Source organism: Streptomyces sp. NBC_00236, assembly GCF_036195045.1.
GTDB lineage: Bacteria > Actinomycetota > Actinomycetes > Streptomycetales > Streptomycetaceae > Streptomyces.
This window is the reverse complement of sequence record NZ_CP108100.1, coordinates 8,109,306-8,224,648: the sequence shown is the minus strand read 5'-3', so window position 1 is coordinate 8,224,648 and position 115,343 is coordinate 8,109,306. Positions and strand designations below refer to the sequence as shown.

Annotated in this window: 87 protein-coding genes, 1 tRNA gene, 1 pseudogene and 1 riboswitch (2 of these 90 cut by a window edge); of the genes and pseudogenes, 51 read left to right on the top strand and 38 right to left on the bottom strand. The window is 71.1% G+C overall.

Annotated features, from left to right (window positions below; all coding sequences use genetic code 11):
* Positions 1 to 281, top strand: partial view of a discoidin domain-containing protein gene (locus OG446_RS36565; RefSeq protein ID WP_328898080.1) — the 3' end only. 2,884 nt of this gene lie to the left of the window's left edge; only the last 281 of its 3,165 coding nucleotides appear in the window; its start codon lies beyond the left edge, outside the window; it ends in the stop codon at positions 279 to 281.
* A 220-nt stretch (positions 282 to 501) separates the two neighbouring features.
* On the opposite strand, the gene OG446_RS36560 is transcribed toward OG446_RS36565, so the two are convergent.
* The 3 genes from OG446_RS36560 to OG446_RS36550 all read right to left on the bottom strand — a co-directional run bounded on the left by OG446_RS36560 (position 502) and on the right by OG446_RS36550 (position 23,257).
* Complete coding sequence (locus OG446_RS36560; RefSeq protein ID WP_328898079.1) at positions 502 to 8,064, bottom strand: non-ribosomal peptide synthetase; 7,563 nt, start codon at positions 8,062 to 8,064, stop codon at positions 502 to 504.
* Positions 8,061 to 22,628, bottom strand: coding sequence for a non-ribosomal peptide synthetase (locus OG446_RS36555; protein WP_328898078.1), 14,568 nt, complete (start codon positions 22,626 to 22,628; stop codon positions 8,061 to 8,063). The genes OG446_RS36560 and OG446_RS36555 overlap by 4 nt, the downstream gene beginning before the upstream one ends.
* Before the next feature lie 410 nt (positions 22,629 to 23,038).
* Positions 23,039 to 23,257: an MbtH family protein gene (locus OG446_RS36550; protein WP_328898077.1), complete on the bottom strand. Its 219-nt coding sequence runs from the start codon at positions 23,255 to 23,257 to the stop codon at positions 23,039 to 23,041.
* Positions 23,258 to 24,295: 1,038 nt separating this feature from the next.
* Here OG446_RS36550 and OG446_RS36545 point away from each other — a divergent pair.
* The 3 genes from OG446_RS36545 (at position 24,296) to OG446_RS36535 (ending at position 27,278) form a co-directional block, all read left to right on the top strand.
* The gene (locus OG446_RS36545) at positions 24,296 to 24,556 is read left to right on the top strand and encodes a hypothetical protein (RefSeq protein ID WP_328898076.1); all 261 of its coding nucleotides are present in this window, start codon (positions 24,296 to 24,298) and stop codon (positions 24,554 to 24,556) included.
* A gap of 357 nt (positions 24,557 to 24,913) precedes the next feature.
* On the top strand, positions 24,914 to 25,786 hold the full coding sequence (locus tag OG446_RS36540; protein WP_328898075.1) for an oxygenase MpaB family protein: 873 nt from the start codon (positions 24,914 to 24,916) through the stop codon (positions 25,784 to 25,786).
* A 205-nt stretch (positions 25,787 to 25,991) separates the two neighbouring features.
* On the top strand, positions 25,992 to 27,278 hold the full coding sequence (locus OG446_RS36535) for a PP2C family protein-serine/threonine phosphatase (RefSeq protein ID WP_328898074.1): 1,287 nt from the start codon (positions 25,992 to 25,994) through the stop codon (positions 27,276 to 27,278).
* Positions 27,279 to 27,393: 115 nt separating this feature from the next.
* On the opposite strand, the gene OG446_RS36530 is transcribed toward OG446_RS36535, so the two are convergent.
* Positions 27,394 to 28,044: a type III effector protein gene (locus OG446_RS36530; protein WP_328898073.1), complete on the bottom strand. Its 651-nt coding sequence runs from the start codon at positions 28,042 to 28,044 to the stop codon at positions 27,394 to 27,396.
* A 126-nt stretch (positions 28,045 to 28,170) separates the two neighbouring features.
* Between OG446_RS36530 and OG446_RS36525 the strand changes: the two genes are divergently transcribed.
* The 3 genes from OG446_RS36525 to OG446_RS36515 all read left to right on the top strand — a co-directional run bounded on the left by OG446_RS36525 (position 28,171) and on the right by OG446_RS36515 (position 29,640).
* The gene (locus tag OG446_RS36525) at positions 28,171 to 28,605 is read left to right on the top strand and encodes an Hsp20/alpha crystallin family protein (RefSeq protein ID WP_328898072.1); all 435 of its coding nucleotides are present in this window, start codon (positions 28,171 to 28,173) and stop codon (positions 28,603 to 28,605) included.
* A gap of 95 nt (positions 28,606 to 28,700) precedes the next feature.
* Complete coding sequence (locus OG446_RS36520) at positions 28,701 to 29,090, top strand: DUF2267 domain-containing protein (protein ID WP_443050254.1); 390 nt, start codon at positions 28,701 to 28,703, stop codon at positions 29,088 to 29,090.
* A gap of 115 nt (positions 29,091 to 29,205) precedes the next feature.
* Positions 29,206 to 29,640 (top strand): DUF2267 domain-containing protein, encoded by a 435-nt coding sequence (locus OG446_RS36515; RefSeq protein ID WP_443050253.1) that lies wholly within the window; start codon positions 29,206 to 29,208, stop codon positions 29,638 to 29,640.
* Between the two features lie 196 nt (positions 29,641 to 29,836).
* Here OG446_RS36515 and OG446_RS36510 read toward each other — a convergent pair whose 3' ends face one another.
* The 6 genes from OG446_RS36510 to OG446_RS36485 all read right to left on the bottom strand — a co-directional run bounded on the left by OG446_RS36510 (position 29,837) and on the right by OG446_RS36485 (position 38,498).
* A complete protein-coding gene (locus tag OG446_RS36510; RefSeq protein ID WP_328898069.1) occupies positions 29,837 to 30,172 on the bottom strand; it encodes a MerR family transcriptional regulator in 336 nt (111 codons plus the stop codon).
* Between the two features lie 797 nt (positions 30,173 to 30,969).
* Positions 30,970 to 34,056 (bottom strand): alpha-mannosidase, encoded by a 3,087-nt coding sequence (locus OG446_RS36505; protein WP_328898068.1) that lies wholly within the window; start codon positions 34,054 to 34,056, stop codon positions 30,970 to 30,972.
* Between the two features lie 82 nt (positions 34,057 to 34,138).
* The gene (locus tag OG446_RS36500; RefSeq protein WP_328898067.1) at positions 34,139 to 35,314 is read right to left on the bottom strand and encodes a glycoside hydrolase family 76 protein; all 1,176 of its coding nucleotides are present in this window, start codon (positions 35,312 to 35,314) and stop codon (positions 34,139 to 34,141) included.
* A gap of 96 nt (positions 35,315 to 35,410) precedes the next feature.
* Complete coding sequence (locus OG446_RS36495) at positions 35,411 to 36,241, bottom strand: carbohydrate ABC transporter permease (RefSeq protein WP_328898066.1); 831 nt, start codon at positions 36,239 to 36,241, stop codon at positions 35,411 to 35,413.
* 2 nt (positions 36,242 to 36,243) lie between these two features.
* Positions 36,244 to 37,188 (bottom strand): carbohydrate ABC transporter permease, encoded by a 945-nt coding sequence (locus OG446_RS36490; RefSeq protein ID WP_389259480.1) that lies wholly within the window; start codon positions 37,186 to 37,188, stop codon positions 36,244 to 36,246.
* Positions 37,182 to 38,498: an ABC transporter substrate-binding protein gene (locus OG446_RS36485; protein ID WP_328898064.1), complete on the bottom strand. Its 1,317-nt coding sequence runs from the start codon at positions 38,496 to 38,498 to the stop codon at positions 37,182 to 37,184. Before OG446_RS36485 ends, OG446_RS36490 begins: the two co-directional genes overlap by 7 nt.
* 270 nt (positions 38,499 to 38,768) lie before the next feature.
* On the opposite strand from OG446_RS36485, the gene OG446_RS36480 reads away from it, so the two are divergent.
* The 9 genes from OG446_RS36480 (at position 38,769) to OG446_RS36440 (ending at position 50,427) form a co-directional block, all read left to right on the top strand.
* Positions 38,769 to 40,481 carry a class I mannose-6-phosphate isomerase gene (locus tag OG446_RS36480; protein ID WP_328898063.1) on the top strand — a complete coding sequence of 571 codons (1,713 nt, stop codon included), beginning with the start codon at positions 38,769 to 38,771 and terminating at the stop codon, positions 40,479 to 40,481.
* Positions 40,478 to 41,404, top strand: coding sequence for an ROK family protein (locus OG446_RS36475; RefSeq protein ID WP_328898062.1), 927 nt, complete (start codon positions 40,478 to 40,480; stop codon positions 41,402 to 41,404). Before OG446_RS36480 ends, OG446_RS36475 begins: the two co-directional genes overlap by 4 nt.
* 55 nt (positions 41,405 to 41,459) lie before the next feature.
* Positions 41,460 to 42,476, top strand: coding sequence for a LacI family DNA-binding transcriptional regulator (locus OG446_RS36470; protein WP_328898061.1), 1,017 nt, complete (start codon positions 41,460 to 41,462; stop codon positions 42,474 to 42,476).
* Between the two features lie 73 nt (positions 42,477 to 42,549).
* Positions 42,550 to 45,630 carry an alpha-mannosidase gene (locus tag OG446_RS36465; RefSeq protein WP_328898060.1) on the top strand — a complete coding sequence of 1,027 codons (3,081 nt, stop codon included), beginning with the start codon at positions 42,550 to 42,552 and terminating at the stop codon, positions 45,628 to 45,630.
* A gap of 96 nt (positions 45,631 to 45,726) precedes the next feature.
* Positions 45,727 to 46,527 (top strand): alpha/beta fold hydrolase, encoded by an 801-nt coding sequence (locus tag OG446_RS36460; RefSeq protein ID WP_328898059.1) that lies wholly within the window; start codon positions 45,727 to 45,729, stop codon positions 46,525 to 46,527.
* 1 nt (position 46,528) lies between these two features.
* Complete coding sequence (locus OG446_RS36455; protein ID WP_328898058.1) at positions 46,529 to 47,776, top strand: PP2C family protein-serine/threonine phosphatase; 1,248 nt, start codon at positions 46,529 to 46,531, stop codon at positions 47,774 to 47,776.
* 143 nt (positions 47,777 to 47,919) lie between these two features.
* Positions 47,920 to 48,249 (top strand): hypothetical protein, encoded by a 330-nt coding sequence (locus OG446_RS36450; protein ID WP_328898057.1) that lies wholly within the window; start codon positions 47,920 to 47,922, stop codon positions 48,247 to 48,249.
* Positions 48,250 to 48,260: 11 nt separating this feature from the next.
* Positions 48,261 to 48,357, top strand: a riboswitch (TPP riboswitch).
* Positions 48,349 to 49,761: a purine-cytosine permease family protein gene (locus OG446_RS36445; RefSeq protein WP_328898056.1), complete on the top strand. Its 1,413-nt coding sequence runs from the start codon at positions 48,349 to 48,351 to the stop codon at positions 49,759 to 49,761. (Overlaps the previous riboswitch by 9 nt.)
* Positions 49,762 to 49,824: 63 nt before the next feature.
* Entirely contained in the window at positions 49,825 to 50,427 is a 603-nt protein-coding gene (locus tag OG446_RS36440) for a gamma carbonic anhydrase family protein (protein WP_328898055.1), read from the top strand.
* A 117-nt stretch (positions 50,428 to 50,544) separates the two neighbouring features.
* On the opposite strand, the gene OG446_RS36435 is transcribed toward OG446_RS36440, so the two are convergent.
* From OG446_RS36435 to OG446_RS36425, 3 genes are all read right to left on the bottom strand, one after another.
* Positions 50,545 to 52,593 carry a CocE/NonD family hydrolase gene (locus OG446_RS36435; RefSeq protein WP_328898054.1) on the bottom strand — a complete coding sequence of 683 codons (2,049 nt, stop codon included), beginning with the start codon at positions 52,591 to 52,593 and terminating at the stop codon, positions 50,545 to 50,547.
* A 35-nt stretch (positions 52,594 to 52,628) separates the two neighbouring features.
* The gene (locus tag OG446_RS36430) at positions 52,629 to 53,939 is read right to left on the bottom strand and encodes an ATP-grasp domain-containing protein (RefSeq protein WP_328898053.1); all 1,311 of its coding nucleotides are present in this window, start codon (positions 53,937 to 53,939) and stop codon (positions 52,629 to 52,631) included.
* 158 nt (positions 53,940 to 54,097) lie between these two features.
* A complete protein-coding gene (locus OG446_RS36425; protein ID WP_148019197.1) occupies positions 54,098 to 54,268 on the bottom strand; it encodes a hydrophobic protein in 171 nt (56 codons plus the stop codon).
* Positions 54,269 to 54,586: 318 nt separating this feature from the next.
* On the opposite strand from OG446_RS36425, the gene OG446_RS36420 reads away from it, so the two are divergent.
* The 3 genes from OG446_RS36420 to OG446_RS36410 all read left to right on the top strand — a co-directional run bounded on the left by OG446_RS36420 (position 54,587) and on the right by OG446_RS36410 (position 56,775).
* Positions 54,587 to 54,940, top strand: coding sequence for a PRC-barrel domain-containing protein (locus tag OG446_RS36420; RefSeq protein WP_328898052.1), 354 nt, complete (start codon positions 54,587 to 54,589; stop codon positions 54,938 to 54,940).
* A 155-nt stretch (positions 54,941 to 55,095) separates the two neighbouring features.
* On the top strand, positions 55,096 to 55,761 hold the full coding sequence (locus OG446_RS36415) for a HEAT repeat domain-containing protein (RefSeq protein WP_328898530.1): 666 nt from the start codon (positions 55,096 to 55,098) through the stop codon (positions 55,759 to 55,761).
* 9 nt (positions 55,762 to 55,770) lie between these two features.
* Positions 55,771 to 56,775, top strand: coding sequence for a MerR family transcriptional regulator (locus OG446_RS36410; protein ID WP_328898051.1), 1,005 nt, complete (start codon positions 55,771 to 55,773; stop codon positions 56,773 to 56,775).
* A 127-nt stretch (positions 56,776 to 56,902) separates the two neighbouring features.
* On the opposite strand, the gene rph is transcribed toward OG446_RS36410, so the two are convergent.
* Entirely contained in the window at positions 56,903 to 59,509 is a 2,607-nt protein-coding gene (gene rph, locus OG446_RS36405; protein WP_328898050.1) for a rifamycin-inactivating phosphotransferase, read from the bottom strand.
* Between the two features lie 546 nt (positions 59,510 to 60,055).
* A complete protein-coding gene (locus OG446_RS36400; protein ID WP_328898049.1) occupies positions 60,056 to 60,511 on the bottom strand; it encodes a hypothetical protein in 456 nt (151 codons plus the stop codon).
* A gap of 211 nt (positions 60,512 to 60,722) precedes the next feature.
* On the opposite strand from OG446_RS36400, the gene OG446_RS36395 reads away from it, so the two are divergent.
* From OG446_RS36395 to OG446_RS36385, 3 genes are all read left to right on the top strand, one after another.
* A complete protein-coding gene (locus OG446_RS36395; protein WP_328898048.1) occupies positions 60,723 to 62,339 on the top strand; it encodes a phosphodiester glycosidase family protein in 1,617 nt (538 codons plus the stop codon).
* A gap of 74 nt (positions 62,340 to 62,413) precedes the next feature.
* Positions 62,414 to 63,418, top strand: coding sequence for an alpha/beta hydrolase (locus tag OG446_RS36390; RefSeq protein ID WP_328898047.1), 1,005 nt, complete (start codon positions 62,414 to 62,416; stop codon positions 63,416 to 63,418).
* A gap of 127 nt (positions 63,419 to 63,545) precedes the next feature.
* Positions 63,546 to 64,751, top strand: coding sequence for an MFS transporter (locus OG446_RS36385; protein ID WP_443050298.1), 1,206 nt, complete (start codon positions 63,546 to 63,548; stop codon positions 64,749 to 64,751).
* A 130-nt stretch (positions 64,752 to 64,881) separates the two neighbouring features.
* On the opposite strand, the gene OG446_RS36380 is transcribed toward OG446_RS36385, so the two are convergent.
* Positions 64,882 to 66,423: an MFS transporter gene (locus tag OG446_RS36380; protein ID WP_328898045.1), complete on the bottom strand. Its 1,542-nt coding sequence runs from the start codon at positions 66,421 to 66,423 to the stop codon at positions 64,882 to 64,884.
* 173 nt (positions 66,424 to 66,596) lie between these two features.
* Here OG446_RS36380 and OG446_RS36375 point away from each other — a divergent pair, with 173 nt between their 5' ends.
* The gene (locus OG446_RS36375; RefSeq protein WP_328898044.1) at positions 66,597 to 67,211 is read left to right on the top strand and encodes a TetR/AcrR family transcriptional regulator; all 615 of its coding nucleotides are present in this window, start codon (positions 66,597 to 66,599) and stop codon (positions 67,209 to 67,211) included.
* A gap of 34 nt (positions 67,212 to 67,245) precedes the next feature.
* Positions 67,246 to 67,884 carry an RNA 2',3'-cyclic phosphodiesterase gene (thpR, locus tag OG446_RS36370; protein WP_328898043.1) on the top strand — a complete coding sequence of 213 codons (639 nt, stop codon included), beginning with the start codon at positions 67,246 to 67,248 and terminating at the stop codon, positions 67,882 to 67,884.
* Between the two features lie 39 nt (positions 67,885 to 67,923).
* Here thpR and OG446_RS36365 read toward each other — a convergent pair whose 3' ends face one another.
* Complete coding sequence (locus OG446_RS36365) at positions 67,924 to 68,295, bottom strand: hypothetical protein (protein WP_328898042.1); 372 nt, start codon at positions 68,293 to 68,295, stop codon at positions 67,924 to 67,926.
* Positions 68,296 to 68,673: 378 nt separating this feature from the next.
* On the opposite strand from OG446_RS36365, the gene OG446_RS36360 reads away from it, so the two are divergent.
* From OG446_RS36360 to OG446_RS36345, 4 genes are all read left to right on the top strand, one after another.
* A complete protein-coding gene (locus tag OG446_RS36360; protein ID WP_328898041.1) occupies positions 68,674 to 69,840 on the top strand; it encodes an alanine--tRNA ligase-related protein in 1,167 nt (388 codons plus the stop codon).
* A gap of 150 nt (positions 69,841 to 69,990) precedes the next feature.
* Positions 69,991 to 70,602: a DUF6461 domain-containing protein gene (locus OG446_RS36355; RefSeq protein WP_328898040.1), complete on the top strand. Its 612-nt coding sequence runs from the start codon at positions 69,991 to 69,993 to the stop codon at positions 70,600 to 70,602.
* Between the two features lie 219 nt (positions 70,603 to 70,821).
* Complete coding sequence (locus OG446_RS36350) at positions 70,822 to 72,021, top strand: serine hydrolase domain-containing protein (RefSeq protein ID WP_328898039.1); 1,200 nt, start codon at positions 70,822 to 70,824, stop codon at positions 72,019 to 72,021.
* 69 nt (positions 72,022 to 72,090) lie between these two features.
* A complete protein-coding gene (locus OG446_RS36345; RefSeq protein ID WP_328898038.1) occupies positions 72,091 to 73,467 on the top strand; it encodes a VWA domain-containing protein in 1,377 nt (458 codons plus the stop codon).
* A 71-nt stretch (positions 73,468 to 73,538) separates the two neighbouring features.
* Here OG446_RS36345 and OG446_RS36340 read toward each other — a convergent pair whose 3' ends face one another.
* Positions 73,539 to 74,759 carry a right-handed parallel beta-helix repeat-containing protein gene (locus OG446_RS36340; protein ID WP_328898037.1) on the bottom strand — a complete coding sequence of 407 codons (1,221 nt, stop codon included), beginning with the start codon at positions 74,757 to 74,759 and terminating at the stop codon, positions 73,539 to 73,541.
* 705 nt (positions 74,760 to 75,464) lie between these two features.
* Here OG446_RS36340 and OG446_RS36335 point away from each other — a divergent pair.
* Positions 75,465 to 76,136, top strand: a complete 672-nt coding sequence (locus OG446_RS36335) for a hypothetical protein (RefSeq protein WP_328898036.1) — start codon at positions 75,465 to 75,467, stop codon at positions 76,134 to 76,136.
* A 117-nt stretch (positions 76,137 to 76,253) separates the two neighbouring features.
* Here OG446_RS36335 and OG446_RS36330 read toward each other — a convergent pair whose 3' ends face one another.
* From OG446_RS36330 to OG446_RS36320, 3 genes are all read right to left on the bottom strand, one after another.
* A complete protein-coding gene (locus tag OG446_RS36330) occupies positions 76,254 to 76,787 on the bottom strand; it encodes a hypothetical protein (protein WP_328898035.1) in 534 nt (177 codons plus the stop codon).
* Between the two features lie 100 nt (positions 76,788 to 76,887).
* Positions 76,888 to 77,256: an ArsR/SmtB family transcription factor gene (locus OG446_RS36325; RefSeq protein WP_328898034.1), complete on the bottom strand. Its 369-nt coding sequence runs from the start codon at positions 77,254 to 77,256 to the stop codon at positions 76,888 to 76,890.
* The gene (locus OG446_RS36320; protein WP_328898033.1) at positions 77,253 to 77,699 is read right to left on the bottom strand and encodes an SRPBCC domain-containing protein; all 447 of its coding nucleotides are present in this window, start codon (positions 77,697 to 77,699) and stop codon (positions 77,253 to 77,255) included. The genes OG446_RS36325 and OG446_RS36320 overlap by 4 nt, the downstream gene beginning before the upstream one ends.
* Before the next feature lie 166 nt (positions 77,700 to 77,865).
* Between OG446_RS36320 and OG446_RS36315 the strand changes: the two genes are divergently transcribed.
* The 3 genes from OG446_RS36315 to OG446_RS36305 all read left to right on the top strand — a co-directional run bounded on the left by OG446_RS36315 (position 77,866) and on the right by OG446_RS36305 (position 79,764).
* The gene (locus OG446_RS36315) at positions 77,866 to 78,651 is read left to right on the top strand and encodes a DeoR/GlpR family DNA-binding transcription regulator (RefSeq protein WP_328898032.1); all 786 of its coding nucleotides are present in this window, start codon (positions 77,866 to 77,868) and stop codon (positions 78,649 to 78,651) included.
* A gap of 82 nt (positions 78,652 to 78,733) precedes the next feature.
* Positions 78,734 to 79,087, top strand: a complete 354-nt coding sequence (locus OG446_RS36310) for a DUF4406 domain-containing protein (protein WP_328898529.1) — start codon at positions 78,734 to 78,736, stop codon at positions 79,085 to 79,087.
* Complete coding sequence (locus OG446_RS36305) at positions 79,084 to 79,764, top strand: NUDIX domain-containing protein (RefSeq protein WP_328898031.1); 681 nt, start codon at positions 79,084 to 79,086, stop codon at positions 79,762 to 79,764. The genes OG446_RS36310 and OG446_RS36305 overlap by 4 nt, the downstream gene beginning before the upstream one ends.
* A 29-nt stretch (positions 79,765 to 79,793) precedes the next feature.
* On the opposite strand, the gene OG446_RS36300 is transcribed toward OG446_RS36305, so the two are convergent.
* The gene (locus OG446_RS36300) at positions 79,794 to 80,411 is read right to left on the bottom strand and encodes a TOPRIM nucleotidyl transferase/hydrolase domain-containing protein (RefSeq protein WP_328898030.1); all 618 of its coding nucleotides are present in this window, start codon (positions 80,409 to 80,411) and stop codon (positions 79,794 to 79,796) included.
* Between the two features lie 79 nt (positions 80,412 to 80,490).
* Between OG446_RS36300 and OG446_RS36295 the strand changes: the two genes are divergently transcribed.
* A complete protein-coding gene (locus OG446_RS36295) occupies positions 80,491 to 80,775 on the top strand; it encodes a hypothetical protein (RefSeq protein ID WP_328898029.1) in 285 nt (94 codons plus the stop codon).
* Here OG446_RS36295 and OG446_RS36290 read toward each other — a convergent pair.
* Entirely contained in the window at positions 80,744 to 80,908 is a 165-nt protein-coding gene (locus OG446_RS36290) for a hypothetical protein (protein WP_328898545.1), read from the bottom strand. The genes OG446_RS36295 and OG446_RS36290 overlap by 32 nt on opposite strands.
* Positions 80,909 to 81,136: 228 nt before the next feature.
* Entirely contained in the window at positions 81,137 to 81,514 is a 378-nt protein-coding gene (locus OG446_RS36280) for a MerR family transcriptional regulator (RefSeq protein WP_328898028.1), read from the bottom strand.
* Between the two features lie 114 nt (positions 81,515 to 81,628).
* Between OG446_RS36280 and OG446_RS36275 the strand changes: the two genes are divergently transcribed.
* Positions 81,629 to 82,702 (top strand): alkene reductase, encoded by a 1,074-nt coding sequence (locus tag OG446_RS36275; RefSeq protein ID WP_328898027.1) that lies wholly within the window; start codon positions 81,629 to 81,631, stop codon positions 82,700 to 82,702.
* Between the two features lie 447 nt (positions 82,703 to 83,149).
* Positions 83,150 to 86,524 carry a pyruvate carboxylase gene (locus OG446_RS36270; protein WP_328898026.1) on the top strand — a complete coding sequence of 1,125 codons (3,375 nt, stop codon included), beginning with the start codon at positions 83,150 to 83,152 and terminating at the stop codon, positions 86,522 to 86,524.
* Between the two features lie 47 nt (positions 86,525 to 86,571).
* Here the strand turns inward: OG446_RS36270 and OG446_RS36265 are convergent, their stop codons facing one another.
* From OG446_RS36265 to OG446_RS36255, 3 genes are all read right to left on the bottom strand, one after another.
* Positions 86,572 to 88,413 carry a vWA domain-containing protein gene (locus OG446_RS36265; protein WP_328898025.1) on the bottom strand — a complete coding sequence of 614 codons (1,842 nt, stop codon included), beginning with the start codon at positions 88,411 to 88,413 and terminating at the stop codon, positions 86,572 to 86,574.
* Positions 88,410 to 89,471: an ATP-binding protein gene (locus tag OG446_RS36260; RefSeq protein ID WP_328898024.1), complete on the bottom strand. Its 1,062-nt coding sequence runs from the start codon at positions 89,469 to 89,471 to the stop codon at positions 88,410 to 88,412. Before OG446_RS36260 ends, OG446_RS36265 begins: the two co-directional genes overlap by 4 nt.
* 111 nt (positions 89,472 to 89,582) lie before the next feature.
* Complete coding sequence (locus OG446_RS36255; RefSeq protein ID WP_328898023.1) at positions 89,583 to 90,023, bottom strand: GNAT family N-acetyltransferase; 441 nt, start codon at positions 90,021 to 90,023, stop codon at positions 89,583 to 89,585.
* 57 nt (positions 90,024 to 90,080) lie between these two features.
* On the opposite strand from OG446_RS36255, the gene OG446_RS36250 reads away from it, so the two are divergent.
* Complete coding sequence (locus tag OG446_RS36250; RefSeq protein WP_328898022.1) at positions 90,081 to 90,653, top strand: GNAT family N-acetyltransferase; 573 nt, start codon at positions 90,081 to 90,083, stop codon at positions 90,651 to 90,653.
* A 24-nt stretch (positions 90,654 to 90,677) separates the two neighbouring features.
* Here OG446_RS36250 and OG446_RS36245 read toward each other — a convergent pair whose 3' ends face one another.
* Entirely contained in the window at positions 90,678 to 91,919 is a 1,242-nt protein-coding gene (locus OG446_RS36245) for a lipase (protein WP_328898021.1), read from the bottom strand.
* Positions 91,920 to 92,040: 121 nt separating this feature from the next.
* Between OG446_RS36245 and OG446_RS36240 the strand changes: the two genes are divergently transcribed.
* On the top strand, positions 92,041 to 93,279 hold the full coding sequence (locus tag OG446_RS36240) for a hypothetical protein (protein WP_328898020.1): 1,239 nt from the start codon (positions 92,041 to 92,043) through the stop codon (positions 93,277 to 93,279).
* On the opposite strand, the gene OG446_RS36235 is transcribed toward OG446_RS36240, so the two are convergent.
* Positions 93,272 to 94,165, bottom strand: a complete 894-nt coding sequence (locus OG446_RS36235; RefSeq protein WP_328898019.1) for a helix-turn-helix transcriptional regulator — start codon at positions 94,163 to 94,165, stop codon at positions 93,272 to 93,274. The two genes, OG446_RS36240 and OG446_RS36235, sit on opposite strands and share 8 nt — an antisense overlap.
* Positions 94,166 to 94,386: 221 nt before the next feature.
* Between OG446_RS36235 and OG446_RS36230 the strand changes: the two genes are divergently transcribed.
* From OG446_RS36230 to OG446_RS36195, 8 genes and pseudogenes are all read left to right on the top strand, one after another.
* The gene (locus OG446_RS36230) at positions 94,387 to 95,403 is read left to right on the top strand and encodes a zinc-dependent alcohol dehydrogenase family protein (RefSeq protein ID WP_328898018.1); all 1,017 of its coding nucleotides are present in this window, start codon (positions 94,387 to 94,389) and stop codon (positions 95,401 to 95,403) included.
* Positions 95,404 to 95,433: 30 nt separating this feature from the next.
* Entirely contained in the window at positions 95,434 to 95,844 is a 411-nt protein-coding gene (locus OG446_RS36225) for a (R)-mandelonitrile lyase (protein WP_328898017.1), read from the top strand.
* Positions 95,845 to 95,955: 111 nt separating this feature from the next.
* Entirely contained in the window at positions 95,956 to 96,639 is a 684-nt protein-coding gene (locus OG446_RS36220; RefSeq protein ID WP_328898016.1) for an SDR family NAD(P)-dependent oxidoreductase, read from the top strand.
* Positions 96,636 to 97,169, top strand: coding sequence for a cyclophilin-like fold protein (locus tag OG446_RS36215; RefSeq protein ID WP_328898015.1), 534 nt, complete (start codon positions 96,636 to 96,638; stop codon positions 97,167 to 97,169). The genes OG446_RS36220 and OG446_RS36215 overlap by 4 nt, the downstream gene beginning before the upstream one ends.
* A 41-nt stretch (positions 97,170 to 97,210) precedes the next feature.
* The gene (locus tag OG446_RS36210; protein WP_328898014.1) at positions 97,211 to 98,467 is read left to right on the top strand and encodes an MFS transporter; all 1,257 of its coding nucleotides are present in this window, start codon (positions 97,211 to 97,213) and stop codon (positions 98,465 to 98,467) included.
* Between the two features lie 37 nt (positions 98,468 to 98,504).
* Positions 98,505 to 99,272, top strand: coding sequence for an SDR family NAD(P)-dependent oxidoreductase (locus OG446_RS36205; RefSeq protein ID WP_328898013.1), 768 nt, complete (start codon positions 98,505 to 98,507; stop codon positions 99,270 to 99,272).
* Between the two features lie 104 nt (positions 99,273 to 99,376).
* Positions 99,377 to 100,168: pseudogene (locus tag OG446_RS36200) on the top strand (hypothetical protein); the annotation flags it as partial.
* Between the two features lie 94 nt (positions 100,169 to 100,262).
* Positions 100,263 to 100,736, top strand: coding sequence for a carboxymuconolactone decarboxylase family protein (locus tag OG446_RS36195; RefSeq protein ID WP_328898012.1), 474 nt, complete (start codon positions 100,263 to 100,265; stop codon positions 100,734 to 100,736).
* Between the two features lie 157 nt (positions 100,737 to 100,893).
* On the opposite strand, the gene OG446_RS36190 is transcribed toward OG446_RS36195, so the two are convergent.
* Entirely contained in the window at positions 100,894 to 101,568 is a 675-nt protein-coding gene (locus OG446_RS36190) for a DNA-binding response regulator (RefSeq protein WP_328898011.1), read from the bottom strand.
* Between the two features lie 68 nt (positions 101,569 to 101,636).
* Here OG446_RS36190 and OG446_RS36185 point away from each other — a divergent pair, with 68 nt between their 5' ends.
* On the top strand, positions 101,637 to 102,479 hold the full coding sequence (locus OG446_RS36185) for an oxidoreductase (protein WP_328898010.1): 843 nt from the start codon (positions 101,637 to 101,639) through the stop codon (positions 102,477 to 102,479).
* A gap of 86 nt (positions 102,480 to 102,565) precedes the next feature.
* Entirely contained in the window at positions 102,566 to 103,282 is a 717-nt protein-coding gene (locus OG446_RS36180; protein WP_328898009.1) for a class I SAM-dependent methyltransferase, read from the top strand.
* Between the two features lie 54 nt (positions 103,283 to 103,336).
* On the opposite strand, the gene OG446_RS36175 is transcribed toward OG446_RS36180, so the two are convergent.
* Positions 103,337 to 103,410: transfer RNA gene (locus OG446_RS36175), tRNA-Met, on the bottom strand.
* A gap of 176 nt (positions 103,411 to 103,586) precedes the next feature.
* Between OG446_RS36175 and OG446_RS36170 the strand changes: the two genes are divergently transcribed.
* The 3 genes from OG446_RS36170 (at position 103,587) to OG446_RS36160 (ending at position 106,156) form a co-directional block, all read left to right on the top strand.
* On the top strand, positions 103,587 to 104,516 hold the full coding sequence (locus OG446_RS36170) for an LLM class F420-dependent oxidoreductase (protein WP_328898008.1): 930 nt from the start codon (positions 103,587 to 103,589) through the stop codon (positions 104,514 to 104,516).
* An 83-nt stretch (positions 104,517 to 104,599) separates the two neighbouring features.
* Positions 104,600 to 105,478 (top strand): sigma-70 family RNA polymerase sigma factor, encoded by an 879-nt coding sequence (locus OG446_RS36165; protein WP_328898007.1) that lies wholly within the window; start codon positions 104,600 to 104,602, stop codon positions 105,476 to 105,478.
* Positions 105,479 to 105,640: 162 nt separating this feature from the next.
* Positions 105,641 to 106,156, top strand: coding sequence for a DUF6630 family protein (locus OG446_RS36160; RefSeq protein WP_328898006.1), 516 nt, complete (start codon positions 105,641 to 105,643; stop codon positions 106,154 to 106,156).
* 42 nt (positions 106,157 to 106,198) lie between these two features.
* Here OG446_RS36160 and OG446_RS36155 read toward each other — a convergent pair whose 3' ends face one another.
* Complete coding sequence (locus OG446_RS36155) at positions 106,199 to 106,486, bottom strand: DUF2087 domain-containing protein (protein ID WP_328898005.1); 288 nt, start codon at positions 106,484 to 106,486, stop codon at positions 106,199 to 106,201.
* A gap of 200 nt (positions 106,487 to 106,686) precedes the next feature.
* On the opposite strand from OG446_RS36155, the gene OG446_RS36150 reads away from it, so the two are divergent.
* Positions 106,687 to 107,136 (top strand): GNAT family N-acetyltransferase, encoded by a 450-nt coding sequence (locus OG446_RS36150; protein WP_328898004.1) that lies wholly within the window; start codon positions 106,687 to 106,689, stop codon positions 107,134 to 107,136.
* A gap of 48 nt (positions 107,137 to 107,184) precedes the next feature.
* Here the strand turns inward: OG446_RS36150 and OG446_RS36145 are convergent, their stop codons facing one another.
* The 6 genes from OG446_RS36145 to mmsA form a co-directional block, all read right to left on the bottom strand.
* Positions 107,185 to 108,675 carry a UDP-N-acetylmuramoyl-L-alanyl-D-glutamate--2,6-diaminopimelate ligase gene (locus OG446_RS36145; RefSeq protein WP_328898003.1) on the bottom strand — a complete coding sequence of 497 codons (1,491 nt, stop codon included), beginning with the start codon at positions 108,673 to 108,675 and terminating at the stop codon, positions 107,185 to 107,187.
* 534 nt (positions 108,676 to 109,209) lie between these two features.
* Positions 109,210 to 110,376 (bottom strand): S1 family peptidase, encoded by a 1,167-nt coding sequence (locus OG446_RS36140; protein ID WP_328898002.1) that lies wholly within the window; start codon positions 110,374 to 110,376, stop codon positions 109,210 to 109,212.
* Between the two features lie 168 nt (positions 110,377 to 110,544).
* A complete protein-coding gene (locus OG446_RS36135; protein WP_328898001.1) occupies positions 110,545 to 112,077 on the bottom strand; it encodes a carboxylesterase/lipase family protein in 1,533 nt (510 codons plus the stop codon).
* A gap of 109 nt (positions 112,078 to 112,186) precedes the next feature.
* Entirely contained in the window at positions 112,187 to 113,344 is a 1,158-nt protein-coding gene (locus OG446_RS36130) for an aldose epimerase family protein (RefSeq protein ID WP_328898000.1), read from the bottom strand.
* Between the two features lie 24 nt (positions 113,345 to 113,368).
* Positions 113,369 to 114,604 (bottom strand): multiple monosaccharide ABC transporter permease, encoded by a 1,236-nt coding sequence (mmsB, locus tag OG446_RS36125; protein ID WP_328897999.1) that lies wholly within the window; start codon positions 114,602 to 114,604, stop codon positions 113,369 to 113,371.
* A 5-nt stretch (positions 114,605 to 114,609) separates the two neighbouring features.
* Positions 114,610 to 115,343, bottom strand: partial view of a multiple monosaccharide ABC transporter ATP-binding protein gene (mmsA, locus tag OG446_RS36120; protein WP_328897998.1) — the final stretch only. Its footprint extends 838 nt past the window's final position; the window shows 734 of its 1,572 coding nt (coding positions 839–1,572); its start codon lies beyond the right edge, outside the window; the stop codon is at positions 114,610 to 114,612.

Genomic DNA, 115,343 nt, shown 5'->3' with positions numbered 1-115,343 from the left:
CGTGGACACCGGGATCCGACCGGGCCCGGATGGTCGTGGACCTCGGCTCGGCGCTCCCCGTCGGGCGGGTCCTCGCGGAGTGGACGACGAGCAGGGTGCCGGGGGCGACGGTCGAGTTCAGCGACGACGGCGTCACCTACCGCTCCGGCGGAACACTGCGGGGCCGCAGCACCACGACCGGCCTCACGGCCGGCACCACCGCACGCTACGTGGCGCTCGACGTCACGGGCTGGCGCAACGGGCACGCACGCCTCAGGGCCCTTTCCGTACTCCCCCGGTAAGGACTCCTGACACCGCCCGGCCCGGTTACGGCCTCGTCGGCAGCACAAGCCGCCGGCGACGCCGCACCCGCGGCCGGGCGGCTCGGCGTCCCGGTAGCCGCTGGGCGGCTTGGGCATGGTGCGGTCTCGCCGAACCGGGCGGCGGTCACAGGCCGCGTGTGCCTGGGCCCTGCGGGCCCAGGTCGCCACGGCCTGCGGTTGTCCGGCGGGACCCGGCCGGCTACGGCGTGGCCGTCGCCCCCGGTGCCGGCAGGAATCCTGATCCGTGGAAGTACGTCAGGTAGCGGATCAGGATCTCGTCGGTCAACGGTGGCCGGCGGACGCCCACGGCCGCTGCCGCCTCGGCTGTCCGCCGGGAGTCGAAGCGGCGCCGGTCCGTGGCCTCGTGCCCCGTCTGTTGCTCATCGCCGAGGAACAGCTGGGCCGCGTTGTCGGGTTGCGCCGCGACACGGGCCCGCCACTGCTCCGCGGGAACGGTTCGCAGTTCGTGCCCGAGGCGGGTGGCCGCTTCGAAGACCCGGTCCAGGCCCGGCGCCTCCGGGTTGGTGAAGTGGTACGTCTCCGCACCGGTCCGGCCGGATACGGAGAGGGCCACGACGGCGGCGCTGACGTAGTCCACCGGGACCCAGTCGGTCGACCCGTACGGCAGGTCCGGGACCGCGCGCGCCTGGAGGCAGCCCTTGACGAGCTGCCAGAGCAGGTCTCGGTCCTGACAGGCGCCGGTGGACGTGTCGCCGCTGATGCGTCCGGGCCGGTGGACGGTCACCGGCAGCCCGCGTTCACGGGCCAGCCCGATGACTTGCTCGGCGACCCACTTGCTCTGCGCGTACCCGTCCGGCAGAGCGGAAGAGGGTCCCGTCGGGGTCGACTCCGTGATCGTGACGGGGCGGGGGCCGGGGGCCGGGGCGTAGACGCCGGTGGTCGAGATGTAGTGCATGCCGGGTGAGTCCGAGTCGGCGAGCAGACGCAGCAGCTCCTCGGTGCCGGCCACGTTGGCAGCGCGCAGATCACCGTATGCGGCGGCGAAGTTCACGTGCGCGCCGTTGTGCAGGACCGGGCCGAGGCGGCGGACCAGGGCGGTGCGGTCAGCAGGTGAGAGCCCCAGGCCGCGGGCGGCGAGGTCACCCGGGACGGGGTTGATCAGGTCCGCGTACCGGGGGTCCCACAGGCCGTAGCGCTCCAGGTTGGTCCGCAGCCGGTGTGCCGCGCGGTGGGCGTCCTCGGCCCGTACGAGGCAGTCGACGGGGCCGCCGGTCGTCTCGATGAGGTCGCGCAGGAGGAAGGCACCGAGGAAGCCGGAGGCGCCGGTCAGGAAAGGGCGGGTGGAAGGGCGCAGGGGCCGGCGCGCGGGAGCCGTGGCTTCACGCCCCGGCCTGAAGATGTCCGGTGCCAGCCGGACCTCGGCGGCGAGGTCCGGGGTGACCGGCTCCTGGCGGTGCTCCTCCCCCGCCCCGCTCCCCAGCAACCGGTCGACACCCTCGACGGTGGGCGCCGCGAACAGGGCCCTCAGGGAGGGGCGCCGGCCGCACCGTTCCCCGATCCGCCGGGCCAGGGTCACGGCCAGCAGCGAGTGGCCGCCCAGGGCGAAGAAGTCGTCCGTGACACCTACCTCGGGCACGCCGAGTGTCTCCGCGAACACCTCGCACAGGGCGTGTTCGCGCGTGGTTCCGGGCTTACGGCCTCCTGCCGGTGCCGCGTGGCGGGGCGCGGGCAGAGCACGGCGGTCCGTCTTGCCGTTGGGGGTGACGGGCAGAGCCCCGAGACTGACATGGGCGGCGGGAACCATGTGCTCGGGCAGGGTCGCGGCCAGGTGCGCGCGCACCGCGCCCTCGTCCGGCCCCGGCCCGCCGTCCGATGGCACGGTGTACGCGACCAGGCGGCGGTCTCCGGGACGGTCCTCCCGGACGAGTACGCAGGCCGCGGCCACGCCGGGCAGTGCGGTGAGCGCCGCTTCGATCTCACCGAGTTCGATGCGGAACCCACGGAGTTTGACCTGATCGTCGACGCGTGAGACGTAGACGAGTTCCCCGTCGGCCGTCCAGCGCACCAGGTCGCCCGTGCGGTACATGCGGCCCCCCGCACGGTCGAACGGGTCGGCCACGAAACGGGAGGCGGTCAGGGCGGGCCGGCCGTGGTAGCCGCGGGCGACTCCGTCACCAGAGACGTACAGCTCACCGGCCACGCCGGGCGGCACGGGTTCCAGTCGGTCGTCCAGGACGTGGACGCGGGTGCCGTCGACGGGGGCGCCGATGGACACCGTGCGGTCGGGGGCGAACGGACCGTCCGCGTGCTGGAAGCCGCTCATGGTGGCGCAGACGGTGGTCTCCGTCGGGCCGTACGCGTTGACGAGGAACCGTTCCCGCGCCCAGGCGTGCACCAGGGCCGGCGGGCATGCCTCACCGGCGAGGACGATGGTGGTGCCGGCGGGCAGTGAGCCGGGCGGCATCACCGCGAGTGCGGCGGGCGGCAGGGTGAGGTGGGTGATGCCCCGGTCGCGGACCAGGGCGGCGAGGGTCGGGCCGGGCAGCAGGGCGTCGCGTTCGTCGATCTCCAGGCAGGCCCCGGAGAGCAGCCCCATGCACAGTTCCCAGAACGCGGCGTCGAAGCTGACGGACGCCATGTGCAGCACGCGGCTGTCCGGGGTGACGCGCAGCCGCCGGCTCTGGGTCCTGGCCATGGCGCCGACGCCCCGGTGGGTGACCACGACGCCCTTCGGGCGGCCGGTGGAACCCGATGTGTAGATGACGTACGCCGGGTGTGCCGGGTCCGGGGACGGAGCGGGAGCGGCTTGCGCGCCCGTCGTGGAACCGCTCCCGAGCTCTTCGGTGCAGAGGTGCGGCACGGAGGACGCGGGGAGGCGGCGGTGGATGGCGGAAGTGGTGAGCAGGAGGCGCGGCCGGGCGTCCTCGAGCATGTAGGACAGGCGCTGGGCCGGGTAGTCCGGGTCGAGGGGCACATAGGCCGCCCCCGTCTTCAGGACGGCGAGCAGGGCCACGACGAGCCGGTGCGTGCGGGGCAGCGCGACGGCCACCCGGTCTTCGGGGCCGATGCCCTGTGCGGTGAGGTGGCCGGCGAGGGCGCCGGAGAGGGTGTCGAGTTCGCCGTAGGTGAGGGTGGTGTCCGCGTCGCGGACCGCAGGGGCCCCGGGGGTGCGCCGTACCCACTGCTCGAAGAGCACGGGAAGTGTCGGCCCGGGCCGGTCCTCGGCGGGCCCGGTCCCCCAGGCGGCGAGGCGGTCCCGCTCGGCGTGTGTGAGCACGTCGTACGTGTGCAGCGGGCGATCCGGGTCTGCGCCGACGGCGCCGAGCAGTGAAACGAGCCGGTCGGCGAGGGCGTGGACCGTTGCCGCGTCGAAGAGTTCCGTGGCGTAGTCGACGGCGGCCCGCATGCCGGTCGGGGCGCCGTTCTCGTCGTTCGTCTCGGTGAAGGTGAACGAGAGGTCGAACTTGCTGACTCCGGCGTCGACCGGCACTCCGCTGACCGTGAGGCCGGGCAGGTCGACGGCCGCGGCAGCGGTGTGGTTCTGGAGGACGAGCATGGTCTGGAAGAGCGGATGGTGGCTCTGCGAGCGCGCGGGGTTGAGCAGCTCCACCAGACGCTCGAAGGGAACGTCCTGATGTGCGTATGCGGACAGGTCGAACTCCCGCACCCGGTGGAGCAGTTCGCGGAAGGTCGGGTCGCCCGTCAGGTCCGTGCGCAGCACGAGCGTGTTCACGAACAGACCCACGAGGTCCGAGGCCGCGTCGTCGGTGCGCCCGGCGACGGCGGTGCCGAGCGGGATGTCGTCACCGGCGCCGTGCCGGGACAGTACGGTCGACAGGGCGGCCTGGAGCACCATGAAGAGGGTGCATCCGCTGGCGCGGGCGAGGTCCGCGAGCCGTCGCGAGGTGGTGCGGTCGAGGGCGAAGTCGTGGGTGGCTCCCGTGTGCCGGGGAACGGCCGGCCGGGACCGGTCCCACGGCAGCTCGACGACCTCCGGGAGGCCGCGCAACGCGTCTTTCCAGTAAGCGAGTTGACGCGAGACGACGCTTTCGGGGTCGCGCTCGTCACCGAGCAGGCGCCGCTGCCAGAGCGTGTGGTCGGCGTAGTCGACGGGCAGCGCGGTGAGCGCGGGGTCCTCCGCGCGTGCCCGGGCTCGGTAGGCGGCGCTCAGGTCGTGTGCCAGGGGCGCCAGGGACGAGCCGTCGGCGGCGATGTGATGGATCACGAGCACCAGGACGTGGGCGTCGTCGGCCAGGCGCAGCAGGGTCGCCCTGAGCGGGAGCCGGTGCTCGATGTCGATCGGTTCGGCCATGGCCGCCCTGATCCGGTCGCCGGCCTTGTCGTCGTCGACGGATTCCCGCACGAACGGGAGGCGGACGTCGTCCGGGGCGGTGACGCGCTGGTGCGGCCCGTGTTCGTGCTCGGGGAAGACGGTGCGCAGGGCCGCGTGCCGGCCGACGGCGTCTCCCAGTGCCCGGTGCAGGGCGTCTGTGTCGAGCGGTCCGTCGATGCGGACGGCGAGGGGAATGTTGTACGTGGCGGAGGGTCCTTCGAGCCGGTGGAGGAACCACAGGCGCTGCTGGGCGTACGACAGCGGCAGCGTGGCAGGGCGCTCCTGCGGGACGAGGGCGGGGCGGGCAGGGCGGCTCCCGTCCTCCAGGGCGGCGGCGAGCGCGGCAACGGTGGGGTTCTCGAAGAGGGTGCGGATCTCGGTCTCGGTGTCCAGGGCGGTGCGCACGCGGCCCACGAGCCGGGTGGCGAGCAGGGAGTGGCCGCCCAGGGCGAAGAAGCTGTCGTCGACGCCGACGCGTGGTACGCCGAGCACGTCGGCGAACAGTCCGGCGAGGATCTCCTCGAGGGCGCCGCGCGGGATCCGGCCTGTCGTGCCGGACAGGGTGGCGGGTGCGGGCAGGGCGGCCCGGTCGAGCTTGCCGTTGGGGGTCAGTGGCAGCGCGCCGAGCGGCTGGATGACGGCCGGCACCATGTAGTCGGGCAGGTGGAGCGCGACGTGTGCGGCGAGCGGCCCGGGTTCCGCGGTGTGTCCGGGGGTGGGGACGACGTAGGCGGTGAGGGTCCGGTCGCCGGGCAGGTCCTCCCGGACGAGTACGCAGGCGGTGCCCACGGACGGGTGGGCGCGGAGCACCGTCTCGATCTCGGCGGGTTCGATGCGGTGGCCGCGCAGTTTGATCTGCTGGTCCGCCCGGGCCAGGTAGTGCAGGGTGCCGTCGGTGCCCCGGCGCACCAGGTCGCCGGTGCGGTACATGCGTGCCCCGGTGCCGGCGAACGGGTCGGCGACGAAGCGGCCGGCGGTGAGGCCGGGCCGCCCCAGGTACCCGCGCGCGACACCGGCGCCCGCGACGTACAACTCCCCTTCGGCGCCTGCCGGCACCGGCCGCATCGCCGCGTCCAGGACGTAGGCGCGCATGCCGTCGAGCGGCCGGCCGATCGGGGCCGCGCCGCCGGGGTCGGCGTCGGGGCGTACGCGGTGGGCGGTGGCGAAGGTGGTGGTTTCCGTGGGCCCGTAGACGTGGAGGACGACAGTGTCCGGGTGGGCGGCGGCGAGGCGCTGCAGGACGCCGGGCGCGGCGGCCTCACCTCCGGCGGCGACCAGGCGCAGCAGGCCGAGGGCGTCCGCGTCGGCTTCGGCCAGTACGTTGAACAGGGCAGTTGTCAGGAACGCCGCTGTCACGCCGTGCCGGGCGACGAGCTCCCGGAGCACGGCGGGCTGGAGCGTGCCGTCGGGCGCCACGACGACGCGGCCGCCGTTGAGGAGCGGGGTCCAGATCTCGAAGGTGGAGGCGTCGAAGACGTACGCCGAGTGCATCAGGACGGCGTCGGCTACGCCGTCGTCCCAGTTGCGGTCGGCCGCGAGGGCTGTCACGTCGGCGTGCGTGACGCCGACGCCCTTGGGCAGTCCGGTGGAGCCGGAGGTGAACATCATGTACGCGAGCCGAGCGCCGCCCGTGACGGACGGGAGGGTTCCCTCGCCGGCCGGGCCCCCGTGGCGGACGCGGCCTGCGGCGTCGACGGTCAGCACGGTGATGTCCGGGCCGAGACGACGCACCCAGGGGTGTGTGCGGGCGCGCTCGTCGATGATCAGGACGCGCAGGGCGGCCACCTCGGCCACCCGGCTGAGCCGTTCGGTGGGCCAGCGCGGGTCGAGAGGCACGTAGGTGGCGCCTGCCCGCAGGACGCCGAGGGTGGAGGTGACCGTGGCGGTCGAACGGGCCACGAGGATGCCGACGCCGTCCTCGGGTCCTGTCCCGAGCCCGGTCAGGGCGCGGGCCAGATCGTCGGAGAGGTCATGGAGCTGCCGGTAGGTCAGTTGCTCGCCCGCGCCGGAAACGGCCACCGTGTCCGGGTGCCGGGCCGCGCGCTCGGCCACGGCGTCCGCGATGCTCCGCTCCCCCGCGGCGCGGCGCGGCTGGGCACCGGTTCCCTGGGAGAGCAGTGTCTCGCGCTCTCCGTCCAGGAGGAGAGGAACGGCGTCGGCGCGGCGGTCGAGGCCCTGGGCCATCACGGTCAGCAGGCGTCGCACACGGGCGACTGTGCGGGCCACCTCCTCGCGGTCCAGGACGGCAGCCCGGTATCCGAAGGTGATCCTCAGGGCGTCCCCCGGCGCGACGGTGAGGGTGAGGGGGTAGTGGGCCGCGTCCGTGCCGCTGAATCCGGTGACGGCCAGGCCGGGCAGTCCCTGTTGCGCGGTGCGCAGGGCCTCGTCGTCCATCGGATAGTTCTCGAACACGGTCAGGGTGTCGAAGAGTTCGTCCAGGCCGGTGACACCCCGTATCTCGGTCAGTCCCAGGTGCTGGCTGCCGAGCAGGCGGCCCTGTTCCTCCTGAAGCCGGGTCAGGACTGCGGCCAGGGTGTCGCCGGGCGTGGTGAGCAGCCGTACCGGCACGGTGTTGATGAACAGGCCGACCATCGACTCGATGCCGGGAATCTCCGGCGGGCGACCGGACACGGTGGCGCCGAACACGACGTCGGGGCGTCCGGTGAGGTGCCCGAGCACGAGACCCCAGGCGCCCTGGACCAGCGTGTTGAGGGTGAGCCGGTGGGCGCGGGCCGTCTCGCGGAGCCGGTGTGTCGTGGCGACGTCCAGGTCCAGGACCAGCGTGTCGGGCAGTTCGGCCGAGTCGGAGGCACCCTCGCCGCGGGGCCCGGCGAGCAGGGTCGGCGCCTCGATTCCGGCCAGGGCGGTGGACCAGGCCTCCAGGGCGGCTGGGCGGTCCTGCTGCGCGAGCCAGTGGAGGTAGGTGCGATAGGGGGTCACCCGCGGCAGGGCACTGTCGTCGCCCTCCGACGCGTACAACTGGAACAGTTCCCGCACGAGGAGGGGCATCGACCAGCCGTCGAAGAGGAGGTGATGGCTGGTCATGACGAGGCGGTGGCGCCGGGGCGCGGTGCGCAGCAGCGTGAACCGCATCAGGGGCGGAGTCGTCAGGTCGAAGCGGCGGGTGCGGTCGGCGGCGAGGAAGGCGGTGAGGCGTTCCTCCACCGTGCCGGTGCCCGCCGTGGCGGTCAGGTCCCGTTCCTCCAGCGGCACGGGGACCTCGGCGGCAACAGCCTGCACGGCCTCGTCCAGGTCCTCGTGGAGGAAGCCGACCCGCAGGTTGGAGTGCCGGCGCAGCAGGGCGCCGATGGCGGCGCGCAGTGCGGGAACGCCGACGGTGCCTTCGAGGTCGAAGACGAACTGCGCGGTGTAGACGTCGACGGCGTGCGAGTCGTACAGGGCGTGGAAGTGCATGCCGGCCTGAAGCGGCGTCAGCGGCAGTACGTCTTCGAGTCGGAACCCGGTCACTTGCGGCCACCCCACTTGTTCTGCAGTCGGTCGATCTGTGCCTGGTCGAGCGAGACCAGGGGAAGGTCGGACGGTGTGTAGCCGCCCGCGTCGGGTCGTTGTGCGTGTTCCGCGATGGCGCGCAGCGCGCGGACGTACGCCTCGGACAGGGCGCCGACGTCCTCCTCCTTGAGAAGGTCGCTCGGCCAGGTCCAGTGGGTCACCAGGCGCGGGCCGTCGGGCAGGTCCTCGGTGTGCGCGTTGATGTCGATGACGTGGTGCACGGGCATGTCCGGGTCCTGGCTCCGTGGCCCGCCGCCGTCGAGCAGGACGTCCCAGTCGGCGCCTTCGGCGTTGTCCGCCGGCTCCGGCGAAGCGGCGTACCGTCCGAGGTAGTTGAAGCCGATCTGGGGATCGGCCGCGGTGGCGAGCCGGGAGCGCGTCGCCGGGTTGAGGTGGCGCAGCATTCCGTAGCCGACGCCGTGGTCGGGTACGGTCCGCAGCTGTTCCTTGACGCGTTTGACGGCGCGTTCGACGAGAGCGGCATCGAAGCGTCCCGGGTCACGGGCGTCGAGGGGCCCGGGATCGAGCCTGACCGGGTAGAGGCTGGTGAACCAGCCGACCGTACGGGACAGGTCGAGGTGCTCGGCGATCTGCTCGCGGCCGTGGCCCTCCAGGTCGAGCAGGACGGGGGTGCCGTCCTGCCGGGGCCCGCCGGGGCCGGCGGCCCGTTCCGCCCGCCAGGAGCAGACGGCGAGGGCCAGGCCGGTGAGCAGGACGTCGTCCACTCCGGCGTGGAAGGCGCCGGGGGCTGTGGTGAGAAGGGACTTCGCCCAGGTGGCGGGCAGGTGTGTGACCAGAGTGCGGGTCCCGTCGGCGGTGTCCAGATGGGGGTCGAGGGGCCGGTATGCCAGCTGTGGGTCCGGTGTGCTCAGCACGCTCTGCCACAGCGGGAGTTCGGCTTCCCGGGCGGAGCTGCGCGCCTGGGCCGTCAGAAGGTGCGCCCAGGCTCTGTAGGGCGTGGTGGCGGCGGGCAGCGCCGTGGCCGGGGCGGGGCGCCCGCCCCCGTCCGCGGCTTCCGTGACCGTCTGCCACGTGCGGGCCAGGTCGGCTGCGAGGATCCGCCAGGAGACCGCGTCGACGGCCAGGTGGTGTGCGACGAGCAGCAGACGCCCGCGGGCGTGCGGCCCGGCATCGCCCCAGACGGCCTCGATCACGTCCCCGTCCGCGGGCCGCAGACGCCTGCGCGCCTGCTCGCCCGCCGCGGTGACGGCGGCGCGGGCGGCTTCCGCGTCGAGGCCGGCGATGCCGACCCGGGTGAAGCGGCGGCGGGCCTGCACGGCGCCGGGCGGCAGGGCTTCGAGGACGGGTTCGCCTGCGGCCGGGCGGCTGACGCGCAGACGGAGCATGTCGTGGTGGTCGATGAGCAGTTGGAGTGCGTGGACGAGCCTGTCTCCGTCGGCGCCCGCCGGCGTGCGCAGCACCCCGGACTGGTTGTAGCCGTCCGTGCTGCCGGGCCGCTCCAGGAGCCAGGCGGCGATGGGCGTCGGCGGCATCTCGCCGGCGCCCTGTTCGGCCGGTGCGGCGGCGCCCTGGCCGAGTGCGGTGGCGACGGCCGCGATGGCCTCGGGGGTGCGGTGGACGAAGACGTCGCGCGGGGTCACCCCGAGCCCGGCCTCGCGGACGCGGCTGACGAGCTGGATGGAGAGGATGCTGTCGCCGCCGAGCGCGAAGAAGTCGTCGTCCGTGCGGACGGACGGGTTGCGCAGGACGGAGGTGAATACCGCGCACAGGACGCGTTCCTGCGCGGTGCGCGGCTGCCCGCCCGGCCTGGTGCCGACAGGGCGCTCCGGAACGGGCAGGGCTCGGCGGTCGGTCTTGCCGTTGGGCAGGAGCGGCAGCGCGTCGAGGGCGACGAAGACGGCCGGCACCATGTACGGCGGCAGGGCCGATGCCAGCCGGGTGCGCAGTTCGCCGCCGGCCGGACCTTCGGCGCCGCGGTGCCTGTCGGCAACGGTGTAGGCAACCAGGCGACGTTCTCCCGGCCGGTCCTCGCGGACGAGGGCGCAGGCGGCGGTGACGCCGTCGAGCGCGGTGAGCGCGGCCTCGATCTCGCCGAGTTCGATACGGAAGCCGTGCAGCTTGACCTGGTCGTCGGCGCGGGAGACGTAGGTGAGGAGGCCGTCTGCGCCCCGTCGGACGAGGTCGCCCGTGCGGTACATGCGGCTCCCGGCGGGGCCGTACGGATCGGCGACGAATCGCGCGGCGGTCAGGCCGGGGCGCCCGTGGTAGCCGCGGGCAAGGCCGTCGCCCGCGATGTGGAGCTCGCCTGTGACACCCGGCGGCACCGGCCGGAGCCCGGCGTCCAGGACGTAGGCCCGGGTGTTGTCGACGGGGCGACCGAGCGGCACACCGCCCTCCAGCGCGTCCGTGTCCGCCTCCGCGGCGCAGTGGAGATGAGCGGTGGCGTCGATCGTCGTCTCGGTGGGTCCGTACAGGTTGTGCACCTCGACCCGCCAGGCCTCCTCCGCGCGCTCCGCCAGGGACCGGGGCAGGGGTTCACCGCCGCACAGGACGGCCCGCAGGGCCGTCGGCGCCTCGTCGGGACGGGTCTCGGCGAGGACGAGCGAGAGGTGCGAGGGCACGAACTGCACGAGGGTCGCGCCCGCTTCGCGCATGCGGGCCAGCAGTCCGGCCGGGTCGTGGTTGAGCTCCGGCGGCACGGGGCAGGTGGAGCCGCCGTGCAGCAGCGGCAGCCAGGTCTCCCAGACCGAGGCGTCGAAGCTCGGCGAGGTACGTGCCAGGACCCGGTCCTCGTCGGTGAGGCCGAGGTGGCCGGCCATCCACGCCATGTGGTTGACCAGGGACGCGTGGGTGACGACGACGCCCTTGGGGCGGCCGGTGGAGCCCGAGGTGTAGATGACGTACGCGGCGTCGAGCGGGTCCGGCGCTGCGGCGGACGGTGCCGCGCGCCCGGTGGACCAGGAGGCCCGGTCGTCGAGGGCGAGGCAGGGCACGGAAGGGAGGTACCGGGCGGCGCGGACGGTGCCGTGGGTGACCAGCAGCGCCGGGCGGGCGTCGTCGAGCACGTACGTGACCCGGGCCTCGGGGTAGGCGAGATCGACCGGCAGGTAGGCGGCCCCCGCCTTGACCACGGCCAGCATCGCGACGACCTGGTCGGCGGTGCCTTCCAGGGCGAGGGCGACGAGGTCGCCGCGACCGATGCCCCGGTCGTGCAGGTGGTGCGCCAAATCGTCGGACAGAGCGTCCAGTTCGCGGAAGGTGAGCCGCTGCGCACCGTCCCGTACGGCGATCGCCCCGGGGGTTCTGGCGGACTGTGCCCGGAAGGCCGCGGGCACCGTGCGCGTCGCCAGGGGCCGGACCGGGCCGTGCGAGACCTGTTCCAGACCTGCCTGCTCGGCCGCGTCCAGAACGACGGCCGAGTGGACGCGCCGGCCGGGGTCGGCGGCGAGCGAGGCGAGCAGGCGGGTGAGGCGCGCGGCCAGGGCGTGGGCGGTGGTGCGGGCGAAGAGTTCGGTGGAGAACTCCAGGACTCCGCCGAGGCCGGCCGGCCGGCCCGCGTCGTCGCGGGTCTCGGTGAAGGTGAAGGTCAGGTCGAACTTGCTGATCCCGGTGTGCACCGGCTGCTGCGTGACCGTGAGTCCGCGCAGGCCGACGGTGGTGTCGGCCTGGTTCTGGAGGACGAGCATGGTCTGGAACAGCGGGTGGTGGTTCTGCGCCCGTTCCGGGCTCAGGGCGTCCACCAGCCGCTCGAACGGCACGTCCTGGTGGGCGTAGGCCGCGAGGTCGAACGCTCGTACCCGGTCGATGACTTCGGCGAAGGTGGGGTCTCCGGTCAGGTCGGTGCGCAGGACGAGGGTGTTGACGAAGAAGCCGACCAGGTCGTCGAGGGCCTCGTCGGTGCGTCCGGCGACGGCCGTGCCGAGCGGGATGTCCTCACCGGCGCCGTGCCGGGACAGGAGCACCGACAGCGCTGCCTGGAGCACCATGAAGAGGCTGCATCCGCGGGCCCGGGCCAGATCGGCGAGGGCCCGGTGGGTGTCCGCGTCGACGGTGAAGGCGAACGCGTCGCCGCGGTACGTGGTGACGGCGGGCCGCGGCCGGTCGTACGGCAGAGGGAGCAGGTCGGGGGCGCCGGCGAGTGCGGTGCGCCAGAAGTCCAGCTGGCGGGCGGCCTGGCTGGTGGGGTCGTCCTCGGCCCCGAGGAGGGCGCGCTGCCACAGGGTGTAGTCCGCGTACTGGACGGCCAGTTCCGTCCAGGAGGGTTCCTCGCCCTCGGCGCGTGCCCGGTAGGCGTCGCCGAGGTCGCGGGCCAGCGGGGCGAGTGACCAGCCGTCGCCCGCGATGTGGTGGACGAGCAGCACGAGAACGTGTCTCTCGGCCCCGAGCCGCAGCAACCGGGCCCGTACGGGCAGTTCGGCACTCACGTCGAAGGTGTGCGCCACCTCGGCGGTCAGGACTTCGTCGAGGCGGTCGGGGCCTGTGTCCCGGGGCGTCAGGTCGAGGTCGGCTCCACTGGCGTCGAGGACCAGTTGGCGCGCCACGCCGTCGGTCTCGGGGAAGACGGTACGCAGGCTTTCGTGGCGTTCCACGACGTCCGCGAGGGCGCTCTGCAGGGCGTCCTCGTCGAGCGGGCCGTCCAGGCGGAGCACCATCGGCACGTTGTACGTGGCGGAGGGCCCTTCGAACCGGTTGAGGAACCACAGGCGCTGCTGGGCGAAGGACAGCGGGAGCGGATCGGGGCGCCGCCCGGCCCGCTCCAGCGGGGCCCTTGCTTCTTCGGCGCCGTGCAGAGCGGCGGCGAGGGCGGCGGGAGTGGGGTGCTCGAAGACGGCCCTGACCTGGACCTCCACGGCGAGCGCGGTACGGATGCGTGCGGCGAGCCGGGTGGCGAGCAGGGAGTGGCCGCCCAGGGCGAAGAAGTCGTCGTCCGCGCCCGCCGCGTCGAGGCCGAGCACATCGGCGAAGAGTGCGCAGAGGATCTCCTCGCGCGCGGTGCGGGCGGCGCGCCCCCGGACCGGAACCCGGTGCGCGGGCGCCGGCAGGGAGCGCTGGTCCACCTTGCCGTTGAGGCTCAGCGGAAGCGCCTCGATCAGGACGAACGCGGCGGGCACCATGTAGGCGGGCAGGGACCGGCCGACGGCCCGGGCGAGGTCGGCCGATTCGGGACGTGCCCCGGCGGCGGGCACCACGTACGCCACGAGCCGCCGGTCACCCGGCGCATCCTCGCGGACGACGGCGAAGGAGTCGGCGACGCCGTCACAGCAGGCCAGCACGCCCTCGATCTCGCCGAGTTCGATGCGGTGACCGCGCAGCTTCACCTGATTGTCCGCGCGGGCGACATAGGCGATCTGCCCGTCGTCGGTCCACCGGACGAGGTCTCCGGTGCGGTACATGCGCCCGCCCTCCGCGTCGAACGGGTCGGCGACGAAGCGTGCGGCGGTCAGACCGGGAAGCCCGGTGTATCCGCGCGCCACGCCGCGGCCGGCGAGGTACAACTCGCCCACCACACCTGGCGGCACCGGGCCCAGGGAGCCGTCGAGGACGTATCCGCGCATGCCGTCCAGGGGCCGTCCGACGGGTGGCGGGCCCGACGGCAGGCCGGCCGCCACGTCGTAGCGGGTGGCGAAAGTGGTCGTCTCGGTGGGTCCGTACACATGGAGGACGCGCACACCCGGCGCTGTGCCGGCCACTCGCTGCATCGCGTCCGGGGAGGCCAGTTCACCACCGGCGCAGACGAGCCGGAGGCCGGCGAAGGCACCCGGATCGGTCTCGGCGATCACGTTGAACAGGGCCGTCGTCAGGAAGACGGCGGTCACACCGTGCTCCTGGACCGCATCACCGAGGGCGGCGGCCTCCAGGACGCCCTCCGGCGCGATGACGACCCTGCCGCCGCGCAGCAGCGGGGCCCAGATCTCGAAGGTGGAGGCGTCGAAGACGTACGCCGAGTGCATGAGTACCACGTCGGCGGCGCCGCCCTGCCAGGCCGAGTCGGCGGTCAGCGCCACCACGTCGGCGTGCGTGACCCCGACTCCCTTGGGCAGTCCGGTCGAGCCGGAGGTGAACATCACGTAGGCGAGGGTTCCGGAACCCGGCACGGCCGCCGGGCGGCCCGGCCGCTCCGGCGCGCCCCGCAGGATCCGGCCGAGCCGGTCCACCACGACGACCGGCACCCGCCGGGCCATGGCGGCCACCCACGGGGAGGCGAAGGCGTCCGCGTCGACGACGAGGACGCGGACGGCCGCCACCCCCGCGACCTGATCGAGCCGTTCTCCGGGCCAGCGCGCGTCCAACGGGACGTAGGCGCCGGCCGCACGGACCGCGCCGAGCGACACCGACACCACGGCGGGCGACCGGGTGAGCAGCACCCCGATCCCTGACTCCGGGGCGACACCGAGGCCCGCAAGGGCGCGGGCGAGGTCGGCGGAGATCCGGTCGAGTTCGGCGTAGGTGAGGGCCGTGTCGTGGGACGCGACGGCCACCGCGTCCGGTGTGCGGTGCGCCTGCGCCGCGAAGAGGGCGGGCAGGGTGGCGTCGTCGTCGGAGGCGTGCAGGCGGCGGCCGGTTCCCCAGTGGACGACACGGGCGTGCTCGCTGCTCGTCAGGAGGTCGTGGCTCGCGACGGGCAGAGCGGGCTCGGCGGTCACCCGCTCCAGCAGCCGGATCAGACGGTCCGCGAGCGCGGCGACGGTGGAACGGTCGAAGAGGGCGGTGGCGTATTCGATTCCGGCGGTGAGGCCCGCTTCGCCCCGCTCCTCGCTGAAGGCGAAGGTGAGGTCGAACTTGCTCAGGCCGTTGTGGACGAGCCGGTCCACGACCGTGAGGCCGGGCAGGTCGGGGCGGGCGGTCTCCTGGTTCTGGAGGACCAGCATGGTCTGGAACAGCGGGTGGTGGTTGCGTGCCCGGACGGGGTTGACGCTCTCCACGAGACGCTCGAAGGGAACATCCTGGTGCGCGTACGCGGCCAGGTCGAACTCCCTGACCCGCTGGAGCAGTTCGAGGAAGGTCGGGTTGCCGGACAGGTCCGTGCGCAGGACGAGCGTGTTGACGAAGAAGCCGACCAGGTCCTCCAGCGCCTCGTCCGTGCGGCCGGCGACGGGCGAGCCGAGCGGGATGTCGTCGCCGGCTCCGTGGCGGTGCAGCAGGGTGGCCACCGCCGCCTGGAGCACCATGAACAGGCTACTGCCGGACTCTTGTGCCAGGCGCAGGAGTTGAGCGTGGAGAGGAGGAGGTACGTCGAAGGTGTGGACGGCTCCCCTCGGATCGGTGGTGGCCGGACGCGGCCGGTCCAGTGGCAGGTCGATCAGCCCGGGAAGGCCCGCGAGGGCGGTGTGCCAGTGGTCGAGTTGCGTGCGCAGGACGCTCTGCGTTGCTACGCCGTCGCCGAGGGCGGCGTGCTGCCAGAGGGTGTAGTCGGCGTACTGGAGCGGGGTGCCGGCCGTGAGTTCGGGCTCCCGGCCCGTGAGACGGGCCGCGTAGGCCTCACCGAGGTGACGGGTGAGCGGGGCGAGGGACCAGCCGTCCCCCGCGATGTGGTGCAGGACGAGCACCAGCACGTGGTGGGCGGGGGCGGAGCGCAGAAGCAGGGCCCGCATCGGAGGGTCCGTGACCACGTCGAACGGTTCACGCACGGCGGCCAGGACGGCCGCCTCCAGGTCTGCGGGCGCTGTGCTGACGACAGGCAGGCGGGGTGTCACCGCGTCGGCCGGAAGGACCAGTTGACGCGGTACGCCGTCGCGTTCGGGGAACAGGGTGCGCAGCGCCTCGTGACGCTCCACGACGTCATGCAGCGCGGCACGCAGGGCATCCGTGTCCAGGGCACCGTCGAGTTCGAGGACGAGCGGGATGTTGTAGGCGGAGCCGGGGCCTTCCAGCCGGTTCAGGAACCACAGGCGCTGCTGGGCGAAGGAGAGCGGCATCGGATCGGGCCGCCGCGTGGCGGGCACCACCGTCGGGCGGGTGCGAGCATTCGGGTCGAGGACGCGGGCCAGGCCCGCGACGGTCGGGTGGTCGAAGAGGGTGCGGACGGCGATGTCGGCCCCCAGGACCGTCCGGACGCGGCTCACGACCCGCATGGCGAGGAGCGAGTGCCCACCGAGGTCGAAGAAGCTGTCGTGCGGGTTCACGAGGGGCCGTCGCAGGACGTCCGCGAAGATGCCGGCGAGCAGCTCCTCCTGGAGGGTGTGCGGCCTCGCGCCGTCGGCGGGGCCGGATCCCGCCGACGGCTCCGGCAGGGCCCGCCGGTCCACCTTGCCGTTGGGCAGGAGCGGAAGGGCGTCCAGGATGACGACTGCTCCGGGCACCGCATGGTGGGGCAGGCTCCCGGCAAGGGCGTCGCGCAGGGTGACGGGCCGCAGGGCCGGGTCGCCGGTGACGGCGTAGCCGACGAGGCGGCGCCCGCCGGCCTCGTCCTCTCGGACCACGGCACAGGCGGCCGTGACGCCGGGGCATGCCAGGAGCGCGGCCTCGACCTCGCCCAGCTCGATCCGGAATCCGCGGAGCTTGACCTGGTCGTCGGCGCGTGCCACGTAGTCGAGCAGCCCGTGGCTGTTCCATCGCACGAGGTCGCCCGTGCGGTACATCCGTGCGCCCGTGCCTTCGAACGGGTCGGCGACGAACCGCGCCGCGGTCAGGCCCGGGCGGTTCAGGTATCCGCGGGCGAGGTGGGGGCCCGACAGGTACAGCTCACCGGTGACACCGGGTGGTACGGGACGCAGTCCGCTGTCCAGGACGTAGGCGTGCATGGTGTCGACGGGGCGGCCGATCGGCACGGTCTCGTACGGTGCGCCTTCCGCCTGCCCACTCTTCTCCCGGCCGCCGTCCTCTCGGCCGGCCACGCGGTGGGCGGTGGCGTCGATGGTCGCCTCGGTCGGCCCGTAGAGGTTGTGCACCTCGGCCCGCCACAACTCGGCGATGTCGTCGGCGAGGGTGCGCGGCAGCGCCTCGCCGCCGCACAGCACGGCACGCAGTCCGGGCAGCGGTGCGGCGTGTGCCGCCTCGGTGAGGACCGGGGCCAGGTGGGACGGCACGAACTGGGCGACGGTGACTCCGAACCGGCTCATCCAGGAGACCAGGGCGCGGGGTTCCGTGTTCGCGCCGTCAGGCAGCACGCAGAGTTCGGCACCGTTCATCAGCGGAAGCCACAGCTCCCACACGGAGGCGTCGAAGCTGGAGGACGTACGTGCGAGGACCCGGTCGTCCGAAGTGATCGTCAGGTGCCGTGCCATCCAGGCCATGTGACCGGCCAGGGCGGCGTGCGGCACGACCACGCCCTTGGGTCGGCCGGTGGAGCCCGAGGTGTAGATGACGTAGGCGGGATCCGCCGGACCGGGTGGGCCCGGGAGGGGCCCGGTGGGGTGGGTGGCCCGGGCCTCCGGGCCGTCGAGGGCGAGCCACGGAATGTCGCGGGCGGGCAGACCCGCGTGGACGGCCTCGGTGGTGAGCAGCAGGACGGGACGGGCATCGTCGAGCATGTGGCTGATGCGGGCCGGCGGATACTGCGGGTCGACCGGCAGATAGGCGGCGCCTGCCCGCAGTACGGCCAGCATGGCGACGACGGTGTCCACGGATGGCGGTGCGGCAATGGCCACCCTGGTCTCGCGGCCCGCGCCGCGCTCACGCAAGACGTGGGCGAGGGCGTCGGCGCGGGCGTCGAGTTCGGCGTAGGTGAGGTGCGTGTCCGCGTCGCGCACGGCGACGGCGTCGGGCGTTCGCGCGGCCTGCTCCCGGACCGCTTCGGGGGCGGTACGGGAGGGCGGCGGTTGTTTCGCGCCACGTCCCTGGACCAGGAGGCGGTCCCGCTCCCCCGGGGCCAGCGGGTCCAGGTCGCTGATGGCCTGGTCGGGGTCGGTCACGGCAAGGGTGAGGACGCGGGCGAATCGGACGCACAGCGCGCGGGCGGTGGCGGCGTCGAAGAGGTCGGTGGCGTATTCCAGGTAGCCGCCGATGCCTCCGGCGCCGTGCCGGGTGCGCGCGGGGGCGCGGCCTGCCGGGTCGGCGGGTCTGCCGCTTCCGGGAACCTCGGCGGGTCTCCCGGCCGGCCTCTCTGCGCCTTGGGTGACTTCGGTGGTTTCGCTGACTTCGGTGACTTCGGTGACTTCGGTGAGCGAGAACGTCAGGTCGAACTTGCTGCCCCCGCGGTGCCGGGACCTGTCGCGGACGGTGATGCCCGGCAGATCGAGGGCCGCCCGCTCCTGGTTCTGGAGGACCAGCATGGTCTGGAAGAGGGGGTGGTGGTCGCCGGACCGTTCGGGGTTGAGGGCCTCCACTATCCGCTCGAAGGGTATGTCGCCGTGGCTGAGGGCGGCGACGTCGAACTCCTTGACCCGGTCGAGCAGTTCGCGGAATGTCGGGCCCCCGGACAGGTCGGCCCGCAGGACGACCGTGTTGACGAAGAAGCCGACCAGATCGTCGAGGGCCTCCTCGGTGCGTCCGGCGACGGCGGTGCCCAGCGGGATGTCGGAGCCCGCACCGTGCGCCTGGAGGGTCACGGCGAGAGCCGCCTGCAACACCATGAACGGGGTGCAGCCTGCCGCACGGGCGAGGCGGATGAGTGCGGCGTGCGCGGGGGCGGGCAGCTCGAACGGCACGGCGGCGCCCCGATGGCTGGGCACGGCCGGACGGGGGCGGTCGAGGGGCAGGTGCAGCAGGTCGGGGGCACCGCGCAGCGCACTCTTCCAGAAGGCGAGCTGGGACGCGGCCAGGCTGTCCGGGTCACCGTCGTCGCCCAGCAGCCGACGCTGCCAGAGGGCGTAGTCGGCGTACTGCACGCGCAGCGGGGCCCAGTCGGGCGCGCCCGTGCGCTCGCTCCTGGCGCGGTACGCGGTGCCCAGGTCACGGCTGAGCGGGGCGAGGGACCAGCCGTCGGCGACGACATGGTGGAGAACGAGGACCAGGAGGTGACGGGTGGCGCACAGGCGAAGCAGACGGGCGCGGACCGGGGTGTCGGCCGTGAGGTCGAAGGGCCTGGTGGTCAGCAGGTGCAGAGCCTCGTCGGCCCAGGCCTCGGCGGTCTCCCCGGCGGGGGCGTGCTCGATGACGAGAGGGATGCGCGTCGCGGCAGCGTCCGCGTCGAGGACTTCCTGACGGGCGATGCCCTCGTGTTCGGCGAAGACGGTGCGCAGGCTCTCGTGGCGCACGACCACATCGGCGAGGGCGTCGCTCAGGGCGTCCGTGTCCAGTGGGCCGTCGAGTTCGAGGACGAGCGGAATGTTGTAGGTGCCCCCGGTGTTCTCGACCCGGTTGAGGAACCACAGGCGCTGCTGCGCGTAGGACAGAGGTACCGCTTCGGGCCGTGGCTGCGGCGAGAGGGCGGGTCGGGCGGCCGCGCCGGCGTCCAGAGCCGCAGCCAGGGAGGCGACCGTGGGGTGCTCGAAGAGCGTGCCCAGTCCGACTTCGGCGCCCAGGGCGGTCCGCACCCGGCCGGTGAGGCGGGTGGCGAGAAGCGAGTGGCCGCCCAGGGAGAAGAAGTTGTCGTCGATGCCGACCGCGGCCACGCCGAGCACGTCGGCGAACAGGCCCGCCAGGACCTCCTCGTGGGCGGTACGCGGTGCCCGGCCCGTGGTGGCCACGGCCCGGGGGGCCGGCAGGGCGGAGCGATCGACCTTGCCGTTGGCGTTGAGGGGCAGCGCGTCAAGGGACACGAACGCGGAGGGCACCATGTATGCGGGCAGGACGCGCCCGACTCGGCGGGCCAGTGCGGAGCCCTCCGGCCTCGCGCCGGGAGCGGGCACGACGTAGGCCACGAGTCGGCGGTCGCCGGGTATGTCCTCGCGGACGACGACGCAGGCGCCGTGCACATCCGGGTCGGTGAGCAGGACGTTCTCGGTCTCGGCCGGTTCGATGCGGAATCCGCGGAGTTTGATCTGACCGTCCGCGCGCCCGACGTATTCGATGTCGCCGCTCGCGGTCCAGCGCACAAGGTCACCGGTGCGGTACATGCGGCGGCCACCGCGTGCGTCGTACGGGTCGGCTACGAACCGGGTGGCGGTCGGCGCGGGGCTCCCGTGGTATCCGCGGGCGACGCCGTACCCGCTCACGTACAGCTCCCCCACGACGCCGGGCGGCACCAGGGCGAGGGAGTCGTCCAGCACGTACAGACTCATGCCGTCGAAGGCCCGGCCGATGGGCGGCAAGCCCGTGGAGCCGGCGGCGACCGGGTGGCGGGTGGTGAACGTCGTGGTCTCCGTGGGACCGTACACATGCAGGACGAGCGTCGCGGGGGCCGCGGCCGCCACCCGCTGCATCAGGTCGGGGGTCGCCGCCTCGCCCCCCGCGGCGACCAGGCGCAGTCCGGCGAACGCCGTCGGATCCGCCTCGGCCACCACGTTGAACAGGGCCGTCGTCAGGAAGAGTGCGGTGAGATCGTGCCGGTGCACCATGTCGCGCACCACGTGCGCGTCCACGACACCGCTGGGTGCGACGACCACGCGGCCGCCGTTCAGCAGCGGCACCCAGGTCTCGAACGTGGAGGCGTCGAAGACATACGCGGAGTGCAGCAGCACCGCGTCGCACACGCCGTCCTGCCACGTGGTGTCGGCCGCCAGCGCGAGGATGTCGGCGTGGGTGACGCCGACGCCCTTGGGCAGGCCCGTGGAGCCGGAGGTGAACATCACGTAGGCCAGTCGGTCGCCGCGGGTCAGGCGCGGCAGTGGTGCCGGCCGCGGCGGCGCGCCGCGTAAGAGGCCGCCGAGAGCGTCTACGACGATCAGCGGGAGACCGGCGGCCGCCTCCCGCACCCAGGGCGCGCCGGCCGTGGCCTCGTCGACCACCAGGGCACGGACGCGGGCCGTCCGCACGACACGGTCGAGCCGTTCGGCCGGCCAGGCAGGGTCCATCGGCACATATGCCGCTCCCGCGCCGACGATGCCGAGCGTGGTGGACACGACGGCCGCCGAACGACCCGTCAGGACACCGACGCCGTCTTCGGCTCCCACGCCCCACCCGGCAAGGGCGCTCGCCAGGTCGTTCGCCGTCCGAGCCAGCTCCTGGTACGAGAGCGTGAGGGTGCCGTCCACCACCGCGGGCGCGTCCGGCGTCCGGCGTGCCTGCGCGCCGAACGCCTCCGGGAGGCTCGCGGGCATGGCTTCCGGGGACAGGACGGTGCCGCTTCCCTGGGCGCGGAGGGCCGCGGCGGTGGCCTCGTCGAGGAATGGCAGTTCGCGCAGCGCGGTGTCGGCGTCCGCGTCGGCCATCGCCGTCAGGTAGGAGACGAGGGCGTTCTGGTGCAGCCGCACGTCCTCGGGACGGTACAGCTCCGGGTTTGCGTCGAAGCCGATCAACGGCCCGTTGCCCGCGGCCCGTTCGGAGACGAACAGGGACAGGTCATCCACCGGGCCGATGGACAGTACGCGGGAGGCGCCGGGGCTGCCGGCGAAATCGAGGTCGTAGTCGTAGCCCATGATGTTGACGACGACACCGGTGAGCCGGGCCGCGTCGTCGGTCATGTTCAGTTCCCGGGCGAGTTGTTCACGGGAGAAGCGGCGGTGGCGCAGGGCACCTCGCATCTCGGCGGCGACGGTGCGCACGAGGGTACCGACCGTCATGTCCGCGGCGACGGTCAGGCGCAGCGGCAGGATGTTGGCGGTCATGCCGACGATGTGCCTCAGTCCGCCGTGCCGGCCGTTGGAGGCGAGCCCCACCGTGACTTCCCGTACTCCGGTGACCCGGCCGACGTAGGCGGCGACCGCGCTGACGAGGACGGCGCTCCAGGTGGTCCGATGGGCGGAGGCGAGCCGGCGCAGACCGTCGAGAACGGCTACGGGGAGCGTCTCACCGGTGTGCAGACGGGCGTCCGCGCCTTCGGCGACCGGCGGTGGCGGGGCGTCGGTGACCCGGCGTATGAGGGCCCGGCGGCCAGGTGCGTCCGCGTCGTCCCCGGCACCGGAGGGGCCCATCGCGTGCTCGGTGGCCAGGTCCGCGAAACGGTCCGTCCAGTACCTACGGTCGGCCTCGTACCGCTCGGAGCCGAGGTAGGCGACCTCGTCGGCGACGAGGTCGCGCAGGGACGCGGCGGGCAGCTCGGCCTCGGCCAGGTTCTCTCCGCGCAGGCCGCGCCCGTAGAGGTCTGCCACGGTGCGGGCGAAGACGGCCCCGCCGAGGCCGTCGACGACTATGTGGTGAAAGCGCACGTACCAGTAGTGCAGTCGGTCCCCGAGACGCAGCAGCGCGAAGTGGTGGTGCGGGGCATCGAGCCCGTGGACGGTGGTCATGTCATCGGTGAGATAGCGCTCGGCCTCCCCGACGGGATCCTCGGCGTCGGAAAGGTCGACCACACGGAGCCGGCTGATTCCCGCCGGGGGGCGTCGGACGACCTGCTGCCGGACGGTCTCGTCCGTCACGACGAACTCCAGGTTGAGGCTGTCGCACAGAGCCACAGCCCGGTCCAGCGCTGCGGCGAACAGCGGCTCGTCGAGGCCTCCACGAATCTCGAAGCACTCCCCGATGTTGTATTTCGGACTGTCCGGATCGACCAGCTGCCCATACCAGACCCCTTGCTGGGCCGCGGTAATCCCCAAGGGCTCAGAGGGGTCCGTCCGGGGGGAGAGAGAGTCGTTTTCACGCATGCCGAGTCACACCTTTGGGGAGAGGTTTCGGGGGGACGAAGAAGGCAGGCGAAGCCGAACATGCCGGTGCAGCACGCATCGCCGGCAACGGCCGGTCGCGCCGCAGGGACAACGCAGTGCCAATTCAGCAGGCAGCAGGCAGCAGGCAGCACCTGGATCCTTGCCGACTCAGGCACCCGGCAAGGCACTTCGCGGTCTTCTCAGAGAAGGGACGAACCACATGGCAGTCCATCAGTGATTCACGACGGCCACATGAAAGAGATATGAAAATTTGCGAGCACGATATGACCGATGAGCCCCTCCGCCTGATCGCTTTTGCTCGAATGAGAACAAAGGCGATCAGGCGGAGGAGTCAGAACCCGCAGGACCCAGCCCCAGGGGCAAGCGACACCCTGGATGTTCCGGAGGCCCTATCCGGCGCCGGACTCCATCGCCCGCACCAGACTGGTGGGCCGCATGTCTGTCCATGCGGCCTCGATCGCATCCAGACACTCCTGGCGCGACCCCTCCGGTCCACCCACACTCCAGCCGCTCGGGATGTCAATGTGCACCGGCCACAGCGAGTACTGACCCTCACCATTCACCAGCGTCACGAACCGCCCCGACTCGTCATCAAAAGGATTGCTCACAACCGCCCCCTGACCTGTTCTCACGCTTTCCACGACATGTTCATCCGAGCATTCCAGGCACGCCAACGCACAGATCAATTCCCTGCCCCCGCACCATCGAGCCGGCCGCCCCTTGCGGTGCGATGTCAGCCACACATGGCGGAAATACGTGAGATCTGGAGATAGCGATGCCATGTCGACGGGCCTGCCGAGGTTGCCCCCCGGCTTCACCCGACCACCGCAATCACCATAGATGACCCTCAACGGCCTAAGACGCAAATCCAGCCTATTGCTTTCGGCTCCCCAAAGAGACAACCCCGAAGCGGGTCGCCCGAGACATATGCCAACGCGCTCTCAGCGGAAACATTCAGCCACCCCATGCCCCTATTGTGCGAGTATCAATGAATACGACCCGAACAAATCCGGATAGCCGCGGGCGTGCGCCCGCAGACTCTCTGACATCAACAGAATCCGCCGCGCCCCCGTGCGCCGGTCGCGCGCCCCGCCTCGTGCCCCCGCGTCGAGCGGAGAGTCGGATACTGACGGCGGACATCTCCAGGCATGCGCCGGGCGTGACACCCCGGCGGAAGATCAGCCCGTGGCCCCGCTCCGGCGCGAACCCACCGAACCGGTCGGCCGGCTGGGCCGAATCCTGGTCCTTCAGGACAGGGGGACGCGAACCCGCACTCTCACCGGCGGCCCGCCCGGGTGGTGCGGCGCCGGCCGAAAGCGCCCGGTGGACGGGGCTTCATGCCGGCTTGCGTGGCGGCCACCCGTTGGCATGCGTGGCGGCGGGGGCGGATTTCGAGTGTGTGGTCTCGGCCGCCCCAAGGGTCCGGCCGAAAGACACGGGCCGGGGCGTGCCACCGTCGCGTACTGGTCCCGCGCCGGTGCGGGGCCAGGTGACGAGCCCATGAGCACGATCGGTCCGGCCGGCCCGGTCCAGCGCCTGTCACCGCCTGCGGTCGTGCGTCGCATCGAGGTCAGGGGGTACCCGGGTGATGCGGCAACCGGCCCGCTCCTGCACCGGGGCGGGCGCGCACTGATGGGAGCAGCGACATGACCGACCGCAGGCCCGAGGGCACGGCTTACACCGGCGAGAAGGGCAGCCCGCCTCCGATACCCGCCGACGCACCCGACCAGCAGGTTCAGGACGGCGAGGACGACCTCGACGTGGTTCTCCCGCCGCGCGCCGACCGCGGCGCAGCCGATTCGGCGGCCGATCGGCCCGATCCCGATGAGGCCGGTTCCGGCCGCAACGCCGCCCGCAATGCGGGCGTCCACCCGGAACACCCCACCCCGGACGAGTCGACGGGCTGACGGCGGGCCCACCCCGGACTCGGGTCCACGACAGGGGTCCGGTCCTAGACAACGGCCCACCCCGGAGCCCCGGCCGCGACAACGGACCCGCGCGGCCGCGATCCCGTCGGCGCCCCGGCGGTGACGCGTCACGGGAACGCGCCCTCACCCGGCCAAGTCCTCCCGGTCGAAGCGGTTCGGCACGGGCGGGTCGTCGCGCATGGCCCGGAGGAGCCGGAGCCCTCCGCACGGATCCGGGTGCCGGGCGGGGACGTCCCCGGCGCCGTGTTCGCAGTTGCGTCGAGCACGAGCGCGGACTCCGTCGCGCCGCGGCTGCGCAGCATCCTTCCCGCCCGGGCTCGAGCGCATACTGGCCCTATGGACCCGTCCACGCGTTCCGCGCCCGGCCTGCGGGAGCGGCTGGGCAGTGCAATCTTCGCCCAGGTCGCCGGCCCCGCCGGGCCGGTGAACCGCGCTCGCATCCATGGCGCGCCCGGCCCGCGCTGGTTCGGTCCCGAGCGGCCGATTCGAACGGTCCACGGCGATGCGTCCATGTTCATCGGAGGGCTGCGGGCGCTCCTTCTCCAGTCCCTGCACCCGTTGGCCATGGCCGCCGTGGAGGCTCATTCCGGCTACCGCGGCGACCCGTGGGGGCGGCTCCAGCGCACCAGCACCTTCCTCGCCGTCACCACGTACGGAACGGCGGAAGACGCACAGCAGGCGGTCGACCGTGTACGCGCCGTGCACAGCCGAGTGCGCGGGACGACCTCACGCGGAGAGTCCTACTGCGCCGCCGATCCGCACCTCCTCGGCTGGGTGCACGTGGCCGAGGTCGAAAGCTTTCTGCTGGCCCACCGTCGATACGGCGCAGCTCCGCTCGACGGGGCCGGGTACGACGCGTACATCGCCGACACCGCGCGGGTGGCGGAAGCACTCGGCGTAGCTGATCCTCCGCGCGATCGCAGCGAACTCGCCGCCGGCCTCGCGGCCTACCGGCGAGAACTCCGCCCGACACGGGAAGCCCGCGAGGCGGCACGCTTCATTCTGCTGCACCCTCCCCTGCCCTGGGCTGTCCGCCTCCCCTACGCGGTCCTCGCCGCGAACTCCGTCGCCGCCCTCCCCCGCTGGGCCCGTGCCTCATTGGAGCTCCCCCGGCTGCCCGGCATGGCCGAGGCCTGCGTGACTCCGACCGGGCGGGCACTGACGGCCGCGATCCGCTGGGCCATGGTCCCGCCGCGCCCGCCGGTGTGATCGCCCCCATCCCTCAACGGCTCCGAGGTGCCGGCGGCGCAGTCGGCCGGCACCAACCTGTCGGGTCCGCCGGGTCGATGGGCAGCGCGTCATGCCGTCCCCGTCTCCGCTCCTCATGTCCGGGGCCGCTTCCGGGCCGGTTGCGCGGCCCCCGGCTATGGTTGATCGTGACGTAACTCTCCGGGCCGTGAGGAAGGTGTCGTCAATGAGCGGCACGGACGTGGCGCGTGCGGGCGTGCTGGGAGATCTGATCGCTGCGAGTCATCTGATGACGCTGGAGCAGCTGCCCGGCACCGTCGCGTCGCACGCCGCTCGAGCGGGCTGGCCCGATGTGCTCATCTATGTGGCGGACCTGCGGCAGGAACGGTTGTGTCTGCTGGCCGGCAGCCTTGACACCGGTCCCGACGAAATGGACATGCCGGCCGATCTGGCCGTGGAAGGCACGGTGGCCGGGCGAGCCTTCCAGCTGGGAAGGATTTCGCCTGCTTCCGCTTCCACGTCGGGACAGTGGTGGGTCCCCCTGCTGGACGGAACGGAGCGACTGGGTGTGCTCCGGGTCGGCGCGCCGGGCGCACAGGTCGAAGCGGATGATGCTCTGGACAGGTTGGCGGGCCTTGTCGCCTTGCTGCTGGAGAGCAAGCGCGGAACAAGTGATCTGTACTCCAGGCTGGTGCGTCGCAGGAAGATGAAAGTGGCTGCGGAGATGGAATGGCGGCTGATGCCGCCGCGGACGTTCGCCACCGATCGTCTCCTGATCAGCGCGGTCATGGAACCGGCGTACGAGGTCAGCGGAGACGCCTTCGACTACGCCCTGGCGGGCGACACCATGCACCTCTCCGTCTTCGACGCCATGGGGCATGACACCGCTGCCGGGCTGACCGCCAATCTCGCTCTGGCCGCTGCGCGCGTCCAGCGCTGTCAAGGTTCCGACCTTCTGCAGACGGCCGAAGGTGTGGGGGCGGCCCTGACCGAGCAATTCGCGGGCGCCCGCTACGCCACGAGCATCATGGCCGAACTGGATGTGGGCACAGGGATGCTGACCTGGACGAACTTCGGTCATCATCCTCCAGTGGTCATCCGCGGCAACCGCACCGTCGTACATCTGTCCTGTCCGCCCGCGCCTCCTCTGGGAACCGGACTGGGCGTGCACGGCACACCGCGCCGCGATCAGCTCGAACCCGGCGACCGTCTGCTGTTCTACACCGACGGCATCACCGAAGCCCGCAACGCGCAGGGGCAGGAGTTCGGCCTGGACGGACTGACCGACTTCCTCATCCGCCACCACTCCGACGGCCTTCCGGTCCCGGAGACGCTACGGCGGCTGATCGGGCACCACTTGGACTACCACCACGGCCGCCTCGACGACGACGCCACCGTGATGCTCCTGGAGTGGCACGGCCCGACTCCGTACGAACCCGCTCAGCTGAAGGCCCTTACGGGTCTGCCCTCGACCATCGCCGAGGACACGATCACCTCCGCATGGCTCCGATAGCCCGCCCGACGACACTTCTCGGACCCCTTTCTCCCCAGAGGCGCCGTGATCGAAAGGGCGGCGGCAGGCGCGGAGGGGCATCCCGCCTGCCGGCGCGAGCCGGCGGGAAGGGTGGTCAGCCGGGGTCCTCGTGGGACCGGCGGAGCTCGTCGGCGCTGCTCGTGATGGTGTCGACGCGGGCGGCGAAGTCGGGGTGGTCGGCCTTGAGGTGGACGTGGGTGTCGGCAAGCGGGCCGATGAGGTTGGCGGCGTCGTTGTCGGCGAGGGCTTGGGCCAGGCGGGCCAGGGGGGTGCCGGCCGGGGCGGGAAGATCGGTGAGGGCGGTGATCTGGCCGGCGAGCTGCCGCAGATCCGCGGCGTTCGTCCGGGCCCAGGCGGTGACGTTACGGTCGGCGGCGCGGCGGCTGCGGGTCGCCTGTACCCGTTGTTCGCCGGTGGCTCCCGGGGCTCCCGGGCGTACGCGCAGGTAGCGCTTCTCCGCGGCCTGGCGGCTGGCGACGCCCAAGGGGTGGGCCAGATCGGCCCAGCTCGAGCCTGCGTCCCGGGCTGCCTCGATCAGACCGGGTTCCCACTCCGCGAGCTGATCACGCAGTTCCCGCAGGAGGAGCAGCGCGGCCAAGGCCTGCTCGGCACTGACCGGGCCGGCCTGGGGGCGTGTCCCCGTTCCGGCAGCCCGGGCGGTACGAACGGCCTCGTCGATGGTGTCCAGCGCGGCCGCGGCGGCTGCGAACGGGGTGGGGTGACGCGGCTGGGGAGAGTCGGTCATGAAGGTCCCTTCTCGGCGTCACCCATTGGATGACGCCTCACTTGTCATCTTTTGGATGACATGTTACAACGGATTCAGACGAAGCGCATTGGCAGTTACTGCCAGACCTGTGGAGGTGTTTTCGCGATGTTGATGCGCACTGACCCGTTCCGCGAACTCGACCGGCTCGCTCAGCAGTTGACCGGAGCGACCGGCACCTGGACGAGGCCCTCGGCCATGCCGATGGACGCCTACCGGGAGGGTGAGGAGTACGTGATCGCCTTCGACCTGCCGGGGGTCGACAAAGAGGCGCTCGATATCGACGTGGAGCGCAACATGCTCACGGTCAAGGCCGAACGCCGTCCGGTCACGACGGCGGACGACGTGCAGATGGAGCTCTCCGAGCGTCCCTTCGGCGTCTTTTCGCGTCAGGTGGTGCTGGCCGACACCCTGGACACGGAGCGCATCGCCGCCGACTACGAAGCCGGGGTACTGACCCTGCGGATCCCGATCGCCGAGCGCGCCAAGCCTCGCAAGATCACGATCGGCTCGGACTCCGAGCACCGCCAGATCAGCGGCTGACGAACCGGGCCGTTCATCCGGCCGAAGGCGCGGGGTGGGGCGGCAGCTTGTCCGCTGCCCCCTGCTCACGACCATCCAGAAGGGCAGTGGTGGCCTTGCGATGGCAAGCATTCCTCGATCACGTGCGGGAGCGCGGCGAGTACGGAACGGCTCAGGAGGCCGAGCGGGCCGCGCGTACAGTGGTGGCCCTGCTGGGGGCGCACCTGGTAGGTGAGGTCCGGGCCGAGCTGGCCGCCCGGCTCCCCGAGACCTTCGCCCTGATCCTGCTCAACCCGCTGCAGGCCGCCGAGCCGCTGTCTCCGGAGCGGTTCCTGCGGGCGACCGCGGCGTGGATCGAAGGAGCCACCGAACGGACCGCGGCCTGGGACGTCAGCGCGGTGCTGAGCGTGACCGCCGATGCGGCGGGCGAGGAACTGACCCGCCGCATCCTGCTCCAGCTGCCCCCGGGGTACGACCTGCTCTTCGGCTGCCCCGAGCACACCTGACACACACTCATGGCGTGCCCCGCTCACAGTATCGAAGGGCCGGCCGATGTCCGTCCCGGTCGGCCCTGTCCGCGGGGTGAGAACGCCCTTGATGGAGAAAGGCGACAACTCTGTGATGCTTACACTGCGTGAACCGACCGCTGTCCCACCCGGCATGACGTTTCACCGGATGACGGAGTCGATCCGCTACGAAGGCGCGTATCCCACCCGGGAGCGGGCCGAGGAAGTGACGCGTGCCGTGCTGGCCGCCCTGGGCCGTCAGCTCACCGGCGACGAGCGTGTCGACCTGGCCGCTTGCCTCCCCCCGGAGGCCGCCCTTGACTTCACCAGCCAGATTCCCGACCCCCAGCCCCTCACAGGCTGGGGCTTCGTCAAGGATCTGGCCGCACGGACGGGCGGCACGCCCGCCACCGCGCGCTGGGACACCGGAGCCGTACTCACCGTCGTCGCGGATGTCACCGGCCCCGGCCTCCTGGACCGCATCCTCGCCGAGCTCCCGCCCGGATACGCCCTGTTGTTCGGCCGCGCCGAGCTCACCCGGGCCGCCTGACCATTCCAGGCGGAGACACCCGGGGCCGGCAGCGGCCGCCGAGTGCGGAGCGCGAGCGGCTCAAGGGCTCCGGCGGCAATGGTGCCGGAGCCCTGCCCCTCGGCGGCGTCAGTCGGCCGCCGGTCACACGCGTCTCTCCCCGTGCGATCAGAAAGCACGCAGGGCGGAGCGAGCGGGCCTGCCGGCCGCACGCCGGTCAGGCATCCGCCGTACCGGACGACCTGACACCTTTGCGGTGTTCGGTGTTGATGCGCTGGGCCTCTTCGAGCTGGTCCTCGAGAATGACGATGCGGCAGGCGGCGTCGATGGGGGTGCCCTGGTCGACGAGTTCGCGGGCGCGCGCCGCGATACGCAGCTGGTAACGGGAGTAGCGGCGGTGGCCACCTGCGGAGCGGAGCGGGGTGATCAGGCGGGCTTCGCCGATGGCGCGGAGAAAGCCCTGCGTGGTGCCGAGCATGTCGGCGGCCCGGCCCATGGTGTAAGCGGGGTAGTCGTCGTCATCGAGACGGCCGAACGAGTCATCTGCTGTCATTTGCACCTCTCTGTGGAACGCGTGGAGGGGCCCTGGTGCCGAATCGCACCAGGGCCCCGAAGGAACTGCTACACCATCTGCCGGCAGTTAAAGCTGTGCCGGCCTTCTGTTTCCGCATGCCTCGATGTCATGCCGTCGAGGGCGCGGGGATCGCGGTTGCTTGACCGGAGACCACCTCACTATCGATGTCCTGCGGTACCCGGGCCCAGTCATTCCGCCCGGGCGATCCTGATGGCGTCTGGCCCCTCCGTTCTTCCCTCTTGGATCGATCACTTACTTTGACGCTGTACTGCTCCGTGGCCTGAACCGCGCCACTTCCCGCCAGCCGGCCCCGTCGCCATCCTGTATCCGCTCCGGCTAGGAACCCCACTGACGAGCCTCCCGGTGCGCGCGTCCGCAGCCGACGCCTTCACCGGGTTGCCACTCACTCACCTCGCTGCTGGGTACTGGTACTGCACACGCACGAGCACTGCTGCAGGGCGGCCCCTCATCACTGCGGGCCACCCGGTCCGGTCGTCAGCCCCGTCGCCGTCCTGCAACAACCCTGGCTCCGGAACTCCACCACCGAACCGTCCTGCGACTGCAACCCTCTTTACCGCACGTGCTTCCCGGCAGTTCGTCTCTGCCAGGCTTCGCGGTCTTTCTGGCTACGAGAGAAACCCTAGCCACGAGGCGCCCCAATGTCTACTACGGCCGACATAGATTTTCCTATGTTCGATCACGAGGTAATCCTCCTCGAACGCGACCCCCCGTGCGGCCGGCACGCAGCCCGCCGTTCCCGCCGGCCGCACGGACGGTCAGATGCGCAGCAGCACCGCCCGGGTGCCCAGCGTCGGAACGTCGATGGTCGCCGCGCCCACGGCGTCCGGCACAAGGCGCTCCCCGGGCGCGCCAAGGTAGTCGGCAGCCACGGTCTCCGTGACGGGGAAGCCGGGGGTGATCCGGCAGACGACGGGTTCCCGTGCGTAGGACTGGAGCCTGACCAGCACCTGTCCGGGGGCCGGAACGGTGAGACCCACGACCCGGACGCGGGGATCGTCCAGCGTCAGCAGCCCGTAGGAGGCCTCCGGCTCCTCGCTCTCCTCGCCCAGCGCCCGGACCGCGATCAGGGGCCGGCTGCCGGCGGCGGCGGCGCGCATCCCCAGCTCGGGACCGGTGGTGTGCCGGGCCTCCCCCACGGCCACGCTGTAACGGAACACGTGGTCGAAGGCCTGCTCGGAGGGGAAGTTGGTGTCCCAGATGTTGTTGTGCACCCAGGAGAACAGGGTGCCGGGCTCGTCCTGGGTCAGCGACTGCGGATAGGGCGCGTACGGAATCGCGATCCCGCCCACCTGCACCAGCGGCGCGTCCTGGGTGGCCACGGCGGCGACCACGGCTTCTTCCTCGAAACTCACCCAGCGCCGCACCGCACGCATGTGCTGAGCCGATCCCGGCACCGTCGGAAGTCCGGTGCCCGTCATGCCGCCGGTGGCCTCCATGCGGACGACCGGCTGTGACATGGCGAAGGGGAAGGCGAAGAAGGCGCTCTCCTTGGTCAGCGTCGCGCGCTTCACGATCCGGTTCTCCAGATCGATGCGGGCCTGCCCGTGCGGGAGGTGTACGCGAACCCGCAGCAGCTCCGTTCCGGCCGGCGCGCATTCGTAGACCAGCGTCTCACCGGTGGCGTCACGGAAGCGGTCCACCAGCGCGGCCGGCGGGGCTGCCGTGCGGGAGGCGAGGAGGTGCATCGACTCGTTCGCCGTGGTCTTGCTGGACTGGTGGTTGAAGCCGCCGGCCGTGGCGTACTCGTCGTACACGTATCCGTTGAGGCCGAGCGTCGCGTCCTGCCGCACCAGTTCCCGGCCGGTCCGCTTGTCGGTGACGGAGCTGATCCACGCATGCCGCAGATCGACGCGCACGCGCAGGAACTCGTTCTCCAGGACGGTGGACCCCGGGTCGTCGTGCGCGGCCGCCGTCGACCCCTCCCCCGCGACGACGTCCACGCGGACCGCCCCGTGTGCGGGCACGTCCACCAGCCGGAAGAGAAGGAAGCGTCCGGCGGCACGGTGCAGCTCGTTCGTCTGGGCCTCCTCCGTGTGCTGGAGCGTTGAGCCGTCGCGTGCGTCGAGCACACGGACCGGATCCTCCAGCGGGACCGTGCTCTCCGGAAGGAACAGCCGGACCGTCTCCGAACGGTGCCAGCTGCACGTGTTGGTGACGTAGTAGCCCGCCAGGGTGCCCGCGCGCGGTGCGAGGCGGCCGCCGAGTGCCGCGCCGGCGCCGTCGAGGAGCGTCTTCGCGTCGTCGTGGGCACGCAGCGCCTGCGCGTACTTCCAGTGCCACTGCCGTTCGCCGGACGCATGGCCGTGGTCGCCGTGCGTCCAGGGGTCACCGCCACCCCAGGTGTGCTCGTTGAACAGGGAGGCGGCCCGGTAGACCTCGGGAGCCGACGCGGTGATCCCGGCGCCCGCCGCGCCGAGGATCTCCGCGTGCCCGGCCACGGTCTGGGCGTCGGCCAGCGCCGCCTGCCCGTCACGGGTGGCCGCGAGCGGGACGGCACCGGCGCCGACGCCGTCCACCCACCAGTCGCTCCAGTCGCCCTCGAACGTCTCCAGCCGGTCCCCGTAGCGGGCTTCCGCGTCGGTGAAGAAGTCCTCGTTGCGAGAGGTGCGCAGGGCGGGGAAGGCCCACTCCTCGTTCCAGCGGCGCACGGTGTCCGCGATGACCCGGCGCGGCGGGCCGTTGTCCGCGAACTTGCCCAGGACCCGCAGGTGCAGGATGTCCCAGGGGTACGGATCGCCCTTGAACTCCTCGTCCAGGACCGGGAACCCCGGGATGCCGCGCCCCTCGTGGGGGTACTGATGAGTGGCCAGCGCCGACAGGTAGTGGGGCAGGAGGTCGTCGACCCGTTCGAAGGACTCGTCGAAGCCCAGGATGGAACCCTCCATGTACGCCAGCCCGTGCGGGGTGTCCGTGCGCCACACCAGCACGCTGCGGCCGCTCGGGGCCTGCCACCTGAAGAGCCGGGGCAGTTCGCCGCCGCCGGTGTGGTGCGGCACCGCACGGCCGGCCCAGTTGTGGGCGACCGAGAGATAGCGGATGCCGCTGTCCGCGAGTACGTCGGGCAGCCCGACGACCTGCCCGGGGACGTCCGTCTGCATGGCCGTGGTGACGTCGATCCCGTGACGTTCGCGCAGCTCCCGTACAGGGCGCAGCAGTTCGTGCAGTTCGTCGGTGGAGCAGGTCTCCGTGTGCAGGTTGAACGGCATCGCGGTGAGTTCGATGCGGCCCTCGCGCACGCGTTCCAGGAACCGCGCGACCTGTTCCGGCGGGCGGTTCGCCGACCAGTTCTCGAAGCTGAAGAAGCCCTCGACCGCCCATCGGAACTTCGACGCGTCGGGCCGGTCGTCCGTGGCGCGGCACAGTTCGAGAAGGGAGTCGAGGTACTTGCGGCCTTCCGCGAGCACCGTTCCCTGCGGGTCCGTGTAGCCGATGTCGAGGTGGGCGTGCTGCACCAGGTGCAGTGTCCAGTGCCGCTGGGGGGTCAGCAGCACCTCGATGTGCTCACCCGGCGCCAGCTCGGGCAGTTCCACCAGGACCGGGAGGGGCGAGTCGGCCTCGGGGACCAGCAGGCGGGTGTCGCCCTCGGGACCGGGGATCAGCTCGCAGCGCAGGGCGCTGCCGGACAGAGTGGTGACGCGGGCCTGTGTGAGGGGACGGCCGGCCCCCACCCGTACGGACTGCAGGAGTCCGCCGTCGCCGTCATGACGCAGCAGTGGCTCGCAGGAGAGCCGGACGTCGTGTCCGCCGAGGACGCCGGTGGCGCTCACGCCACGGTCGCGCAGGATGTCGCGGGCGATGTCGGAGTCCCACCAGGAAGGGCGGGACAGGTCGGGGCGGGGCATGGAGAGGGTTCTCCGCTCTGGCGTGGTGTGCCGGTTCGGTGCGTGCGGGGGGGGCAGTGGTGGGAGCTGGGGCTTCCGGGGGTCAGGCGCCGTCGGCGGCCATGCCCGCGAAGATCTGGACCATCGCGGACTGTTCGAGGGTCTCCGCGGGGGCGGTCTCGTCGTAGTCGCCGCCGCCCGAGGGCTGGAAGCGGAAGAGACCGTTGGACGGGTCCCGGTTCTCCTTCCAGGTGCGCTCCGCGTACGCCTTCTCCACCTGCCGGTAGGCCTGGCCCGGGTGCACCCCGGCCAGGATCCGGAGGTTGTCGAAGTAGATCGCGTTGAAGATCGCGGGCTGATCGTGCAGGCGCTCGCCCTGCTTCCAGTACGCGAGCGAGCCGTCCGCGTCCTCCACGGCGCGCTTGAGGTAGGAGCGGTCCCCGGTCACCTGGTAGAGCGTCGTCGCGGTCCCGATCATGGCCCCGGAGTTGTAGGTCCACAGGGTGGGGTCGACGGTTCCGTCGTCGCCCCGGCTGTTGCGGTAGAGGCCCGGCGACTCGCGCAGACAGGACCAGTTCCACTCGTACCACTTCTGGGCGCTCGTCAGGTAGCGGCTCCTGTGCGTCTCCTGGTGGAGTCGGGCGGCGAGCTCCGCGGCGAGTCCCGTCACGTTGGCGGCGCGCATGGTGTTGGCCGGGGAGTCCACCCAGTCCATTCCGCCGGGGCACTCCTTGGCCGGGTCGTCGTCCCAGCCGCGGCTGACGATGTCGAAGGTCAGCTCCGCCCGGTGGAGGTAGGTGGTGTTCCCGGTCGAGCGGTACTGGTCCAGCAGCGAGAGGCCCACCACGGAGTTGTCGTCGTAGAAGACGTCGCCGCCCTGGCCGAGCGGTGCGGGCAGGTACGAGTCGTAGCCGGGGCGGCCGTCGCGGGGTTCGAAGTAGAGCTCCAGGGTGGCGAAGCGTTCGGCCGCGTCCGCCGTGTAGCTGGCACCCGTGCCGGGGAGGCCGGCCATGTCGACCGTCGCTGCCGCCGCCTCGCGCAGGGGCCAGAGATAGGAGTGGGCGTTGTCGGTGCTCTGGCGCGGGGTCTTCTCCTGGTACAGACCGTGGTTGTCCGCCCCCTGGTACAGGTGCTGCTGGAGTGCGTCGTACGTGCGGACCGCGCGGTTCTTCCACGGGTCCGCTGCCGGCTGTGCGGCAGCAGCGGGCGTGGGAGTCAGGGCGGTGCACAGCAGCGGGGCGGCGGCCAGCGCGAGGGCGGTGCGGGCGTGGATCTTCACCGGGGTGCCTGCCTTTCGGGGTTCGGCTCGGGGCGTCGGTGCGGGGACCGGTGCGAGGCGTGGGTGCGGGACCGGTGCGTACGGCATCGGCCGGGATCAGCCGAGCTTGAGACTGCTGACGAAGAAGCGCTGCGCGGAGAAGAACAGGACGACGGTCGGCAGTGAGACGAGCAGCGCTCCGCCCAGCACGACCGGCGGCCCCACGTTGGAGTAGTTGCCCTGGAGCTCTGCGAGCGCGGCCATCACCGGGCGGATGTTGCGGCTGGTGGACAGGGTGATCCCGAAGAGCAGGTCGTTCCAGACGGCGACGAACTGGAAGACGAACGCGGCGACCATCGCGGACCTGGACAGCGGCACGTGGATCTGCCAGAAGACGCGCCACCAGGACGCCCCGTCCAGCCTCGCCGCCTCGATCACCTCACCGGGCAGCGTCTGGGCGAAGTTGCGCATGATGAAGTAGGCGAACGGGATCGCGACCGCGACATAGACCAGGAACAGGCCGATCTGCGCGTCGTAGAGGCCGGTGCTCGCGTAGGCGAGGAACAGCGGCCGCAGAAAGACCTGGAGGGGCAGCAGCGTGCCCGAGTAGATCAGCCAGAACCACAGGGTCTTGTGCTTCACGGGCATGATCACGGTGGCGAACGCCGCGGTCGTGGCGACCACGATGGCCGCGGCCGAGCTGGTCACCGCGTACAGCAGGCTGTTGCCCATCGCGGGGCCCAGCCGGGCCCGGGTCCACGCCTGTGACATGTTGTCGAACAGACCGAAGCCCCCGTGCGGCAGCCAGTGCGGACTGCCGCCGTACTCGGCGGCCGGCACCAGGGCGTTCACCACCAGCAGCCAGGTGGGCACGGCCCACAGGAGTGAGACGAGGACCAGGACCGTGTTGCGGACGGCCGATCCGGCGGAGATGCGGCGAGTGGTCATGCTCATGCGCCTTTCGGGGTCAGCTGGCGCCGCAGGTACAGCCAGGAGGCCAGCAGCACGATGACGGTGAGGACGACGGCGACCGCTGCCCCGGCACCGGGACGCAGCGCGAGGAACGTCTCCTGGTACATCGAGACGGCGAGGGTCTCGGAGCTGCGGCCGGGGCCGCCCTGGGTCAGCACCCAGATGAGGTCGAACGACTTCAGGCCGTTGACCAGACTGCTGCCGACGACGATCACGGACACGGTCCGCAGCTGGGGCATGACGACGTACCAGAACTTCCGCAGGCCGTCGGCGCCGTCGAGGGAGGCCGCCTCCAGCGTCTCCGGAGGGATGGTCTGCAGGCCGACCAGGAAGAGGATCACGGCCACACCGGTGGACTGCCAGGTGTTGGCGACGATCATGACGAGGGTGTTGCCCGGCCATTCGAGCAGCCAGCCCTGGGCGAACGAGCCGAGGCCGAGCGCCCGGAGGGCCTGGTTGGCCGCACCGTCCGTGGTCAGGATGAAGTTCCACACGACGGCCACGGCGGATCCGGAGATCGCGTACGGCAGGACCACGAGCAGCCGCGCCACCCGGGACCACCCGGACTGGTTGGTCATGACCGCGATGCCCAGGCCCAGGACCAGCGGGAGGGCGACCGTGCCGACCACCCACATCAGCGTGTTCCCCATGGACTTCGCGAGGACCGGATCACTGAGGAACAGCCCGTAGTTGGTGAACCAGGTGAAGCCGGAGACCCGGCCGTCGCTGAAGAGGCTCCGGTACGACGTCACCGCGAACGGTGTGAGGAGCAGCGCTGCGACGAGCAGGACGGCGGGCGCCAGGAAGCCGGCTCCGGCCAGCCTGTCCTTCAGCCTGCGCGAGGGTGTGCGGACGGGGGCTGTGGGCGGCGTCACGGGTGAAGGGGCCTGTGCGGGACGCCTGTCGACTGCCGATGTCATGATTCGTCCTTGTTCCAGGCGGCCCATTCCTTGGAGGCACGGCCCGCCATGCTGCGCAGCGTCGCCTCCGCCGACATGGCCTGCGTCATGAAGGCGCCCAGGTCGTCGGTGTTCCCCTGCATGAGATTGGGCGGCCCGGACTGTCCGTAGCGGGGCAGCTCGGTCCAGTGCTCGCGCAGCGCCCTCTTCCTGAGGCGGGCGAGTACCGGATTGGAGGTGACGGCCCTGGGGTTGGCCGAGCCGTCCTGGAGGAAGTCGGTCCACACACGCTGGACCGAGGGGTGCAGCCAGTTGCCGGCGTTGGCCATGGCGGCGTCGTGCGACACGGCCCTCTCGGGTACGGCGAGGACGCCCGCCTCGGTGATCACGGATCGCTTCGTGGAGGAGTCGACCGGAGGCAGGACGAAGGCGTCGAAGCCCTCTCCCGGCTTCATCCCCGCCGCCGCCAGTCCTTGCGACTGCCAGGAACCGTGCAGGAACATGCCGACCTTGCCGGTCTTCAGCGCGGCGGGGCCGTTGTTCTGGTCGAAGTCGGCCGGGGTCATCCAGCCCTTCTTCATGAAGTCCTGCCAGATCTGCATGGCCTTGTGTGCCTGCGGATCGGTGTACCGGGCCCGGCCCGCGATCAGGTCGGCGTAGAAGACCGGATCGACCTTGCTGATGAGCTCCTCGAACCACTCGTACGCGGGCCAGTTGCCGCTCTGCGTGGCGACGAAGGGGGTGACGCCGGACTTCTTGAGCACCTCCGCGTTGTGCAGCAGCTCCTCCCATGTATCCGGGGCCCGCAGTCCGTGCTTGTCGAACAACTGCGTGTTGTAGAACAGCACGTAGTACGACTGGTAGAGGGGCACCCCGTACACGGAGCCCCGGTAGGACATGGCGTCGCGCAGGGACGGGGTCACCCAGCCCTTGCGCTCGTACGCGTCCCACAATCCCGTCAGGTCGCTGAGGCTGCCGGTGCGCGCGAGCTGCTTGAGGTTGTAGCCCGACTGCCACTTGATCAGGTCCGTCGCCTTGGTCGTCTGCAGGGAGATCTGCGTGACCTGGGTGTAGGCGGTCGGGTTCGGATTGGACAGCGGACGCAGCGCGTTCCCGGTGAGCTTCTTGAGCTCGCGCCCGGCTGCGACGTATCCCGCGTCCCAGGTCGCGTTGTCGTTGGCCAGTGACGTCGTACCCGGAATCGAGGCCGTGCTGTCGCCCCGTGCGCAGCCTCCGGCCAGCACGGCAGCCGCGCCGGCCCCGAGGCCCGCCAGCACGGTGCGCCGGCGGAGCGGGTGAGACGACTGCTCTGTCGTCTCGCCGGTTGATCTCATGGATTCACTTCCCTCTGGATCCCGGCGGGATCCGTGGCTCTGGGGTGCGGTGTGGAGATCCACCGGATACGCGTACGTCGTTCGTCTCCGCGCTCCGGGTTGCCAGGATGTTAACGACACCATGCGATCGAAACAAGGGTTCCCCTTCGAATCCGACAGATCCGCACTTCAGCGTGGCAATTCGCGAGCCATCGCCGAGCACACCTTGTCCCCCTCCCATGTTATCGATACCATTCACGTGCTTGCCGGTCCTCGTCCTCAGGAGCATCTGTGCACCAGCCCCGTCCCTACGAACGCAACCCGCGCTACGCCGCCACCGGCGGCACCGTCGTCACCGGCTGGGCAGCCGCCGCGGCCGACCTGCCGACGGCCCCCACCGTCCTCGCCCTCGACGGACCGGCCGCACTGGACTGGGAGAAGGCCGCCGGCTCCCTCGCCGCCGCTCTGCGCGCCCGGGGTGCCGAGGTAACCCTGTGCGACGTGCGGGGCCTCTGGTCCACGGCGGCCGTCGAACGGCTCTGTGTTCCCGCCGCGGACGCGGACCCGTTCTTCCTGCCACTCGCCGAGTTCTCCATGAGCGACCTCTTCGAGACGCCCCCCGTCCAGCAGCGCCCGCACTCCGGCGTCCTCCTCGTCTTCGGTCCGGGAGCCGCCCTCGCCGAGCCCGACCTGCTCTGGTGGGCCGACCTCCCCAAGCGGTACGCCGAGGAGGCGGTCACCCGGGGAGAACTGCCGCTCGGTGCCAACCTCGGCCGCCCCGGCACCCCCGGTGAACTGCGCAGCCTCTTCTACACCGACTGGCCCGTCGGCGACCGCCACCGCGACGCCTTCGCCCACCGGGTCGACCGATGGGTCGATCTCCAGGGCGAGCAGGGCCCCGCCTCGCTGGACGGCGCCGCCGTGCGGGCCACCCTCGCCGCGCTGGCGACCGGCCCCGTCCGCACCCGCCCCTTCTTCAACTCCACCCCCTGGGGCGGGCAGTGGGCTGCGCGGGAGCTCGGCTTCGAACCACGGGGCGGCAACACCGCGCTCGGCTACGAACTCATCGCCCCGGAAGCCGGGATCCTGGTCGGCCAGGACGAGGCTGCCCAGGTGGAGATCCCCTTCCAGCTGCTGTGCGAACTGCATCCCGAGGAGTTCCTCGGCCCGGACGTCCACCGGCGCTACGGCACGTCGTTCCCCATCCGGTTCGACTACCTCGACACGGTCGGCGGCGGCAACCTGTCCCTGCACCTGCATCCGCAGGAGCAGTACATGCGGGAAACGTTCGGCTGGCCGTACACCCAGCACGAGACGTACTACGTGACCGCGAGCGAACCCGGTGCGCAGGTCTATCTCGGCCTGCGGGAGAGTACGGACGTGGACGTCATGCGCAAGGAGGTCGAGGCAGCCGCCGCGGACGGGCTCCCGCTGCGCGTCGAGGACCACGTCATGAGGCACCCGGCGGACGCCGGGCAGCTCTTCATGATCCCGGCCGGCACCCCGCACTCGTCCGGCGAGGGCAACCTGGTCCTGGAGATCAGCGCCACGCCCTACCTCTACTCCCTGCGCTTCTACGACTGGCTGCGCAAGGGCACTTCCGGTGCGCCCCGGCCCCTCTCGTACGCGCACGGCTTCGCCAACCTCGACACCTCGCGGCGCGGCGACGACGTCCTGAAGGACCTCGTCCAGCAGCCGCGGACCCTGCGCGAGGGCCAGGGCTGGCGCGAGGAGATCGTCGGTGCGCTGCCCGGCATGTTCTACGCGGTGCACCGTTTCGTGATCGAGGGCCCGGAGGCCGCCGAGGACGACACCGCGGGCCGCTTCCACATCCTCAACGTCTCGGCCGGTGACGGCGTCGTCGTGGAGACCGCCGGCGGTCACCGTCACGACCTCGCCTTCGCCGAGACCCTCACCGTCCCCGCGTCCGTCGGCCCGTACCGGCTGCACCCCGTCGGCAGCCGGCCGGTGCACGTGGTGAAGTCCCTGGTGACGCAGGTATGAGCCACGTTCCCGTGCTGGAGATCGGCGGCACGCACGTGACGGCCGCCGTCATCGACACCGAGGCCGGACTGCCCGTCCCCTTCTCGGCCGTACGGCAGCCGGTTCCCGCCGACGCCCCGGCCCGTGAGCTCCTCGACGCGATCGCCGCCGTCGCCGACCGCGTGGAGGCCCCTGCGGCCGCGCACTGGGGCGTGGCGATACCGGGGCCCTTCGACTACGCCGCGGGCGTCGGGCGCTTCCGGGGCATCGGCAAGTTCGAGTCGCTGCACGGTGTGGACGTGGGCGCGGAGCTGCTCGGCCGGCTCCCGGGGGACCCGAGCGGCATCAGTTTCGTCAACGACGCCGACGCCTTCGCCATCGGGGAGTACCGGGCGGGCGCGGCCGCCGGCCGGCGCCGGGCCGTGTGCATCACGCTCGGCACCGGCGTCGGCTCCTCCTTCCTGGACGAGGGGCACCCGGTCCATGAGGGCCCCGACGTGCCGCCCGGCGGCAGGGCGCACCGGCTCACCGTCGACGGGCTCCCGCTGGAGGAGGTGGTCTCCAGGCGCGCGATCCGCAGCTTCTACGCCCGGGCCGCCGCGGTGCCGGGGGCCCACCGCCTCCCGGACGTGCACGACATCACCGACTCGGCCCGCGCCGGTGACGCCCACGCCCTGCGTACGGTCCGGCACTGCTTCGGTGCGCTCGGCCGGGCGCTCGCGCCCTGGTGCGAGCGGTTCCGGCCGGACCTCCTGGTCGTCGGAGGGTCGATGGCCGGCTCCTGGGACCTGGTGGGGCCGGCCGTCCGGGCAGGCTTCGAGCAGTGGGCGCCCGGGACCGCACCCCTGACCGTCACGGCCCGGCGCCCTGCCGACGCGCCTCTGCTCGGTGCAGCCCACTGGGCTCTGCACAGGTCTGCCGGAACTCCCCCGGTACGGACCTAGAATGACGGCGTTCGCGACCCACCGGCCACCCGACGACCCCGCAGGAGAACCGCTCATGGCACAGCACCGATCGGGCGACGGCGGAGCCCCGACGATGCGCGACGTGGCCGCCAGCGCCGGCGTCAGTGCCATGACGGTCTCCCGCGTCCTCAAGGACGACACCCGGGTCAGCGAGACGGCACGGGAACGCGTCCTTGCCGCCGTCGAGGAGCTCGGCTACCGGCGCAACGAGACGGCGCGCAGCCTGCGTCTGGGCGGCAGCGGGATGATCGGACTGATCGTCACCAACCTCGCCAACCCGTTCTACTCGCGTCTGGCTCTCGGTGTGCAGGAGGTGGCGTCCGAGCACGGTCTCCGGGTGCTGCTCAGCAACACCGCGGAGCAGGTCGACAAGGAGCGCGGGCTCGTCGAGGACCTGGCGTCCCGTCAGGTCGACGGCATGATCGTCGTCCCGGCCGGCAGCAGCCACCGTCACCTGGCGCCCGCCGCGCTGCGCGGCATGCCGATCGTCCTGGCATCCCGGCCGCCTGCCGGGATGGACGCCGACTGCGTCCTGGTCGACGACTTCGGCGGCGCCGAGCAGGCCACCGCACAGCTCATCGCGGACGGTCACCGCCGGATCGGCTTCCTGGGCAACCCGCCCGCCCTGTACACCGGCGCGGAGCGGTTCCGCGGCTACTGGGCCGCCCACGAGAGCGCCGGGATCGAGCCCGATGAGAGCCGGGTACGACGCGGGCTCACCGATGTACCCACCGCCGAGGCCGCCGCACGTGCGCTCCTCGACGCACCCGACGCGCCGACGGCTCTCTTCTGTACCAACAACCGCCTGACGCAGGGAGCCATCCGCGCCGTGCGGGCACTCGACAGACCGGTCGCCCTGGCCGGCTTCGACGACTTCGACCTCGCCGACGTCCTCGGCCTGCCGCTGACCATCGTGTCGTACGACGCCGACGAGATCGGCCGGCGGGCGGGCCAGATGCTCATCGACCGGATCAACGGCTCGTCCACCGGGCCGATCCCGGCCCGCAGAACCGTCGTCCCCACCCACGTCATCCGCTACGGGACGCGCTGACCCAGCCCCCTGCCGCCCCTTGCACGGCACCGGCTTGCCCTTTTTCGCCTCCCGTCACCCTCACGGAGTCCCCATGCACCACGACCGAACGGTCACCGAACGCCGGCTCGCCCGCGTACTGGACCAGCGTCTGCGCCCCGCGGTGTACCGCGAGAGCCTGCCGCTGGACGTCGCGATCTGGAACGTCAGCGGTGAGCCCGTGCCCGTGCCCGAAGGAATCGCAGCACCGTACGCACCGGTCCGCACCGGTGCGGCGTGGGGCCCCGCCTGGTCCACCAGCTGGTTCCGGATCAGTGGCACGGTCCCGGCGGCCTGGGCCGGAGAGCGGGTCGAGGCAGTGCTCGACCTCGGCTTCGGCAGCACCCAGCCCGGCTTCTCCGCGGAGGGCCTCGTGTACCGCGCCGACGGAACACCGGTCAAGGCTCTCAATCCCCGCAATGCGTGGCTCCCGATCGCCGAACGTGCCTCTGGGGGCGAGGAGTTCGTCTACTACGTCGAGGCTGCCGCCAATCCGGTCATCTTCGACTCGGGTGCCGGGGGCGACCCCTTCGTGCCGACCCGGGCCGGCGGTGTCGCCCCCTGGCTGCACGGCGACAGGGCACCGGACGAGCCGCTCTACCGGCTGAACCGGATGGACCTCGCCGTCTTCGACTCCGTCGTATGGGAACTCGTACAGGACCTGGACGTGCTCGGCGGTCTGATGCACCAACTGCCCGAGGATTCCACCCGGCGCCGGCAACTGGCGCACGCCCTGGACCGGGCCCTGGACGTCATCGACCTCCAGGAGATCAGCGGCAGCGCCGCGCACGCTCGCGAGATCCTCGCCCCCGCGCTGGCCTCCCCCGCACACGCGGGCGCCCACCGCGTCTCCGCCGTGGGTCATGCGCACATCGACACCGCCTGGCTCTGGCCCGTACGCGAGACGGTCCGCAAGGCGGCCCGGACCGTCTCGAACGTCACCGCGCTGATGGACGACCACCCAGAATTCCGCTTCGTCATGTCGCAGGCGCAGCAGCTGGCCTGGCTCAAGGAGCAGCGGCCCGAGGTGTTCGCCCGGGTGGTCGAGAAGGTGCGCACCGGGCAGTTCCTGCCCACCGGCAGCCTCTGGGTGGAGCCCGACACCAATCTCTCCGGCGGGGAGTCGCTGGTGCGGCAGTTCGTGCACGGGAAGCGGTTCTACCTGGAGGAGTTCGGGGTCGAGACGAAGGACATGTGGCTCCCCGACACGTTCGGGTACAACGCGGCTCTGCCCCAGCTCATGAAGCTGGCCGGCATCGAGTGGTTCCTCACCCAGAAGATCTCCTGGAACACCACCAACGCCTTCCCCCACCACACCTTCTGGTGGGAGGGCATCGACGGGTCCCGCATCTTCAGCCACTTCCCTCCCGTCGACTCCTACAACGGCGACCTCTCCGGCGCCGACATCGGACACACCGAGCGCAACTTCCGGGACAAGGGTGCGGCCAACCGTTCCCTCGTCCCCTTCGGCTACGGCGACGGCGGCGGCGGTCCCACCCGCGAGATGCTGGCACGGGCGCGAAGGCTGGAAGACCTCGAAGGCTCGGCCCGGCTGGAGATGGAGGGCCCGGCGGAGTTCTTCACCAAGGCGCGGGAGGAGTACGCGGACGCCCCCGTCTGGGTCGGGGAGCTCTACCTGGAGCTGCACCGCGGCACGCTCACCAGCCAGCTCGCCACCAAACAGGGCAACCGGCGCAGCGAGCACCTGCTCCGGGAGGCCGAGCTGTGGGCCTCGACCGCGGCCCTGCGCACGGGCCGGCCGTACCCGTACGAACTGCTCGACCGGGTGTGGAAGACGGTGCTGCTGCACCAGTTCCACGACATCCTGCCCGGTACGTCGATCGCCTGGGTGCACCGGGAGGCCGAGGAGACGTATGCGGAGGTGGCCCGCGAGCTCGGCGCGGTCATCGACACCGCCCAGCGCAGCCTCGCAGCGAGCGGGAGCGGGGCGGGCGGTGAGACCGTGTTCAACGCGGCGCCGCATGCCCGGGACGGCGTTCCCCCGCTCGGCGGCTCGCCCCGTGCACAGGCTGCCGGCCCCGTCGCCGCCCGGCCCACCGAGGACGGCGGGTTCGTCCTGGACAACGGCCTCGTACGCGTCACGGTGGACGCCCGGGGCCTGGTGACCTCCGCCCTCGACCTGACGGCCGGACGCGAGGCTCTCGCGCCGGGCACGGTCGGCAACCTCCTCCAGCTGCACCAGGACTTCCCGAACCAGTGGGACGCCTGGGACGTCGATTCGTTCTACCGCAACACCGTGCGCGACCTGACCGGGGCGGATCAGGTCAGCGCCGTCCCCGGCGGCGTCCGGGTGGTGCGGAGCTTCAACGCCTCCCGCATCACCCAGGTGCTGCGCCTCGACGAGGGAAGCCGCCGTCTCGACATCGAGACGGACGTCGACTGGCAGGAGTGCGAGAAGATCCTCAAGGCCGCCTTCCCCCTCGATGTACGGGCGGCGGAATCGAGCGCCGAGATCCCCTTCGGTCATGTCCGGCGCCCCACGCACACCAACACCTCGTGGGACAGCGCCCGGTTCGAGATCTGTGCCCACCGCTACCTGCACCTCGCGGAGCCCGGCTGGGGCGCGGCCCTGGTCAACGACTCCAGCTACGGCCACGACGTGACGCGGGACGTTCGTCCCGATGGCGGAACCACCACGACGGCACGGATCTCGCTCCTGCGGGCCCCGCTCTTCCCGGACCCCGACTGTGACCGGGGTGAGCACCGGCTGCGATACGCGCTGGTCCTCGGCGCGGACATCCATGACGCGATCCGCGAGGGATACCACTTCAATCTGCCCGAGCGCGCCGTCCCCGGTGGTGCGGCTGTCGAACCGCTGGTACGGGCCGACGAGGACAGCGTCGTCATCGAGGCGGTCAAGCTCGCGGACGACCGTTCGGGCGACGTGGTCGTCCGCCTCTACGAGTCCGGGGGCGCACGCGTGCGGACCGTCCTCAGGGCCGGGTTCCCGCTGGCCTCGGCACGGATCACGGACCTGTTGGAACGGGATCTGGAGGATGCGGCGGCACCGGCCGTCCGTGGGCCCGAGGTGACGCTGTCCCTTCGCCCGTTCCAGATCCTGACCCTGCGCCTGGTCCCCGCCGCAGACGGGGCCCCACCTGCCGACACGGCCTGAAGGCCACAGCCGCTGGGGCGGTTCCCCGATGCGCCGGTGAGCCGCCCCTCTCCTGCTGCGCAGGCCGTCGCGTGCGGGGAGTGCCAGGATGTTCGTATGGATGTCCGGGCGAGGAACCGTGTATCGGTGACGGGCCGGGAAGGCGGCCCGGTGGTCATGCTGGCTCATGGTTTCGGATGTGATCAGAGCCTGTGGCGTCTCGTAGCGCCCGCCCTGGCGGAGCGCTTCCGGGTGGTCCTCTTCGATCACGTGGGGGCGGGGCGCTCCGATCTGTCCGCCTGGAGCCCGGAGCGGTACTCCACTCTGGATGGTTATGCGCAGGATGTCTGCGAAATATGCCGGGAGCTCGACCTCGGGCCCGTGGCCTTCGTCGGGCATTCGGTCAGTTCCATGATCGGTGTCCTTGCCGCCGTGCAGGAGCCCCGTCTCTTCGGCAAGCTGATCCTCCTCACCCCGTCGCCCTCGTACATCGACGACGGTGACTACCACGGCGGATTCAGCGAGCAGGACATCGACGAACTGCTCGACTCGCTGGAGAGCAACTACCTCGGCTGGTCCGCGACCATGGCACCGGTGATCATGGGCAATCCGGATCGCCCCGAGCTGGGTGAGGAGCTCACCAACAGTTTCTGCCGTACGGACCCGGACATCGCCCGGGTATTCGCGCGAGCCACCTTCCTCTCCGACAACCGCGCGGATCTCTCCGAGGTGACGGTGCCGACGCTCATCGTCGAGAGCGCGCGGGACACCATCGCCCCCCGTGAGGTGGGTGCCTTCGTCCACGCGCAGATCCCCGGCAGCCACCTGGTCACTCTGGACTCAACGGGCCACTGCCCCCAGCTGAGCGCCCCCGAGGAGACGACCCGGGAGATCGCCGCCTTTGTGCAGGGGGCGTGACGTGCACCCGGGCGGCGAGGAGGCCAACGGCTCGTGGGCGGCAGGGGATCGCGAACAGGAACAGCTTTCGTTCGCCGCTCTGTTGGAGGACAGCGCGGAGGACCTGTACGAGAACGCGCCCTGCGGCTACCTCTCCACACTGATGGACGGGCGGATCGCCAAGATCAACGGGACCTTGCTGAAATGGCTCGGCTACCGCCGGGAGGAACTGGTGGGCCGCAGGAAATTCCCCGACCTGTTGACCATCGGCGGCAGGCTCTACCACGAGACGCATTTCTCGCCGCTGCTGCGCATGCAGGGGGAGATCAACGGCATCGCGCTGGAGCTCAAGGCCGCCGACGGCAGCCGGCTTCCCGTTCTGGTCACCTCCAAGGTCAAGCAGGACCGCGACGGTGAACCGCTGCTGATCCGCACCACTCTCCTGGATGCCCAGGACCGGCGTGCGTACGAGCGTGAGCTCCTGCGTGCCCGGCAGGAGGCCGAGCGCGACCGCGAACGCCTGCAGCGCCTCGCCGCGACTCTGCAGCGCACCCTGATCCCGCCGGCGCTCGAACCGGTTCCGGGCCTGGACGTTGCCGAGCACTACCATGTCGCGTCCTCCGACGAGGTGGGCGGGGACTTCTACGATCTGTTCCCGCTGGCCGAGGGCCGGTGGGGATTCTTCATGGGGGACGTACGCGGCAAGGGCGCCGACGCGGCCGTGGTGACGTCGTTGGCGCGGTACACCCTGCGAGCCGCCGCGGTCTCCGATCCGGAACCGGCTGCGGTCCTGGCCAACCTCAACACCGCACTCAACCTCCAGGCGCAGGAGGACGAGCCCCGGTTCTGCACGGTGATCTTCGGCCTGCTGACCTCCGGGGGCAACGGCACGGGATTCCACATCGTCCTCGCCGGCGGCGGGCACCCCCCTGCCGTGGTTATGCGTGCCGACGGCACTGCCGACTACCGTCCCACGCCGGGCGGCCAGTTGGCAGGAGTGGTCCAGGACGCCCAGTTCACCACGGTCACCGTGGATCTGCGTCCCGGCGACACTCTGCTCCTCTACACCGACGGTCTCACCGAAGCACGGACCCCGAACGCGGGCGAACGCTATGGAGAGGAAGCCCTCCTCGACTTCACCCGGGCCCTCGCCCCCGCCTCGGCCACCGGCACCGTCAAGGCTCTGACCCGCCTCCTGGACTCGTTCGGCGAAGGACTCGATGACGACACCGCACTCCTGGCGATGAGCGTCCCCCCGGCCGGACGATGAGCGGAACCGGGGCCGCGAAAGCTGGTGGGAAGAGCTGTCTTGATCGAGCGCCCGGACGGCGAGCGTTGTCTGCTCGCCCCTCCCGCCGATTCGCCGAATTCGTAGCGGCCACCTACACATTCGAGCGTGTGGAGGTGGTGCCGGTGGAGGTCAGGCGTGACGGGCCCCGTGGGCACGTCAAGGCAGGCCCGCTCGTCCTGGACGTCGTCACCGGTTCCCGGACGGTCCTGGGCCGGCTGCTGTGCGCGGTGCCCGCGTCCCCGGCCCGCAGCCGCATCCGGGCCGCCGTCTGCGACGTACCGGCCCGCATGCTGCCGGGTGTCCGCACGCGGGGAAGCGCGGGCCGGGACCGTCGCGAGTGGTACGGGGCCCGGGACCCGCACCGTGTTCGTGCGGCGAACGCGATGCTGAGCGGGCGGAATCTCGTCCGAGCGGTCGGAGCCCTGTCGTCCGGGCCCGAACGCGTGGGTTAGCCTTGCCGACGCAATCCGACACGGGGTGCCCCGACCAGCGGGGCTGAGATCACACCCGTCGAACCTGAACCAGTTAGCACTGGCGGAGGGATGTCATCGATGTCATTTCCACATGCTCCGAGCGGCCCGGCGGCCACCGGCCGCAAACCCCTCGCCGACGGGCTGACGCCCTCCCCCGCCACCGGTGATCTGCGCATCGAGACGCGCGGGATCGCCCCCGTCCCGGAGTCTCACCGCTACGGTGCTCCCGGGCGGCTGTTCACCGTGTGGTTCGCCCCGAACCTCACGATGACGGGCGTCTTCACCGGCACGATCGGCATCGTGCTCGGGCTTGACTTCACCACCGCGCTGGTGGCTGTCGTGCTCGGCACCCTCGTGGGCGCCGCGCCCACCGCGTACCTCGGGACCTGGGGCAGTCTCACTGGTACCGGTCAACTGCCGCTGGCCCGGCTCGCTTTCGGCCGGGCGGTTGCCGTTCCGGGCGTACTGCAGTGGCTGTCGTCAGTCGCGTGGGACGCGCTGATCGGCCTCTTCGGCGGGGATGCGCTGGCCCGACTGTGCGGATGGCCGTTCTGGCTGGGTGTACTCGTGATGATGGTGGGGCAGGGCCTGCTCGGTGTCTTCGGCTACGAGGCGATACACCGACTGCAGAAGGTCATGACCTTCGTGCTGGCCGCCGCCTTCGTCGCGCTGGCCGTGAAGCTCCTCGACGGCGCCCACCCCACCACCAGCGGGTCGGTGCACGGCGCCGACCGCGCCGGCGCCTTCGTGCTCACCAGCACCATCGCACTCAGCCTCGCACTGTCCTGGGCCCCGTACGCCAGCGACTTCAGCAGGTACCTGCCACGGTCCGCCTCGCGCCCCCGCATGTTCTGGTACACGCTTCTCGGCATCTCGGTCTCCTTCGTAGCCGTGCAGGCGCTCGGCCTGTGGGGGGCGTCCGCCTTCACCGACCAGACCGCGAAGGGCGTCGACGAACTGCTGGGAGGCGGGGCGCTCGGCGGGTTCGGACTGCTGGCCGTCGCGCTGGCGGCGCTGTGCAGCAACGCGATGAACGACTACAGCGGCTCCCTGGCCCTTCAGACCGTCGGGGTGCCCGTCCCACGGCCGCTGGCGGCGGCGCTCTCTGCCGTACTCGGCTTCCCGCTGGTGCTGTGGATGCACGCCGCGGACACCACGGCCCGTTTCCAGAACGTGTTGCTGTTCGTCGGTTACTGGATCCCCGGATTCGTGGCGGTGGTGACCGTCGACTGGTTCGCACGCGCTGGGGAGAGGGGCGGAGCCCCGTTCGATCCGACTGTCGAGGGCGACCGTCCCCAGCCGTGGTGGCCCGCTCTCGTGGCGTTCGTCGTCGCCTTCGGCGCGGCGGTTCCGTTCATGGACACGAGCCTGTACGTGGGGCCGGTGGCCGCGGCTCTGCACGGCGCGGACCTCGCGTACTACGTCGCCTTCGTCGCGGCGCTCGCCGTCTACGCACCTCTGCGGCTGCGCCGCCGGGCGGCCGGCCGCTGACCCGGTGGGGTCACTCACTGGACGGGGGTGCGCCCGCGCTCCGGAGACGGGATGATCGCAACCATGATGATTGCTCATGAGGGCTGCTCGCCGTCGGTCCACCCCACGGCCTATGTCGCTCCGACCGCCACGTTGTGCGGGGACGTTCGGGTGGGCGCCGGGTGCCGGGTGCTGTTCGGTGCGGTACTCACCGCCGAGGGCGGGCCGGTGGAGGTCGGCGAGGGCAGCATCGTGATGGAGAACGCGGTCCTGCGGGGTACCCGACGGGACCCGCTGGTTCTGGGACGACAGGTGCTGGTGGGCCCGGCCTCCTGCCTGACCGGTTGCCGGGTCGAGGACGAGGTCTTCCTGGCCACGGGCAGCCGCGTCTTCAACGGCGCGCGGATCGGGACCCGTTCCGAGGTGCGGATCAACGGCGTCGTGCATCTGCGCACGGTGCTGCCGGCCGACTCGATGGTGCCGATCGGCTGGGTCGCCGTCGGCGACCCGGTGCGCATCCTCCCGCCGGAGGACCACGACGGGATCTGGGCGGTGCAGAAGGACCTGGACTTCCCCGGCCACGTCTTCGGCCTCGACCGCCCGGCCGACGGCGAGAGCCTGATGCCGGCGATCTCGGAACGCTTCGGCCGCAGCCTCGGCCGTCACATGGACGACCGGCAGATCTGAGCCCCGCGGGAGGTCCCGGGCTGCCGTCCACCGCTCCGCCCACCGGGCAGGCCCCGCTGGGTGGCCCTGCGGCGCCACGCCGAGGGACGGACACATCTGCTCCCGCACGGGCGATGCTCAGACGTTCACTCGCGGGACGCTCTCGTTCCAGGTGCGGGAGAACACCCTGCGGCCGTCCTCGTAGCCGTCCAGGGTGGCATCGACGTGGAAATCGGTCTCGTCCGACGTCAGTAGCGTGCGGGTCTCCACCCGGACGTCCCATCCGGGACGCCTGAAACGCATGGTCCAGGCCGCCTCACCACTCACCGATCCGAAGTCGTCGGCGATGGAGGTGTACTTCTCGCAGGCCCTCAACCCGACCTCGATCCCGTTCTCCTCGTACCTCTGCAGCCCCCGGTCCTTCACGATGTCGAGGGAGGAGCGGTAGTCGACAAGGTCCCTGGACACGGTCCACGCCTGTTCGGGCTCCGTCAGCTGGGTGACCTCCGACGGTTCGCACCCCTCGGGCTCACCGAACGGCGCCACAGGAACTTCGTCCGGAGCGGCCGCGGGCCGGACGGGCAGCGTGAGGGAGCTCCCGGCCTCATGAACGCTCAGCCGGGCGGGCGAGGGCGCCGGCCAGACGAGCGGCCAGTACGAGGTCGAGAGCGAGAGACGCACGCGATGTCCGGCGGGGAATACCTGGGCGACTCCGTTGAGCGGGATCCGGACCTGATATTTCCTTCCGGGTTCGAGTGGCTCAAGAGCGCCGTCACCCGATCGGTGCGCAAGGTTCAGCACCCCGTAGGTCACCCGGGTCGCACGGCCGTCGGGCGCGACGTCCGACAGGCGGACGGTGACCTGCGCCGCCCGGCCCGACGAGGACACCAACAGTTCCGCGGCCGGAGCGCCGAGGATCTCCAGGCGTTCCGTCAGAGGCTGCGTCTCGAAGACGAGTGAGCCGCCGTCCTCCTCACGCTGGTCGTACGGCAGATCCGGCGGGGCGTTGTAGGAGGCCCACTTCCCGGCGAACTGACCTACGGAGAGCGGCGATTGGATCGTGTGCACGAGCCCGGCGGATCCACTCGCGTCCGCCGGCCCGGGGCCCCGTCCGTCGCACACGATGGAGCGGTCGCGCAGGGGGTGGACCACCTCCTCGATGTGGGGCGAGGGCCAGGCCGGCTCGCCCACCCAGCGCCCCGGGCGCTCCTGGTAGGAGGTGGACGGAGGCACGCTCTCCTGCATCCAGGCCCGGATCATGGGGCCGTCCATGACGCCGTTGTCGATGCCCTTGAGCCAGCGGTCCCACCACCGGACCACTTCTTGGAGGTACCCGATGGCCGGTCCCGGTTCGCCGAGGTGCGGGAGCTTGTGCGACCAGGGGCCGATCAGCCCCTTGCGGGGTACGTCGACACGGCTCAGGAGACGTGTCACTGCGTTGGAGTACCCGTCCGCCCAGCCGCTGGAGGCGAGCACGGGACAACGCAGGGACCCGTAGTCCTCACTGAGCGAGGCGTGGCGCCAGTAGTCGTCACGGTGCTGATGGCGCAGCCATTCGAGAACCCACGGCCGAGCGGCCTCCAGACGCCGGCGCCACATGTCGCGCCAGCACTCGCCGACCACGTCCGGGTCGGGAGGGCAGGTGGCATAGGCGAACATCGTCCCGGCCTCGGCCAGGTTGTCGGACAGCATGGCGCCACCGACGTAGTGCATGTCGTCCGCGTACCTGTCGTCGGTGAAGGAGGCGATGACGATGGCGCCCAGGCTCGGCGGCTGCCGGGCGGCGACCTGGAGCGCCGAGAAGGCGCCCCACGAGATGCCCATCATCCCTGTGCTGCCGTCGCACCAGGACTGCGCGGCAAGCCAGGCGAGCACTTCCTCCGCATCGAGCTGTTCCCGCTCCAGGTACTCGTCCCGAAGGACGCCTTCCGACTCCCCCGTGCCTCGCAGGTCGACCCGCACGCAGGCGTAACCATGGCCGGCGATGTAGGGGTGGTGGATTGCGTCGCGGGTGGAAGTCAGGTCGTTCTTCCGGTAAGGAATGGCCTCCAGGATCGCCGGGACAGGCTCGGCGTCCGACCCGGTGGGGCGCCAGATCCTCGCTGACAGCCGGACACCGTCCGACATGGTGATGGTGACGTGGTCCTCCTGCTGGACCGCGTACGGCAGTTGATCGACATCTCGCATACCGATGGTCTGCTCCCTCCTGCTCCTGTCCCCGTTCACGACGTCTCCCGGTCACGGCCGCCCGGAGCCGTTTCGTCGAAGGTGAGGCCCAACGCGGCGACACACTGGTCGAACTTGCGCCGCAGGCCCTTCTCGTCGTCCGCTCCGGTGAAGATGTGCGCGACCTCGTAGCTGTAACTGTCCTGCTGGGACACGGAGGAGAGCTTCTGCCCTTCGGCGGGCACGACGTCGATGCGCACTCCGGGGATACGGCGTTCGATGGCGGCGAGGTCGGACGGCGTGGGCACATGGTGCACCTGGCCTTCGCCGAACCAGCGGTAGTACCACTTGGCGGCCATGCGGTACGGTCCCTGGCCACCGGGCGCCGCCGGGTCGAGTCCGAGTGCGAGACGGATCATCCTGTGGTGATTGGCGGTTCCGTCAACATAGGCGAAGAGCTCCGCATGCGACTGCGAATGCCTCGGATTTATCTCCAGCAGGCTGACCTCCTCGGTCTTCGGGTCGTAGAAGTACTCGATGCTGAATGTGGCCGAGTCCATTCCTATCTGTCGCATCGTTCGCCTGCTGACCTCATGCAGCCGCCGGATCACCCCCGGAGGGAGCGTGCTCGGATACTGGTGGCGGAGGAAACAGGGCGAACCCGGGTAGTTGATCGAGTCGAGCACTCCGTAGACGGTGACTTCCCCTTCGTGGACATATCCTTCCACGGCCACCTGGAGGCCGGTCATGGCCTCCTCCGCAAGACATACCTGACCGCCCACACCAGCCATTTCCGGAGGCAGTTCGAGCAGGCTGAGCACTTCGTCGAACGGCCTTCCCACCCTGCCGATCCCCTGTCGTATCCTGTCGACGGCCGCGCGGAATTCCGTGATGTCCGAGACCGCGTAAGCGAGTTCCGAGGAGTAGGCGAGAGCGGGCTTGAGCCACATGGGAAATGCCACACCGTCGGGCGGCCGGGGGTCCGTGCTGTCGAGGTCCACCCGTCCGAAGTTCGGGTACGCGTCGATGACCTTCCGCTGTTCCAGCCTGCTCCAGTACTTGTGCTCACATTTGACGACGGATTCCAGGCTGGTGGTACGTGTGTCGTACTCCCGGCCCAGCATCGGCACGAGTGTGCTGACCGGGAAGTCCCAGTAGCCGACGATCGCGTCGATGCTGCCGTCATGCGCGTCGAGGACCGCCCGGGCCCGGCTCATCAGATCGGCGACCGAGACCTCGCCCTCCTGCAGCTCCTGGATGCTGAGCAGCGGATGGAACCTGTACGTGTCGGCGTCCGGGACAGCTTTCAGCGTCGGCAGGTTGGCTTCATCGAGGCCGAGAACGAAGATGTTCCGCTGGTGGGACACGGCGTTGTCCTTTCGTGGGGGTTCACGACGCGTACCCGTCCCACACGCTCCGAATCGGCGTCCCGGGACCGGCAGGCCGAGCCCTGCTCCACACACGTGCGGGGTGGCCCCGGCCTGTTGGCCGGGGCCACCCCGCACGACTGGCTGGTCGTCGACGACTACCAGCGGTACCAGCGGCCACGGTGGCCGCCCGCTCCTACGGAACGCATGACAAAGCCGAGCAGCCAGACAGCCAGCACGATCACTGCCACGATCCACAAGGCCTTCAATGCGAATCCCGCACCGAAGAGAACGAGAGCGAGCAGAAGAACGAGAAGCAGGGGAACCATATTTATCAACCTCCAGGAACTCGAATGCCCTGACCATCGCCTCTCATGCATCCGAAACTGCGGGTTTCCCCGCCGGGACCACGGGAACAAGATGCCGCTCGGCCGCGGGGCAGCTTTCTCCTCTCCTCGCCCGCTCTCCTCCCTCCCGCACACTCTCCGAGACACAGAGGCGCACACTCTCCGAGACGCAGAGGCATGAGGATGGGGAGGCAGGGCAGACGGTCTCCCGAGAGAGCGTCACCGCTTCTGCACGGGACGCCGACACCCTCCGCTGTTTCACCTGCGGCGGGTGAAGAATCTCTATGAAGGAGCCATTTCATGAGTGACAACATCTGGGGCTACCAGCCGGCCGCCAACCACACCACGGGCACCGACCTGATCGGATACAAGGTCGAGGCGACCGACGGAAGCATCGGCAAGGTCGACAAGCACTCGGACGAAGTCAACTCCTCGTACCTCGTGGTGGACACCGGTCTCTGGATCTTCGGAAAGCACGTCCTGCTCCCGGCCGGCACGGTAATCAGCGTCGACCCGCACGAGCAGAGGATCTTTGTCGACCTGACAAAGGACCAGATCAAGAACTCCCCCGAGTTCGACAAGGACAAGCACCTCGGGGACGCCGGGTACCACGAGCAGGTCGGCGACTACTACGGCAGTCACCGCCGCACCTGAGCCCCGTCACACAGCGGCAGGAAGGGGCCCGACCGGAGTATCCGGTCGGGCCCCTTCCTGCCGCTCGGCCGTGACGCCCGGCGACCGCGCAGCCGCTGCGGTTTGACCTTGACACGATGACAAGCCCTTCACTGCTTGCCGAGGAGGTGGTCCAGATGAAGGCCATGAGACAGAACACGGATCCGTCGCCGACGCTCCAGGGGTTGGAGGACAGCCGTTCGTCCGTGCGGCTGCGAGCTGCTCTGGTGATCGGTTCGACGCCCGACCCCCATTTCGTCGACAAGCTCATCGAGCGGTGCGGGGCCGAGCCCGACTTCTTCGTCCGCGACATGCTGACCTGGGCACTCACCCGCCACCCGGTGTCCACGACACTTCCCCGGCTGGTCCGCGAGCTCCGTTCGGAGCATGCGCAGGCCCGGAGCCAGGCACTGCACACCCTGTCCAAGATCGGGGACCGGCGGGCCTGGCCGGCCCTCACACGGGCGCTGCTGTCCGACGCCGACCACGAGGTCGCCCGGGCCGCCTGGCGGGCCGCGGTCTTGCTCGTACCGGAGGGCGAGGAGTCAGCCCTGGCCGTGGTGCTCGCGACGCAGCTCGGGCGCGGGAACCGGGAGACGCGGCTGAGTCTCAGCCGCGCCCTGGTCGCCCTGGGTGAGGTCATCGTGCCGGCTCTCCACGGAGAGACGACGGCTTCCGACCCGCGGGTACGCGTACACGCACTCGCCACACAGCGGCTGCTGCGCGATCCGGACACCGGGTTCGAGTTCGCGCTCGAGGAGGCGAAGCGCGTCGTCGCCCTCGGCGGGCACAGTCACGGGTGACCATAGGACATGCTGATCGGTGAGGTGGCGCAAAGGTCCGGAGTCAGTGCGCGGATGCTCCGGCATTACGAGTCGCTCGGCCTGGTACGGCCGTTCGGTCGTACGGGAGCCGGCTACCGGGAGTACTCCGGAGAGGACATCCGGCGCATCTTCCACATCGAGAGCCTGCGGTCACTGGGGCTGTCGCTGCGTGAGGTCAAACGCGCGCTCGACGATCCCGGCTTCACACCCTCGGAGCTCGTCGGCGATCTCATCCGTCAGACACGTGAGCGCATCGCGGCCGAGACCGACCTGCTCACGCGGCTGCACCGGATCGATGCGGCGGAACCCGCCGGCTGGGAGGGCGTCCTCCAGGTCGTCGCGCTTCTCCAGGCTCTGGGTTCCAAGAGTCCCGATGCGCGCCAACGCGCGGCCCTCGCCTCGGGCGACGAGGTTCCGGTGCCGGTCGAGGCCCTGGTCGAGGCAGCGCTGAGCGAGGCGGACACGAACGTGGCCGGAGCCCTGCGATGGGCCCTTGCCCGGTCCGGCGACGGCGTTCCCGCGCTGCTGGCGCAGGGCCTCGGCTCGACGGTGGCCGCCGTACGGGAGCGTGCCGTCCGGGCACTCGCCGAGATGCCGGGCGATGAGGCGACCGCGGAGCTGCGGCACGCCCTGGTGAATGCCGACATCGCGGTCCGCGGGTACGCGGCTCTTGCCCTCGGCACACGTGGCGAGGCCGAGGCGGCCCCGATCCTCATCGCGATGATCGTGGACGGAAGGAACGACACCGATGCGGCCGACGCCCTGAGCGTGCTGGCGAGCGACGCCGCGATGGCGGACCGGATCGCGACCGGACTCATCGGCCGTCTGACCGACGACGCCACCGGAACATCTGCCCGCGGACGGCTGACGCAGGCTCTGGCCGCGGTTCCGGGGGCGGCGGCGTCATCCGCCCTCGCGGAACTGTCGCATGACGGGGACCGTGCCGTCGCACTGACCGCGACCTACCTTCTGCGGCTGCGCGGCGCGCAGTAGCGCCCCGGTCGGCTCGCCCGGCGCCGCCGCCCCGCACGCGCGGGGCCGGCCCCCACGCAATGTCCGCCGCACGCCGCACGCCGGAAAGCGTGTCCCGGCGTGCGGTGTGCGACCTCTCGTGGACCGGTCAGGGCAGGATCTCTACGTACCCATCCGTTCCGTGCACACGGATCCGCTGCCCGTCCCGGATCAGCCGGGTCGCCTGCTCCACTCCCACCACAGCCGGCAAACCGTACTCCCGCGCGATCACCGCGCCATGGGTCATCACGCCGCCCACCTCCGTCACCAGGCCCGCGATCCCGACGAACAGCGGCGACCAGCTGGGGTCCGTGAAGGCCGTGACCAGGATGTCGCCCGCTTCGAGGTCGGCCTCCGACATATCGAGGATGACGCGGGCCCTGCCCTCGATCGTCCCGACGGAAACAGGGACGCCGGTCAGAGCACCGACCGGCACGTCGTCGCGCCGGTACGCCCCCGTGAGCGCCTCCCCGTCCGAAGTGAGAACCCGGGGCGGTGTGAGCGCGTGGTACGACCGGAAGGCGTCCTTGCGGCGCTGGATCAGCCGCTCGTCCAGCCGGTTCGAGCGCACCACGTCGTGGAGCTCCTGGAACGTGAGGTAGAAGATGTCCTCCCTGTCGCGGAGCACGTTGTCCTCGACGAGACGCTCGGCCTCTCGCAGCAGGGCCTGCTTGTAGACGAAGGTACGGCTGACGATGCCGTACTTCGGGTACTCCCGGTACCCGATGAACGTCCTGACCCGGTCGATCATCCGCTTGGCCTCGTCAGCCTTCTGATCCCCGTCCGGCAGAACTCGCAGACGTGAGAGAACCTCTTGTTCCTTCTTCTCCGCCCTCTGCCGCCCTTCCTCGAAACGCCGCCCCGCAGCGCCTCGCCCGAAGTTCCTGACGTTGTCGAGGATCACGGGCACGAGCGTGGTGGGGCGTTCGCGCCAGCGGGGCCTCGTGATGTCGATCTCGCCGACGCAACGCATGCCGTACCGGTCGAGGTAGGCCTCAATGGCTTCGCGCGCTTCGGGCCCGCCCGTGACTTTCGCCAGTTCGTCCAGGAAGGCGTCGTCCTCGACGTGCTCGACGCCCCGGAGGAACTCCACCACCTCCGGCCGCGGGCGGATCACGTCCGCGACATCGAGCAGCGCCAGCCCCATCTCCGACGTGATGTTGTCAGGAGCGGACAGCGTGAGCGTGTCGGCCGCGTTCTTCTCCCCCAGCCACTCCTCCAGCTTGTCGTTGAGCCACCATGTGGCCTCCATGCCGGCCATGATCACCTGCATGCTCACCCGGTCGCCGAGGACTCGTTTGTGCTCCTCGAAGGCCTCCAGCAGGAAGTCGAACAGCGCCGGTCCGGTCTTCGTCCGGATTTCGCGCTCCAGGGCGGCGACGGACGCCCGGCTCGCCGCGATCAGGCCGGTGACGACGGCCGGATCGGTCTCGACCGGGGCGGGCGCGCCTCCGGCCGGCGGCTTCCCGGGCCCCGGGTCCGGGAGCGAAGGTACGAAGTCGTCACGGTCGAGGACTGTCTCCAGAGCGTCCCTGACCAGCGGATCGCCTTTCCCCATGATCTCCAGGAGGGCGGCGCGGCTCGCGGGCGAGGCCAGACGCGCGGTGACGTCGACGAACAGCCTTCCGCCGGCCTCGTGCATCGCCACCATGGCCGTCCGCTGCCACATGGAGAAGCCCAGCGGCTTCATGGGGTCGGTCATCATCTGCTGATGACCGACGGAGACGTAGACGTGGTTGTCCTGGTCGTCGGTCTCGGGGACGGGGAACAGAGTGGTGACCGGCCGGCTCTGAACGATCTGGAAGCCGTCGTCGACCAGGCACCACTCGATGTCCTGGGGGCAGCCGAAGTGTGCTTCGATGCGCCGCCCGAGCCCCACGAGCCGTACCACCTGCTCGTCGGTCAGCGCAGGCAGCTCCTGGCGCCGCGCGTCGATCGCCACTTCCTGCGTACCGCCGTCAGGCAACGCGAGCACGGCACGCTCTTTGGCCGCGATCGTCCTGGCGACGACTTCGCCGTCCCGCACCTTGAACACGTCTGGGTTCACCAGGCCGGAGACCAGTGCCTCGCCGAGGCCGAAGCCGGCGTCCACGGTGGCGACCTTGCGGTTGCCGGTGACGGGGTCGGCGGTGAACAGGATGCCGGCCGCCTCCGGGAAGGCCATCTGCTGCACGACCACGGCCATGTGGACCGTACGGTGGTCGATGCCGTTCCGCTGACGGTAGGTCACGGCCCGCTCGGTGAAGAGCGAGGCCCAGCACCTGCTGATGTGCTGCAGGACCGCCGCGGGCCCCAGGACGTTGAGGTACGTGTCCTGCTGGCCGGCGAACGAGGCCGTCGGCAGGTCCTCCGCCGTCGCGCTGGACCGGACCGCGCAGGCGACCCGGTCACCGAGGCGGGCGAGCGCGCGGGTGATCACCGCTGCGAGATCGCCCGGGACGGCGATCCCTTCGATGGACCGGCGGATCTGCGCACTGAGCGTGCGGACCGCCTCCCGGTCGTCGGGGTTCAGACGCGACAGCTCATCGAGCCGATCATCGATCGACGGCTCTTCCGACATGACGCGCCGGAAGGCGTCCGTCGTCACACAGAATCCGGGCGGCACCCGGACACCTTCGATCCGCGACAGCCCGCCCAGGTGCGCACCCTTGCCACCGACGACCCCGACCCGGGTCTCGTCAACGTCCTGAAGATCCCACACGTACTGCTCGTTCATCGCGATACCTCCGAGGCAGTCGTGTCCCATTGCCCTGCACCGGCCGATCGAATCACGGGCGACTCCCCGTGCGTGGTACCTCGTGCCAGCCACGTCGTCGTCACTGGCGGCCCTCCATCCGACGGCTCGGGCGGCGCGTACCCGGGCACCACCGCGCCGAAGACCCGCACCCGCACGGCCGCGCCCACCGCTTCTCCGACGTCACCGCGTCCCCCGTACATCGACAACTCACGCACTCGTGCTCCCATATCCGCAGGCTGTGGCCTCGGCCGACGATTCTGCGCCACCACCCGGGCCTTGCCGCAAGCCCCCCAGTGCGCTATACGTTAGGAGTGGCGAGGAGAGCGATCTCCTCGCCTTCGTCTTGTGCCGCCTCCCGCGGTCAAGGGCGCGCGTCCGGCCACGGGACGCGCAGCACGAGGTGGCGATCCGTCTGTCGAGGCCACGTCCTGGATCTTCACGGTCGGCCGGCGGATCCAAATCGAGGAGACCGGGCGTCGGCAAGGGCAGGCGGAGCTCTCCGCGCGTGCCTGCGAGAACCCGCTGCTACGCGCCTTCCTGGTGGCCACTCAGCCCGGGCGGTCCGTCTCCGGAACCGCTCGCGAGGTCCGTGCTCGGTCGGCGACGCCAGTCCCACCCCGGATGACCGTTCATCAGTGTGAGGAACCCGGCAGCCGGCAGGATCTCGAAATGGTTGGTGTCCACCAGACCGTCGACGCCAGGAAGGACGTCATGGAGGAAGGCCCGGGCGGCGTCCATGGACTGGCAGGACACCTGGACGGCGTACGGTTCGCCGATCGAGGCCGTGACGTGCTCGATCTCGTCCGGCTCGTAGTCCGCCAGGATCCTGCCCGAGAGGTCGAAGCAGTACGAGTAGCCGTGCCAGTGCAGCCGTTCGCCGCCCGTCGCAGGATCCGGTGCGAGGCCAAAGGCGCGGATTCGCCCTTCGAGCGACATGCGACGCCCAGCGGGGACGAGGATGATCACGGATGGCCAGGACACGGGTGTACCTCCACAGCCACAGTAGGCGGGCGTTCCCTCCGGCTCGCCCCAATCTCCGGTTCCGCTGGAAAGGGTGCGAGTCGTCGATCAGGTTCGGTGCGCGTTCGTGTGGAGTTGCGCCAATGGACCATCAGAGTTGACGTGCACACGCCTTGACTGGTGACGGTCGGCACACGCACCGTTGCTGGGCGGATCTTTCCCAGGGGGGTACATGAACAGCAAGGTCCTCGGCACGGCCACGGTCCTGGCCCTTTTGGCCGTGATGGGCGCATCGCCCGCGCCCGCTTCCTCCGAGCCGCGTCCCGGGTCGGTGCGTGCCCTGCCGCTGGGTGCCGTCGGCCTGGCCGAGACGCGCAGCACGCGCACCCTGCAGCCCGGTGTCACCCTCACGCGGATCGTGCGCGGTGCCGATGCTCCGGCGCTCGCGTGGACCGTCGAGGTGTCGATACCCGGCGGTGCCACCTCGCCGGATCCCGACGCGCCGCCGACGGCGCTCAAGGACCGGGCCAGTGCCGACGAACTGACCGCGGACATCGAGGGAGACGGCTTCGACGCCCGGGCCGAGCAGGTCACGACGCCGGCCGTCGCCGACTACGCCGGCGGATCGCTCGGGTGGCGGGTCCGGGTCGGGCGGTTCGACACGCAGTCCGCGGCGGCGGCCGAGCTCGCGCTGCTGCGGAAGGCCGGCTACGCCGGGTCCGCCGTGTACACCGGCTGGGACGGCGACCCGACGGACCGTGGTCCGTGGCGGATCGACGTGCTCACCATCGACCCGGGCCGGTTCCGCGGCCGGCTCGCGGCCTCGTACGGTCCGGATCTGGAGAACCGTGAGAAGACCAGTGAGCTGGCGGCCGCGGCCGGTGCGACCGCGGGGGTCAACGCCGGGTTCTTCGTCCTCGATCCGAAGGCGGGCGCACCGGGCGATCCGGCCGGTGTCGGCGTCTACGACGGCCGGGTCCTGAGCGAGCCGGTCCAGGGGCGGCCCGGGCTGGTGATCCACGGCAACGGCCGGCACAGCACGGTGGCCCGGCTGACCTGGGAGGGGCGTGTCGTCGGCCGGGGGGCTTCGCAGGCCCTGGACGGAATCGACCGCGTTCCGGGCCTGATCAGGAACTGTGGCGGCACCGCGGACGACACGCCGACCTCGCTGCCCCTGCACGACGTCACCTGCTCCGACCGCGACGAGCTCGTCGCTTTCACGCCCGACTACGGTCGGCAGACACCGGGCGGCGAGGGCATCGAGGCCGTACTGGACGCCCACGGCCGCGTCCTGGAACTGCGGTCGCCGCGCGGCGGGCCGCTGCCGGACGGCGCCGGCTCCGTGCAGGCGACCGGTACCCGCGTCGCCCAGTTGACCGCCCTCGCTCAGGTCGGCCGGCCCCTGCGCGTCGAGAGGACACTGCGGGACGGCAACGGCCACAAGGTGTCGCCGTCACCGACGACCAGCATCCTCAACGGAGGCCCCGAACTGGTCCGGGACGGGCGCCCGCACGTCACGCCCACCGCCGACGGCATGGTGCAGTCCGGCAATCCGAGCTTCTACTACGGCTGGATGCAGAAGCGGAATCCGCGCACGCTGGCCGGGGTGGACGCCACGGGCCGGACCGTGCTGGTCACCGCCGACGGGCGCAGCACGGACGCACTCGGGCTGAGCATCCCCGAGAGCGCCGCCGTCGCCCGGGCGCTCGGCCTGCGCGACGCGGTCAATCTCGACGGCGGCGGGTCGACCACGATGGTGGTCGACGGAGTCATGATCAATGATCCGTCCGACGCGGCCGGTGAACGCCCCGTCGGCGACGCACTGCTGATACTTTCCGGCCGGAACTGACCGGTTCCGGCCGGGAAGGTCCGGGCAGGGAAGCCCGGCTCGCGACCGTCCACAGTCCACTGACAGGAGTCGCCATGACCGCCGTTCCGATCCGAAGAGCCCGTCTGCTGCTCATCGTTGGGGCACTGCTGCTCACGCTGATGTCGAACGCACCCGTGTCGGCCGCCGCGGAGCCGATCGGGACCGCCCCGTCCCGGGGTGCCGAGGTCGTCGCCGTCACCCAGGTCGCCGACCGGCAGGTCGACCTGTCGGTTCGTTCACCGGCGCTCGGAGACCGGACGGTGAACGTGCGCCTGCTCACGCCGGATGGCTGGGATCCGGGCGACCGGAGCCGGCGCTGGCCGACTCTCTGGCTGCTGCACGGCTGCTGCGGGGACTACACCTCGTGGACTAGCAAGACCGATGTCGCGCAGACCGAAGATCTGCGCGACGTCCTTGTGGTCATGCCTGAGGCCGGCTGGAACGGCTGGTACAGCGACTGGTGGAACTACGGCCAGGGCAGTGACCCGGCGTGGGAGACCTTCCACACCGAGGAGCTGCGCCGCCTGCTCGAACACGGCTGGGGGGCGAGCAGCAATCGCGTGGTGGCGGGACTGTCGATGGGCGGCCAGGGCGCCCTGATGTACGCGGCCCGGCACCCCGGCATGTTCAAGGCGGCCGCCTCGTACTCCGGCTCCGCGCATCCGCTGCTCAACGACGAGTCGGTCGACCGCATCATGGGGTACTTCGCCGGTCAGGGCGGCGACCCGCTGCGGGTCTGGGGCGACCCGGTGGCGCAACGCGATGTCTGGGCGGCCCACGACCCGTTCCACCTGGCCAAGCGACTCAGGTCGATCCCGGTCTACCTGTCCTGCGGTGACGGCACCGCCGGTCCGCTGGACCCGCCAGGCAGCACGAACGCCCTGGAGGCGGACTTCAACCGGCAGAACCACGCCCTGGCGAGCGAGCTCGAACGCGTCGGCGCTCGGCATGTGGTCACTCATTTCTACGGGCCGGGCACCCATCGCTGGGCGTACTGGCAGCGCGAGTTGCATGCTTCACTGCCGATGCTGCTCCACGCTCTGCGCACCGACCGCTGAGCGGGTACGGACAGTTGCGACCACCCCCGTGGCCGCCGGCGCATCGGCGCGAGGCACGACTCGACCCGGCCGTGCCTCGCGCCGTGCACGGTCCGGGCGGGTGGCCGCTCGTAGGGTGACGCGGGTGATCGTTCGCGAGGGTGCGGTGAGTACGGGCAGTGGCCGGCGTCCCGGCTACGTGGCTGCGGCTGTGGTGTTCGCCATCGGGATGGCCGGGACCACGCTGCCCACTCCCCTGTACGGGCTCTATCAGGAGAAGATCGGGTTCTCCGAGCTGATGGTGACCGTCGTCTTCGCCGCGTACGCCCTGGCGGTGATCGCCGTGCTGATGCTGGTGGGCAACTACTCGGACAAGGTCGGCCGCAGGCCCGTGCTGCTGTGCGCCATGGCTCTGTCGGCGGCGAGCGCGGGCTGCTTCCTGCTGGAGAGCGGGCTGCCGTTGCTCTTCGCGGGCCGCCTGCTGTCCGGCGGCGCGGCCGGTCTGCTGAGCGGTGCGGCGACCGCGGCGGTCCTGGAGCTCGCCCGCCCGGGGCAGAAGGCGCGGGCCGGGTTCGCCGCCACGGCCGCGAACATGGGCGGACTGGGTTGCGGGCCGCTGCTGTCCGGCTTCCTCGCCGAGTACACGCCGTGGCCCCTGACACTGCCGTTCTGGGTCCATCTGGGACTGGTGGCCGTGGCGTGCGGGATCATCCGGAGTCTGCCGGAGACCGTGACGCATCCCCGGCGGTGGCCGCGGCCGACGCCTCAGGGTGTGGCGGTTCCGCCGGAGGTGAAGGGGGTGTTCGCGCGCGCCTCGCTGGCGGCGTTCGCCGGCTTCGCCCTGCTCGGGCTGTTCACCGCGGTCGCGCCGAGCTTCGCCACGCAGACGTTGGGCGTGCACAACCTGGCGGTGACCGGAGCCGTCGTGTTCTCCGTGTTTCTGGCTTCGACCGTCGGACAGTCGCTGAGCGGGCGCATCGGCGCGCGCCATGCGCTGCCGCTCGGGTGCGGTGCTCTCGTCGTCGGTCTGCTGCTGGTGGCGTCCTCACTGGTCGCGGAATCCCTGCCGCTGCTCGTTCTCGGAGCCCTGTGCGGGGGAACCGGCCAGGGGTTGTCCTTCCGGGCGGCGCTCACGCTGGTCAGCGACGCCGCTCCGGCAACGCACCGGGGCGGCACCATTTCGGCGTTCTTCGTCGTCGCGTACACCGGCATCTCGGTGCCGGTGGTCGGTGTCGGTGCGCTGGCCACGTCACTGGGCCTTCGCGAGGCCGGGCTGATCTTCACGGGCTGCGTCATGTTGCTGGCGGCAGGTGCGGGGACCTACTCCGCCCTCAGGCCGCCGCCCTCTGCGTAGCCGGCTTCGGTGGCCGGAGCTCGTGCCGGGCACCCGGTTCGTACGAGATGGGCAAGGGGTCCGGTTTGCCGGAAGGGCGCGGTCAGCGTGCTGACCGCGCCCTTCCGCTGCGGGGGGGGTGTCCAGTGGTTCAGTGCGCGACGGCGGGGATCTTCGTCTCCTCCTGCGCTCCCTCCGGAGCACGCGAGGTGGCCGCGGGGCCACCCTGGTGACCGGCCTTGATCATGGTCAGGGCGATGGCTGCGGCAACCACCAGGATGCCGACCGCCCACCAGGTAGCGCTGGAGTATCCGCGCACCATGGCCTGCGCCTGAACCAGCTTCTGTGCGGCCGGAGTCGTCGCACCTGCCGCATGTGCGGCGAGGTACGCGGTCGTGGCCGAGGCCGCGATGGTGTTCAGGAGCGCGGTGCCGATGGCACCGCCGACCTGCTGCGAGGTGTTGACCATCGCGGAGGCGACTCCGGCGTCACGCGGCTCGACGCCGTGGGTGGCGAGCGACATCGCGGGCATGAACGCCGTGCCCATGCCGAGTCCGAGCAGCAGCAGCCCCGGCAGCACCGGTCCGGCGTACGAGCTGCCGATGTCCATCCGCGTCAGGAACAGCATTCCGGTCGCGGCGACCAGGAAGCCCGGGCCCATGAGCAGTCGCGGGGGAACCCTCGTCATCAGCCGGGCGCCGATCTGGGTGGAGCCCGTGATCATGCCGGCGACCATCGGCAGGAACGCCAGACCGGTCCTGATCGGCGAGTAACCCTGGACGATCTGGAGGTAGTAGGTGAGGAACAGGAAGGTGCCGAACATCGCGATGACGGCGAGGCCGAGCGAGAGGTAGACACCGCCGCGGTTGCGGTCGGCCGGCACGCGCAGCGGCAGCAGCGGCGCCTTGACCCTGGCCTCGGTGACCAGGAACGCGCCGAGCAGCACCGCGGAGGCCACGAACATGCCGATCGTCAGCGCGTCGGACCAGCCTGCGGACTCCGCGCGCGTGAAGCCGTAGACGAGGGAGACCAGGCCGAGGCTGGAGAGGGCGACGCCCGGGATGTCGAGGGGCGAGCGGTTGCGTCCGCCGGCCGGCTCACGGATCACGAAGTACGCGCCCAGGGCCGCGACGATCGCGAAGGGAACGTTGACGAAGAAGGTCCAGCGCCAGTTCAGGTACTCGGTGAGGGTGCCGCCGAGGATGAAGCCCACGGCTCCGCCCCCACCGGCGATCGCGCCGTAGATGCCGAACGCCCTGGCGCGCTCCCTGGCCTCGGTGAACGTCACCGCGAGCAGCGAGAGCGCCGCCGGTGCGAGCAGTGCGCCGAAGACGCCCTGCAGGGCACGGGCGCCGAGCATCATGGCCTCGCCCTGGGCGGCGCCGCCGAGCACGGAGGCGGTGGCGAAGCCGGTCAGGCCGACGAGGAAGGCCCGCTTGCGGCCCCAGAGGTCGGCGATGCGGCCGCCGAAGAGCAGCAGACCGCCGAAGGCCAGGGCGTAGGCGGTGATGACCCACTGCCGGTTGCCGTCCGAGATGCCGAGGTCCTGCTGGGCGGAGGGCAGCGCGATGTTCACGATGGTCGCGTCGAGCACGACCATCAGCTGCGCCAGGGCTATGAAGATCAGCGCCTTCCAGCGCTTCGGGTCGGGGCCGGTGTCTGCTTTCCCGGCGGTCAGAGTTGTTTCGGACATGGGGGTACCCACTTCGGGACTCAATTCGGGACTGAAGAAGGATTCGGGGCTGGAGGAGGATGGGCGGCGCTGGGTACTGCTGCCGGTCACGGCTCCGGATAGAATGAAACCGGAACACCGTTCAGCAATCACAATACGGAACATCGTTCCGGAGCGCAAAGGGAACCCATTCCATGTCTGATCGCCCCACCGAGGAGCCGGTCGCCCGCCGTGTGCGGCCCGACGTCCAGCGCAACCTGGACGCTCTGCTGACCGCAGCCGCCGAGGTCTTCGCGTCGGACGGCGTGGACGCCCCCGTGCGGCGGATCACCGCTCGGGCCGGCGTGGGGGCGGGCACGCTCTACCGCCACTTCCCGCAGCGCTCCGACCTCATCACCGCCGTCTTCCGCCACGAGGTCGACGCCTGCGCCGAGGCCGCCCCCGCCCTCGCCGAGCAGCACGAGCCGGTCGAGGCCCTCACCTTGTGGCTCCAGCGCTACGCGCAGTTCGTCGCGGCCAAACGCGGCCTCAAGGCGGCTCTGCACTCGGGCGACCCCGCCTACGAAAGCCTCCCCGCCTACTTCCAGCAGCGCTTCCTCCCCGTCGTGACGGAGCTGCTGGACTGCGCCGCCGCATCCGGCGGGCTCCGCGCCGGCATGCCCCCGTACGACCTGCTGCGCGCCGTCGGCGATCTCGTCTCGCCGGACGACCAGGACTACACACAGCGCATGATCGCACTGGTCGTCAACGGCCTCCGCCACGGCACGGACGACGCCCTTCACCCGGCCACGGACGCCGAGCACGGCTGACCGGCCTCCGGACCGGACACGGACCGACTCCGACGTGAACGAAGAGACACTGCCCGCGGCCATCCGCGTGTTCATCGCCCTCGCCCCGCCCGACCCCGCGAAGGAGGAACTCGCCCGGGAACTCCGGCCCGCCTACGCCTCGCATCCGCGGATGCGATGGAATCGCGTCGAGGACTGGCACATCACGCTGGCGTTCCTCGGAGAGCTGCCCGTCGAAACGGTTCCGCTCCTGCGTGCGCCGCTCGCCGGCATCGCAGCGGCGCATCCCTCCCCGCGCCTTGTGCTGCGGGGCGGCGGGGACTTCGACGGCCGGGTCGTGTGGACCGGGGTCGACGGAGACCTGGACGCGTTGTACGGCCTGGCTGCCGACGTACGTACGGCGGTCAGGGACCGCGGAGTCGTCCTGGCGGACCGGCCCCTGCGACCGCATCTGACGCTGGCCCGCGCACGCCGGGGTGATCAGTCCTCGGCAGCGGAGATCGCGGCCGGGCTCGCCGGATTCACCGGCCGTCCGTGGGATGCCGAACGGCTGCATCTGGTCGGCAGCAACGCCGCACGGAGCAGTGGGCCGATCCGCTATCGCGACATCACGGCGTGGCCCCTCGGCTCCGGGGACCGCGGTGCAGCGTCTTCGGCGCCTCCGCCGGCCACGGGCACCCACCATGACGGTTGATCACTGAACCGGCGCCGCAGGGCCTGGCCGCCTCCCCTCTCAGAGGGACTCCTCACCGCGGCGGAACTCGTGGACCACCTGGATCTCGCCGACGATGTGGGCGTTGAAGTCGTCCAGTTCCTCGGCCGGAACCCAGAGTTCGAGGATCGTCCGCCCGCCGGCCTGTTGTACGGGGTACCGGGTGAGGAACTCCGACTCGACCTCGAATCGGGTGACGAAGCCGGCACCGTCGTGCTTCACGTTCCAGTCGCGCGCGATCCTCACCGCGTAGTCCTCGTTGAGAACCGGGTAGAAGATCGGTTGCTCCGGCAGCCGGGGCGGCCAGGCACGCCAGTTCAGCTCCCGGACCAGATCCAGCTCCACGGGTCCGGTGGGGCGCCAAAGGGTCGTCGTCGCTTGCCGCCCGCTCATCCGCTTCGCTCTCTGCACATGGGCCCCACCGCTGTGTTGGGCCGGAAGCCGGACCTTACCGTCACCACGGACTCACCGGCCACGTCCTTTCCCCGCCCCGTCCGTCTTCGCGACAGGCGGTCGGTCCAGCCGGCGGCGGAAAATCCCCGTGCCCGGGTGAACGGGCCACGATAAGATCGTTCACATGAACGTCACCGGCTCTCACACCACCGCGACCGCGCGAGCGACCAGCTCGCCGGTTGCCGCCGTCTGACTTTCCCTCCCCCGGCGACCGGAAACGGTCCGTCGGCAGTGCCGTGGAGCCTCTGGCCCCGGCCGGGTGACTGAGCGGTCCCGTTCTCCGGTGCCTCCCCCGCTGTGACGCGAAGGAGCCATCCCATGCATACGGAAAAACTGGTCAGCACGTTCGTCGAGTACTTCGAGGAGCGCGGTCATCACCGGATCGTCGGCTCGACGCTGCTGCCCCCACCGGGCGACCCCGTCCTGTTCACCACCTCCGGCATGCACCCCCTTACTCCGTACCTGGAGGGCCGCCCCCATCCACTGGGCGGGCGGCTGGTCAACGTACAGCGCTGTCTGCGCACCACGGATCTGGAAGAGATCGGCGACGCCACTCACCTGACGGTCTTCGAGATGCTCGGCACCTGGTCACTCGGCGACTACGAAGGTCCGCTCAGCCTCGACTGGGGGTACGGGCTGCTCACCGAGGCCCTGGGCATCGATCCCGGTCTGCTGCACGCCACCGTCTACGCCGGCGACAGCCAGTGCGAACGGGACACCCCGTCCCTTCAGCTGTGGCAGGACCGCGGGGTCCCCGTCGAGCTCACCGTGGAGGAGAACTGGTGGTCCAACGGGGATGTCGGACCGTGCGGTCCCGACTCGGAGATCTTCCTGTGGAGCGGCGACGGCCCGCCCCGGTCGACGCCGACCCAGGACGACCGCTGGGTGGAGGTGTGGAACCACGTGATGATGAGGCACCGCCGGCTCGACGACGGGTCCCTGGTGCCTCTTCCCCAGCGGAACGTCGACACCGGGCTCGGCCTGGAGCGGCTGGCCACCCTGCTCCAGGGCAAGTCGTCCGTGTTCGAGTCGGACCTCTTCGAGCCGTGGCGTCGCCTGGTTCCGCCGCTGTGGCAACTGGACGAACCGTCGCTGCGCCTGGTCATCGACCATCTGCGCTCGGCCGTCGTGGTGCTGGGCGACGGCGTGCGTCCGGCCAACACCGGGCGGGGCTACGTACTGCGCCGCCTGGTACGGCGGGTCCTCACCGCTCTGTGGCGGCAGGATCCCTCGTACGGTCTCGCCGACCTGCCGGACGACCTGGTCCGCCACACCCTGGACCACTTCCGGCAGGAACTGCCGCCGGCCGACGTCCATCAGGTGCTGCTCGACGAGGAGCGCCGGTTCGGACTCCTCATGGAGCGCGGCCGGCAGGTGCTCGCCCGGCCGCGGTTCCGAGGTCGGCTCACGGAGGACGACCTCCACTACCTCCACGACACCCATGGCCTGCCTCGTGACCTGGTCACGAGCCTGCGCCACGACTGAGGCGCCCGGCACCGGTGGGGGCGGCATCGAGACAGCCGTCCCCGGCCGGGGCTGCGGGCCGTGTCAGGCGTCGCGGGCTGGATAGAGTGCGGCGCCATGGGCGGGAACGGTCAGCGCGTCAGCCGCCGGTGTTCGTCAGGGGAGGCTGTGGTGTGGGAAGACCTTGTCGCCGCGTACGCGTGGGCCGATGCGGCCGAGTGGGAGACATACACGCTCTCCGTGGTCACGGGGAAGACTGAGGAAGAGGTGATCCGGGCGTTCGGCGGCGAACCGGCCGGGTCCCGGGTCATGACGTTCGCCGAGGCGGCCGACGAGCAGGCGGACCACGTCCACGCGGACCGCGCTCTTCTGCGGGTCGTCACCGTGGAGAAGCACGTCATCGCCATCGAGTGGGGGTTCCACGGCAGCATTCCGGAAATCGCCAGGCGCGCCTCGTCGGACGGTGGCGAGTTCTTCAGCATCCATCACAACGTCCTCGCCCAGCATCAGGTCATGCACGCACGCGACGGGCGTGTGGACGGAATGTTCGACCCCTCGGTCGTGGGTGACGCCGCCTGGATGGAGCCGGCGCCCGGAATTCCCGCCTGGGCGGCCGGGATCCCGTTCCACTTGGAGACTCTGGACTCCGAATCCTTCGCCCTGCTGGAGCACATCACGGGCGTGCCGGTCGTTCCCGCCTGGATGGACGCGCCACTTCGCACCGTGTCCCTCGCCTCCCCCGACGCGCTCTTCGGCGACCCGGAAGCGGCGTGGCTGCCGTAGCCCGCGGCGCACGGGCGGCCGGCGCGCGCCTGCCCGCGGTCCTGGGCCGACCGAACGGCGGTGCGGGGACGTTGCCGGGTGCGGGTCAGGGCCGCTCCGGTGATCCGGTGGGCTCCGAACGAGTGGAATCACCGGAGCGCGCCTCCGGCGCGGCCTTCCGTACGGGGTGCGGGTGGTGATGTTGCCCTCCGCTCCCCGACCTGGACGAGGCACCCTGACATGCGACGTATCTCCGCTCGACGCCTGTTCGCCGCCGCATCGCTCGTGGCGACCCTGCTGGCGCCCATGGCGATGGGCTCCGCTCCGGCGGTGCATGCCGTGGGCGTCGACCGGCACGGCCGGGACGACTGCCCGCCCGGTGGCCTCGGTCCCGAGGTGAACGCCCGGCTGGACAAGGCCATCGCGGACGTCCGCAAGCAGGCCGGCATTCCCGGTGTCGTCGTCGGGCTGTGGATGCCGGGCAAGGGCAGCTACGTCCGCGCGACCGGCGTCGCCGACACCGCCACCCGCGAACCGATGGCCGCCGACTCCTACATCCGTATCGGCAGCGAGACCAAGACCTTCACCGTCACCGCTCTGCTCGAACTCGTCGACGACCATCGGGTGCGGCTGGACGACCCGATCTCCAGGTACGTCCCCGGGGTCCGCAACGGCAACCGGATCACGCTCCGTCATCTCGCGGAGATGCGCAGCGGTCTGTTCCCGTACACCGCCGACGCGGACTTCATCCACGACCTGCTCAGCAACCCGCAGCGCCACTTCACCCCGCGGGAACTGCTCGCGTACGGCATGAAGCACCGGAACACCTTCGAGCCGGGCGCCCAGTTCCAGTACTCCAATTCCAACCTCGTCCTGCTCGGCCTGGTGATCGAGAAGGTCAGCGGCCATCGGATCGAGGACGTCATCCGTAACCGGGTGCTCCGCCCGTCCCACCTGCGCCACACGCTCTTCCCGACGGGTCCAGGGTTCCCGGACCCGCACCCGCGCGGCTACACCGACCAGACGCTGAGCGGTGAGACCGAGGACGCCACGGACTGGAATCCCAGCTGGGCATGGGCCGCCGGTGCGATGATCTCCGATCTGCAGGACCTCCGCCGGTGGGCGAAGATCGTCGCCACCGGAGAACTGCTGAGCCCGGCGACACAGGCGCAGCGGCTCAGGACTCTTCCCACGGGCATTCCGGGCTTGAGCTACGGACTCGGCATCTTCGAGACCGGCGGGTGGATCGGACACAACGGTTCCCTGCCGGGGTACGAGACCGTGACCGTGTACCTGCCCTCGCAGAAGGCCACCCTGGTCATCATGATCAATACGGATATCACCAGCGGGTCCCAGGAGCCGTCCACGCTGCTCGCCCGGGCCGTCACCGAAGTCGTCACGCCGGGCAACGTCTACGACGGTTCGGTCACGCCACGCTGAGCACCGTTCCGTCGTACGGTGGTCGCACCTCGGGGGTCATGTCATCGAGGTGGCAGGCAGACTGTCCTTGTGACGACACTGAGCAAGGGCGCCAACATGCCGGTGACGGCATCCACCGTGAGAGCCGTCCTGGGCTGGTCGCCGGGGTCCGGCGTGCCGGATGTGGATGCCTCCGCGCTGCTGCTGGCGAGCGGCGGACGGGTCCGGTCCGACGACGACTTCGTCTTCTACAACCAGCCGCGGCATGCGTCCGGCGCCGTACGTCACCTCGGCAAGCAGGCGGCGGCCGACTCGCTCCATGTCGATCTGGGCGGGCTGGGACCGGACATCGAGCGGGTCGCTCTGTGTGCTTCGGTCGACGGTGGGACCTTCGGGCAGGTCCCCGGCCTTCATCTGCGGCTGTTCGACGCGGCGTCCGGTGTCGAGTTGGCCCGCTTCGACATGGAGGCCGGCGCGGAGACCGCCTACGTGAGCGGCGAGCTCTACCGGCGCGCCGGCGGGTGGAAGTTCCGCGCCGTCGGCCAGGGATACACGGACGGTCTGGCCGGGCTGGCGACGGACTTCGGAATCAGCGTCGACGAGGAACGGCCTTCCGCCGCCCCGACGGCACCGCGCCCCGCTCCGGTCCTGCCCGCGGTCCCCGTGCCACCCCCGGCCGGCCGGGCGGAGCCCTTGATCCGGCTCACCAAGGGCGAGGAGAATCTGCCGGTCGACATGCGCAAGCGCCTGTCGCTGCGCAAACAGCAGATCGCCGTCAGCCTGACCAAGCACGGCCTGCCCCGGCTGACCGCACGCGTCATCCTCGTGCTCGACGCGTCCGGATCGATGGGCGGCCTCTACACACGCGGCACCATGGCCGGTGTCACCGAACGGATGGCGGCCGTCGCGGCCCAGCTCGACGACGACGGGGAGATGCAGGCCTGGACGTTCGCCAGCAATCCCGCCCGGCTGCCCGACCTCGTGGTCGGTGAACTGCCCGAGTGGCTCGCGCTGCACGTGCGCGTCGGACAGGTCGGTCTCTTCGGCCGCAGGAAGCCGCCGAGGGGTCTGCGTCCGGGGCAGGTCGACATGCGCGCGGTCGGGATCCAGAACGAGGAGCAGAAGGTCATCGCCGAAGTGCGCGCCTTCGTGCGCGACCATCCGGTGCCCGAACCGACCCTAGTCCTGTTCTTCTCGGACGGAGGCGTGTACCGCAACGACGAGATCGAGCGGGAGCTGCGTGCGGCGGTGGAGGAGCCGGTCTTCTGGCAGTTCATCGGCCTCGGCCGGTCGCAGTACGGGGTGCTGGAACGCTTCGACACCTTGCCCGGCCGACGGGTCGACAACGTCGGCTTCTTCGCCGCGGACGACATCGAGACGGTCCCTGACGCGGAGCTGTACGACCGGCTCCTGTCGGAGTTCCCGTCCTGGCTGAGGACTGTCCGCAGGCTCGGCATCCTGCGCTGACCGTCCGCCGGCTGCTCGCGCGCGGTGGAGGGCCGGGCCGGCGGCCCCGCCCTCCACCGCCCGTCGGTGGGTTACGGGGTCACGGCCGTTCCGCCGAACGTCACGACGAGGTGGCCGTCCGCAGCGAACGACCAGTCCAGGGGTCCGTCGTACGCGGAGCAGCGGGAGCCGTTCGAGCCGGTCCAGAACTGGTTCGAACTGTCGGCGTCGCCGACCGTCTTGTCGTTCGACCCGTCGTCACTGCGGCAGGAGGTGTTGTTGCGGTAGACGGAAGTGCCCTTGTCGAAGGAGAAGTTGCGCTCCTCGTTGTCGACGGCGACGTTGTCGGACACCGTCATCGAGCCGGGGTTGCTGTTGTACGTGAATCCGTGATGGCCGTTGTCGTAGGCGATGTTGCGGCGTACGACGTGGTCGACCTCGATGTCGTCGCCGCCGAGCTTGAAGCCGTTGCGGTCACCGTCGGCGTTCACGGTCCCGTCCGAGAGCGTGCCGTTGCTGTAGGAGAGGGAGTCCTCGATGGTCACCGGGCCGATGGGGCCGGTCTCGTTCTTGGTGTAGAGGTCCCAGCCGTCGTCGATGTTGTGGTGGGACACCGTGTAGCGGAAGACGTTCCCGGGGCCGGAAGTGAGCTTGGAGGCGAAGCCGTCGGCGTCCTCGCCGTCGGAGTCGGCGTTGTCGTGCGACTCCGAGCTCAGGATGAGGTTGTTGGCGGGCCACTCGTCGTCCGGGGTGGTCGAGGCGATCCGTGAGATCTGCAGCCCCGAGTCGTGGTTGAAGCGTGTCACGACGCGTTCGACGACGTTGTTGCTGCCGCCGACGAAGATCCCGTTGTCGCCGGCGTGTTCGACGACGATGCCGTTGATGTGCCAGAAGTCCCCGTTCACGGCGAGCCCTCGGTTGGCCGGGTCCTCGCTCATCTCCGCGAAGTTCAGCACCGGGCTTTCGCCCGGGTAGGCCGCGAGGGTGGTGCGGGCACTCGACGAACCGTCGTTGCCCGGCGGGATGGTGACGGTCTGCGCGTAGTGGTACGTACCGCCGCGCAGGTAGACCGTGCCGCCGGAGTCGACGCGGCTGATGGCCGAGGCCAGTGTCGTCGGGTCAGCCTCCGTTCCGGCTGCGCCGTCGGTGCCGTCCGGCGCCACGTAGAGGGCGGCGGCGTCCAGCGGCGCGGAGACCGCGGGTGATGCTCCGGCCCGGTGCAGGGTGGGCGCCGCCTGAGCGGTCGCGCCGCTCACGGCGGCCAGTGAGCCTGCCAGCAGGCTGACGCAAGCGATGACGGGTTTGATCTGCATCGTTCGACTCCAGGTGGGGTTGGTTCGTTCGACGAGTTGGTGTGGCGCGTTCGTGCGGTTGCGGGGTCCGCCTCTGGGTGGGGCGGCGGACCGGGCAACCGTGCTGCCGGCTTGGCGATGTCGGTGCGGGCGCAACCGCGGCCACGTCAGGGAAGAAGCGTGAGCGCCCTTCTGTCGAGGCATCGGTCATGGCACCGTGTTTGTTCGAGTCCATGAACGGGGTCTCACGGAGAGGAACGTTCATCAGGTCGTGCAAGCGCTTTCCATAACCCTAGGCGTCGACCATGTTCACGTCAATGGACATGTATCTGAAACATAGACATGCTTGTGAACCACATCGATCCTGAGGCGTGGCGGTCATCCCGGCGGCCGCGGCGGTGACCGCGCGCCGGGCGCCCTCGGCCGCTTCCCGTATATCGCCGCGCCGCTGTCCGGCAACAACCCGTTCGGTGATGCCGCTGACGAACACCCGGCGCCGCTCTTCCCTCACGGGCGTACGGTGCGCGCCGAAGACGCCGCCGCTCAGCGCCGGCTTCCGCACCCGGCCGCCCGGCCAGCGCGGCTACTCCCCGCATCCCGCCGCGCATTCACCTCGCACACCGGGTCGCATCTGTCGTATTCCTATGAGTGACACATCAAGTACCCAGCCTCAGACCGGAGTCAGACGTGCCGACAATGAACCGGAACCGCATCCCCCTGGGCGCCATGGCAGTCGCATCCGCGGCTGTCGTGCTGACCGGATGCGGCACCGACGTACCGCCGCTGGAGTTCGGGTCAGCGAAGCCGTCCGGCGCCCGGCTCGACGCACAGCCGCCTCAAGGCAGTTCGCTCCCTGTGGCACAGTGGCCCGACGCGTGCCAGGCCTTGAGCGACGAGGAGATCCGCGCGATCCTGCCGCAGGCGGAGGACTTCGAGCGTGAACCCATCAAGGTCACCGTCCTCAACTTCAACCCGCTCGCGGAGTCGGCCCCGGGGACCACGGGCGACGTCCCGAAGGGTGGCTGCAAAACCGCGTTCGGTCTGCCGGACGAGTACGAGAGCGAGCACAACAGCAACGTCCGCATCGTGTTCCAGAGCGTCGCCGACCCGGCCCTCGTGGCGAAGGGTTACGCGAAGGACCAGGAGTACGCGGCGAAGAACGGCGGCCAGGACCCCGAGAAGTACCGGGACCTCGGCGCCTCGCTCGGCCCGACGGGGTGTTTCGTCGAGGACGATGACCAACTGGTCTGCCACCAGGGGCCGTACGAGTTCGAGGTGAGCGGATCCTCGACCGCGGACGGTGTCGGAGAGTACCCGGAGGCCGACAGGAACTGGCGGGACAAGGTCCTGACCGAGGTGGTCCGGACCCTGAGCGCCCGTATGGCCGGTCGGGCATGACGACGAGCGGGCGCCCTGCTTTCCCACGGGTGGGAACAGGGCGCCCGCTCGTCGCACGAGGGCCGGACGTGAACGGGGGCAGGGCCGGCACGGTCGTTCCCGGCTGCCGCACCTCCGTCAGGGAGCCTCCGCGGTCTTCACCCGGGTACAGGTGACCACCCGGATCCAGCCGTCCGCACGTTCATCGGGGAACGTCAGCACCACCTTCCCCTCGGCGCGGCCGACCCGCATCCGGCGATAGCCCGTGTCCTGGTCGTCGGTCAGTCCGCCCGACACGGTGTAGGCGCCGGCCAGCGCCTTCTCCACGTCGTCGGGCACGTCCTGGACGACATGCGACCGGCGTCCGGTCATCGTCACCGACAGGCGGCCGGCGTCGAGAGCCCACGTACCTTCCTCCGACCAGGGACTGTCCACACCGCCTCCCGTCATGAGCCAGTCGCCCTCCTTCGACACCGCGATGCGGGCGCCGGCTCCGTTCTCCGCCTCGAACTCCCAGCTGCCGTCGAGGAACGCCCCCAACGTCCGGAACCTCACGTCGGTCGAACCCCCGTCACGTGAGCAGGCGGAGACCGCGGCGGCCACGAACCCCGCCATCACGTACCGCAGTACGGTCCGGCGCCCCATCAGCCGGATGATGTCCCTGGTCTCCACGGGCTCTCCCCCTCCCCCGCTCGCCGTAGTGCCGCAGGACACGACGCCTACCGGGCAGGTCCGGGTTCCCCTTCCCCCCGGGCAGGGCCCGTATTCCGCCTCACTCGGGCCGCGTTGGCCGCGCGTCCCGCTCCGCCGCCTCGGCGACGCGTTTGATGTGTGCCAGCCGCCGGTCCCAGTCGGCAGCCAGGGAGGCCATCCACCGTGCCGTCGCGTCGAGCGCCGCAGGCCGTACCGCGTACCGCACCTCGCGTCCGACCCGGGTGCCGGAGACCAGCTCGGCGGCATCCAGGACGGCGAGGTGCTTGACCACCGCCTGCCGTGAGACGGGAAGCCGCTCGGCCAGGGTGGTCGCGGTGGCCTCGCCCCGTGCCGCGAGCAGATCGAGCAACTGGCGGCGCGTCGGATCGGCGAGGGCGCCGAGGACATGACTCACGGCGTCGGCGGCGCCGGTACGTTCTTCCGTCATGTGGCGGGCTGTTCGGCACGCGTCTTGAGCGCGTCGAGCTCCAGGGGCCAGCCTCCGGTGTGGTCCTTGAGGTTCTGACTGCGCAGTTCCTCGGAACCCGCCAGCGCCGCGAACCCGCTCTCGACGACGCGCAGCCGCGTCCGGTCACCCTCCTGGGTCAGGGTGAACTCCACGAGGGTGCTGTTGTCCTCACGCAGTTCCTCGCCCGGGAACGCGCTGGTCCAGCGGTATGCCAGGAACGTCGGCGGCCTGACCTTCTCCACACGCACCGGGAAGTCGCCGTGCTCCGCGTGCTTCGCCACCATCGATTCCCCTTCCCGTGCCACGGTGCCCGGCAGGCTCGCCTTGTCGGCCACCCAGAAGCCGGGCTGGGCCACCAGTGACCAGACGCGCTCCAGGGACGCCTCGATCAGGGTTTCGCGTTCGATCCGGTCCTCGCTCATGAGCTGACTTCCTTGTCTCGTCGCCATTCGAACTTGCAACTCCAGGGTTGCACAACGAGGTTTCACGCGCAACCCGCGCGTTGCACTACCCGAAAAGGGGGTATCGGGCACCCGTCCTACGATCAAGCAGTTGTTCATTCGAACATCGAGCTGGTAGAAAGTACTCATGAGTGTCGCCACCCGTCTGGACCTGACCCTGCGACTGGTGCAGGGATCCGACCGTGTCTCCGTCTCCGAGCTCTCCCGGCGCCTGGGCGTGTCGGAGATGACCGTGCGCAGGGACCTCGACGCCCTGGAAGCCCAGGGCCTGGTGCGGCGCGTGCACGGCGGAGCCGTGGCCACGCGGTCCCGGGGCGAGGACGCCGGATTCTCGGCGCGAGAGCCGTGGCAGGCCGCCACCAAGGACCACCTGGGCGGTGCGGTGGCCGCGTTGGTCGAGCCGGGATCCCGGGTGCTGCTGGACGCGGGGACCACGACGGTGCACGTGGCCGAGCACCTGGCGGCACGGGCTCCGCTGACGGTCGCCGTGCTGAGTCTTCAGGCCGCGCTGTGCCTTGCCGACCGGCCGGGCATCGAGCTCCTGGTCGTGGGCGGGCGCTCCCGGCCCGGTGAGCGGTCGTTCGTCGGTCCGCTGGCGCTGCGGACGCTGGAGTCCTTGGCGTTCGACTGCTTCGTCATGTCCATCGGCGGTGTGCACGCCGAGGACGGCTGGTCCGAGTTCTCCCTGGACGACGCCGCCGTCAAGCAGGCCGGGCTCGCTCGTGCCGATCGCACCATCGCGGTGGCGGACGCGACCAAGCTCGGCGTACGCGCCTTCAGCCGGGTGGCGCCCCTCGACGCCGTGCACTGCTTCGTCACCGACCGGGCCGCCGGGAGCGCCGGCACCCACCCCAGTGGTCCGCAGACCCTGGACGCCCTGCGTGAGGCAGGCGTCGAGACCGTGCTGGCCTGACCTCCGCCCCTGTCCCACCCCACCCCACCCCACCCACCCCCGATCGAGGAGCGCCGTCGTGGCCAACGATCCCCGTTCTCTGATGATCCTCGTCGCCGGCCCCTACCGATCGGGCACCGGCGACGACCCCCACAAGCTGGAGGCCAACGTCCGCGCGATGAACGAGTCGGCCCTCGTTCTCTTCCGCGCCGGACACCTGCCCGTCACCGGCGAGGCCCTCGCCCTGCCGCTCCTGGACGCCGCGGGAAGCACCCGGCCCGGCGACCCGCTGTTCGACGAGATCTTCCATCCGGTCGCCGAGCAACTCCTCGCCCGCTGCGACGCCGTTCTGCGGATCGGTGGCGCGTCCCGGGGGGCGGACCGGATGGTCGCCCGGGCCCGCTCCCAGGGCCTGGCCGTCTACACCGGCCTCGCCGACGTCCCGGCCGCCCGATGACCGCCGGCCTCGACACGCCTGACCGCCGTGGCCGTACCGGCCTGGACCGGCACGGCCTCGATCTGACCGGCAACCCCCGCGTGCGGATCCACGATGTGGAGGTGCTGTCCTGCGACTGGTACGTCCTGCGCAGGACGACCTTCGACTACGAGCACACCGACGGACACGTCAGCCGTGAGCAGCGGGAGACGTACGACCGCGGTGACGGGGCGACGATCCTGCTTTACAACACCGACCACCGCACCGTGCTGCTCACCCGTCAGTTCCGCCTGCCCGCGTACGTCAACGGGCACCCCGACGGCATGCTCCTGGAAACCGCGGCCGGGCTCCTCGACGGTGACAGCCCGCACACAGCGATCCGTCGCGAGGCCGCCGAGGAGACCGGACACGTCATCGGCACTCCCGAGCACGTCTTCGCCGTCTACATGAGCCCCGGGTCCGTCACCGAGCGCCTGCACTTCTACGCCGCACCGTACGACCCGGTGGACAATCCGACCGGGACGACGGGCATCGCGGCCGAGGGCGAGGACATCACCACCGTCGAGCTCCCGTTCGCCGAGGCGCTGGACAGGGTGCGCGACGGCACGATCGTCGACGCGAAGACCATCATGCTGCTCCAGTGGGCCGCTCTGGACGGCCCGTTCAGCAGGCCGGGCCCGCTCCCCCGCAGAGACTGACCGCAGCCGTCGGCGGCCGACGGCCGCGGTCAGAGACCGGCGAGCAGGCCGTCGAGCGGGGCGGGTACGTCGTCGGGGTCGAGCGCCTCGACGAGGACGCGGCCATAGTGGATCTTGCGCCCCTTCTTCGTACCGAGAAAGCGCCGCACGCGCTGCTGCGGGGTACGGCCGCGCTGGGCCGGCTGGTGCAGGAAGGTCTGGAAGGCGCGCCCGTCGCCCTCGACCTGGATGAGCTCCTCCACGCGTGTCACGCCCAGGGCGCGGATGAGCTCGTCCTCCAGATCCGCCGCGCAGACGAAGAACTCCTCCTGTGCGGCATCCGCGCGCTCCAGACCGCGTGTGTAGTAGGGCCGTTCGGCCTCGTCACACAGCCCCGTGAGCCGAAGGCCCAGTCCCGGCGGCCCGAGCAGGCGGGCAAAGCGTCCGACGCTCATGGCACCGCCCATCGGCAGGACGCAGATGCCCTCGGCCGCCAGGTTCCGCCCGCGGCTCGCGGCCAGGGCGTTCACCGCCGCGGAGTCGCTCGGCCCCTCCAGCAGCACGGCTGCCCGGACCGGAAGCCGCGCGGCCAGTTCACGCGCGGGCCCACCGGGGCCGCCGGCTGCCCACGCGACGACGGTCTCCCGGAACAGTTCCATGTCGGCCACGGAACGAGTCTCCGCCTTTCCCTGCTCCGGCGGTAGTGAATTACCGCCCTCGTCCGACCGCACGTGAAGGATGACGCGCATGACCCCTGTGATCGAGGTTCCGGTTCCCGACGACGCCGCAGCCCTGGGCCCCCTGCAGTTGAGAGTCTGGTTGCAGACCTACCCCAACGCGGAGGCGGGCGTCGACGAGGCCTGGATACGCGAGCACCGCGGCTTCTCCGCAACTGCGGAAGGCATCGCCCGGCGCCGGAGGGCGGCCTCGTCCGTCGACTCGCCCCCGCTGCACCGAACCGATGCCACCCGGCGCGCAGACGGAGGGCACAGCGCCTGCGTCAGCGCCGTCGCAGGGAGGCGATCGAGGTGACGACGGTGGCGCACACCCGCCTCGGCGGCAGCCAAGGTGCCACCGCAGGAAGGAGCCGTTCGCTGCGCACGGACGCCGACGCGCCGATCGCGCGCACCTTCTCGACGTCGACCCGGTTGATCTTGTCGCGCACCTGTGCGAGATCCGGGCGGGGGCGGGCCGGATGCGCCGCGGGCCCGGCCGGTGCCGCACGCGCCCTGTGTGCGGCACTGCCCGAACAGGCGACCCTCAGCACATCGGAGCAGCAGCTTCTGAGGGAGTGGCTCGACCGCCTCGCCTCCGACGACCCCAGGAGCCGACGGGGAAGCCGTCGCGCATACGGCACCTGCTGCAGACGCCCGGGCGGCGACCGGCCCGGGCGTCAGTCGGCGGCCGGCGTGCCCAACTGCTCCCGGTACACCCGGGCCGTCTCCACCAGTGCGTCGAGGGTCTCCCTGGTCCGCAGGAGGTCCTCGATGTGCAGGGAGAGCCGATCGCGCTCCTCGGCCATCCGCTCCAGCGCGGAGTCGGAGTTCTCCCTGCTCGGCGCGTCGACGCAGGGCAGCAGTTCGGCCACGGTGCGGCTGGACAGGCCTGCCGCGTAGAGGCGCTGGATGAACGCGACCCGTTCGACCGACTCATCCGTGTAGTGCCGCTGCCCGCTGGAACTGCGGACGCTGGCGAGCAGGCCCTGCTCCTCGTAATAGCGCACGGACCGCACGCTCACCCCGGCTCGCGACGCGAGCTCCCCGATGCGCACCGAACCTCCCGGTTGTGTCCTGCGTCACAGGGCTTGCCCCTGACGTCAATGTGAGGTTTTAGCGTAACTGCATGCCCGAGGTCCGGGCATCGCTGAACGCTAAGGAATCCTGACGTGACATCCCTTTTCACCGGCTCCTCCCTCGCCGGTCTGGCTCTGCCCAACCGGATCGTCATGGCTCCCATGAGCCGGGTACGGGCCGCAGCCGGCGGGCTTGCGACGCCGTCCATGGCCGCCTACTACGCGCAGCGGGCCAGCGCCGGGCTGATCGTGAGCGAAGGGGTCCAGCCGAGCACGATCGGGCAGTCCAATCCGGGGACTCCGGGGCTCCACACCGACGAGCAGGTCGCATCCTGGCGCCCCGTGACCGCAGCCGTCCACACCAATGGCGGACGGATCTTCGCCCAGATCATGCACGGCGGCCGGGTCTCGCATCCCGACACCACCGGCGTACAGCCGATCGGGCCGTCAGCGGTCCCGGCCGTCGGTGATGTGTTCACCCCGACCGGTCCCCAGCCCGCACCGATGCCCCGCGCCCTGGAGACCGCGGAGGTGCCCGAGCAGGCGGAATCGTACGCCCGGGCCGCCCGTCGCGCCGTCGATGCCGGCTTCGACGGGGTGGAACTGCACGGCGCCAACGGCTACTTGATCTCCCAGTTCCTCTCGTCCAACGCCAACCTGCGCACGGACCGCTACGGCGGCCCGGTCGCCAACCGGATCCGCTTCGCCGTCGAGGCCGTCGCCGCCACCGTCGACGCCGTGGGCGGTGCCAGGACCGGGATCCGTCTCTCTCCCGGCGGGTTGTTCTGGGGCGTCGAGGAGAGCGGGACCGTCGAGCTGTACACCGCGCTTCTGGCCGAACTGGCCCGCCTCGAAGTGGCCTACGTACATCTTGAGGCCACTGCCGAGGAGGAGGTTCTCCTCACCCTGCGCCGGGCGTGGCCGGGCGCGCTGATCGTCAATCCCACCGTTCCGATGGGGCCCAAGCAGACCGGAAGGGACGACGCCGACCACTGGCTCGGGCAGGGGGCCGACCTCATCAGCTTCGGCCGCGCCTTCATCGCCAACCCCGACCTCGTCGAGCGGCTGCGCACCGGACTTCCGATCGCCCCGGTGGACGAGTCGACGTACTACCAGGGCGGTGATGCGGGCTACCTCACCTACCCGGCCCATCAGTACGCGGCCTGACTCCCCCGCCCGCGTCCCCTGGGGCGGTCTGGTCCATGTCGGTCTCCTTTCGCCGGGTGTCCCGCAGGTGCGGACGGCCTCGTGTCCCGTCGTCCGCACCTGACCGGGCGGCACCCGGCCGCGCCGGCCAACGGGCCGCCCTGCGGGCGTTCCCGCCCGGGGGCGCAGGGGTTCTGACGCCGGGTCGGGAGCGGTCGGCCGCAGACGGCCGGGCGCCCCGGCTTCCCCGTCGCCCGGGCCGACGGGCGGGAATCGCGGCACGTGACGCACGCCATCCTTTGCGCCCGCGATCTCTGGGAAGGTCTCCGGTACGGTGTCGAACGCTCCCGGCCCGAGCGCCATGGAGCGCTTCGCCACCGCCATCTGATCACCGGATGCCGCTACGTGTATCCCGTGCGACATCGCCTGTCCTGAGGCCACGCGCCCGTGACACGACTGGGGAGTTTGATGTTCGACAAGGTATTGGTCGCCAACCGCGGGGAGATCGCGATCCGGGCGTTCCGCGCGGCGTTCGAGCTCGGGATCTCCACCGTGGCCGTGTACCCGCACGAGGACCGCAATTCCCTCCATCGCGCCAAGGCCGACGAGGCCTACCGGATCGGGGAGCCCGGGCATCCCGTACGGGCCTACCTCTCGGTGGAAGAGGTGATCAAGGCCGCCCGGAAGGCCGGCGCGGACGCGGTCTACCCGGGGTACGGCTTCCTGTCGGAGAATCCGGACCTCGCGGCCGCCTGCGCCGACGCCGGGATCACGTTCGTCGGTCCGCCGGCGCCGGTACTGAACCTGACGGGGAACAAGTCCCGGGCGGTCGCGGCCGCCCGGGCGGCCGGCGTTCCGGTACTGAAGTCGTCCGAGCCCTCGGAGGACGTCGACGCGCTCGTCGCGGCCTCCGAAGACATCGGCTTCCCCGTTTTCGTGAAGGCCGTCGCCGGTGGCGGCGGGCGCGGGATGCGCCGGGTCGCGGAGCCGGGTGAGCTGCGCGAGGCGATCGACGCGGCCATGCGTGAGGCCGGGTCCTCGTTCGGCGACGCGACGGTCTTCCTGGAGCAGGCGGTGATCAACCCCCGCCACATCGAGGTGCAGATCCTCGCCGACGCCGAGGGCAACGTCGTCCATCTCTACGAGCGCGACTGCTCGTTGCAGCGCCGCCACCAGAAGGTGGTCGAGATCGCGCCCGCCCCGAACCTGGACCCTGAACTGCGGGACCGGATCTGTGCCGACGCGGTCGCGTTCGCACGCCACATCGGGTACGTGAACGCGGGCACCGTCGAGTTCCTCGTCGACGAGCGCGGCAACCACGTGTTCATCGAGATGAACCCGCGGATCCAGGTCGAGCACACCGTCACCGAGCAGGTCACCGGACGCGACCTGGTGATCGCGCAGCTGCGCATCGCCGCCGGCATGACCCTGCCCGATCTGCATCTCACGCAGGACGACATCACCCTCAACGGCACGGCGCTGCAGTGCCGCATCACGACGGAGGACCCGGCGAACGGGTTCCGGCCGGACACCGGCACCATCTCCGCGTACCGCTCGCCGGGCGGACCCGGCGTCCGGCTGGACGGCGGCACCGTCCACACCGGGGCCGAGGTGTCGGCCCACTTCGACTCGATGCTGGTCAAACTGACCTGCCACGGTCACGACTTCACCAATGCGGCCCGGCGTGCCCGCCGGGCGATCGCGGAGTTCCGGATCCGCGGAGTGGCGACGAACCTGCCGTTCCTGGGGGCCGTACTGGATCAGCCCGACTTCCGGGCCGGGCACATCACGACCAGCTTCATCGAGGAGCATCCGGAGCTGATCCGGGCCCGGCCGTCGGCCGATCGGGGCAGTCGCATGCTCGGTTACCTCGCCGAGACCACCGTCAACCGGCCGTACGGCCCCCGGCCCTCGGTCATCGAGCCCGCCGACAAGCTGCCCGCCCTGCCGCCCGGCACACCGCCGGCCGGGTCCCGGCAGCGCCTCGCCGCCATCGGTCCCGAGGCCTTCGCCGCGGAGTTGCGCGCCCAGTCGGCCGTAGCCGTCACCGACACCACGTTCCGCGACGCCCACCAGTCACTGCTGGCCACCCGGGTCCGTACCCGTGATCTGCTCGCCGTCGCCCCGCACGTCGCGCAGACCGTGCCGCAGCTGCTGAGCATCGAGTGCTGGGGCGGGGCGACCTACGACGTGGCGCTGCGCTTCCTCGCCGAGGACCCGTGGGAGCGGCTGGCCAAGCTCCGGGAAGCCGTGCCGAACATCTGTACGCAGATGCTGCTGCGCGGGCGCAACACGGTGGGCTACACGCCCTATCCCACCGAGGTCACCGAGGCGTTCGTCGCCGAGGCCGCGACCACCGGGATGGACATCTTCCGGATCTTCGACGCCCTCAATGACGTGTCCCAGATGCGTCCGGCGATCGACGCAGTCCGCGCCACCGGCACCTCGGTCGCCGAGGTCGCCCTCTGCTACACCGCGGACCTCTCGGACCCGGGCGAGACCCTGTACACGCTGGACTACTACCTGCGTCTGGCCGAGCAGATCGTGGAGGCGGGTGCCCATGTGCTCGCCATCAAGGACATGGCCGGGCTGCTGCGTCCGCCCGCGGCCCGCACCCTCGTCACGGCGCTGCGCGAGCGGTTCGACCTGCCGGTCCATCTGCACACCCACGACACCGCCGGTGGACAGCTGGGCACGCTGATCGCCGCGATCGACGCCGGCGTGGACGCGGTGGACGCCGCGGTCGCCTCCATGGCCGGGACCACCAGCCAGCCCCCCATGTCGGCGCTGGTGGCCGCCACGGACCACACCGAGCGCGCGACGGGCCTCTCCCTCCAGGCAGTCGGCGACCTGGAGCCCTACTGGGAGGCGACCCGCAAGGTGTACGCCCCCTTCGAGTCCGGGCTGGCCTCGCCGACCGGCCGGATCTACCACCACGAGATCCCCGGCGGGCAGCTGTCCAACCTGCGCCAGCAGGCCATCGCGCTCGGGCTGGGCGACCGGTTCGAGCTCATCGAGGACTGCTACGCCGCGGCCGACCGCATGCTCGGCCGGCTGGTGAAGGTGACGCCGTCGTCGAAGGTGGTCGGCGACCTGGCGCTGCATCTGGTGGGCGCGGGGGTCGAGGCGTCGGACTTCGAGTCGGACCCCGGCAAGTTCGACGTGCCGGACTCCGTGATCGGATTCCTGCGGGGTGAGCTGGGCGACCCGCCCGGTGGCTGGCCGGAGCCCTTCCGCACCCGCGCACTGCAGGGCCGTCCGGCGAAGGCGCAGACGCCGCACCTGTCGGACGAGGATCTCGAAGCGCTGCGGGAGTCGCCGCGCGCGACCCTGAACCGGCTGCTGTTCCCCGGCCCGACCAAGGAGTTCAACGCCCACCGCGAGGCGTACGGGGACACCTCCGTTCTGCCGACGCAGGACTTCCTGTACGGCCTGGAGACGGAGACCGAGCACACGGTCACCCTCGACCCCGGTGTCACGCTGCTGATCGAGCTGGAAGCGATCTCCGAGGCGGACGAGCGCGGCTTCCGGAGCGTGCTGGCCACGCTCAACGGGCAGTTGCGGCCGGTTTCCGTACGCGACAAGTCCGTGGCGACCGATGTGAAGGCGGCGGAGAAGGCGGACCGCGGCAACGACGGCCACGTCGCCGCACCGTTCGCCGGCGTCGTGACGCTCCAGGTGGAGGAGGGCGCGTCGGTGTCGGCCGGCCAGACGGTCGCCACCATCGAGGCGATGAAGATGGAGGCCTCGATCACCGCCCAGGCGACGGGTGTCGTGCGCCGCCTGGCGATCGGCAGGGTGCAGCAGGTCGAGGCCGGCGATCTGCTCATCGAGGTCGGCTGAGGTTCCGGGCCCGTCCGGATGTCCTCGGACGGGCCCGCCGCGCGGTCTCAGCCCAGCCGGAACACCGGACCGCGCGGTGTGAACGGCAACGAGGCACCCTGTGGGATCAGGAAGGCGTGCTCGCGCCGGATCCTCAGGGTGTCGCACCACCCGTCGGTGATGACGAGCACCGGGGCCGTCGGCGGGAAGTCGTCGGCCCGCTGCAACAGGTCGATACCCGGCTGGAGTTCGGTACCGCCCCGGCCGCGGACCCGCACCCGGCCGGCGACCTCGGCCGGCGGCAGGTACCCGGCGTCGTACGCTGCCGCGTCGCAGAACACGACGCGCGCCGCGGGTACGTCGCGTGCCTCCGCGTACGAGGCGATGGCGCCGAGCGCCTTGCCCAGGAGGCCGTTGTCCATCGAACCGGAGGTGTCCAGGACGACGCCGAAGGTGCAGCGCGCCGTCTCCTGCGGGGGGAAGTACCGGCCCGCGCGCGGGATGTCGGGGGTCGACGCCTGCCTCCGTGCCGGGCGCGCGTAGGACCGTACGGGCTCGGGCCGCGGGACGTACGCGTCGAACCAGCGGGCGAGTGCGGCGTCCCACGGCACGGGCGGGTGGGCCAGCGCCCGGATCTCCTCGACGAGTCCCGAGGGCAGAAGGCCGCGCTTCCCGTACTGGTGCAGGTCGAAGCCCTGGGCCAGCCCGCGGCGGTAGAACTCGTCCAGGTCGGCGTACGCACGGGCCTCCGCGTGCGGCAGCGGTTCGCCCAGGATGTCGCCGGCACCTCTGCCCCGCAGCGTGGCTAGGCGGCGCTGTCGGCGCAGGTCGCTCGCGATGCGGTCGTACACCTCCTCGGCGGACAGCCCGCGCAGGCCGGGGTCGTACAGGAGCCCTTCGGGCATGTCGCCGACGCGCATCTGGACGAGCCAGTCGTTGACGATGTAGTCCGCCGCGACATTGAACAGGAACGGGTCGCGGCCCCCGCGGCGTTCGCCATGGCGCAGGGCGGCGTGCAGCATCTCGTGGGCGAGGACGAACCGCCACTCCTCCTCGCTCAGCGCCCGCAGCGGGTTGACGTAGATCTCGCCCGCCACGGAGCTCACGGCGGCGATGGAGATGCTCTGCGACCGGGCGAGTTCGGCATCGGCCACGACGGTGAGACCGGCGGCGAGACCTCCGAGCAAGGGGTAGGAGGAGACGAACCAGTTCAGGGCCCGGTCCCAGGGGTGTTGTGGCGCGCGTGCGCCGCCGACGCTGTCGCGGCGGCCGCCCGCCACGTCCATGGCGGCGGAGACGCTGCGGGTGAGGGCGCGCGCGAACGAGGTCTCCCAGTCGGGGACGGCGGAGTTGTGCCACGTCGGCCAGGCGGTGAGGACCTGGTCGGGTTGTCCGCCCGCGGTTCCGCAGTCCTCGTACAGTGCGGGGATGCCGTCGCGGCGCCAGCGGGCGGCAAGCTGCTCCTCGTCACCGCCGGGGTAGGAATCCGGCAGGTCGACGGGGGGACGGCCGGTCGGATGGGTGAGCAGGAAGCGGTTGACGACCACGCAGCGTGCCGCGAGATCGAACCGGTCGGGCTGCTCGCGCGGGCCGTGGGCGGCGGCCGGCACATGACCGAACCCCAGATGGAGCAGGCAGTGGGCCAGAACCCAGGCCCACTCGGCCGGATCGGCCCGCTTCGTGGGATGGACGTGGACGGTGCCGTTGGAGGTGACGACGGCCAGTCCCCCGGCCGGAGTCAGGACGCAGTCGGGCTGTCTGCACACGGACGCCTCGACGGCGGCGAAGGCCGGGTTGCGCCGGGCCAGGGCGAGCCCGGCGGCGAACGCCTCGGTGGCGGGATCGGGCGCTCCGCCCTTGCCTCCTTTCCGGCCCTTGCTGTTGGCCCGGTGGCCGGTGGTCGCCCTCATCGCCTGGCCTCGACCAGCCGGGGCATGTCGCGTGCGGCTTCGACGAGGAACCAGGCGGGCAGCACCGGCTGGCCGTCGGCGTCGTCCGCGATGACGGTCTGCGCGACCTCGACGGAGATCTCGGCGAGGTGCACGAGCAGCGACTTGGCCCGGTAGGCGGTCTGCCGCATCGACGCCGAGACGTGTTCCTTGCGCCGGGGCAGCTCCTTCACGAGCCGTCCGCGGAACGCCTCGGCCAGGTAGTACAGCAGGTCACGGTCCTCGATCCGGGCGGGCCAGGATGCGTCGCCCTTCAGGATCGCCTCGATGCCGAAGGAGTGGCGCACGATCTTCGCGTACCCGCAGAACGAGACGGCGTGGGCGGGGGTGAGCGTGCCGTGCACGATGACCTTCAGCGTCTCCTCGTCGATGTCCGGCCCGAAGGAGTGCAGCGCGTCGGAGAGCATGTGCCAGGACCGGGGCGTGGAGAAGGCTTCCTCGCTCTTGGGCGGCTGGGACCAGAGGTGGTCGGGGCGGTCGACGAGGTAGTCCGTCACCCACGGATGGATACCGTTCTCCCCCGCCCACACCAGCCAGTCCGCCGGCGAGGCCCGCAGATGGACGTGGGTGAGGCGGTTGACCAGCGCGGACGCGATGGGCCTTGCCAGCGCGTTGTCCGTGGCACGGTTGCCGGCGCCGATGACGACGGAGCCGGCGGGCAGCTCGTACGATCCGATCCGCCGGTCCAGGATCAGTGAGTAGAACGCCTTCTGGACGTCGGGGGTGGCGGCGTTGAGCTCGTCGAGGAAGAGGCAGTAGGGCTCGTCGCGGGCGATGGCCTCCGGCGGGCAGAACACGGAGCGCCCGTCGCGGATCTGCGGCACGCCGATCAGGTCCTCCGGTGCGAGCTGCGTCCCGAGGAGGCTGACGCACTCCATTCCCAGCGATTCGGCGAACTTCCGCACGAGCGACGACTTCCCGATGCCGGGCGCTCCCCAGAGGAACACGGGCCGCACGGTCGCGAGCCCCAGCAGCAGTTCGGGGATCCGGGCGGGAGTGACGGTGACGGCGGCCTGCACGCTGGTGAGTTCCTCAGGTGGTCGGGAGGCGAAGCCCGCTCAGTATGCGGAGGCAGGATGACGACGCGCAGCCGAATTTTGCCGCGGCGTCCGCCGTCGTCCGGTGCGGCCTCAGGAAATGTAGCGGCGGAATCCCTGCGCCGCGGCGTCGAAGCCACACGCTTCGTAGAAGGTGTGGACGTACGCGTCGTCCGCGGCCAGCAGTTGCACCTTGTAGCAGCCTTCCGCCGCGGCGAGGTGGACGGCCGCGTCCATCAGCCGGCGGCCGACGCCGCGCCGTTGAGCGGTGCCCGCCACCACGACGTTCTCCACGAACAGGATGGCCCGGCCACCCCGGGTGAGGTTCGGCATGACCAGGCAGTCCGCCGTGCCGGCAAGGGTGTCGGCGGCGTCGGCCACCAGGACGGTGCGTCCGCGCTGCCGCGTGATCCGTTGCCACACGTCGTGCGCGGACGCCGGGGGCAGCGGGGCATCGTCCGGGTTCAGTTCGCCGTAGAGGGCCAGCAGTGCCGGCAGGTCGTTCTCGGCCGCCGGCCGCACGGTGATCTTCATGGGACGAGCTTGGGCGTGGGCCCCCCGTCGGCCCGGCCCTCATGTCAGTGTGGAGCCATGACCATTGACGTTCGCCCGGCATCGGACTTCGAGGATGTCCGTGCGCTCCTCGGCCCGAAGTCACCCGACGCCAACGTGTGCTGGTGCCTGAGCTACCGGATCCCGTCCCGGCTCAACAACGAACTGCGCGGTCCGGTGCGCGGTGAGTACGTCGCCGAGTTGTGCCGGGGGAAGCTCCCGCCCGGAGTTCTCGCGCACGACGGCGACGAGCCGGTCGGCTGGGCCGCCGTGGCGCCGCGCTCCGCGACCACGTTCGCACGCAGCCGCAGGATTCCGCACGTCGACGACCTTCCCGTCTGGTCGCTGTGGTGCATCCGCGTGCGCCCCGGTCATCGGAAGCAGGGGATCTCGCACGCCCTCATCGCCGGCGCCGTCGCGTTCGCCCGCGCCAACGGCGCGCCGGCGATCGAGGCCTACCCGGTCGACAACGGTGACGTCAGGGTCGACCTGACGATGGCGTACGCCGGGATCCGGAAGAACTTCGAACGCGCCGGGTTCACCCATGCCGCCGACACCACGTCCGTACTGGCCGGGCATCCCCGGGTGCTGATGCGCCTCGGCCTGCGCTGACGTCCCGGCCGTACGGATGTGCGCTCACCGCCGGCGCAGCTCGCCGAACCACCTCACGATCGCCGTCGTGGCAGCGACGTTGGATCCCAGGTGGCGCGACTCCCGGTAGTCGACTTCTCCCAGATCGACGACCGGGACGTGTACGCCGTTTCGCGCCAGAGCCGCCCGGCAGTGCTCCGTGTTCTCCGTGGTGGCCTGCTCGTCCCCCGTCGCCATGTAGAGCCGGAGCGGAGCGCGGGGCCTCCAGTCGGTGCACACGGCGTCGGTCGTACGCAGGGCTGCCGCCAGTCCCCCGGTCGGGTGTGTGAGCAGGGCGAGGCCGTGCTCCGTCAGCAGTTCGTCCAGCGAGTCCGGGATCCCCTGCATCAGTTCCAGCCCCGTGTGGGCCCCGTCGAAGAGATCCTCGACGGTGTGCGCGTAGGTACCCCGGAAGACGTCGGCGGGCCGGTCATAGATGGAATGCAGCCGGTTGAACGCCACCAGCGTGTACGCCGCGTACACCACACCGGACTTCTCATCCAGCGTGCCCGCGACCAGCGCGGGCAACTCCGCACCGCCGAAGTCGTACGCCCCGCTGACCGGAGCCAGCGCGCCCAGCCCGAACCAGCGGTCCTCGCCCGCCTCCAGAGCCCTGCCCAGCCCCAGCGCGGCCGACGCCCCCTGTGAGAAGCCGGTGACCAGGACCTCGCGATCCAGTACGTGTCCGGTACGGGGCGCGAAGGCGCGGGCGGCCCGCAGCATGTCCAGCGAGGCGGTGGTCTCGGAGCCGATGTCCATCCACGGGTGCAGGCCGGGTCCCTTGCCCAGCCCCAGATAGTCGGGCGCGACTGCGGCGGCACCGGCCGCCGCGTGTGCGATCACGGGCGCCGAGTGGAACACGGCTCGCCGCATGGACGGCGAGTCGTCCTTGTGGGAGCCGGTGCCGTGCGCGAAGGAGACCGCCCGCAGGTGGCGTTCCGTGCCGAGCGGCACCGCGAACAGCCCGCTGGCCGTAGTGGGTCGTCCCTTCGCGTCGACCGTCCGGTAGATCAGCCGGTACGCGACCACTCCGTGGCGTACCGTGTCGTCCCCGAACCCGGCGGTACGCAGTTCGGCAGCCGCGGCTTGCGGGCTCGCGAGCGCGTACAGCTTCTCCGCGGAGACCAGCGTCCCCCGGCCGGACTCCTCGTGCTGCGCACGCTGTTCGGAGACGGCGGCGACGGCCGGCGTGGTGGCTCCGGCGACGGCCGGACCGATCAGCAGCGCGCCGCAGCAGACTGCCGCCACGTGCGCCCTCAAACGTACGCGATGACGGGTCACTCCGAGCGCGGACGGGGTGGGCGAGTGAGCCACAGGTTCCTCCAAGTGCGGTTCGACAGCGGTCACTTCACCCTCGCGTGTCGCGCACGTGGGCACACTGGTGCAGGCCCCCGGGCACACTTGGTGCTTTCCCCCTCAGGCGGTGGGCCTGTCGGCGCGCGTCGCCCGGAGCGCTGTCCGGCTGGCCCGTGAAGGCCGGCTGACCGCCCTGGACGTCGATCCCCGGGCCCTGCCGGATGCCGCGCTCGCCCTGCTGGACGAGGGTTCGGGCACACCGGAGTGGGCGCGCCGGTTCGCGGCTGATCCGGTCGTCGAGCACAGAGAGAAGCTGGCTGCCTGCCCCGGCCTCCCCTCCGATGTGATGAAGCTGCTGGCCGGGGACGCGGACGTGCGGGTGGTCGCCGAGTTCGCGCTGTGGGCCCCGCCGGAAGTCGCCGGTGGACTCGCGGAGCATCCGCACGCCGAGGTGCGGCGCGCGCCGGCGCACAACGAGGCGACGCCACCGGCCGTGCTGGCCGCGCTGGTCACCGGTGAGGGGTTGCCGCCCGCCCGGCGGTGCCTGGTCTGTGACAGGGAGGAGACACCCTTCGTCCATGACCGGCAGTGCGGAAGGCCCGACTGCGATCTGCTGCCGGGGGCCGCGTGCGACGGTTCCCACGAGTCCACCGTGTTCGACATGGTCTTGGCGGCGCTCCGCAACCCGGCCACGCCCACCGAGGTCGTCACCGGCTTTGCCGTCCTTGTCATCCAATCGAGGCGTTTGACAGCGAACTCAGTCGTTTCGGCTTTTCTGACAGTGAATCTAGTCGGAAGGGTGATCACGCTGGGGTGTCGAATGTCGGTATCGACAGGGGTGGAGAGCACTGCCCCGTACGTCGAGGTGTCGTGTCGTGTGGACCACAAGCGCGGGAGTAAGCGGCGTCGTCCTTTGCTGGACTGCGTGACGGACAGGTTCGAAGACGCGGTGCCAGTGCGGCCGTTTCGGTGGTCGTGGGGTGGGCGCCATTTCCCGGGCTGGTACTGGGCGGCGACTACAGGGCAGCACGAATCCCTTCGCCTGGCGACAGGACCTGGCCCACCGCATCGCCCAAGAGGCCCTCAAAGGGATGCCGATCCGCACGCTCGCAAAGCGCCACAACCTCCGCTACGGGGACGTCCGTTCCGCTTCGCCCTGGAGGTCCCACGCCTGGTCACCGCAGAGACGCGTCAGCTGACCGACCCCATCACTGGCGAACTCGCTGACCTGGTCGAGGGCTTGATCGGTGGGCTGCACACCCGACCGTGCCCGGCCCCACACGACTGCCTTGCCCTGTCGATGGTCAGCTGATCGTTGACCGTTCGGCGTCCGGGTCGGCTTCCCGGGTGGCGGCCCAGGTGGCGAGGAGGCGCAGACCTTCTTCGGATGGCGAGCCGGGCTCGGCGGTGTAGATGGTGAGGGAGAGGCCGGGGGCGGCGGCCATCTCCAGGCCCTCGAAGGCGAGAGCGAGGTCGCCGACGGCGTGGTGGTGGAAGTGCTTGGTGCCGGTGCCGTGGTGGCGGACGTTGTGCGCACCCCACCGGGTACGGAAGGCGTCACTGCGGGTGGACAGCTCCCCGACCAGGTCGTGGAGGTCCTTGTCGTGCGGGTTGCGGCCGGCTTCCGTACGCACGATGGCGACGGTGATGTCGGCGAAGGCGTCCCAGTCGGGGTAGAAGCGTCGGGCGGCTGGGTCGAGGAACGTGAAGCGGGCCAGGTTCAGCTGGTTGTCGGGCGCGGTGTAGAGGTCGCTGTAGAAGGCACGGAAGAGCTGGTTGGCGGCGAGGACGTCCATCCGGCCGTTGCGGACGAATGCCGGTCCGGCGGTGATCGCATCCAGGGTCCATTGCAGGCTGCGGTGTGGTGTCCACTGCCGGGTGGCGGCACGGCGACGGGGGCGGGTGAGGGCATCGGAGCCGTCGGCGGCCCGGGCCAGGTTCAGCAGGTGGGCGCGTTCTGCGTCGTCGAGCCGCAGTGCGCGGGCGAGGGCCTCCAGAACGGCCGGGGAGACCCCGGCGAGGTTGCCGCGTTCCAGTTTGGAGTAGTACTCGACGCTCATGTCGGCCAGGGCCGCGACCTCGCTGCGGCGCAGGCCCGGCACACGGCGTCGGGGTCCGGAGGGCAGTCCAGCCTGGCCGGGGGTGATCTTGGCGCGCCGCGAGGTGAGGAACTCGCGGACCTCCTCGCGGTTGTCCATGTCTTCGACGGTACGTCCTGCACGCGTCCATAGGGATGTACTGCCAGTACACCCTTTGCCAGTGACTCGCTACGCGCGTGGAGAGGGCGTTATCTGGGAGGCATGGTGCTTCTCCTCCCGGCTACGAAGGCGGAAGGCGGAGCCCCGCACCCGGCTCGGGCGGTCCGCCGTCCAGGGCTCCGGGTTCCGCACTCCGTACCCCGTACGCAAAGGAATCTCTCATGCGCGGCGCAGTGATCCACGCCCCCGGCGACATCCGCTTCGAGACCCTGGAGGATCCGAAGATCGAGCATCCGACGGATGCGATCATCCGCACGGCCGTGACCTGTGTGTGCGGGTCGGACCTGTGGCCGTACCGCGGTGCGGAGCCCACCGAGCACGCCCACCCCATGGGCCACGAGTACGTCGGATTCGTGGAGGAGGTCGGGTCACAGGTGACCTCGGTCAAGCCGGGCCAGTTCGTGGTCGGCTCGTTCGCGACCTCTGACAACACTTGCGCGAACTGCCGCAACGGGTTCCAGTCGAGCTGTCTGAACCGTGAATTCATGTCCACCTGCCAGGCCGACTATGTGCGGATCCCGAACGCGCAGGGCACCCTGGTGGCCACCGACGGGATCCCCGGCGAACAGTTCTGGCCCGGGCTGCTGGCCGTCTCGGATGTGATGGGCACCGGCTGGTGGGCCGCCGACGCCGCCGAAGTCAAGCCCGGCTCGACCGCCGTGGTGGTCGGCGACGGCGCGGTCGGCCTGTGTGCGGTGATCGCCGCCAGGGAACTAGGGGCGGAGCGGATCATCGCGATGTCCCGCCACGAGAGCCGGCAGAAGCTGGCCCGCGAGTTCGGTGCGACCGACATCGTCGCCGAGCGCGGCGAGGAAGGTGTGGCCCGTATCAAGGAGATGACCGGCGGGATCGGCGCGGACAGCGTCCTGGAGTGCGTGGGCACCGCCCAGTCCATGCAGCAGGCCCTGCACTCCGCCCGGCCAGGTGGCAACGTCGGATTCGTCGGCGTCCCGCACGAGGTCGCTCTCGACGGGCAGGAGCTGTTCTTCTCTCACGTCGGCCTGCGCGGCGGCCCCGCCCCCGTACGCCGCTACCTGCCCGACCTCATCGACCGCGTCCTTGCCGGCTCCATCGACCCGGGCAAGGTCTTCGACCTCGCCCTCCCCCTCGACCAGGTCGCGGAGGGCTACAAGGCGATGGATGAACGCCGCGCCATCAAGACGCTCCTCGCCCCCTGACCCGCTCCGTCAACCACACGAGGAGTAATTGTGCAGATCACCCGCAGCTCGATCGACACCCGCAAGGGGCCGGCGGACTGGTTCACCGGCGATGTATACATCGACGCCATCGCCGCGGCCCCTGCCCCGTCCCGAGTCACTGCGTCCCTGGTGCACTTCATGCCCGGCGCCCGCACCCACTGGCACCGCCACCCGCTGGGCCAGACCGTCTTCGTCACCGAAGGGATCGGCCTGTGCCAGCGTCGGGGTGGGCCGGTGGAAGTCATCCGGCCCGGCGACCGCGTCCTGTTCGAGGCCGACGAGGAGCACTGGCACGGCGCGGCCCCGAACCGGCTGATGGTCCACCTGGCCATCAACGAGGGCGATGACACCCACGACGTCGTGCACTGGCTGACCCCGGTTACCGACGAGGAGTACGCCACCGCCCCGGCCGTCGGCTGAACGGCCGGACGGCCGACACGCCGTCGCGACGCTCCCCGTGAACCACACCGCGCCTTCCTCGGACGGCCCTGATTCGGTCCGCCCCGCCCACATTGTTTGAGGAGAACTTCCGTGACCACCTTCGCTCTCGTCGGCGCCGGCCCCGGCCTGGGGCTGGCCGCCGCCCGTCGCTTCGGCACAGCGGGCCACCGTGTTGCCCTCCTCTCGCGCAGCGCCCAGCACCAGGACAACTTGGCAGCCGAGCTGGCGAGGGAGAACATCCACGCCCGCGGCTTCACCGCCGACGTCCTCGACCCCGCCTCCCTCACCGAGGCCCTGCGCGAAGCCGCGGACACACTGGGCCCTATCGAGATCCTCCAGTTCAGTCCGGTGCCCCGCAGCGACTTCATGAAGCCTGTCCTCGATACCAGCGCGGCCGACCTGGACGACCCGCTGAGCTTCTCCGTCAGAGGGCCGCTCACCTGCGTGAACACGGTTCTGCCCGGCATGCGGGAGCTCGGGCGGGGCACGCTGTTGTTCGTCAACGGCTCCAGCGCGGTACGCCCGAACACCAATGTCGCCGGCACCTCGATCGCGTTCGCCGCCGAGAGCGCCTATGCGGCGATGCTCCACACCGCGCTCGCCCCGGAGAACATCCACGCCGCGCAGCTCATCGTCCCCGGCGCGACCAGCTCCGACTCCGTGGCCTCCAGCCCCGAGGCACTGGCCGAGCGGCTGTACGCCCTGCACACCGATCGCGACGGGTTCCGCCACTACGCCGAGCCCATGCCCGACCCGCAGGACGGCACCCCATGATCTTCCCCCTCCGCCGGGCCCTGGCCGCCACCGCCACGACCGGCGTACTGCTGCTCGCCGCGACCGCCTGCTCGCAGGACTCACCCGCCGAACAAGCCCCCGCGTCGTCGTCCGCCCCGGTGTCCGAGCAGCCGCAGACTGCCGCATCGTCGAGCCCCACTGGCTCAGAAAGGAGCACTCCGATGGACATCCGCGTCACCATCGACGGCCAGCCCATGGACGCGACCTTGAACGACAGCCCCGCCGCTCGTGACCTGGCCTCCATGCTCCCGCTCACCGTGGACCTGGAGGACTTCCACGGCACCGAACGGATCGCTGACCCGCCGAGGAAGCTGACCACCGATGACGCGCCCGAACCGCAGGCGCCGAGGACCGGGGACCTCACCTACTACGCCCCGTGGGGCAACCTCGCCATCTTCTACAAGGACGGCCCCTCCGCCTCACAGGACCTGCTGGTCCTCGGCCACATCGACGCCAACGCCGACCAGCTCTCCGGGGCCGACCAGATCACCATCGAGGCCGCCTCCTGAGCACGCCTCCCACCCCTCCCCGTACAGGAAGAAGTAGCCGCATGCCCTCCGCCACCGGGTCCGCCCCCGGCAAGCTGCCCTTCGTCGTCTGGGTGCTCGCCGCCGGCACGTTCCTGATGGGCACCACCGAGTTCGTCATTGCCGGACTGCTGCCCGAAATGGCCGCCGACCTGAACGTGAGCATGTCCCACGCCGGTCTACTGATCACCGCGTTCGCCGTCGGGATGATCATTGGCGGGCCCACTATGGCCATGGCCACCCTGCGCCTGCCCCAGCGCCACACCCTCATCGGCGCACTCGCCGTGTTCGCCCTCGGACACGCGCTGGCCGCGCTCAGCACCTCCTTCACCGTCGTCCTGACCGCCCGCGTGGTGACCGCCCTGGCCACCGGGGCGTTCTGGGCCGTCGGCTTCGTCATCGCCACCACCGCCGCAGGACCCGCAAAGTCCACGCGGGCGGTCGGCGTCATGATGGGCGGCCTCACCCTGGCCACCGTGATCGGCGTGCCGATCGGCTCGTTCGTCGGCCACTACACCGGCTGGCGCGGCCCGTTCTGGGCACTGGCCGTCCTCGCCGCCCTGTCCGCCGCGTTCGTCGGCCGGTTCATCCCCCGAACGGAGCAGCGGGCCGAGGTGTCAGTACGCGCCGAGGTCCGGGCCCTGAAGCAGGGGCGGCTGTGGCTGGCGCTCGGCGCGGCCGTGCTGATCATGGGCGGGGTCCTGGCGACTTACACCTACATCACTCCGCTGCTGACCGACCGGGCGGGCATCCCGGCCAGCGCCGTACCGCTGGTGCTCATCGCGTTCGGTATCGGCGCGCTGGGCGGCACCGCGATCGGCGGGCGTCTCGGGGACCGCCGCCCGATGATCACCACCATCACCGCGGCGGCAGCCGCCTCCCTCATCCTGCTGGCTCTGATCCCCGCCTCGACTAGCCCGGTGGCCGCCGTGATCCTGGTCTTCGGCATGGCCCTGGCCGGGTTCACCGTCAACCCGGTCGTCACCTCCCTCGCCGTCCGCTTCGCCGGCGACGCCCCCACCCTCACCTCGGCGCTGACCACCTCCGGCTACAACACCGGCATCGCCGCCGGATCCCTCGTCGCCGGCCGGGCCCTGGACTCCTCCCTCGGGCTGACCGGTCCGGCCCTGGTCGGCGCCGTCTTCGCCGCGCTCACCCTGCTGCCTCTGATCGCCCTCGCCCTGCACGGCACCACCCGGCCCTCGCGGATCGTCGCCCACCACACCACCGACGCGGGCCAACCGCAGACCGGTGAGACCGCCACCGCCAACGCACGCTGAACTCCACGCCTGTACAACCTCGTTGAGAGCCATCACCATGAACCCCACCTACGACTTCACCGGCCAGGCCGCCTTCGTCACCGGCGCCTCCTCCGGCATGGGCCTGGCCACCGCCCACGCCTTCGTCGCCGCCGGTGCCGCCGTCGCGCTCACCGACATCAACGAAGAGGCCGTGAACACGGCCGCCAAACGGCTCGCCGACGAGGGCCACCAGGTCCTCGCCCTGGTCTGCGACGTCACCGACGAGGACCAGGTCGCCGCCGCCATCGACCGCACGGTCGAAGCCTTCGGCCGGCTCGACATGGCCTACAACAACGCCGGGATCATGCCCCCGCCCACGGATGCCGCCGATGAGAGCGCGGAGCAGTTCGACCGCGTCCAGGGCATCAACCTGCGGGGCATCTGGGCGAGCGTGAAGCACGAACTGCGCCACATGCGCGCCCAGGGCAGTGGAGCCATCGTCAACTGCTCCTCCCTCGGCGGCCTGGTCGGCAACCCCGGCCGCGCCGCCTACCACGCCACCAAGCACGGCGTGATCGGCCTGACCAAGAGCGCCGCCCTCGAATACGGCTCCCGCGGCGTGCGCATCAACGCCGTCTGCCCCGGCACGATCAACACCCCGATGGTCGACGCCATGCTCGACGGCAGAGAACTCGACCGCTCCCAGGCCGAAGCGGGCCAGGCCATCGACCGTCTCGGCACCGCCGACGAGATCGCCCAGGCCGTCCTGTGGCTGTGCAGCGACGGAGCCAGCTACGTCACCGGCATCGCCCTGCCTGTCGACGGTGGCTACACCGCCCAGTGACCGCCCCAGGGCCAGGTACGTTCCGGCGCCCGGCATCGTTGACAGCCAACCTAGTCCGCCCAGGTCAGCAGACTGTCCACGACTGACTTCGCTGTCAAAGGACATTTGCCGGGCATCCCTCGATGCTGCTTCGCTGGGCCCTCGCCGCCCGCACCGGCCTGCCTCCGGCGGTGAGCAGACGGCTTGCGGAGGATCCGGTCCCGGGGGTACGGGCTGACCTCGCCGGGAATGCCGCGATCGACGACGTGATGCGTACCCTGGCGGCCGACCCCGACGACGGCGTACGACGCAGCCTCGCCCACAACCCGCACGTGCCCCTCGACGTGCTCATCGGCCTGTCCCGCACCACCCGGATCGGCTCCACCCTGCTGCCGCGCATCGCCTCCGCTTCCCCCGCCGAGGTCGGCGAACTGGCCGCGTCACGGGTCCCCGCCGCACGGATGCTCCTGGCCCTGCGCCGTGATCTTCCTGCGGGGATCCGCGACGCGCTCGCTGCCGGCCCCGACGCGAAGGTGGTCAAGGCCATCGCCCCGCACCCCGGGCTCTCCGACGTACAGCTGCGGGACATGACCAGCCGTCACGGCTCCCGGATCGCGGCCGGCGTGGCGGCCAACCCGGATGCCGCACCGGCGCTGCTGGACAGCCTGGCCAGGCAGGATCCGCCGGTGCGCGGGGCGCTGCGTGCCATCGCCCGGCACCCCCGTGCGCCCGCTGCCGCAATCCTCGTCTGCTTGTCGGACGACAAGGCGCGGGAGGCCGCCGCCGAGCATCCCGCACTGCCGCCGCACGTCGTGGCCGGCCTGCTCGCCGGCCCCGACCCGCAGTCGGCAGAAGCCGCGGCCGCCAACCCGTCGCTGCCGCGTGCCGTAATGGCGGACCTGCTGCCCCGCCCGTGAATCGGCGGGAGACTCACGTCACATGCGGCCCTGTCACGTTCTTCCGAGTCGGCCCGTCACACAGGTGTATCCGTCACCATCGCAAGGAGACACCATGGAAGCGCGTGTGAACCTGTACGGCAATCCGTCGGCGGTCAAGTTCGTGAAACACCTGGCCACCGCGGGCAATGCCTTCGCGGACTCGACACTGCCTGCCGCGACGGCGGAGCTGGTGAAGCTCCGGGCGAGTCAGATCAACGGCTGCGGTGTCTGCACCGACATGCACACCAAGGACGCCACCGCGGCCGGCGAGTCCGCGACCCGCCTGCACCTCGTGGCCGCCTGGCGTGAGGCGACGGTGTTCACCGACGCCGAGCGCGCCGCGCTGGAGCTGGCGGAGCAGGGCACCCGCATCGCGGACGCTGCGGGAGGCGTCACGGACGAGGCCTGGGCGAACGCCGCCAAGCACTTCGACGAGGATCAGCTCGTCGCGCTCGTGGCGACCATCGCGGTCATCAACACCTTCAACCGGCTGAACCTCATCGTCCGGCAGCCGGCGGGCGACTACCAGCCCGGCCAGTTCGGATAGCCCCCCGAGCCTGCGGGGCAACGAGACCGGCCCCGGGGCTGCCCGTGCCATCGGGTGGCCCCGAGGGGCGCGCTCGTCCGCGCTGGTCCGCCGGCGCGGGCTGCCCGGCCCACGGACCGGGCTGCCCGGACTCCGGGGATGACCGGGGCACGGGCGGTCACTCCGTCGGGCGGGGCAGCCGCAGCTCGCCCGCTCTCAGCCCGGCCTGGAAGCGTGAGTCCGCGTCGAGCGTCGCCATGAGCTCCGCCACGCGTCGCCGATAGGTGCGCAGCGAGACGCCGAGCCGTCTGGCGGCCGACGCGTCGGTGAGCCCGGAGCCCAGCGCGTCGATGATGGTGCGGCTGTCGGCATCGAGATGCGGGATGTCCCGCCTCAGGTAGGCGTCGAACTCCACGGAGTTGTCCCAGACCGCGGAGAACAGCGCGTGCACACCGTCGACCACGGTGGCCGAGGTCGTCACGGTGTAGTGACGGCCGGTGGGCGTCTCCCGGCCGGCGAGGATGGTCACCCGCCGGTCGATGATGATCGTCTCGTGCGGCAGCGGCGAGCCGCTGATCCGGACGAGGGCGCCCTGACTCTGCACCAGGCGCACATGCGCGCGCGTCGGCTCGTCGGCGAGCGCCATCGGGCTGAGCAGTTTGCGGGAGGTCAGACCCGGAGAATCCGTGGCCCGCATACGGTCGCGGATCGCCGCCCGGGCCGCCGGCTGCGACCATGTGTCGAGGTCCCGTGCCGCGCACAGGAATTCGGTACGCGCGGACTCGAAGAGGTGGCCGGCACGCGCGATCAGCTCCGCGTCACCCTGGACCGAGAACATCTGTTCATTCCGCACTCCGCCAGTCTGGCAGCAAGCTGCCATGAGCTCGCCCTGCCGCACGCACGCCGCACACCATGGCTCCCATGACGATCAAGACCTTCTCCCTCGGCGGAGACCTGACCGTACGGCGGCTCGGATTCGGCGCCATGCGCCTGGCGATGGGCACCTTCGACGGCCCCGCGCGCGACCCGCGCACCGGCGTCGCGGTGCTGCGGCGCGCAGTTGACCTGGGCGTGAACCACATCGACACGGCGGGCTTCTACGGGAGAGGTGCTGTCCGGGCCAATGAGCTGATCCGCACGGCGCTGGCTCCCTACCGGGACGACCTGGTGGTCGCGACAAAGGTCGGGCCCCTGCCCGGACCCGGCGGCGTGCCGAGCGGACAGGCGTCGCCCGGTCAGCTGCGCTCGCTCGTCGAGGCGGATCTGCGCGCCCTCGGCGTCGACCGGCTCGACCTGGTCCATCTGCGGGTGGGCGGCATGACGGGGCCGGGGGGTGAATCGATCGCGGAACGGTTCGCGGTACTGGCCGAACTCCGGGAAGAGGGGCTGATCCGGCACCTGGGGGTCAGCAATGTCGACGCCGTCCAGTTCGCCGAGGCCCGGACGGTCGCACCCGTCACGGCGGTCCAGAACCAGTACGGCGATGACCTGGAGCTGCTCGCGGAGTGTGAGGCGTCGGGAATCGCGTACGTGCCGTACTTCCCGCTCGGCGGTGGCCGCACCCCGCTCGACACCGACCGGCTCGCCAAGGTCGCGGCCCGGCTGGGCGCGACCCCCGCTCAGGTACGGATCGCCTCGCTGCTGGCCGTGTCGCCGTCGGTGCTGGCGATTCCGGGCACCGGTTCCCTCGATCACCTGGAGGAGAACCTCGCGGCGGACGGCCTCGTGCTCGGCGCGGAGGACCTGCGCGAGCTTCGGGGCTGACCCCGAGGAGCCCGGGCTTCGACGTGCTCTGCGCGCTGCTGGACGAAACGCCCCCGCGCACCCGGCAGCACGGAGACAATGGCCCCATGCCTCCCGCCCCCGCGCCTCAGCCGGCAGTCGGGGAGGCGGCGGGCCCCCGCCTCCTCCCCGACGACGCCCTCCAGTCGTGCACCGTGGTCGCCAACAACACCATGAACCGCGAGCGTGGCCTCCACGGTGTCAACAGCTACACCCGCGAACTCGGGTTCGACCCGCTCGACCATCTGTCGGCCCGCTCCGCGTCACCGTCCTGGCTCGACCTGTGCAGCGGCGAAGGCCGTGCCCTGCGGGCTGCCGCGGCTCGATTGCCCGCATCCGCCGTGCTGACGGGGGTCGACCTCGTCGGCCCCCTCGATCCCGCTCCCCGGCCGCCGGGCGTCGAGCTCGTCACGGCTTCCGTCACGGACTGGGAAGCTGCGCGGACGTACGACCTGATCACCTGTGTCCACGGGCTCCATTACCTCGGTGACCAGTTGCGCATGCTCACGCGTGCCGCCTCCTGGCTGGCCCCCGACGGGCTGCTCGCTGCCCACTTCGACCCGGATTCCGTTCGCCGGCCGGACGGCAGCCCGGCCTCGCGCCCGGTACTGGCCGCTCTGCGCGCTGCGGGCTTCGCCTACGACCCCCGCCACCACCGGCTCACGCTCCGCGGCCCGCGGGCTGTCCGGTTGCCTTTCCGCTACGTCGGCGCCGATCCGGCAGCGGGCCCGAACTACACCGGGCAGCCCGCTGTCGCCTCGTACTACACCCCGTTGACCAGCTGAACAACTGAAAGAGGCAGGGCCCGGAACCATTGGTTCCGGGCCCTGCCTCAGTAGTAGCGGGGACAGGATTTGAACCTGCGACCTCTGGGTTATGAGCCCAGCGAGCTACCGAGCTGCTCCACCCCGCGTCGTTGTGATCCCCAGCCTATGCCATCGCGCCGGGTTCCCCGACCACTAGTGCGCCGGGGCGGGCGCACCCGGTCGTCGCGACGATTGCGGCCTCCCGCAGAACAGCCCGCCGATCTTTCAGAAGCCTTCCGGCGTACGGTAGTTGCCTCAGCACACTACATAGAGGAGCACCCGTATGCCGGTCGCGCTCGGTCTCGGTCTGCCGCAGACGAAGCAGTACGACATCAGCCGCGACGTCACCGTCGTGGCGCGCGCCGCGGAGGCCGTGGGGTACGAGAGCCTGTGGGTGTTCGAGCGGCTGCTCTTTCCCGAGCCCGCGGTCCAGGGCCTGTACGGGGTGCCGGGGCTGGCCTGGCCCGACCATTACCGCGGCGTCGCCGATCCGCTGGTCACGCTGACGCTGGCCGCCGCGGCCACCGAGCGGGCCCGGCTCGGCACCAGTGTTCTCGTCGCCCCGTTGCACGTCCCCTTCCAGCTCGCCCGTTCGCTGGCATCGCTCGACGCCGCCAGTGGTGGCCGGGTGATCGCGGGGCTGGGCACCGGGTGGTCCCTGGACGAGTACGCGGCGGCTTCCGTCGCGCCTTTCGAGAAGCGCGGTGAGGTTCTCGACGAACTGCTGGACGTGTGCGCAGCCGTCTGGGGCCCGGACCCCGTCTCGTACAAGGGCAATCTGACCACGATCGCACCGTCCGAGGTGGGGCCGAAGCCCGCACGTCCCATCCCCGTCTATCTGCCGGCCTCCGGGCCCCGGGCCACGCGCCGTCTGGTCGACCGGGCGGACGGCTGGATGCCCGTCGCCATGGGTGCCCCGCAGCTCGCCGAGCAGTGGCAGCGGGTGCGGGACGTCGGCGCCGAACGTGGACGCCGGACCCCGGTCGGAGTCTGCCTCCGCGCCAACGCGCGGTACAGCGCGACGCCGGTGCCCGGGGCGGACCGGCAGCCCTTCCACGGCAACACCGCACAGATCGTCGAGGATCTCGCCGCGCATGCCGCCACGGGCGTTCCGGAGATCATGCTCGACCTCCAGACCTCGCTCCGTGACGCCGCCGAACTCGTCGACGTGGCAACCGAGGTGTACGAGACCGCGCGGACGGCCGGGGTCTGAGCGGGGCGGCTGCCCGGGCCGCGCCGGCACCCCGTAGTTTCTCGTGCGCAGCTTCAGTGGAGACCGACGGAGGAACGTGCCCCATGGACGACCGCACCGCACTGGCCGAACGGTTCGAGGAGGACAGGAGCCATCTGAAGGCGGTCGCGTACCGCATGCTGGGTTCGGCGAGTGAAGCCGACGACGCGCTTCAGGAGTCCTGGCTGAGGGCCTCCCAGGCCGCCGTCGGCGAGGTGCGGAACCTGACCGGTTGGCTGACGACGGTGGTGGGCCGGGTCTGCCTGAACATGCTCCGCAGCCGCCGGACGCGCCATGAGGAGCCTCTCGACACGTACGACCGGGCGCCGGAAAGCGGTGAGGGGCACGATCCGGAGCAGGAGGCCCTGCTCGCCGACTCCGTCGGGCTCGCGCTCCTGGTGGTGCTGGACAGGCTGGCACCGGCGGAACGGCTCGCCTTCGTGCTGCATGACATGTTCGCCGTGCCGTTCGCCGAGATCGGCCCCCTGCTCGACCGTTCCCCCGACACCGCCCGGCAGCTCGCCAGCCGTGCCCGCCGCCGGGTGAAGGGCGGCACGACGTCGGCGGACGCCGATCTGTCCCTGCGCCGGCAGGTCGTGGAGGCTTTCCTGTCCGCCTCCCGCGCCGGGGACTTCGAGGCGCTGGTGGCGCTGCTCCACCCCGATGTGGTGCTGCACGCCGACCCGTCCGTCATTCCCACCCCCGAGCCCGTCGTGGTCCGAGGCGCGCACACCGTGGCGAAGGGCGCGATGGCCGCCACCGGCCGTGCGCTGTTCACCGGGGTCGCGCTCGTCGACGGACGGGCCGCACTGGCGATGGCGCCGTACGGACGGCTGCGCCTGGTGCTCGGCTTCACCCTGGTGGACGGTCTCATCACCGTGATCGACGTCGTCGCGGACCCGGACCGGATCGCCGCGCTCGACATCGGCGTCCTCGACGACTGAAGCGGGCCGGGGCCCGGTCGCCGACGGATCGTCACCGTCGGCCCGGGCCCCGCTCCCCGGCCCGATGTCGTACCCCTGTGGCAGGGTTTTCCCGGGGGCCGAACCAGGTGTCCCGATCCCACTGTCGGAGGCGGTCGCACGACTGCCGAAGGAGCGCTCACCATGTCCGGAACCGACGATGCACGTACGTCGCTGGCAGCCGCGGCGGCGCTGCTCGCACCCGCCCGTCCGAGCGTTGCCGAGCAGGTGCTGCACGCGTTCGATCACCCCGGCGCGTATCTGCGCGATCACGCCGGCCGGCTGGCGAACCGCGGTGTCGACGAACCAGTGCCCGGCCTCGCCTGGATAGCGCTCGTCGATGCCCTGACCGACCACCGGCTGCTCGCGGAGCTGGACTGGAAGGAGGACCCCCAGGAGGTCCGCTCCCAGCTGCGAGGACTCGACTCGCGCCCGTCCGTGGATCCCTGGGTGCTGGTCGGGGAGGACGAAATGCTCCTGCCGACCGATGAGTTCCTGCGGAGCTGTGGGCGGCACTACGGGGATGTCGGTGCGGCGCTGGCCGTCCTGGACATCGAGTCGGACTGCTACCCCGTGGTGTGTCTTCGCGCCGCGCGGGTGCAGGAGCTGACCGCACTTGCGAACCGGGCGGGTTTCACCGCGTGGGCGCTGGGTGTCTGACGGTGGGACCGAGGGGACGGCGCGCGGGCGCCGGCCGGACCGTCACGCCGCCGGGCGGGCCATGAGCCGGTAGGTGACGCCGTCCTTGGTCCGGGCCAGCTTGCCGCCGATGACCAGATAGCGGCGGAGCGCGGCGCAGTCCTCGTGGACGGTGAGGAGGGCGTCGTTGACTTCGCGTTCGGTGTAGGTCCGGTCGGGCCGGAACAGCGTGTGAGCGAGGTGTTCCAGGAGCTGTTCGCGACGCGCCGTCTTGCGCGGGATCGCTGTCAGCCGTCCCTGGGAGAAGAGGGCGGCCACGCCGTGGCTGGAGCTTGATCGTTGGTCGGACATGCCCCGGAGCCTCTCAGCCGGATCCGTCGCCCGGCAACAGATTTCTCGGTGCAGCCGGCTGTCCCGGCCTTCTCGGGCGGACCCGCGCCCAGGGCGTGTTTCGAACGTCCCGCCTGCTCGGCGACGTGGTGCCGCGCAGTCCGAAGCCTGCCGGGGAGGCGCGAGTTGACGTGCGGGCAGCCTCACGGTTTCCTGCTGCGATGACTGAACTTCGCATCGAGCAGGTCGAGCAGGCGGCCGGCGACGCCGTGCTCAAGGACTGGCAGTACGTCCACAACACGATCATCCCCACGGCCGTGCTGTCTCTCGACGAAGTGCGCGAGCGTGCCGGACGCAACCGGCTCACCGTCGCGTACCTCGACGAGGTTGCGGTCGGCTGCTCGACCGTTCGGCCGCCCGCCGACGGCGCTTCGGTGGCCACCGTCATCGCTCGCATACTGTCGGCCCACCGCGGCAGGGGATTCGGCGGGCAGCTGTACGAACGTGCTCTGGCGGACGCACGCGCGCTCGGCGCCGACGTGATCGAGACGTGTGTGCTGGAGTCCAACCCGGAGGGGCTGCGCTTCGCGCTCGGCCGCGGATTCGTCGAGACCGAGCGCTACGTACTGCCCGGTGACAGCGTGCCGTTCATCGATCTGCGGCTGGTCTGAGCCCGTAGCGGAATGCGGCGCTCTGCGGAGGCCGCAGAGCGCCGGCCGTCAGCCCTGGAGGCCGGCGAGTTCCCGCACCGTCGCCATGTCGCTGAAGGGGATGAGCTGTTCGCCGATGATCTGGAACGGCTCACTGCCCTTCCCTGCCACCAGCACGATGTCGTCGGGTCCGGCCGCCGTCAGGGCGAAGGCGATCGCAGCGCGCCGGTCCGCATGGCGTTCGAACCTCGTTCCCGTGGCCATGAGGCCGGGGGTGATCTGGTCCATGATCGCCTCGGGATCCTCGTTCCTCGGGTTGTCGGAGGTCAGGACGCAGAGGTCGGAGCGGGCCCCGGCGATCTCACCCATGCGTGCCCGCTTGGTGACGTCCCGGTCTCCCCCGCAGCCGAACACGGTGATGACCCGGCCCGTGGCGAAGTCCCGTACGGCGCTCAGCACCTTGTCCAGGGAGTCCGGGGAGTGGGCGTAGTCCACGATCACCGCCGTGCCGCGCGGCGTCTCGAACCGTTCCAGCCGCCCGGGGACCGGGGGCATCCGGTCGAGCGCCGCCACCAGCCCGGCGAGGTCGTGTCCCAGGAGGTGACAGGCCGCCACGGAGGCGAGGGCGTTGGAAACGGAGAAGCGCCCCGGCACCGGAATCGCCGCCGGGTACTTGCTGCCCTCGTGGTGGAGGGTGAAGCGGGTGCCGAACGCGTCCATGCTCAGGTCGGTGGCGCGGAAGTCGGCCGGCGCGTCGATTCCGTACGTGGTGACCCTGCCCGGCATCGTCGGCACGATCGCGGCCCCCACCGGGTCGTCCACGTTGACCACGGCATTGCGGCACAAGCCCTGGAAGAGGCGGAGCTTGGCGTCGCGGTAGTGCTCCATGGTGCCGTGGTCGTCCAGGTGGTCCTGGGTGAGGTTGGTGAAGATGCCCACGTCCAGGAAGGCGTGGTCGACCCTGTGGTGCAGCAGGCCCATCGATGTGGCCTCCAGGACCACGGTGGAGACGTCCTGGTCGCGCATCTGCCCGAGGAGGTACTGGAAGTCCGGTGACTCCGGCGTGGACAGGACCGATCGGGGCATCGGGATGAGCGCGTCGCCGATGCGGCTGCCCGCCGTCCCGATCACTCCGACCTTCGCACCCTCCGCGATCCTCAGCACGGACTCGACCATGTACGAGACGGAGGTCTTCCCGTTGGTGCCGGTGACCGCCACCATGTTCATGGCGCGGCCGGGCTCTCCGAAGTACCGGGAGGTCACGACGGCCGCCGCGGTCCGGGTGTCCGCCACCCGCACGACGCACGCCCCGGTGCCCGCGGCGTGCACGGCGGCCATGATCTCCGGCGCCCCGCTGTCCAGGAGCACGGCGACGGCTCCACGCGCCAGCGCCGGACCGGCGGCCCCGGGGCCGCCCTCCAGGTGCCCGGGTACGGCGATGTAGAGCGAGCCGGGCGTGACGCGATGGGCGTCGAAGCAGGCTCCGCCGGTGATCGGGGTCTCCGGATCGCCGAGGAGGACCTCGTGATCGTGACCGGCCAGCAACTCGCTCAGGTTCATGCAGGGTCCTCTCGAGAATGCGGCTCGGCCCGTCGGCCGCCGTCTCGGGGTTGCCGACGGCGCGCCGCGGGAGCTGCGCATGGTGCGGGGTGCTGCGGTCTGCGCAGCGAAGGGGTGGGGCGGCTCCGGTGGCGGAGCGGGAGTGCGCGGCCGGGACGGGGAGGTGCGTCGCGGGACGGCCGCCGGGGGTGGGGTCCTGGTCAGCCGTGGCCGTGCAGGGCGCGGCAGCGCGCCTGGGGAGCGGCGGGGCCCAGCAGCTGGGACGCCTGTCGCAGGCACTCCCTCACCGCATCCATGTGACCCATACGGGGAGTGTACGTCCCGTGGGCGCTGCCGGGTCCCGGTCGTCGTCGCGGCCGGGGGCGGGAGTGATCCGGTGCGGTCGTCGGACCGGGGGCTCCGCCGGCCCGGGGCAGCGGGCCAGTCGTGGCTGGTCATCGTGGGTGGGGCAAGGGCTCGAACGTGCGCCGAGGGCCTGCCACACGGAAGCGGTGTGCTCCCGTGCGACAGGCCCTCGGGCCCGGCCGTCCGGTGTCAGGCCGTGTGCAGGGTCAGCCCGTAGCGGTTCAGGATCTCGTTGATCGGCTGGTGCCAGGTCTCGCCGCCGGAGCTGCAGTTGCCCCAGCCGCCCGAGGTGACGCCCTGTGCCTGGTCCCCGCTGATGAAGGATCCGCCGGAGTCGCCGGGTTCGGCGCACACGCTGGTCTTGGTCATCTGGTGGACCGCGCCCTGGCTGTAGTTCACCGTCTCATTGGTGGCGAGGACACTTCCGCAGTGCCAGTGCGTGGTGGATCCGGAGCGGCAGATCGAGGCCCCGACCGGCGCCACGGCGGAGCCGCGTACCAGCTGGTCCGAGACGGTTCCCCAGCCGAGCACGACGGGGACGGTCCACCACCCGTTGCCGACGCTGACCCAGGCGTAGTCGTTGTCCGGGAAGGAGGACCCCTGGAAGTTGCCTATCCCCGATCCGTCCCAGCCCCTGACGGAGGCGCCCGCCTGTCCGCAGTGTCCGGCGGTGACGAATCCGCCGTACACGGAGAAGCCGATGGAGCACCGGACGTTGCCCGTGTAGTACGGGTCTCCGCCGACGGTTCCGGCGGAGAACGTCCGCGGGGCCTCGGCGGTGTGCTCGACGGCGACGGGGCCGGCGTCCCGGGCCCGCTCGACGAACTGCCGGACATCGTTGTCGGACCGCGCCGAGGAGACCACGTTGACGACGACCTTGTTGGCCTCGGGGTCGACGTGCCAGCTGCTGACACCGGCGGGCGCCCGGAGCCGGTCGATCTTCGCCTTGGCGGCGTCGAGACTGCGCGCGGTGTGTGTCACCAGGCGGACGGCGGCGCCCGTCGCCCGTACGGCGGCTGCCTGCTTCTCGCTGGTGACGGCGACCGTGAGACCGCCCGTCGACGGGTCGAACCAGGAACCGCCGTACGAGGCTCCGGCGGCGCGTTGTGCGTCGGGCTGGATCGCGGTCGCCGACTTCTCCGCGGAGAGCCGCGCCCTGGCCTGGCTTTCCGTCAGGCCGAGGTCCTTCTGCATGGCGGCCAGCAGACCGGCGGACGCCTGCCGCGTGTCGGAGGCGCTGCGGGCTTCGGTGGTGGGGGCGTCTGCGGCCTGGGCGGACGGGAAGCCCGCTCCCGCCCAGGCTCCGACGAGGAGCACGGCGGACAGGGCGGTGCGTAAGGCCGTGGTGCGTCTCATGGTGTTGGCCCTTCTGGTGTTCCGGCGACGTGGGGGAGGAACAGCAGGCATCCGGGAGACGACTCTCTTGAGAGCGCTCTCAGAGTGTGCCGATCCGGACTGTAGCCGAGCACCGTTAGCAGGTCCATGCCAATGACAAACTGCGGGGCCGGATCCCGCGAGCCCGTGTCAGGGCTGTGCGGGGCGGTAGGTGAACGGGTTCCACAGCTCACGCAGAGCCTCACCGTCCCGCCAGAAGCCGGATCCCGCGGCAGGGTCCGCCGCTCCCCAGATCCTGATCGCGGCCCGCGACGCGTCGCCGAGCGGCTGCCACCCCGGATCACCGGTGGCCGCGAATCCGGCCCAGGCCGCGACCATCCGGGCCGAGAGGCGGTGGTCCTCCGGCGTCGGTGGACCACCGATCAGGAAATGGGCGCTCTCGTCGGCGATGTTCCCGAAGGCGAAGGGAACGTCCGCACAGTGCCAGGCGTACACCCCCGGCTCCGATCCACTCCGCTGACGGGCGAAGCGCGACAGGAAGGTGCGCCCACCGGCCCCCGCATGCGCGACGGCGAGCCGGTTGCTGTACTCGCCGTACATCAGGTCCCCGCACACCGCCAGGTAGATCTCGTGCACGGACGCCCCGGGCACGATGCGGTGGTAGCCCTCCAGCACGGAGTCCGGGATCCCGAAATCCCGGGCGAAGCGGCTCAGTTCCTCCGCTGTCGCGACCTCGGCACTGCTGCCGACGGCGTCGAACAGCCAGTACTCCTGGGTGGTGTGGCAGACGAGGAGATCCACGTCCGAGGCCTCCCCGTCCGCCAGGGCCCCCACCGGGTCGGCGCGCAGAAGACGGCCGTCGGCGACCGGGCCGAAGATGACGGGGTCCCAGGAGATGTGTCCGGAGTGCGGGTCCCGCCGGAATCCGTCCGCCACCGCGTCGGACGCCCGCACCAGGGCGTGCGGGGACGCGGCCGCCAAGCCCGCGCAGGTCGCGGGGACGCCCGCCTCGGCGGCCACCTTCCGCGCGAGGTGCCCGGCGAGTTCCGGTGCGAAGACCGGGCCCACCGCACTGTGCGCGATCGCCCGCCGGAACAGCCCCCGTGCACCGTCCATCGTCATCAGGCAGGCCACCGATGTCGCCCCGGCGGACTGACCGGCCACGGTGACGTTGTCCGGCGCGCCGCCGAAGGAGGCGATGCTGTCGCGAACCCACTCCAGTGCGGCGATCTGGTCGAGCAGTCCGCGGTTCGGCGGGCAGCCATCCTCGCCGTCGGCCGGGACATGGCCGAAGCCCTCGAACCCGACCCGGTAGTTGAGGGTGACCACCACGAGGCCGGCGCGGGCGAGCGCCGCGCCGTCGAAGTCCGGCTGGGCACTCGACCCGAAGGTGTAGGCCCCTCCATGGATCCAGACCAGTACCGGCAGGGGGCGGGTGTCGGCCCCGCTCCCCCGCTCGGGGGTCCAGACGTTGAGGCTGAGGATGTCCTCGTCACCGGGCGACCAGCGCGGAGCGCCCGGCAGCTCCGCCGACTGGGGCGAAACCGGGCCGTACTCCACGCACTCGCGGACGCCCGCCCAGGCGCGCCGAGGGCGCGGTTCCCTGAACCGGTCGGCGCCGAAGGGCGGTTCGGCGTACGGGATGCCGAGCACGGCGACGACGCCCCGGTCCGGGGCGCGTCCGCGTACTCGGCCGGTCGCCGTGTCGAAAACTCTGGTCAAGGCCGCTCTGCCGTCCTTCGCTCACCGCCCGGACGGGCGGCAGGAAGATCAGGATGACAGAGCGGCCGGCTGCGACGCGAGCGGATTGACCGTCACGCACAGAGGTGCGTCAACGGGTGGAGAACGCGTGCAGCGTCGTCGTCCGGTAGGTCCGGCCGGGGCGGAGCACGGTGGAGGGGAAGGACGGCCGGTTGGGGGCGTCGGGGAAGTGCTGGGCCTCCAGGCAGAAGGCGTCGCCCTGCCGGTAGAGGCGGCCGGAGGTGCCGGTGAGGGTGCCGTCGAGGAAGTTCCCGGTGTAGAGCTGCATGCCGGGTTCGGTGGTGTACATCTTCATGACCCGGCCGGATTCGGGGTGGGTGACGGTGAGGGCGTACTCGGGCCGGGACGTGAGCCCTTTGTCCAGTACGTAGTTGTGGTCGATGCCCTGAGCGATCACGGTCTGCTCGTGCGGGGTGCGGGCCTGGGGGCCGATGCTTCTGGCGCGGCGGAAGTCGAAGGGGGTACGGGCGACGGGGGCGAGCTCGCCGGTCGGGATGAGCGTGGAGCCGACCGGGGTGTAGCGGGCGGCGGCCAGTTCCAGCAGATGGCCGTCGATCGTGCCGCTCCCCTCCCCCGCCAGGTTGAAGTAGGTGTGGCTGGTGAGGTTGACGACCGTGGCCCGGTCGGTCGTGGCCTCGTAGTCGATGCGCCAGGCGCCTTGCGGAGTGAGGGTGTAGGTGACGCGCACGGCCAGGTTGCCGGGGTATCCGGCCTCGCCGTCCGGGCTGGTCCGGCTGAGGACCAGGCCCGTGTCGGCGCCTCGGGTGACGGGTTCGACGTCCCACATCCGCTTGTCGAAGCCCCGGTCCCCGCCGTGCAGGCTGTTGGGACCGTCGTTGACGGGGAGTTGGTAGGTGGCGCCGTCCAGGGTGAACCGTCCGTCGGCGATGCGGTTTCCGTAGCGGCCGATCAGTCCGCCGAAGTAGGGCGACTTGGCGACGTAGTCGTCGAGGTTGTCGAAGCCCAGGGCGACGTTGGTCGTCCTGCCCCGGCGGTCGGCGGTCTCCAAGGACTGGATGATGCCGCCGTACGAGAGGACCTTGAGGGTCGTGCCGCCGTTGCTCAGGGTCCAGCGGTGTACCGCCGTGCCGTCGGCGAGCCGGCCGAACAGTTCCCTGGCGGGCGTGCGGCTTCGGCCGTCCGTGGCGTGGGCGGCACCGGCCGTGGCGGCGGTGATCCCTGCGGCGGCGGCAGCCGTCAGCACGGTGCGTCTGGTGGTGCCGGTCATGGTGACTCCTTGACGGGGAGGGGGTTACGAGCCGACCTTGCGTTTGTTGTAGACGTCGAAGCCGACGGCGGCGAGCAGCACCAGACCCTTGATGACCTGCTGGTAGTCGGTGCCGATGCCCACGAGCGACATGCCGTTGTTGAGTACGCCGAGCACGAGGCCGCCGATGATGGCGCCGAAGACCGTGCCGACTCCGCCGCTCATGGAGGCTCCGCCGATGAAGGCTGCGGCGATGGCCTCCAGTTCGAAGTTGGTTCCCGCCTGGGGTACGCCGGCGTTGAGGCGTGCGGCGTAGACGATGCCGGCGAGCGCGGCGAGTACGCCCATGTTCACGAAGACGAGGAACGTGACGCGCTGGTCCTTGACGCCGGAGAGCTTCGCGGCGGCGCGGTTGCCGCCGAGGGCGTACACATGACGGCCGACGATGGCGTTGCGCATGACGTAGCCGAAGCCGATGAGCAGCACGGCGAGCAGGAGGAGCACGACGGGGACACCGCGGTAGCTGGCCAGGGTCATGGTGAAGGCGAGTACGGCCGCGGCCATGGCCACGCACTTGGCGAGGAAGATGTTGCGGGGCAGCACGTCGAGTTCGTAGCGCTGCTGACGACGTCGGTCGCGGACCTCCTGGAGGAGGGCGAAGGCCAGGAGCGCGCAGCCCATGAGGAGGGTCAGGTTGTGGTAGTTGGTCTCGGGCCCGATCTCGGGGAGGTATCCGGTGGAGATCTTCTGGAAGCCCTCGGGGAACGGACCGAGCGACCGGCTGCCCAGGAGGATCTGTGTGCCGCCGCGGAACAGCAGCATTCCGGCCAGGGTGACGATGAAGGACGGGATGCCGACGTACGCGATCCAGAAGCCCTGCCAGGCGCCCGCGACCGCTCCGAGGATCAGGGAGAGCACCAGGGCCAGCACCCAGGGAACATCGTGCTCGACCATCATGACCGCGGCGGCCGCGGAGACGAAGGCGGCCAGTGAACCGACGGAGAGGTCGATGTGCCCGGCGATGATGACAATCATCATCCCGATGGCGAGAACCAGGATGTAGCTGTTCTGGAGAACGAGGTTGGTGACGTTGTTCGGCTTGAGCAGGACTCCGTCGGTCCATATCTCGAAGAGGACGACGATCACCCCGAGGGCGATGAGCATCCCGTACTGGCGCATGTTGCGGCGGGCCGCGTCCAGGAGGAGGCTGCCGGTCGTCGGGGGCGGGGCCGGGGCGGCCTTACCGGTGCGCTGCGGGGTGTCGGTGGGGGCCTGGGGCATTCCTGCTACCTCTTGTCGCTGGTCATATGGCGCATGAGGACCTCCTGGGTGGCCTGCGCGCGCGGGACTTCGCCGGTCAGCCGACCGGCGGCCATGGTGTAGATGCGGTCGCACATGCCGAGGAGCTCGGGCAGCTCGGAGGAGATGAGCACCACGGCCTTTCCCTCGGCGGCCAGCCGGTTGATGACGGAGTAGATCTCGTACTTCGCGCCGACGTCGATCCCGCGGGTCGGTTCGTCGAGGATGAGGACGTCGGGGCCCGCGAAGATCCATTTGCCAAGGACGACCTTCTGCTGGTTGCCGCCGGAGAGGCGGCCCACCTGTTCGAAGACCGTGGGGGTCTTGATGTTCATGGAGGTGCGGTACGACTCGGCGACGCGGGTCTCCTCGTGCTCGTCGACGATCCCGCGCCGCGAGACCTTGTCCAGGGCGCCGAGGCTGATGTTGCGGCCGACCGTGTCGATGAGGTTGAGGCCGTACTGCTTGCGGTCCTCGGTGACGTACGCGATCTTGTGGCGGACCGCTTCGGAGACGGTGCGGGTGCGGATCTCCTTGCCGTCCTTGAGGACCGTTCCGCTGATGTTGCGGCCGTAGCTGCGGCCGAAGACGCTCATGGCCAGTTCGGTGCGCCCGGCGCCCATCAGGCCGGCGATGCCGACGATCTCCCCTCGGCGGGCGAGGACGGAGACGCGGTCGACGACCTTGCGGTGCTGGTCGATCGGGTGGTGGACGGTCCAGT

Coding starts and splice junctions, on each gene's coding strand:
- OG446_RS36555 (WP_328898078.1), bottom strand. CDS start 22,628: ATGCGTGAAAACGACTCTCTCTCCCCCCGGACGGACCCCTCTGAGCCC.
- OG446_RS36545 (WP_328898076.1), top strand. CDS start 24,296: ATGACCGACCGCAGGCCCGAGGGCACGGCTTACACCGGCGAGAAGGGC.
- OG446_RS36540 (WP_328898075.1), top strand. CDS start 24,914: ATGGACCCGTCCACGCGTTCCGCGCCCGGCCTGCGGGAGCGGCTGGGC.
- OG446_RS36535 (WP_328898074.1), top strand. CDS start 25,992: ATGAGCGGCACGGACGTGGCGCGTGCGGGCGTGCTGGGAGATCTGATC.
- OG446_RS36530 (WP_328898073.1), bottom strand. CDS start 28,044: ATGACCGACTCTCCCCAGCCGCGTCACCCCACCCCGTTCGCAGCCGCC.
- OG446_RS36525 (WP_328898072.1), top strand. CDS start 28,171: ATGTTGATGCGCACTGACCCGTTCCGCGAACTCGACCGGCTCGCTCAG.
- OG446_RS36515 (WP_443050253.1), top strand. CDS start 29,206: ATGCTTACACTGCGTGAACCGACCGCTGTCCCACCCGGCATGACGTTT.
- OG446_RS36510 (WP_328898069.1), bottom strand. CDS start 30,172: ATGACAGCAGATGACTCGTTCGGCCGTCTCGATGACGACGACTACCCC.
- OG446_RS36505 (WP_328898068.1), bottom strand. CDS start 34,056: ATGCCCCGCCCCGACCTGTCCCGCCCTTCCTGGTGGGACTCCGACATC.
- OG446_RS36495 (WP_328898066.1), bottom strand. CDS start 36,241: ATGACCACTCGCCGCATCTCCGCCGGATCGGCCGTCCGCAACACGGTC.
- OG446_RS36485 (WP_328898064.1), bottom strand. CDS start 38,498: ATGAGATCAACCGGCGAGACGACAGAGCAGTCGTCTCACCCGCTCCGC.
- OG446_RS36475 (WP_328898062.1), top strand. CDS start 40,478: ATGAGCCACGTTCCCGTGCTGGAGATCGGCGGCACGCACGTGACGGCC.
- OG446_RS36470 (WP_328898061.1), top strand. CDS start 41,460: ATGGCACAGCACCGATCGGGCGACGGCGGAGCCCCGACGATGCGCGAC.
- OG446_RS36465 (WP_328898060.1), top strand. CDS start 42,550: ATGCACCACGACCGAACGGTCACCGAACGCCGGCTCGCCCGCGTACTG.
- OG446_RS36460 (WP_328898059.1), top strand. CDS start 45,727: ATGGATGTCCGGGCGAGGAACCGTGTATCGGTGACGGGCCGGGAAGGC.
- OG446_RS36445 (WP_328898056.1), top strand. CDS start 48,349: ATGTCATTTCCACATGCTCCGAGCGGCCCGGCGGCCACCGGCCGCAAA.
- OG446_RS36440 (WP_328898055.1), top strand. CDS start 49,825: ATGATGATTGCTCATGAGGGCTGCTCGCCGTCGGTCCACCCCACGGCC.
- OG446_RS36435 (WP_328898054.1), bottom strand. CDS start 52,593: ATGCGAGATGTCGATCAACTGCCGTACGCGGTCCAGCAGGAGGACCAC.
- OG446_RS36425 (WP_148019197.1), bottom strand. CDS start 54,268: ATGGTTCCCCTGCTTCTCGTTCTTCTGCTCGCTCTCGTTCTCTTCGGT.
- OG446_RS36420 (WP_328898052.1), top strand. CDS start 54,587: ATGAGTGACAACATCTGGGGCTACCAGCCGGCCGCCAACCACACCACG.
- OG446_RS36415 (WP_328898530.1), top strand. CDS start 55,096: ATGAAGGCCATGAGACAGAACACGGATCCGTCGCCGACGCTCCAGGGG.
- OG446_RS36410 (WP_328898051.1), top strand. CDS start 55,771: ATGCTGATCGGTGAGGTGGCGCAAAGGTCCGGAGTCAGTGCGCGGATG.
- rph (WP_328898050.1), bottom strand. CDS start 59,509: ATGAACGAGCAGTACGTGTGGGATCTTCAGGACGTTGACGAGACCCGG.
- OG446_RS36395 (WP_328898048.1), top strand. CDS start 60,723: ATGAACAGCAAGGTCCTCGGCACGGCCACGGTCCTGGCCCTTTTGGCC.
- OG446_RS36390 (WP_328898047.1), top strand. CDS start 62,414: ATGACCGCCGTTCCGATCCGAAGAGCCCGTCTGCTGCTCATCGTTGGG.
- OG446_RS36380 (WP_328898045.1), bottom strand. CDS start 66,423: ATGTCCGAAACAACTCTGACCGCCGGGAAAGCAGACACCGGCCCCGAC.
- OG446_RS36375 (WP_328898044.1), top strand. CDS start 66,597: ATGTCTGATCGCCCCACCGAGGAGCCGGTCGCCCGCCGTGTGCGGCCC.
- OG446_RS36365 (WP_328898042.1), bottom strand. CDS start 68,295: ATGAGCGGGCGGCAAGCGACGACGACCCTTTGGCGCCCCACCGGACCC.
- OG446_RS36360 (WP_328898041.1), top strand. CDS start 68,674: ATGCATACGGAAAAACTGGTCAGCACGTTCGTCGAGTACTTCGAGGAG.
- OG446_RS36350 (WP_328898039.1), top strand. CDS start 70,822: ATGCGACGTATCTCCGCTCGACGCCTGTTCGCCGCCGCATCGCTCGTG.
- OG446_RS36340 (WP_328898037.1), bottom strand. CDS start 74,759: ATGCAGATCAAACCCGTCATCGCTTGCGTCAGCCTGCTGGCAGGCTCA.
- OG446_RS36335 (WP_328898036.1), top strand. CDS start 75,465: ATGGCAGTCGCATCCGCGGCTGTCGTGCTGACCGGATGCGGCACCGAC.
- OG446_RS36325 (WP_328898034.1), bottom strand. CDS start 77,256: ATGACGGAAGAACGTACCGGCGCCGCCGACGCCGTGAGTCATGTCCTC.
- OG446_RS36320 (WP_328898033.1), bottom strand. CDS start 77,699: ATGAGCGAGGACCGGATCGAACGCGAAACCCTGATCGAGGCGTCCCTG.
- OG446_RS36315 (WP_328898032.1), top strand. CDS start 77,866: ATGAGTGTCGCCACCCGTCTGGACCTGACCCTGCGACTGGTGCAGGGA.
- OG446_RS36310 (WP_328898529.1), top strand. CDS start 78,734: ATGATCCTCGTCGCCGGCCCCTACCGATCGGGCACCGGCGACGACCCC.
- OG446_RS36305 (WP_328898031.1), top strand. CDS start 79,084: ATGACCGCCGGCCTCGACACGCCTGACCGCCGTGGCCGTACCGGCCTG.
- OG446_RS36295 (WP_328898029.1), top strand. CDS start 80,491: ATGACCCCTGTGATCGAGGTTCCGGTTCCCGACGACGCCGCAGCCCTG.
- OG446_RS36270 (WP_328898026.1), top strand. CDS start 83,150: ATGTTCGACAAGGTATTGGTCGCCAACCGCGGGGAGATCGCGATCCGG.
- OG446_RS36265 (WP_328898025.1), bottom strand. CDS start 88,413: ATGAGGGCGACCACCGGCCACCGGGCCAACAGCAAGGGCCGGAAAGGA.
- OG446_RS36255 (WP_328898023.1), bottom strand. CDS start 90,023: ATGAAGATCACCGTGCGGCCGGCGGCCGAGAACGACCTGCCGGCACTG.
- OG446_RS36250 (WP_328898022.1), top strand. CDS start 90,081: ATGACCATTGACGTTCGCCCGGCATCGGACTTCGAGGATGTCCGTGCG.
- OG446_RS36235 (WP_328898019.1), bottom strand. CDS start 94,165: ATGGACAACCGCGAGGAGGTCCGCGAGTTCCTCACCTCGCGGCGCGCC.
- OG446_RS36230 (WP_328898018.1), top strand. CDS start 94,387: ATGCGCGGCGCAGTGATCCACGCCCCCGGCGACATCCGCTTCGAGACC.
- OG446_RS36215 (WP_328898015.1), top strand. CDS start 96,636: ATGATCTTCCCCCTCCGCCGGGCCCTGGCCGCCACCGCCACGACCGGC.
- OG446_RS36210 (WP_328898014.1), top strand. CDS start 97,211: ATGCCCTCCGCCACCGGGTCCGCCCCCGGCAAGCTGCCCTTCGTCGTC.
- OG446_RS36205 (WP_328898013.1), top strand. CDS start 98,505: ATGAACCCCACCTACGACTTCACCGGCCAGGCCGCCTTCGTCACCGGC.
- OG446_RS36195 (WP_328898012.1), top strand. CDS start 100,263: ATGGAAGCGCGTGTGAACCTGTACGGCAATCCGTCGGCGGTCAAGTTC.
- OG446_RS36185 (WP_328898010.1), top strand. CDS start 101,637: ATGACGATCAAGACCTTCTCCCTCGGCGGAGACCTGACCGTACGGCGG.
- OG446_RS36180 (WP_328898009.1), top strand. CDS start 102,566: ATGCCTCCCGCCCCCGCGCCTCAGCCGGCAGTCGGGGAGGCGGCGGGC.
- OG446_RS36170 (WP_328898008.1), top strand. CDS start 103,587: ATGCCGGTCGCGCTCGGTCTCGGTCTGCCGCAGACGAAGCAGTACGAC.
- OG446_RS36165 (WP_328898007.1), top strand. CDS start 104,600: ATGGACGACCGCACCGCACTGGCCGAACGGTTCGAGGAGGACAGGAGC.
- OG446_RS36160 (WP_328898006.1), top strand. CDS start 105,641: ATGTCCGGAACCGACGATGCACGTACGTCGCTGGCAGCCGCGGCGGCG.
- OG446_RS36155 (WP_328898005.1), bottom strand. CDS start 106,486: ATGTCCGACCAACGATCAAGCTCCAGCCACGGCGTGGCCGCCCTCTTC.
- OG446_RS36150 (WP_328898004.1), top strand. CDS start 106,687: ATGACTGAACTTCGCATCGAGCAGGTCGAGCAGGCGGCCGGCGACGCC.
- OG446_RS36145 (WP_328898003.1), bottom strand. CDS start 108,675: ATGAACCTGAGCGAGTTGCTGGCCGGTCACGATCACGAGGTCCTCCTC.
- OG446_RS36140 (WP_328898002.1), bottom strand. CDS start 110,376: ATGAGACGCACCACGGCCTTACGCACCGCCCTGTCCGCCGTGCTCCTC.
- OG446_RS36130 (WP_328898000.1), bottom strand. CDS start 113,344: ATGACCGGCACCACCAGACGCACCGTGCTGACGGCTGCCGCCGCCGCA.
- mmsB (WP_328897999.1), bottom strand. CDS start 114,604: ATGCCCCAGGCCCCCACCGACACCCCGCAGCGCACCGGTAAGGCCGCC.